General features: G+C 71.2%; 112 protein-coding genes and 1 riboswitch (2 of these 113 cut by a window edge). Of the genes, 33 read left to right on the top strand and 79 right to left on the bottom strand.

What is annotated here, in order from left to right; all coding sequences use genetic code 11:
* Together ACK4TT_RS01965 and ACK4TT_RS01960 are read right to left on the bottom strand one after the other, a co-directional pair.
* Window positions 1–2,105, bottom strand: the 5' portion of a protein-coding gene (locus ACK4TT_RS01965; RefSeq protein WP_410212239.1) for a TonB-dependent receptor. 457 nt of this gene lie to the left of the window's left edge; only the first 2,105 of its 2,562 coding nucleotides appear in the window; its start codon is at window positions 2,103–2,105; its stop codon lies off the left edge, out of view.
* 85 nt (window positions 2,106–2,190) lie between these two features.
* On the bottom strand, window positions 2,191–2,532 hold the full coding sequence (locus ACK4TT_RS01960; RefSeq protein WP_410212238.1) for a hypothetical protein: 342 nt from the start codon (window positions 2,530–2,532) through the stop codon (window positions 2,191–2,193).
* A gap of 73 nt (window positions 2,533–2,605) precedes the next feature.
* On the opposite strand from ACK4TT_RS01960, the gene ACK4TT_RS01955 reads away from it, so the two are divergent.
* Window positions 2,606–2,731 carry an FAD-linked oxidase C-terminal domain-containing protein gene (locus ACK4TT_RS01955; RefSeq protein WP_410212237.1) on the top strand — a complete coding sequence of 42 codons (126 nt, stop codon included), beginning with the start codon at window positions 2,606–2,608 and terminating at the stop codon, window positions 2,729–2,731.
* Here ACK4TT_RS01955 and ACK4TT_RS01950 read toward each other — a convergent pair.
* Entirely contained in the window at window positions 2,728–4,401 is a 1,674-nt protein-coding gene (locus tag ACK4TT_RS01950; protein ID WP_410212236.1) for an isovaleryl-CoA dehydrogenase, read from the bottom strand. The two genes, ACK4TT_RS01955 and ACK4TT_RS01950, sit on opposite strands and share 4 nt — an antisense overlap.
* A gap of 105 nt (window positions 4,402–4,506) precedes the next feature.
* Here ACK4TT_RS01950 and ACK4TT_RS01945 point away from each other — a divergent pair, with 105 nt between their 5' ends.
* Complete coding sequence (locus ACK4TT_RS01945; RefSeq protein WP_410212235.1) at window positions 4,507–4,815, top strand: MoaD/ThiS family protein; 309 nt, start codon at window positions 4,507–4,509, stop codon at window positions 4,813–4,815.
* 2 nt (window positions 4,816–4,817) lie between these two features.
* A complete protein-coding gene (gene moaB, locus ACK4TT_RS01940) occupies window positions 4,818–5,375 on the top strand; it encodes a molybdenum cofactor biosynthesis protein B (protein ID WP_410212234.1) in 558 nt (185 codons plus the stop codon).
* Window positions 5,376–5,382: 7 nt separating this feature from the next.
* Here moaB and ACK4TT_RS01935 read toward each other — a convergent pair whose 3' ends face one another.
* Window positions 5,383–5,865 carry a hemerythrin domain-containing protein gene (locus tag ACK4TT_RS01935; RefSeq protein WP_410212233.1) on the bottom strand — a complete coding sequence of 161 codons (483 nt, stop codon included), beginning with the start codon at window positions 5,863–5,865 and terminating at the stop codon, window positions 5,383–5,385.
* A 140-nt stretch (window positions 5,866–6,005) separates the two neighbouring features.
* Between ACK4TT_RS01935 and ACK4TT_RS01930 the strand changes: the two genes are divergently transcribed.
* From ACK4TT_RS01930 to moaA, 3 genes are all read left to right on the top strand, one after another.
* On the top strand, window positions 6,006–8,219 hold the full coding sequence (locus tag ACK4TT_RS01930) for an adenosylcobalamin-dependent ribonucleoside-diphosphate reductase (protein WP_410212232.1): 2,214 nt from the start codon (window positions 6,006–6,008) through the stop codon (window positions 8,217–8,219).
* A 55-nt stretch (window positions 8,220–8,274) separates the two neighbouring features.
* The gene (locus ACK4TT_RS01925) at window positions 8,275–9,450 is read left to right on the top strand and encodes an NnrS family protein (protein ID WP_410212231.1); all 1,176 of its coding nucleotides are present in this window, start codon (window positions 8,275–8,277) and stop codon (window positions 9,448–9,450) included.
* 58 nt (window positions 9,451–9,508) lie between these two features.
* Window positions 9,509–9,650: riboswitch (molybdenum cofactor riboswitch) on the top strand.
* Complete coding sequence (gene moaA, locus ACK4TT_RS01920) at window positions 9,624–10,619, top strand: GTP 3',8-cyclase MoaA (protein ID WP_410212230.1); 996 nt, start codon at window positions 9,624–9,626, stop codon at window positions 10,617–10,619. Its footprint overlaps the riboswitch before it by 27 nt.
* Window positions 10,620–10,625: 6 nt before the next feature.
* On the opposite strand, the gene ACK4TT_RS01915 is transcribed toward moaA, so the two are convergent.
* The 5 genes from ACK4TT_RS01915 to ACK4TT_RS01895 form a co-directional block, all read right to left on the bottom strand.
* Complete coding sequence (locus ACK4TT_RS01915) at window positions 10,626–11,525, bottom strand: U32 family peptidase (RefSeq protein ID WP_410212229.1); 900 nt, start codon at window positions 11,523–11,525, stop codon at window positions 10,626–10,628.
* On the bottom strand, window positions 11,522–12,520 hold the full coding sequence (locus ACK4TT_RS01910; protein ID WP_410212228.1) for a peptidase U32 family protein: 999 nt from the start codon (window positions 12,518–12,520) through the stop codon (window positions 11,522–11,524). The genes ACK4TT_RS01915 and ACK4TT_RS01910 overlap by 4 nt, the downstream gene beginning before the upstream one ends.
* Window positions 12,517–13,002: an SCP2 domain-containing protein gene (locus ACK4TT_RS01905; RefSeq protein ID WP_410212227.1), complete on the bottom strand. Its 486-nt coding sequence runs from the start codon at window positions 13,000–13,002 to the stop codon at window positions 12,517–12,519. The genes ACK4TT_RS01910 and ACK4TT_RS01905 overlap by 4 nt, the downstream gene beginning before the upstream one ends.
* Before the next feature lie 180 nt (window positions 13,003–13,182).
* On the bottom strand, window positions 13,183–13,950 hold the full coding sequence (locus tag ACK4TT_RS01900; RefSeq protein WP_410212226.1) for a cyclic nucleotide-binding domain-containing protein: 768 nt from the start codon (window positions 13,948–13,950) through the stop codon (window positions 13,183–13,185).
* Window positions 13,951–14,003: 53 nt separating this feature from the next.
* Window positions 14,004–14,357: a hypothetical protein gene (locus ACK4TT_RS01895; RefSeq protein WP_410212225.1), complete on the bottom strand. Its 354-nt coding sequence runs from the start codon at window positions 14,355–14,357 to the stop codon at window positions 14,004–14,006.
* Between the two features lie 4 nt (window positions 14,358–14,361).
* Between ACK4TT_RS01895 and ACK4TT_RS01890 the strand changes: the two genes are divergently transcribed.
* From ACK4TT_RS01890 to ACK4TT_RS01845, 10 genes are all read left to right on the top strand, one after another.
* Window positions 14,362–15,633, top strand: a complete 1,272-nt coding sequence (locus ACK4TT_RS01890) for an MFS transporter (RefSeq protein ID WP_410212224.1) — start codon at window positions 14,362–14,364, stop codon at window positions 15,631–15,633.
* A 4-nt stretch (window positions 15,634–15,637) separates the two neighbouring features.
* Window positions 15,638–19,366: a nitrate reductase subunit alpha gene (locus ACK4TT_RS01885; protein WP_410212223.1), complete on the top strand. Its 3,729-nt coding sequence runs from the start codon at window positions 15,638–15,640 to the stop codon at window positions 19,364–19,366.
* Window positions 19,366–20,889, top strand: coding sequence for a nitrate reductase subunit beta (gene narH / locus ACK4TT_RS01880; protein ID WP_410212222.1), 1,524 nt, complete (start codon window positions 19,366–19,368; stop codon window positions 20,887–20,889). Before ACK4TT_RS01885 ends, narH begins: the two co-directional genes overlap by 1 nt.
* A 5-nt stretch (window positions 20,890–20,894) precedes the next feature.
* A complete protein-coding gene (gene narJ, locus ACK4TT_RS01875; RefSeq protein WP_410212221.1) occupies window positions 20,895–21,602 on the top strand; it encodes a nitrate reductase molybdenum cofactor assembly chaperone in 708 nt (235 codons plus the stop codon).
* Between the two features lie 11 nt (window positions 21,603–21,613).
* Complete coding sequence (gene narI, locus ACK4TT_RS01870; protein ID WP_410212220.1) at window positions 21,614–22,387, top strand: respiratory nitrate reductase subunit gamma; 774 nt, start codon at window positions 21,614–21,616, stop codon at window positions 22,385–22,387.
* Between the two features lie 4 nt (window positions 22,388–22,391).
* Complete coding sequence (locus tag ACK4TT_RS01865) at window positions 22,392–23,504, top strand: peptidylprolyl isomerase (RefSeq protein ID WP_410212219.1); 1,113 nt, start codon at window positions 22,392–22,394, stop codon at window positions 23,502–23,504.
* A gap of 35 nt (window positions 23,505–23,539) precedes the next feature.
* A complete protein-coding gene (locus ACK4TT_RS01860; RefSeq protein ID WP_410212218.1) occupies window positions 23,540–24,094 on the top strand; it encodes a hemerythrin domain-containing protein in 555 nt (184 codons plus the stop codon).
* Window positions 24,095–24,158: 64 nt separating this feature from the next.
* Window positions 24,159–25,115, top strand: coding sequence for a DUF454 family protein (locus tag ACK4TT_RS01855; protein WP_410212217.1), 957 nt, complete (start codon window positions 24,159–24,161; stop codon window positions 25,113–25,115).
* Window positions 25,116–25,181: 66 nt separating this feature from the next.
* Window positions 25,182–26,156, top strand: coding sequence for an alpha/beta hydrolase (locus tag ACK4TT_RS01850; RefSeq protein ID WP_410212216.1), 975 nt, complete (start codon window positions 25,182–25,184; stop codon window positions 26,154–26,156).
* A 20-nt stretch (window positions 26,157–26,176) separates the two neighbouring features.
* Window positions 26,177–26,638, top strand: a complete 462-nt coding sequence (locus tag ACK4TT_RS01845; protein ID WP_410212215.1) for a hypothetical protein — start codon at window positions 26,177–26,179, stop codon at window positions 26,636–26,638.
* A 175-nt stretch (window positions 26,639–26,813) separates the two neighbouring features.
* Here the strand turns inward: ACK4TT_RS01845 and ACK4TT_RS01840 are convergent, their stop codons facing one another.
* On the bottom strand, window positions 26,814–28,304 hold the full coding sequence (locus ACK4TT_RS01840; RefSeq protein WP_410212214.1) for a pectate lyase: 1,491 nt from the start codon (window positions 28,302–28,304) through the stop codon (window positions 26,814–26,816).
* 168 nt (window positions 28,305–28,472) lie between these two features.
* Between ACK4TT_RS01840 and ACK4TT_RS01835 the strand changes: the two genes are divergently transcribed.
* Window positions 28,473–30,053, top strand: a complete 1,581-nt coding sequence (locus ACK4TT_RS01835; protein WP_410212213.1) for a carboxylesterase/lipase family protein — start codon at window positions 28,473–28,475, stop codon at window positions 30,051–30,053.
* A gap of 1 nt (window position 30,054) precedes the next feature.
* Here the strand turns inward: ACK4TT_RS01835 and kduD are convergent, their stop codons facing one another.
* From kduD to uxaC, 3 genes are read right to left on the bottom strand one after another with little or no spacing between them, the layout of a single operon-like run.
* Window positions 30,055–30,816: a 2-dehydro-3-deoxy-D-gluconate 5-dehydrogenase KduD gene (gene kduD, locus ACK4TT_RS01830; RefSeq protein WP_410212212.1), complete on the bottom strand. Its 762-nt coding sequence runs from the start codon at window positions 30,814–30,816 to the stop codon at window positions 30,055–30,057.
* On the bottom strand, window positions 30,813–31,649 hold the full coding sequence (kduI, locus tag ACK4TT_RS01825; RefSeq protein WP_409633985.1) for a 5-dehydro-4-deoxy-D-glucuronate isomerase: 837 nt from the start codon (window positions 31,647–31,649) through the stop codon (window positions 30,813–30,815). Before kduI ends, kduD begins: the two co-directional genes overlap by 4 nt.
* Before the next feature lie 13 nt (window positions 31,650–31,662).
* Complete coding sequence (uxaC, locus tag ACK4TT_RS01820; RefSeq protein ID WP_409633982.1) at window positions 31,663–33,105, bottom strand: glucuronate isomerase; 1,443 nt, start codon at window positions 33,103–33,105, stop codon at window positions 31,663–31,665.
* 246 nt (window positions 33,106–33,351) lie between these two features.
* Here uxaC and ACK4TT_RS01815 point away from each other — a divergent pair, with 246 nt between their 5' ends.
* The 3 genes from ACK4TT_RS01815 to ACK4TT_RS01805 are packed head-to-tail and all read left to right on the top strand — an operon-like array spanning window position 33,352 to window position 35,892.
* A complete protein-coding gene (locus ACK4TT_RS01815) occupies window positions 33,352–34,221 on the top strand; it encodes a 2-keto-4-pentenoate hydratase (RefSeq protein WP_409633979.1) in 870 nt (289 codons plus the stop codon).
* Window positions 34,196–35,482 carry an MFS transporter gene (locus tag ACK4TT_RS01810; RefSeq protein ID WP_410212211.1) on the top strand — a complete coding sequence of 429 codons (1,287 nt, stop codon included), beginning with the start codon at window positions 34,196–34,198 and terminating at the stop codon, window positions 35,480–35,482. Before ACK4TT_RS01815 ends, ACK4TT_RS01810 begins: the two co-directional genes overlap by 26 nt.
* Window positions 35,479–35,892, top strand: a complete 414-nt coding sequence (locus tag ACK4TT_RS01805; protein WP_410212210.1) for a cupin domain-containing protein — start codon at window positions 35,479–35,481, stop codon at window positions 35,890–35,892. The genes ACK4TT_RS01810 and ACK4TT_RS01805 overlap by 4 nt, the downstream gene beginning before the upstream one ends.
* Here the strand turns inward: ACK4TT_RS01805 and ACK4TT_RS01800 are convergent.
* A complete protein-coding gene (locus ACK4TT_RS01800; protein ID WP_410212209.1) occupies window positions 35,889–36,941 on the bottom strand; it encodes a LacI family DNA-binding transcriptional regulator in 1,053 nt (350 codons plus the stop codon). The two genes, ACK4TT_RS01805 and ACK4TT_RS01800, sit on opposite strands and share 4 nt — an antisense overlap.
* 134 nt (window positions 36,942–37,075) lie before the next feature.
* On the opposite strand from ACK4TT_RS01800, the gene ACK4TT_RS01795 reads away from it, so the two are divergent.
* Window positions 37,076–38,557, top strand: coding sequence for a UxaA family hydrolase (locus ACK4TT_RS01795; RefSeq protein WP_410212208.1), 1,482 nt, complete (start codon window positions 37,076–37,078; stop codon window positions 38,555–38,557).
* Window positions 38,554–39,990 carry a mannitol dehydrogenase family protein gene (locus ACK4TT_RS01790; RefSeq protein ID WP_410212207.1) on the top strand — a complete coding sequence of 479 codons (1,437 nt, stop codon included), beginning with the start codon at window positions 38,554–38,556 and terminating at the stop codon, window positions 39,988–39,990. Before ACK4TT_RS01795 ends, ACK4TT_RS01790 begins: the two co-directional genes overlap by 4 nt.
* On the opposite strand, the gene ACK4TT_RS01785 is transcribed toward ACK4TT_RS01790, so the two are convergent.
* The gene (locus tag ACK4TT_RS01785) at window positions 39,945–40,295 is read right to left on the bottom strand and encodes a helix-turn-helix domain-containing protein (protein ID WP_410212206.1); all 351 of its coding nucleotides are present in this window, start codon (window positions 40,293–40,295) and stop codon (window positions 39,945–39,947) included. The two genes, ACK4TT_RS01790 and ACK4TT_RS01785, sit on opposite strands and share 46 nt — an antisense overlap.
* Window positions 40,296–40,446: 151 nt before the next feature.
* Here ACK4TT_RS01785 and ACK4TT_RS01780 point away from each other — a divergent pair, with 151 nt between their 5' ends.
* Together ACK4TT_RS01780 and ACK4TT_RS01775 are read left to right on the top strand one after the other, a co-directional pair.
* Window positions 40,447–43,455, top strand: coding sequence for a TonB-dependent receptor (locus ACK4TT_RS01780; protein ID WP_410212205.1), 3,009 nt, complete (start codon window positions 40,447–40,449; stop codon window positions 43,453–43,455).
* 59 nt (window positions 43,456–43,514) lie between these two features.
* Window positions 43,515–44,927 (top strand): glycoside hydrolase family 28 protein, encoded by a 1,413-nt coding sequence (locus ACK4TT_RS01775; RefSeq protein ID WP_410212204.1) that lies wholly within the window; start codon window positions 43,515–43,517, stop codon window positions 44,925–44,927.
* 1 nt (window position 44,928) lies between these two features.
* On the opposite strand, the gene ACK4TT_RS01770 is transcribed toward ACK4TT_RS01775, so the two are convergent.
* From ACK4TT_RS01770 to ACK4TT_RS01735, 8 genes are all read right to left on the bottom strand, one after another.
* The gene (locus tag ACK4TT_RS01770; protein ID WP_410212203.1) at window positions 44,929–46,560 is read right to left on the bottom strand and encodes a glycoside hydrolase family 43 protein; all 1,632 of its coding nucleotides are present in this window, start codon (window positions 46,558–46,560) and stop codon (window positions 44,929–44,931) included.
* Entirely contained in the window at window positions 46,557–47,786 is a 1,230-nt protein-coding gene (locus ACK4TT_RS01765; protein WP_410212277.1) for an MFS transporter, read from the bottom strand. The genes ACK4TT_RS01770 and ACK4TT_RS01765 overlap by 4 nt, the downstream gene beginning before the upstream one ends.
* A gap of 60 nt (window positions 47,787–47,846) precedes the next feature.
* Window positions 47,847–49,268 carry a sugar porter family MFS transporter gene (locus ACK4TT_RS01760; RefSeq protein ID WP_410212276.1) on the bottom strand — a complete coding sequence of 474 codons (1,422 nt, stop codon included), beginning with the start codon at window positions 49,266–49,268 and terminating at the stop codon, window positions 47,847–47,849.
* A gap of 152 nt (window positions 49,269–49,420) precedes the next feature.
* Entirely contained in the window at window positions 49,421–51,202 is a 1,782-nt protein-coding gene (locus tag ACK4TT_RS01755; protein WP_410212202.1) for an IlvD/Edd family dehydratase, read from the bottom strand.
* A complete protein-coding gene (locus ACK4TT_RS01750) occupies window positions 51,195–52,067 on the bottom strand; it encodes an SMP-30/gluconolactonase/LRE family protein (RefSeq protein WP_410212201.1) in 873 nt (290 codons plus the stop codon). The genes ACK4TT_RS01755 and ACK4TT_RS01750 overlap by 8 nt, the downstream gene beginning before the upstream one ends.
* A gap of 4 nt (window positions 52,068–52,071) precedes the next feature.
* Window positions 52,072–52,818: an SDR family NAD(P)-dependent oxidoreductase gene (locus ACK4TT_RS01745; protein ID WP_410212275.1), complete on the bottom strand. Its 747-nt coding sequence runs from the start codon at window positions 52,816–52,818 to the stop codon at window positions 52,072–52,074.
* A complete protein-coding gene (locus ACK4TT_RS01740; RefSeq protein WP_410212200.1) occupies window positions 52,815–54,263 on the bottom strand; it encodes an aldehyde dehydrogenase family protein in 1,449 nt (482 codons plus the stop codon). The genes ACK4TT_RS01745 and ACK4TT_RS01740 overlap by 4 nt, the downstream gene beginning before the upstream one ends.
* Window positions 54,260–55,405, bottom strand: a complete 1,146-nt coding sequence (locus ACK4TT_RS01735; RefSeq protein ID WP_410212199.1) for a fumarylacetoacetate hydrolase family protein — start codon at window positions 55,403–55,405, stop codon at window positions 54,260–54,262. The genes ACK4TT_RS01740 and ACK4TT_RS01735 overlap by 4 nt, the downstream gene beginning before the upstream one ends.
* Window positions 55,406–55,521: 116 nt before the next feature.
* Here ACK4TT_RS01735 and ACK4TT_RS01730 point away from each other — a divergent pair, with 116 nt between their 5' ends.
* Together ACK4TT_RS01730 and ACK4TT_RS01725 are read left to right on the top strand one after the other, a co-directional pair.
* Window positions 55,522–56,775, top strand: a complete 1,254-nt coding sequence (locus ACK4TT_RS01730; protein ID WP_410212198.1) for an SGNH/GDSL hydrolase family protein — start codon at window positions 55,522–55,524, stop codon at window positions 56,773–56,775.
* On the top strand, window positions 56,772–57,674 hold the full coding sequence (locus tag ACK4TT_RS01725; protein WP_410212197.1) for a polysaccharide deacetylase family protein: 903 nt from the start codon (window positions 56,772–56,774) through the stop codon (window positions 57,672–57,674). Before ACK4TT_RS01730 ends, ACK4TT_RS01725 begins: the two co-directional genes overlap by 4 nt.
* A gap of 3 nt (window positions 57,675–57,677) precedes the next feature.
* Here ACK4TT_RS01725 and ACK4TT_RS01720 read toward each other — a convergent pair whose 3' ends face one another.
* Window positions 57,678–58,724, bottom strand: coding sequence for a LacI family DNA-binding transcriptional regulator (locus ACK4TT_RS01720; protein WP_410212196.1), 1,047 nt, complete (start codon window positions 58,722–58,724; stop codon window positions 57,678–57,680).
* A gap of 305 nt (window positions 58,725–59,029) precedes the next feature.
* Between ACK4TT_RS01720 and ACK4TT_RS01715 the strand changes: the two genes are divergently transcribed.
* A complete protein-coding gene (locus tag ACK4TT_RS01715) occupies window positions 59,030–61,924 on the top strand; it encodes a TonB-dependent receptor (protein ID WP_410212195.1) in 2,895 nt (964 codons plus the stop codon).
* Between the two features lie 242 nt (window positions 61,925–62,166).
* On the opposite strand, the gene ACK4TT_RS01710 is transcribed toward ACK4TT_RS01715, so the two are convergent.
* Window positions 62,167–62,556, bottom strand: a complete 390-nt coding sequence (locus ACK4TT_RS01710) for a hypothetical protein (RefSeq protein WP_410212194.1) — start codon at window positions 62,554–62,556, stop codon at window positions 62,167–62,169.
* 145 nt (window positions 62,557–62,701) lie between these two features.
* Here ACK4TT_RS01710 and ACK4TT_RS01705 point away from each other — a divergent pair, with 145 nt between their 5' ends.
* On the top strand, window positions 62,702–63,052 hold the full coding sequence (locus tag ACK4TT_RS01705; protein ID WP_410212193.1) for a hypothetical protein: 351 nt from the start codon (window positions 62,702–62,704) through the stop codon (window positions 63,050–63,052).
* On the opposite strand, the gene ACK4TT_RS01700 is transcribed toward ACK4TT_RS01705, so the two are convergent.
* Window positions 63,000–63,845 (bottom strand): DNA adenine methylase, encoded by an 846-nt coding sequence (locus ACK4TT_RS01700; RefSeq protein ID WP_410212192.1) that lies wholly within the window; start codon window positions 63,843–63,845, stop codon window positions 63,000–63,002. The two genes, ACK4TT_RS01705 and ACK4TT_RS01700, sit on opposite strands and share 53 nt — an antisense overlap.
* A gap of 146 nt (window positions 63,846–63,991) precedes the next feature.
* Between ACK4TT_RS01700 and ACK4TT_RS01695 the strand changes: the two genes are divergently transcribed.
* Window positions 63,992–64,714, top strand: a complete 723-nt coding sequence (locus ACK4TT_RS01695) for a hypothetical protein (protein WP_410212191.1) — start codon at window positions 63,992–63,994, stop codon at window positions 64,712–64,714.
* A 2-nt stretch (window positions 64,715–64,716) separates the two neighbouring features.
* Here ACK4TT_RS01695 and ACK4TT_RS01690 read toward each other — a convergent pair whose 3' ends face one another.
* The 50 genes from ACK4TT_RS01690 to ACK4TT_RS01445 all read right to left on the bottom strand — a co-directional run bounded on the left by ACK4TT_RS01690 (window position 64,717) and on the right by ACK4TT_RS01445 (window position 99,328).
* On the bottom strand, window positions 64,717–65,385 hold the full coding sequence (locus tag ACK4TT_RS01690) for a hypothetical protein (RefSeq protein ID WP_409638963.1): 669 nt from the start codon (window positions 65,383–65,385) through the stop codon (window positions 64,717–64,719).
* Window positions 65,386–65,395: 10 nt separating this feature from the next.
* Window positions 65,396–65,944: a hypothetical protein gene (locus tag ACK4TT_RS01685; RefSeq protein ID WP_409638966.1), complete on the bottom strand. Its 549-nt coding sequence runs from the start codon at window positions 65,942–65,944 to the stop codon at window positions 65,396–65,398.
* On the bottom strand, window positions 65,944–67,179 hold the full coding sequence (locus tag ACK4TT_RS01680) for a hypothetical protein (protein WP_409638969.1): 1,236 nt from the start codon (window positions 67,177–67,179) through the stop codon (window positions 65,944–65,946). Before ACK4TT_RS01680 ends, ACK4TT_RS01685 begins: the two co-directional genes overlap by 1 nt.
* The gene (locus tag ACK4TT_RS01675; RefSeq protein WP_409638972.1) at window positions 67,176–68,036 is read right to left on the bottom strand and encodes a hypothetical protein; all 861 of its coding nucleotides are present in this window, start codon (window positions 68,034–68,036) and stop codon (window positions 67,176–67,178) included. Before ACK4TT_RS01675 ends, ACK4TT_RS01680 begins: the two co-directional genes overlap by 4 nt.
* A 1-nt stretch (window position 68,037) precedes the next feature.
* Complete coding sequence (locus ACK4TT_RS01670) at window positions 68,038–69,594, bottom strand: hypothetical protein (protein ID WP_409638975.1); 1,557 nt, start codon at window positions 69,592–69,594, stop codon at window positions 68,038–68,040.
* Complete coding sequence (locus ACK4TT_RS01665; RefSeq protein ID WP_409638978.1) at window positions 69,594–73,217, bottom strand: phage tail length tape measure family protein; 3,624 nt, start codon at window positions 73,215–73,217, stop codon at window positions 69,594–69,596. The genes ACK4TT_RS01670 and ACK4TT_RS01665 overlap by 1 nt, the downstream gene beginning before the upstream one ends.
* Window positions 73,214–73,585, bottom strand: coding sequence for a DUF1799 domain-containing protein (locus ACK4TT_RS01660; protein WP_409638981.1), 372 nt, complete (start codon window positions 73,583–73,585; stop codon window positions 73,214–73,216). The genes ACK4TT_RS01665 and ACK4TT_RS01660 overlap by 4 nt, the downstream gene beginning before the upstream one ends.
* A gap of 38 nt (window positions 73,586–73,623) precedes the next feature.
* Entirely contained in the window at window positions 73,624–74,055 is a 432-nt protein-coding gene (locus ACK4TT_RS01655) for a hypothetical protein (RefSeq protein WP_409638984.1), read from the bottom strand.
* A gap of 94 nt (window positions 74,056–74,149) precedes the next feature.
* On the bottom strand, window positions 74,150–75,085 hold the full coding sequence (locus tag ACK4TT_RS01650; protein ID WP_409638987.1) for a hypothetical protein: 936 nt from the start codon (window positions 75,083–75,085) through the stop codon (window positions 74,150–74,152).
* A 6-nt stretch (window positions 75,086–75,091) separates the two neighbouring features.
* Window positions 75,092–75,421, bottom strand: coding sequence for a hypothetical protein (locus ACK4TT_RS01645; protein WP_409638990.1), 330 nt, complete (start codon window positions 75,419–75,421; stop codon window positions 75,092–75,094).
* Window positions 75,418–75,867, bottom strand: coding sequence for a hypothetical protein (locus tag ACK4TT_RS01640; RefSeq protein ID WP_409638993.1), 450 nt, complete (start codon window positions 75,865–75,867; stop codon window positions 75,418–75,420). Before ACK4TT_RS01640 ends, ACK4TT_RS01645 begins: the two co-directional genes overlap by 4 nt.
* Complete coding sequence (locus ACK4TT_RS01635; RefSeq protein WP_409638996.1) at window positions 75,864–76,367, bottom strand: phage virion morphogenesis protein; 504 nt, start codon at window positions 76,365–76,367, stop codon at window positions 75,864–75,866. Before ACK4TT_RS01635 ends, ACK4TT_RS01640 begins: the two co-directional genes overlap by 4 nt.
* The gene (locus ACK4TT_RS01630) at window positions 76,368–76,784 is read right to left on the bottom strand and encodes a gp436 family protein (RefSeq protein WP_409638999.1); all 417 of its coding nucleotides are present in this window, start codon (window positions 76,782–76,784) and stop codon (window positions 76,368–76,370) included.
* Window positions 76,785–76,786: 2 nt separating this feature from the next.
* Complete coding sequence (locus ACK4TT_RS01625) at window positions 76,787–77,008, bottom strand: hypothetical protein (RefSeq protein WP_409639001.1); 222 nt, start codon at window positions 77,006–77,008, stop codon at window positions 76,787–76,789.
* Window positions 77,008–77,601, bottom strand: coding sequence for a hypothetical protein (locus ACK4TT_RS01620; RefSeq protein WP_410212190.1), 594 nt, complete (start codon window positions 77,599–77,601; stop codon window positions 77,008–77,010). Before ACK4TT_RS01620 ends, ACK4TT_RS01625 begins: the two co-directional genes overlap by 1 nt.
* Window positions 77,602–77,605: 4 nt before the next feature.
* Window positions 77,606–78,490 (bottom strand): Mu-like prophage major head subunit gpT family protein, encoded by an 885-nt coding sequence (locus tag ACK4TT_RS01615; protein ID WP_409639007.1) that lies wholly within the window; start codon window positions 78,488–78,490, stop codon window positions 77,606–77,608.
* An 11-nt stretch (window positions 78,491–78,501) separates the two neighbouring features.
* Entirely contained in the window at window positions 78,502–79,281 is a 780-nt protein-coding gene (locus tag ACK4TT_RS01610) for a hypothetical protein (RefSeq protein ID WP_409639010.1), read from the bottom strand.
* Window position 79,282: 1 nt separating this feature from the next.
* Window positions 79,283–80,386: a phage protease gene (locus ACK4TT_RS01605; protein ID WP_409639013.1), complete on the bottom strand. Its 1,104-nt coding sequence runs from the start codon at window positions 80,384–80,386 to the stop codon at window positions 79,283–79,285.
* 375 nt (window positions 80,387–80,761) lie between these two features.
* Window positions 80,762–82,108, bottom strand: coding sequence for a phage minor head protein (locus ACK4TT_RS01600; protein ID WP_409639016.1), 1,347 nt, complete (start codon window positions 82,106–82,108; stop codon window positions 80,762–80,764).
* The gene (locus tag ACK4TT_RS01595) at window positions 82,109–83,728 is read right to left on the bottom strand and encodes a DUF935 domain-containing protein (RefSeq protein ID WP_409639019.1); all 1,620 of its coding nucleotides are present in this window, start codon (window positions 83,726–83,728) and stop codon (window positions 82,109–82,111) included. It abuts the gene before it with no gap.
* 1 nt (window position 83,729) lies between these two features.
* Window positions 83,730–85,232: a terminase large subunit domain-containing protein gene (locus ACK4TT_RS01590; protein ID WP_410212189.1), complete on the bottom strand. Its 1,503-nt coding sequence runs from the start codon at window positions 85,230–85,232 to the stop codon at window positions 83,730–83,732.
* A complete protein-coding gene (locus ACK4TT_RS01585; protein ID WP_409639025.1) occupies window positions 85,229–85,774 on the bottom strand; it encodes a DUF3486 family protein in 546 nt (181 codons plus the stop codon). Before ACK4TT_RS01585 ends, ACK4TT_RS01590 begins: the two co-directional genes overlap by 4 nt.
* Window positions 85,774–86,064: a hypothetical protein gene (locus ACK4TT_RS01580; RefSeq protein ID WP_410212188.1), complete on the bottom strand. Its 291-nt coding sequence runs from the start codon at window positions 86,062–86,064 to the stop codon at window positions 85,774–85,776. The genes ACK4TT_RS01585 and ACK4TT_RS01580 overlap by 1 nt, the downstream gene beginning before the upstream one ends.
* Complete coding sequence (locus tag ACK4TT_RS01575) at window positions 86,064–86,423, bottom strand: hypothetical protein (RefSeq protein WP_410212187.1); 360 nt, start codon at window positions 86,421–86,423, stop codon at window positions 86,064–86,066. Before ACK4TT_RS01575 ends, ACK4TT_RS01580 begins: the two co-directional genes overlap by 1 nt.
* 4 nt (window positions 86,424–86,427) lie before the next feature.
* On the bottom strand, window positions 86,428–86,655 hold the full coding sequence (locus ACK4TT_RS01570; protein ID WP_409639034.1) for a TraR/DksA C4-type zinc finger protein: 228 nt from the start codon (window positions 86,653–86,655) through the stop codon (window positions 86,428–86,430).
* On the bottom strand, window positions 86,652–87,422 hold the full coding sequence (locus tag ACK4TT_RS01565) for a hypothetical protein (RefSeq protein WP_410212186.1): 771 nt from the start codon (window positions 87,420–87,422) through the stop codon (window positions 86,652–86,654). The genes ACK4TT_RS01570 and ACK4TT_RS01565 overlap by 4 nt, the downstream gene beginning before the upstream one ends.
* The gene (locus ACK4TT_RS01560) at window positions 87,419–87,802 is read right to left on the bottom strand and encodes a hypothetical protein (RefSeq protein WP_410212185.1); all 384 of its coding nucleotides are present in this window, start codon (window positions 87,800–87,802) and stop codon (window positions 87,419–87,421) included. The genes ACK4TT_RS01565 and ACK4TT_RS01560 overlap by 4 nt, the downstream gene beginning before the upstream one ends.
* Window positions 87,802–88,590 carry an N-acetylmuramidase domain-containing protein gene (locus ACK4TT_RS01555; RefSeq protein ID WP_410212184.1) on the bottom strand — a complete coding sequence of 263 codons (789 nt, stop codon included), beginning with the start codon at window positions 88,588–88,590 and terminating at the stop codon, window positions 87,802–87,804. Before ACK4TT_RS01555 ends, ACK4TT_RS01560 begins: the two co-directional genes overlap by 1 nt.
* Window positions 88,587–88,787 (bottom strand): hypothetical protein, encoded by a 201-nt coding sequence (locus tag ACK4TT_RS01550; protein ID WP_409639046.1) that lies wholly within the window; start codon window positions 88,785–88,787, stop codon window positions 88,587–88,589. Before ACK4TT_RS01550 ends, ACK4TT_RS01555 begins: the two co-directional genes overlap by 4 nt.
* Before the next feature lie 156 nt (window positions 88,788–88,943).
* Window positions 88,944–89,315, bottom strand: a complete 372-nt coding sequence (locus tag ACK4TT_RS01545) for a helix-turn-helix domain-containing protein (protein ID WP_410212183.1) — start codon at window positions 89,313–89,315, stop codon at window positions 88,944–88,946.
* Window positions 89,312–89,530 carry a hypothetical protein gene (locus ACK4TT_RS01540; RefSeq protein ID WP_409639052.1) on the bottom strand — a complete coding sequence of 73 codons (219 nt, stop codon included), beginning with the start codon at window positions 89,528–89,530 and terminating at the stop codon, window positions 89,312–89,314. The genes ACK4TT_RS01545 and ACK4TT_RS01540 overlap by 4 nt, the downstream gene beginning before the upstream one ends.
* Window positions 89,527–89,760 (bottom strand): hypothetical protein, encoded by a 234-nt coding sequence (locus ACK4TT_RS01535; protein ID WP_409639055.1) that lies wholly within the window; start codon window positions 89,758–89,760, stop codon window positions 89,527–89,529. Before ACK4TT_RS01535 ends, ACK4TT_RS01540 begins: the two co-directional genes overlap by 4 nt.
* Window positions 89,757–90,413 (bottom strand): regulatory protein GemA, encoded by a 657-nt coding sequence (locus ACK4TT_RS01530; protein WP_410212182.1) that lies wholly within the window; start codon window positions 90,411–90,413, stop codon window positions 89,757–89,759. Before ACK4TT_RS01530 ends, ACK4TT_RS01535 begins: the two co-directional genes overlap by 4 nt.
* Complete coding sequence (locus tag ACK4TT_RS01525; RefSeq protein WP_410212181.1) at window positions 90,410–90,703, bottom strand: hypothetical protein; 294 nt, start codon at window positions 90,701–90,703, stop codon at window positions 90,410–90,412. The genes ACK4TT_RS01530 and ACK4TT_RS01525 overlap by 4 nt, the downstream gene beginning before the upstream one ends.
* Complete coding sequence (locus ACK4TT_RS01520; RefSeq protein ID WP_410212180.1) at window positions 90,700–90,978, bottom strand: hypothetical protein; 279 nt, start codon at window positions 90,976–90,978, stop codon at window positions 90,700–90,702. Before ACK4TT_RS01520 ends, ACK4TT_RS01525 begins: the two co-directional genes overlap by 4 nt.
* Complete coding sequence (locus tag ACK4TT_RS01515) at window positions 90,975–91,124, bottom strand: hypothetical protein (RefSeq protein WP_409639068.1); 150 nt, start codon at window positions 91,122–91,124, stop codon at window positions 90,975–90,977. The genes ACK4TT_RS01520 and ACK4TT_RS01515 overlap by 4 nt, the downstream gene beginning before the upstream one ends.
* A complete protein-coding gene (locus tag ACK4TT_RS01510) occupies window positions 91,124–91,387 on the bottom strand; it encodes a hypothetical protein (protein ID WP_409639071.1) in 264 nt (87 codons plus the stop codon). The genes ACK4TT_RS01515 and ACK4TT_RS01510 overlap by 1 nt, the downstream gene beginning before the upstream one ends.
* Window positions 91,387–91,788 (bottom strand): hypothetical protein, encoded by a 402-nt coding sequence (locus ACK4TT_RS01505; protein ID WP_409639074.1) that lies wholly within the window; start codon window positions 91,786–91,788, stop codon window positions 91,387–91,389. The genes ACK4TT_RS01510 and ACK4TT_RS01505 overlap by 1 nt, the downstream gene beginning before the upstream one ends.
* Window positions 91,788–92,048, bottom strand: a complete 261-nt coding sequence (locus ACK4TT_RS01500; protein WP_409639077.1) for a hypothetical protein — start codon at window positions 92,046–92,048, stop codon at window positions 91,788–91,790. The genes ACK4TT_RS01505 and ACK4TT_RS01500 overlap by 1 nt, the downstream gene beginning before the upstream one ends.
* Window positions 92,048–92,257, bottom strand: a complete 210-nt coding sequence (locus tag ACK4TT_RS01495; RefSeq protein WP_409639080.1) for a hypothetical protein — start codon at window positions 92,255–92,257, stop codon at window positions 92,048–92,050. Before ACK4TT_RS01495 ends, ACK4TT_RS01500 begins: the two co-directional genes overlap by 1 nt.
* Complete coding sequence (locus tag ACK4TT_RS01490) at window positions 92,257–92,940, bottom strand: DUF3164 family protein (RefSeq protein ID WP_409639083.1); 684 nt, start codon at window positions 92,938–92,940, stop codon at window positions 92,257–92,259. Before ACK4TT_RS01490 ends, ACK4TT_RS01495 begins: the two co-directional genes overlap by 1 nt.
* Window positions 92,941–93,064: 124 nt before the next feature.
* The gene (locus tag ACK4TT_RS01485) at window positions 93,065–93,736 is read right to left on the bottom strand and encodes a hypothetical protein (protein WP_409639086.1); all 672 of its coding nucleotides are present in this window, start codon (window positions 93,734–93,736) and stop codon (window positions 93,065–93,067) included.
* Window positions 93,737–93,783: 47 nt separating this feature from the next.
* A complete protein-coding gene (locus ACK4TT_RS01480; protein ID WP_409639089.1) occupies window positions 93,784–94,005 on the bottom strand; it encodes a hypothetical protein in 222 nt (73 codons plus the stop codon).
* A 14-nt stretch (window positions 94,006–94,019) separates the two neighbouring features.
* Window positions 94,020–95,006 (bottom strand): AAA family ATPase, encoded by a 987-nt coding sequence (locus ACK4TT_RS01475; protein ID WP_409639092.1) that lies wholly within the window; start codon window positions 95,004–95,006, stop codon window positions 94,020–94,022.
* A 69-nt stretch (window positions 95,007–95,075) separates the two neighbouring features.
* Window positions 95,076–97,034 (bottom strand): transposase domain-containing protein, encoded by a 1,959-nt coding sequence (locus ACK4TT_RS01470; RefSeq protein WP_409639094.1) that lies wholly within the window; start codon window positions 97,032–97,034, stop codon window positions 95,076–95,078.
* The gene (locus tag ACK4TT_RS01465; RefSeq protein WP_409639097.1) at window positions 97,031–97,516 is read right to left on the bottom strand and encodes a hypothetical protein; all 486 of its coding nucleotides are present in this window, start codon (window positions 97,514–97,516) and stop codon (window positions 97,031–97,033) included. The genes ACK4TT_RS01470 and ACK4TT_RS01465 overlap by 4 nt, the downstream gene beginning before the upstream one ends.
* Window positions 97,509–97,886 carry a hypothetical protein gene (locus ACK4TT_RS01460; protein ID WP_409639100.1) on the bottom strand — a complete coding sequence of 126 codons (378 nt, stop codon included), beginning with the start codon at window positions 97,884–97,886 and terminating at the stop codon, window positions 97,509–97,511. The genes ACK4TT_RS01465 and ACK4TT_RS01460 overlap by 8 nt, the downstream gene beginning before the upstream one ends.
* Window positions 97,879–98,130 (bottom strand): hypothetical protein, encoded by a 252-nt coding sequence (locus tag ACK4TT_RS01455; RefSeq protein ID WP_409639103.1) that lies wholly within the window; start codon window positions 98,128–98,130, stop codon window positions 97,879–97,881. Before ACK4TT_RS01455 ends, ACK4TT_RS01460 begins: the two co-directional genes overlap by 8 nt.
* Window positions 98,130–99,026: a ParB/RepB/Spo0J family partition protein gene (locus tag ACK4TT_RS01450; protein ID WP_409639106.1), complete on the bottom strand. Its 897-nt coding sequence runs from the start codon at window positions 99,024–99,026 to the stop codon at window positions 98,130–98,132. The genes ACK4TT_RS01455 and ACK4TT_RS01450 overlap by 1 nt, the downstream gene beginning before the upstream one ends.
* Window positions 99,027–99,028: 2 nt before the next feature.
* Window positions 99,029–99,328 (bottom strand): helix-turn-helix domain-containing protein, encoded by a 300-nt coding sequence (locus tag ACK4TT_RS01445; protein WP_409639109.1) that lies wholly within the window; start codon window positions 99,326–99,328, stop codon window positions 99,029–99,031.
* Window positions 99,329–99,476: 148 nt separating this feature from the next.
* Between ACK4TT_RS01445 and ACK4TT_RS01440 the strand changes: the two genes are divergently transcribed.
* Window positions 99,477–100,073, top strand: coding sequence for a S24 family peptidase (locus tag ACK4TT_RS01440; RefSeq protein WP_409639112.1), 597 nt, complete (start codon window positions 99,477–99,479; stop codon window positions 100,071–100,073).
* Window positions 100,074–100,082: 9 nt separating this feature from the next.
* Window positions 100,083–100,376, top strand: a complete 294-nt coding sequence (locus ACK4TT_RS01435) for a hypothetical protein (RefSeq protein ID WP_409639115.1) — start codon at window positions 100,083–100,085, stop codon at window positions 100,374–100,376.
* Between the two features lie 601 nt (window positions 100,377–100,977).
* Here the strand turns inward: ACK4TT_RS01435 and ACK4TT_RS01430 are convergent.
* Window positions 100,978–103,134 carry an alpha-glucuronidase family glycosyl hydrolase gene (locus ACK4TT_RS01430; protein WP_410212179.1) on the bottom strand — a complete coding sequence of 719 codons (2,157 nt, stop codon included), beginning with the start codon at window positions 103,132–103,134 and terminating at the stop codon, window positions 100,978–100,980.
* Between the two features lie 101 nt (window positions 103,135–103,235).
* Between ACK4TT_RS01430 and manD the strand changes: the two genes are divergently transcribed.
* Entirely contained in the window at window positions 103,236–104,447 is a 1,212-nt protein-coding gene (gene manD, locus ACK4TT_RS01425; RefSeq protein WP_410212178.1) for a D-mannonate dehydratase ManD, read from the top strand.
* 90 nt (window positions 104,448–104,537) lie between these two features.
* Window positions 104,538–105,284: a FadR/GntR family transcriptional regulator gene (locus ACK4TT_RS01420; protein ID WP_410212177.1), complete on the top strand. Its 747-nt coding sequence runs from the start codon at window positions 104,538–104,540 to the stop codon at window positions 105,282–105,284.
* Window positions 105,285–105,469: 185 nt separating this feature from the next.
* Here ACK4TT_RS01420 and ACK4TT_RS01415 read toward each other — a convergent pair whose 3' ends face one another.
* Together ACK4TT_RS01415 and ACK4TT_RS01410 are read right to left on the bottom strand one after the other, a co-directional pair.
* Complete coding sequence (locus ACK4TT_RS01415) at window positions 105,470–108,067, bottom strand: glycosyl hydrolase 115 family protein (RefSeq protein ID WP_410212176.1); 2,598 nt, start codon at window positions 108,065–108,067, stop codon at window positions 105,470–105,472.
* Window positions 108,064–108,671: the end of a glycoside hydrolase family 43 protein gene (locus ACK4TT_RS01410; protein WP_410212175.1), read on the bottom strand. The gene runs 1,072 nt beyond the window's last position; only the last 608 of its 1,680 coding nucleotides appear in the window; its start codon lies off the right edge, out of view; the stop codon is at window positions 108,064–108,066. Before ACK4TT_RS01410 ends, ACK4TT_RS01415 begins: the two co-directional genes overlap by 4 nt.

Below are 108,671 nucleotides of genomic sequence, written 5' to 3'. Positions count from 1 at the left end.
TCGCCCTCGTCGGCGTTGCGCGGCTGGCTGTAGCCGAAGGTGGCGTAGGTCCGGCCGTCGAGGACGAAGTTGGTGCGGGTCTCACTGAAGGTGAAGATCGGGTCCTTGATCTTCTTGTAGAAGGCGCCGGCCGAGATCAGGCCGCCCCGGGCGAAGTACCACTCCACCGTGGCGTCGAAGTTGTCCGAGACGAAGGGCTTCAGGTCGACGTTGCCTTCCGAAAGGCCGCCCTCGAAGACGCCGGGCGTCACCTCGACCCAGTCCAGCGAGCCGCCGGGCCGCAGTTGCGGGTATTGCGGCCGGCCGAGCGTGCGGGTGTAGGCCAGTCGCAGGACGAGGTCGTCCCGCGGCTCGAACCGGACATGGAGGTTGGGCAGGAAGTTCGTGTACTCGCCCGAGCGCGAGACCGGGCTCACCCCGCCCACCTTCGGGTCGAGACGGAAGCCCTGGACGTCGGTCTCGGTGCGCTCCACCCGCCAGCCGCCGATCAGGCGCCAGCCGCCGAAGTCCACGTCGGCCATCGCGTAGCCGGCGTAGACCCGTTCGGTCAGGTCGTAGTCGCTCAAGGTCTCGTTCGCCAGGCTGTCGGCGGTGTTCTTGACGAACCGCGCGGTCGCCAGGTTCTCGGCCGTGAACTTGCTGATCGCGTCGGCGTCGATCGTGTAGCGGTTGAAGTAGGTATAGTCGCCGAGGTCGACGTCCATCACCGGGCCCTGCAGGCCGAAGTCGGCCAGGGTGAAGCGGTTGGCCGTGGCCCCGCGGTCCCAGCGATCGGTGTGGCCGTCGAACATCTTGTCGGTGTCACGCACCTTGAAGCCGACCTTCAGGTAGCTGCCCTCGCCGACCGCGATGGCCCGCTTCAGGTCGACCTTGGCCGCGAGGTTGGTCTCCTCGCCGTACTCGTCCTGGGCCGTGTACTGGCGGAACTGCAGAGCAGAGGCCGACATGGTGCGCGCCTCGGCCGTGTAGAGCAGCGGCCGCATGTCGAAGTCGACGGTCAGGTTCGCGGACGGCAGGCGGAACTGCCAGACCTGGTTCGGCTCGATCAGCTCGTTGTAGCCCCACGAGAGGTCGTATTTGAGCTCCCAGGGTCCGCGCTCGTGCTCGCCGCCGAACGAGGCCGAGCTGATGCTCTTCTCCTTGTACTCCAGGCGCAGGTCCTGGCGGGCGTCGACATTGCGGGCGACGCCGGTGGCGCCGTCGGCGTTGAGGGTGATGTTGGCCGGGTTGGCCCCGAAGTCGAGCCGGGCCCGCTGGCGGTACTCGTCCTCGGTGAACTTCGAATAGAGGCCGCGGACGTACATCTTGTCCTGATCGGTCGGGCGGAACTCCAGGGCGCCGCTGACCCCGATCCGTTCGCGCTTCAGGGTGTAGTTGGTGAACTTGATGTTGGTGGGCAGGCCGCCGCGAGCGTAGCCGGGCAGCGTGCGCCAGTCGTCCGGATAGAGGCCGTCCGAGCGGTAGTCCCGCGACGAGCCGTTGACGCCCACCAGCACGCCCCAGCGGCCGTCGCCGAACACGGCGCCGAAGGTCGCGTCACCCTGCACAGGGACCTTCTCGTTGAAGTCCTGGTAGCCCGCCTGGAAGGAGCCGCGCGCGAACAGGTCCCGCTTGGCGTCGAAGGGCGACTGGGTGACCAGGTTGACCGTGCCGCCAATCCCCTGCGCGTCCATGTCCGGCGTGACCGCCTTCACCACCTCGATGCGGCCGAGCAACTGGCCCGAGACCACGTCCAGCGGCAGCGCCCGGCTGTCGCCGTCGGGATTGCCGACCTCGACGCCGTTGAGCGTCACGTTGTTGAGCTGCGCCGGCGTGCCGCGGATGGCGACGTAGCGGCCTTCGCCCTGGTCGTAGGATACGCCGACGCCCGGCAGGCGCTCGAGGTTCTCGGCCACGTTCTTGTCGGCCAGGCGGCCGATCTCGTCGGCGGAGATCGCGTCCACCACCGCCGTGGCGCTCCGCTTGGCGTCGATCGCCCGCTGCTGCGAGAGGCGCTGGCCGGTGACCACCAGTTCTTCGACCGAGCCGTCGGTCTGGGCCATGGCCGGAACAGCCGTCGCCAAGGCGAGCGTCAGCACGCTCGCCCCCATCATCATCGTGCGCATCGAGCACCCCCTTGCTTTGGGGGGATGCTTAGGGGCCGCTCACGTCAGAACGGTCACGCTTGCGCGTCGGTTCGGTGACGTTCGATCAGCGCGCGGACAGCACGATCGCCGGCGTCGACGAAGCGTAGCCTGCGTGCTGGAGGAGCGCCGCATAGCGCTTGAGCGCCTTGGCCTCGGACTTTCGGCTGCACCAGCGGAGGTCGCCGACCTCCAGGTCGCGGTTCACGACGGCGTTGCGGCAGACCGTGCCCGCCGCCACATGGACTTCGCGCTTGACCGCGGCCTTCGGGCGCCCCGCCCATTCGATGCGGACCTGGGTGGGCGCGCGGGCGGTCACGTCCACTTCCGAGACGTTCTGGGCCGAGGCGGCGGGAGCGAGGACGGCCAGCATGGCGGCCGCGGCGAGAGTGGTGACAAGGGTCTTCATGGGATCATGCCGGGGGGAGCCGGCCTCCTATGGATGCACGCCCGCAGGCTAGTCGCGGTGCGCCCCCCGGGGTTTGCCGGGCGTCAAGCGGGGCCTTGATGGTGGGGCGGGCCGGTCCTTGACGTACGCCCAGATGCGCAGCCTGAAGCAGGCTCTCGACCCGAGGAACATCCTCAATCCAGGCACGGTGCTCGGCTAGTCGCCCGACCAGGCGCGGTCGACGATGGCGCGCGCGTCGACCCCCTCCGGCAGCAGGCCGAAGGCGCCGGCCTGTTCCTCCAGTCGGCTGGCCAGGAAGGCGTCGGCCACGAAGCCCGGCGCATGACGCACCAGCAGGGCGGCCTGGACCACCACCACCAGCTCCCGGCAGAACCGCCGCAGCTCGCTCTCCGACAGGCCGCGACGGCACATCTCCAGCACCCGGTCCACGGCGATCTCCAGCCGCCGGTCGCCGCCCCGGGCGTGACCGAGCTCGGCTTCGAGCGCGTCGGCCGCCTCGGGCTCGCGGTGCAGGGCGCGCAGGGCGTCCAGGCACATGACGTTCCCCGAGCCCTCCCAGATCGAATAGACCGGCAGCTCGCGGTAGATCCGGGGCATGCCGCTCTCCTCGATGTAGCCGTTGCCGCCCAGCACCTCGAGCGCCTCGCCGGCCAGGATCGGCCCGCGCTTGCAGACCCAGAACTTGGCGGCGGGCGTCACCAGCCGGCGCAGCAGGGCCTCGGCCGGGTCGGACTGGGCGTCGAAGGCCCGCGCCAGCCGGAAGGCGATGGCCGTGGCGGCCTCGGTCTCCAGCGCCAGGTCGGCCAGCACATTGGCCATCAGCGGCTGGTCCACCAGGCGCTTCTGGAAGGCCGAGCGGCCGCGGGCGTGATGGATGGCCTGGACCACCGCCTGGCGCTGCACGCCGGCCGAGCCCAGCACGTTGTCCAGCCGGGTGTAGCCGACCATCTCGATGATGGTGGGGACGCCGCGCCCCTCCTCGCCCACCAGCCAGCCCAGGGCATTCTCGAACTCCACCTCGCTGGAGGCGTTCGAGCGGTTGCCCAGCTTGTCCTTCAGCCGCTGGAACCGCAGGGCGTTCAGCTCCCCGTCCGGTGCCCAGCGGGGAACGAAGAAGCACGACAGGCCGCCCGGCGCCTGGGCCAGCACCAGGAAGGCGTCGCACATCGGGGCCGACATGAACCACTTGTGGCCGACCAGGCGGTAGGCCTCGCCCGGGCCCGAGGCCGCTTCCGGCTCGGCGCGGGTGGTGTTGGCCCGCACGTCCGAGCCGCCCTGCTTCTCGGTCATGCCCATGCCGAGGAGCGCGCCGGCCTTCTCCGTCACCGGCCGATGCGCCGGATCGTAGTCGCGCGAGACCAGCTTCGGCAGCCAGGCTTCCAGCGGCCCGCCCGCCTTCGCCACCACGGGTATCCCCGCGTAGGTCATCGAGATCGGGCAGCTCGTGCCCGCCTCCACCTGCCCGCTCATGTAGAGCCCCGCCGCGCGGTGGACGTGGGCGCCGGGCTTCGGATGCGACCAGGGCGAGGCGTGGATCCCCTGCCCCACCTGCAGCGCCATCAGCCGGTGGTAGGCCGGATGGAATTCCACCCAATCGGCGCGCCGGCCGTAGCGGTCGAAGGCGTGCAGCCGCGGCGTGTCCCGGTTGGCGATCGCCCCCAGTTCAAGGGCTTCGGGCGAGCCCAGGGCGGCGCCATAGGCCGAGAGGTCCTCCACGGCCCAGTCCGCGCCCTCCCGGACGATGGCCTCGGCAAGCGGCCGGTCGGTGGCGAACAGGTCGTAGCCCGCGAGCGGGGCCGGCTGGTTGAACACCTCGTGGGTGCGGAAGGCGGCGGGCGCGGCCATGAACGGGTCTCCTGTCTGCGGCATCTTAGCCCCCCGCGAAATCCGCTCACCCTTGATCTGCGACAAACGGCGGGACGCGCGATCCGGCTAGACCCGCTCTCACATCCCCTTCCAGGAACCCGCGCCGTCATGGACCAGTCCACGACCGTCACCCACCAGGCCAGGCGCCCTAACGGCGGCCCGACGACCCAGATCCAGGTGCTGTTCTTCGGCCAGGTCGCCGACACCTTCGGCCGCTCGGCCCACGTTCCCCTGCCGCTCGACGGCTGCTGGCTGTCGCAGCTCCGGCGGGGGATCGGATCGCTCGTCGACGGCGGCGAGGCGGCGCTCACCGCCCCCGGCGTCCGGGCCTCCGTCGACCGCGAGGTCGTCAACGGCGACGTCTGGGTGAGCCCCGGCCAGGAAGTGGCCTTCTTCTCCGCCTTCTCCGGAGGCTGAGCGTGGACGCCGTCCTGAAGACCAAGGCCCGCATCGACGAGCGCCTGCCGTTCTATCCCCTCAACATCGCCGTGCTGACGGTGTCCGACACGCGCGACGAGACCACCGACACCTCCGGCGGCCTGCTCGCCGACCGTCTGGCCGAGGCCGGGCACGCGCTCGCCGGCAAGGCCATCGTCAAGGACGACGTGGCGGCCATCCAGGCGCAGGTGAAGGCCTGGGTTGCCGACCCGGGCGTCGACGTGATCCTCGCCACCGGCGGCACGGGCTTCGCGCCCCGTGACGTGACGCCCGAGGCCGTACGTCCCCTGCTGCGGCGCGAGATGGACGGCTTCGCCGTGGTCTTCCACCAGGCGAGCTACGGCACGGTCGGCGTCTCGACGCTGCAGTCCCGCGCCCTGGCCGGCCAGATCGACGACACCTTCATCTTCTGCGTGCCGGGCTCCACCGGGGCCTGCCGCGACGCCTGGGACCTGGTGCTTGCGGAGGAGCTCGACAGCCGCTTCAAGCCCTGCTCGCTGGTCGGCCAGATCCCGCGCTACCGCGGGGTCTGCGCCTGATCCCGTCCTAGCCGAGGAAGGCCGCGAACAACTCCTCGTTCTCGAGCCGCATGTGCTCGATCAGGTCGTCGTGGATCTTGCGGCAGGTCAGGCACAGCAGCCGCCAGGTCGCGCAGGCGCCCTCCGGCGGGGTGAAGTCTCGCGTCAGCGTCCTCAGGCGCACCAGCTGCTCGTCCACCTCGGCGTGCTCGGCCATCATGCGGGTGATCGGGAAGCGGATCATCGGCCCGCCGCCCTGCATCATCATCGGGAACAGCACCTGCTCCTCCTTGCGCTGGTGGCCGTCCAGGTCGTCGAACATCAGGGCCAGGTGGTCGGCGAGGCCCGTCGGCCGGTCCGCGTCGCCCGCGTGCACCGCCTCGACCTTGCGGGCCAGGCGGATGGCCTCGGGGAACTCCCGCCGATGCGTCTCGTGATAGCGCTCCAGGATGTGGGCGATCAGTTTCCAGGTCGCATCGTCTTGCGCTGGCGCGACGGATTGGGCGGGCATGGCGGACTCCTTCGCCGCCTCCCATAGCCCCGCCGCGCGCCCGATCGCTTGACGTCCGGCAATCGCGGGCTTGGCGGGCTTCAATGCGGCCCCGCCATGGAATCACCGAGCCTGATCCTTCTTCTGAGGGAGCTGCGGCGATGGCCTTCGACAACCCGCTGGCCGGCGAGATCTGGTCCAGCAAGTACCGCTTCAATCCGGGCGACGCGCGCGGGGACGCCACCGTCGAGGAGACCTGGGCGCGGGTGGCGACGGCGCTGGCCGAGGCCGAGGCGCCTGAGGTGCGCGAGGCCATGCGCGGCCGCTTCCTGGAGGCCCTGACCGACTACCGCTTCCTGCCAGCCGGCCGGATCATCGCCGGCGCGGGCACGGCGCGGAACGTCACCCTGTTCAACTGCTTCGTCATGGGGCGCACGCCGGACGACCTGGCCGGCATCTTCGCCCACGTCCGCGAGGCCGCCGTGACCATGCAGCAGGGCGGCGGCGTGGGCATGGACTTCTCCACCCTCCGGCCCTCGGGCGCCGCGGTGAAGGGCGTCGGCGCCGACGCCTCGGGCCCGATCAGCTTCATGGACGTGTGGGATTCCATGTGCCGGACGATCATGTCCGCCGGCCAGCGGCGGGGCGCCATGATGGGCTGCCTGCGCATCGACCACCCGGACATCGAGGCCTTTATCGACGCCAAGCGCGACCCCGCCCGGCTGCGCAACTTCAACCTTTCGGTCCTGGTCACCGACGCCTTCATGGACGCCCTCGCCCGCGACGCCGATTGGCCGCTGGCCTTCGACGGCGAGGTGTTCCGCACCGTCCGGGCCGCCGACCTCTGGAAGCGCCTGATGCAGGCGACCTACGACGCGGCCGAGCCCGGGGTGATCTTCATCGACCGGGTGAACGCCCACAACAACCTCGGCTACTGCGAGACCATCCTGGCCAGCAACCCGTGCGGCGAGCAGATGCTGCCGCCCTACGGCGCCTGCCTGCTGGGCTCCATCAACCTCGCCAAGCTGGTGGAGGGGCCGTTCCGCAAGGGCGCCGAGGTGGACGAGGCCCAACTGGCCGCCCTGACCCGCACCGCCGTGCGCATGCTCGACAACGTCATCGACATCTCGCGCTATCCGCTGGAGGCCCAGGAGACGGAGGCCAAGGCCAAGCGCCGCATCGGCCTGGGCGTCACGGGCCTGGCCGACGCGCTGGTGTTCTGCGGCGCGGCCTACGGCTCGGACCGCGCGGTCGAGCTGACCGGACGCTGGCTCGGCCTCATCAAGCGCGAGGCCTACCGCGCCTCGGCCGAGCTGGCCGCCGAGAAGGGCCCTTTCCCGCTGTACGACCCCGCGATCCTCGATCGGCCGAACCTGACCACCCTCGACGACGAGACCCGCGCGCTGATCGCCGAGCACGGCCTGCGCAACGGCTGCCTCACCTCGATCGCGCCCACCGGCACCACCTCCCTGCTGGCCGGCAACGTCTCTTCCGGCATCGAGCCCGTGTTCGCCTACGCCTACACCCGCAAGGTCCGCCAGCCCGACGGCTCCACCCGCGAGGAGGCGGTGGAGGACTACGCGCTGGCCATGTGGAAGCGCCTGCACGGCGAGGCCGCCCCGCCGCAGGACGTCTTCGTCAGCGCCCAGACGCTCGCCCCCGCCGACCACATCCGCATGCAGGCCGCCGCCCAGGCCCACGTCGACAGCTCGATCTCCAAGACCATCAACTGCCCGGAGGCCATCTCCTTCGAGGACTTCGGCGACGTGTACCTCGAGGGCTATCGCCAGGGCTGCAAGGGCCTGACGACCTACCGGCCCAATCCGGTGACCGGCTCAGTGCTGTCGGTGGAAAGCCCGCCCGCCCCGCCGCCCGAACCCAAGCTCGCGCCGCGCCCCGAGGCGCTGGAAGGCGCCACCTACAAGCTCACCTGGCCCGAGAGCGCGCACGCCGTCTACGTCACCATCAACGACGTGATGGAGGGCGACGTCCGGCGGCCCTTCGAGATCTTCATCAACTCCAAGAACATGGAGCACTACGCCTGGACGCTGGGCCTGACCCGCATGGTCTCGGCGGTGTTCCGGCGCGGCGGCGACGTGGGCTTCGTGGCCGAGGAGCTGAAGGCGGTGTTCGATCCGCGCGGCGGCGCCTGGCTGGGCGGCCGCTACGTGCCCTCGCTGCTGGCGGCCATCGGCGGGGTGATCGAGCGCCACCTGCAGGGGATCGCGCCGGCGGCGGCCGAGCCGGAACCCCAGGCGCTCACCGTACGGCCCTTCGTCCCGGCCGCCGCCTGCCCGCGCTGCGGCGGCTTCGACATGGTGCGCAAGGAGGGCTGCGACACCTGCTTCTCGTGCGGCTATTCCAAATGCGGATGAGACGCACTTGATGTTCGTCATGTGAGCCGCCGGCGGCCGGGCGCATGCTCCTTGCATGCCTACAGCCGCCGCGCGGCGGGCCTACCGGGGCCCCGCCCTCTTCAGCTTCGGATTCCGTCCGTTCTTCCTGTTCGGCGCCGCCTGGTCGGCGCTGGTGGTCCCGCTGTGGGTCTGGAGCTTCCTGGCCGGCGGACCCGGAGCCCTCAGCCGCGACTGGCACGTCCACGAGATGCTGTTCGGCTTCCTGGCCGCCGTGGTGGCGGGGTTCCTGACCACGGCCGTGCCGAACTGGACCGGCCGCATGCCGGTGATCGGCGCGCCGCTGGGCGGGCTCGTGGCCCTCTGGACCGCGGGCCGCCTGGCCATGCTGTTCGAGGCCGAGCTGGGTCCGGTCGCCGCCGCCGTCGACAGCGCCTTCCTGATCGCCTTCGCCGCGGTCGTCTGGCGCGAGGTGCTGGCCGGCCGCAACTGGCGCAACCTGGCCGTCTGCGTCCTGGTGAGCCTGCTCGCGCTCGCCAACGTCGCCTTCCACCTGGGCGCCGCGCTCTGGGACGACGGCGCGGGCGAGCGGCTGGCCCTGGGCGCGGCCTGCGTGCTGATCGCCCTGATCGGGGGCCGCATCACCCCCAGCTTCACCCGCAACTGGATGAAGGTGCGCCGGATGGAGCCGCAGCCGGCGCTGCCCGGCCGCCTCGACCAGGCGGCCCTGGGCCTGACCGGCCTGGGGGCCGCCCTTTGGGCGGTCCTGCCCCTGTCGCCCGCCACGGGCGCGGCCCTGGCTCTGGCCGGCGCGGCCAACCTCATCCGGCTCGTCCGCTGGCGCGGCTGGGCGACCCGGTCCGAGCCGCTCGTGTGGATCCTGCACGTCGGGTACGCCTGGCTGGGCGTGGGCCTCGCTTTCCTCGGCGCCGCCGTCCTTCTCCCCGATCTCGTGCCGCGCACGGCCGGGGTGCACGCCCTGACCGCCGGCGCCGTGGGCGTCATGACCCTCGCCGTCATGACCCGGGCCAGCCGGGGCCACACGGGAAGAGACCTCGCCGCCGACGCCTCCACCACGCTGATCTACCTGGCCGTGAACCTGGCGGCCGTGCTGAGGCTGGCGGCCCCCTTCGCGGGTCTCCTGCAGCCCGACCTGCTGATGGCCTCGGCCGCGGCCTGGACGGCGGCCTTCGGCGGTTTCGCCGTGGCGTACGGCCGCATGCTGGTGAGGCCCCGGCCCGCGGCCGCTTGACCGGCGTCAAGGCGCCGCGCGGCGCCGATCATAGAAAGGACCCTCGGCCGATCCTACCTTCGGCTGAATTCGCTCCGAGCGTTCCGGCCTAAAGCGCCTCCCCGCCAAGGCCGGTCCGCCGCGCCGCCCGCGAGCGGCAAGGGTGACGGGGGAAACGCCGTCGCCTCCCGTGCTTGGAAAGGAGCCCAGCGTTGGGACGTCTCGTCGACGGCTTCGGCCGCCGTTTCCATTACCTGCGGCTCTCGGTCACCGAGGTCTGCAACTTCCGCTGCACCTACTGCCTGCCGGACGGCTTCAAGAAGTCGGGGCCGCTCACCTTCCTGACGCCCGAGGAATGCGGCCGGGTGGCCGGCGCCTTCGCCGACCTGGGCGTCTCCAAGGTCCGGCTCACCGGCGGCGAGCCCAGCGTGCGCCGAGACCTTCCCGAGATCATCGCGCGCACCGCCGCCACGCCCGGCGTGGACAAGGTCTGCATCACCACCAACGGCTGGAACCTGGAGCGCCAGATCGGCGCCTGGCGCGACGCCGGCCTCACCAACCTCAACGTCAGCATCGACTCCCTGGACCGCGCCGGCTTCCACCGCATCACCGGCCACGACCGCCTGGAGTCCGTCGTGCGCGGCCTCGACCGGGCCCTGGAGCTCGGCCTGCCCACGGTGAAGGTCAATGGCGTCCTGCTGCGCGACGGCGTGGGGGACGGCTTCGACGCCTTCGCCGCGTTCGTGCGGGAGCGCCCGGTGGCGGTGCGCTTCATCGAGCTGATGCGGACCGGCGACAACGCCGAGTACTTCGCCGACCAGCACGTGCCGGGGTCCGTGCTCACCGACTGGCTGGCCGCGCGCGGCTGGACGCGCAGGGACCGCGCCTTCGACGACGGGCCGGCCGTGGAGTTCATCCATCCGGACCACGCCGGCCGCATCGGCCTGATCGCCCCCTATGCGCCCGGCTTCTGCGACGGCTGCAACCGCCTGCGGGTCACGGCCCGCGGCCAGCTGCGCCTGTGCCTGTTCGGCGAGCTGGGCGTCGACCTGAAGGACCTGCTGGAGAAGGACGAGCCCGAGGCGCTGCGCGCCCGCATCGTCCGGGCCCTGGCCGGCAAGCCCCGCGGCCACCGGCTGCACGAGGCGAACAGCGGCGACACGCGCCAGCTCGCCCAGTTCGGCGGCTGACCCGCCTTAGGTCTCGGCCTCCTGCCGCCACCCCGCCAGGCCGCGCGGATAGCCCTGCACGAAGGCCCCCGGCGGGCCCAGCGCCCCCAGCCGTCCGGCCAGGTCCGCCGCCGGCGACCGCCCGTCGAGCACGTCGCGGAAGGCCCGGGCGACGGCCGTCATGTCGAGATCCTGGGGCGAGAGGCGCAGGGCCCGGATTCCCGCCGCCCCGAGCCGGTCGGCGTCGAAGGCGGCGAGCTGCACGCCGTGCGACATCACCTGAACCCCGTTGACCGCCAGGAACGGCTGGCCTTCGAGCGTCCGCACCGCCCGTCCGTCCGCGTCCCGGTCGCAGACGAACTGGCAGGCGTCCTTGTGCAGGCCGTGGAGCCTGGCGTGGTAGCACCGCCCCGACAGGGCGAGCGGCAGCCGGCCGAAGGCGAACAGCTCGATCTCCAGCCCCGGGCAGGCGCGGCCGATCGCCGACAGCGCATCCAGGCTCAGCTCGACATTGCCGCAGAGGCGCCGGCAACCCCGCCTCGCCAGCTCCTGAGCCGCCGCCTCGTTGTAGATGTTCAGCAGGGGGCCGGCGACGAACGGGCGGCCGGCGAGCGCCGGCAGGGCCGAGACGTCGTTCACCTCGACCAGCCCGTCGGCGGCCTCGAGGCGGGTCCGGGTCCAGCGCCGTTCGACGGCGTTGGCCGGCAGGGCCAGGCTCGACCAGACCACCTGCTTGCCGGCCGCCGCCAGCGTCGCGGCCGCGCGCTCGAAGGCCTCCCGCAGCCGGGGCTCGCGTTTCCCGCACACCACCTCGCCCAGATGGACGCGGTCCACCGGCGCCTCGGCCATGGCGGCGTAGAACGCGGACACGCGCTCGGCCGGCCAGTTGAACAGCAGCGGCCCCAGGGTCAGCTCGATCCGGCTCATCGCCAGCCCTTGCGATAGGCCCCGGCCGTCTCCCGGCCGCCTTCGGTGAGGTCCAGCAGGAGGGCTTCGTAGGGGCGCGTGTCCTGGCCGCGGTCGAGGGCGTCGATGGCCTGGCGGAAGGCCGCGGCCACGCGGGCGACATAGACCTTGCCGCGCTGGCGTCCTTCGACCTTCACGGCCGTGACCCCCGCCCCGCGCAGGCCCGCCAGCAGGCTCATGGCGTTCAGGCTGACCGGCTCCTCGAACATGTGCGACAGAACCCCGTCGGCGTCGAAGCGGCCCTTGCAGAGCGTGGGATAGCCGGCCGGCGCGCCCGGCTCGAAGCTGTCGAGCGCGAAGCCCGAGAGGCGCGGCGTGAGCCGGCCGCCCCGTTCGGTGAAGCTCACCGCCTCGGGCGGGGAGCAGACGCCCGAGAGGTTCGGCGATCGCCCGGTGGCGTAGGACGAGAGCGCGCAACGCCCCTCCGCCATCACGCAGAGCCCGCCGAAGACGAAGGCCTCGGTCTCGACCTGGACCTCCCGGCCGAGCGCGGCGATCTCCTGCACGGTCAGCACCCGCGGCAGAACCGCGCGCCGGACGCCGAAGGCCTCGGCGTAGAACCGGATCGCCTCGGGCGTGCCCGCCGCCGCCTGGACCGACAGGTGCAGGCGGAGCTCCGGGTAGCGCTCGCGCGCATAGGCCAACACGCCCAGGTCGGCGGCGATCATGGCGTGGACGCCGCTGCGCGCCACGACGTCCACGGCGCGCCGCCAGGGCTCCACGCCGCCGGCGCGGGCGAAGGTGTTGACCGCCACCATCAGCCGTCGCCCGCGGGCGCGGGTCCAGCGGGCGGCTTCCGCCAACTCCTGCTCGGAGAAGTTCAGGCCTGGGAAGTTTCGGGCGTTGGTCTCGTCCCGCAGGCCGCAATAGACGCTGTCCGCGCCCGCCTCGATGGCCGCGCGCAGCATGGCTGGGGAGCCCGCCGGACAGACCAGTTCGATCCCGCCCTGGGTCATGCGACGCCGGGCCGGGGCGCCAGGAATCGCCGGCCGATCGCCACCGCCCGGACCAGGCGGCGCACCGCCGGGGCCGCCGCGCCGGTGAGTTCGGCGAGATCGAGCTCGGCCGCCTCGATGGCGTTGTGCAGCGCCATGGCCGCCTCGGTGTCGCCGCTCACCACCAGAGATCGCGAGAAGAACGCCGCGTCGGCGTCGGCCGAGCCGTCGAACAGCCGCAGGAGCGTCCTCAGCGGCCCTTCGATCCGGACGTCGCAGGCGCAGGCCTCGTTGTCCTGCACGACGTTCACCCATCCGTCCGCGCCCCGCGGCCCCAGGCGGAAGCAGACGGGGAGCTCCCACGGGGCGATGACGAAGACCGCTCCGCGCGCCGGGCCCAGGCGCTCGAACACCTCGGGCCGGCGTCTGGCCAACCGGCGCAGCGCCAGCGTGAGCGCGATCTCCACGGGCGGCCTGAGCTGCATCAGGACCTGGGCCTTCACGGCCCGTCCGTTGCCTCGCCGACGCGCTTCGCGGCGATGATGTTCGATGGCTGGTCTGGTCACCCCGCACCCCCTGCGCCGGCGATAGGCCGACAGGCGCCGCGGGGGGAACGCGATCGATCAGGCGGGGCGCCCACCTTCGTCAAGCGGAGGCCTGCGCCAGTTCAAGTGCTTGGCCGGTCAGGCGGCCCGGCTGCCGTCCGGCACGGGCCAGCGCTCGCGCTGGGCCTTGCCCACCAGCTCGTCCGTCACCGGCTGGTGGTTGTCGATCAGCGGGGTGGGCTTGGCGAGGCGCTCGAGCACCACCGGGCGGGTGATGGTCACCTGCGGCCCGTTCACCTCCACGCCATAGCCCTGCAGGTTGGCGAAGGCGCGCGACAGGTTCTCGGGCGTCATGCCCAGCAGCGAGGCCAGGAGGCGCTTCTCATGCGGCAGGGTGAAGGTGGGGTTGCCGCCCTGCCGCAGCTTCTGGGTGATGAGGTAGTTGGCGAGCCGCTCCAGGCCGCCGCGCAGCTTCTGATTCTTGAGCGTGCGCACGAGGCCGCGGTAGCAGCCGGCCACCTCCTGCGCGACCGCCATGGCGAACATGGCGTCCGCCTTCATCGCCCGGCGGATGGCTTCGCCCGATAGCATGAGGATGTCCGAGCGCTCGATGGTCCGCGCGCTCATCAGCCCGTCGGCGTCCAGCACCACGGCGGCGAGGATGAAGGTCGAGACGGGCCGCAGCACGGCCAGCGTCGTCTCCTTGTCGTTCCAGGTCCCCTCCAGCTCGACGATGCCGTCCAGCAGCACATAGAGGAAGTCCACCTGGTCGCCCTCGAGCAGCAGGGTGGTCCCAGCCGGGAAGCGCTGCAGGAACGCCCCCGCCGTGAGGGTCCGGAAGGTGTCGGGCGAGCACCCCGCGAACAGCGGCAGCATCTTCACCCGTTCCAGCTCGCCTTCGCGCATGCCGACCGTCCGTTCGCGTCAATGACCCCGCTCACGTGCCTGCGTCGGAGGTCTCACGCCTTGAGCGATATCAATTCGACGGCCTTCCACCGGTCATAGGCCTTGATGAACATCAAGCGGGGCCATGATCTAAGTTTACTGGCTCCATCTCGAATGTAATTTGAACCTCCCTGGAGATTTGCGTCCGGCACAAAGCTGTATTTCCAGTCGACACGATTGACGTTCATCAAATCGGAACTTCGCGATCCATCGCAAAAGGCGGTCGACGACAGGCCATCCTGGCCATCGGAGCCGCCGCCCGTGAACACGACGACCGCAACCTCGCAACCGGGCGCTCGCGCCGCCCTCGGCCTGAGCACGGCCGCCTTCATGGCGGCCTTCGCCGTCTGGACGATCTTTTCGATCATCGGGGTGAAGATCAAACGCGACCTCGGTCTCACCGACGCGGAATTCGGGCTGCTGGCCGGCACGCCGATCCTGACGGGCTCGCTTACGCGGGTCTTCCTCGGCGTCCTGGCGGATCGGTTCGGCGGACGGATCGTCAACCTGGTGGTGCTGCTGCTCGCGGCGGCGTCGACGGTGGCCCTGTCCTACGCCCACACCTATCCGCTCATGCTGCTGGCCGCGCTGGGCCTCGGCCTGGCGGGCGGCTCCTTCGCGGCCGGCGTGGCCTATGTCTCGAAGTTCTTCCCGAAGGAAAAGCAGGGCGCGGCGCTCGGCGTCTACGGCGCGGGCAACGTGGGCGCGGCGATCACCAACTTCGGAGCGCCGTTCGTCATGGCCGCGGCCGGCTGGGAATCGGTGGCCCGCATCTGGGCCGCCGGCCTGGTGGTCATGGCGCTCGTCGCCTTCCTGCTCACCAGGGACGAACCGAGCCTGGCGGAACGCCGCGCTTCCAAGGTCAAGCCGCCGCCGATCTGGGCGCAGTTCGCGCCGCTCCGGAAGCTGCAGGTCTGGCGCTTCTCGCTCTACTACTTCTTCAACTTCGGCGCGTTCGTAGCGCTGTCGCTGTGGCTGCCGCGCTACCTGATCGGCGTCTATCACCTCGACATCAAGACCGCCGGCATGCTCGCGGCGGCGTTCTCCCTCCCCGCCGCGGCGTTCCGCATCCTCGGGGGCTGGCTGGCCGACCGGCTGGGCGCCCGGCGCGTGATGTACGCGGCGTTCGGCGTGGCCGTGCTGGGCACCTTCCTGCTGTCCTATCCGGCGACCAGCTACGTGGTCGACGGCATCGAGGGCCCGATCGCCTTCCGCATCGCCACCGCCCTGCCGGTCTTCATGGCGATCCTCATCGTCCTGGCCTTCTTCATGAGCCTGGGGATGGCGGCGGTCTTCAAGCACATCCCCGTCTACTACCCGAACGACATCGGGGCGGTCGGCGGCCTGGTGGGCATGATCGGCGGCCTGGGCGGCTTCGTCCTGCCGATCGCCTTCGGCGCCCTGAACGACCTGACCGGCGTCTGGACCAGCTGCTTCATGCTGCTCTTCGTCCTGGTCGCCACCGCGCTCGCCTGGATGCACCTCGCCATCGGCCGCATGGAGCGGGCCCGGACGCCCGAGCTTCGCAAGCTGCCCGAGCTGCCCGAGATGGCCGACCTGCATCCCGCCGCCGAAGCGAAGCCCGAACCGAAATCCAAACCGCAAGCCAAGCCGCGCGCGCGGCCGCTGCAAGCCGCCGAGTAGACTTATGAGCCATACCCTCGACCGCCTCGCGTTCTTCACGCGCAAGACGGAGCTCTTCTCCAACGGCCACGGCGTCATGAACGACGAAGACCGGGCGTGGGAGGAGGCCTACCGGTCCCGTTGGCGCCACGACAAGATCGTCCGCTCCACCCACGGCGTGAACTGCACGGGCTCCTGCTCGTGGAAGATCTACGTCAAGGGCGGGATCGTCACCTGGGAAACCCAGCAGACCGACTATCCGCGCACGCGGCCCGAGCTGCCCAACCACGAGCCGCGCGGCTGCGCCCGGGGCGCCAGCTACAGCTGGTACCTCTACTCGGCCAACCGGGTGAAATACCCGCTGGTCCGCTCGCGCCTCCTCAAGCTGTGGCGCGAGGCGCGGGCGACCCTGGCGCCGGTCGCCGCCTGGGCGTCGATCCAGAACGACGCCGCCAAGCGCAGGTCCTACACCTCGATGCGCGGATCGGGCGGCTTCGTCCGCGCCACCTGGGACGAGGTCACCGAGATCGTGGCCGCGGCCAACGCCCACACGGTCAAGCAGTGGGGCCCGGACCGGGTGTTCGGTTTCTCGCCGATCCCGGCCATGTCGATGGTCTCCTACGCCGCCGGCGCGCGCTACCTGCAGCTCCTGGGCGGGGTCTGCGGCTCGTTCTACGACTGGTACTGCGACCTGCCGCCCTCCTCGCCCCAGACCTGGGGCGAGCAGACCGACGTGGCCGAGAGCGCCGACTGGTACAACTCGGGCTTCCTGATGCTGTGGGGCTCGAACGTCCCGCAGACCCGCACGCCCGACGCCCACTTCTACACCGAGGCCCGCTACCGCGGCGCCAAGTCGGTGGTGATCTGCCCCGACTACTCCGAGGCCTCGAAGTTCTCGGACCTCTGGCTGCCGGTGAAGCAGGGCACGGACGCCGCGCTCGCCATGGCCTTCGGCCACGTGATCCTCAAGGAATTCCACGTCGACCGGCAGGTCCCCTACTTCCGCGACTATGTCCGGAAATACTCCGACCTGCCCATGCTGGTGCGCCTGGTCCCGCAGGGAGACGGCTACGTCTCCGAACGCCTGCTGCGCGCGGCCGACTTCGACGATGCGCTCGGCCAGGCCAACAATCCCGAATGGAAGACGGTCGCGGTCGACGAAACCACGGGCCAGATCGTCGTCCCCAACGGCTCCATCGGCTTCCGCTGGGGCGAGGACGGCAAGTGGAACCTGGAAGAGCGGGACGCGGCCGGCCGTGACACGGTGCTGCGCCTGGGCCTCAAGGGCGTGCACGACGAGGTCGCCCCCGTCCGCTTCCCCTATTTCGCCAACTCGGCCTCCAACGGTTTCGCCTCCACCGACCATCCGGACGTCCTCGTCCGCAACGTGCCGGTGAAGAGGCTGAAGCTGAAGGACGGCGAGGCGCTGGTGGCCAGCGTCTACGACCTGTTCCTCGCCAACTACGGCGTCGACCAGGGCTTCGGCGGCGAGCACATGCCGGCGGACTTCAACGACCCGCAGCCCTACTCGCCCGCGTGGGCCGAGCAGATCACCACCGTCCCGCGCGACCAGATCGTCGCCGTGGCCCGGGGTTTCGCGACCAACGCCGAGAAGACCGGCGGCAAGTCGATGGTGATCATCGGGGCAGCGATGAACCACTGGTTCCACATGGACATGAACTACCGCGGCGTCATCAACATGCTGGTGATGTGCGGGTGCGTGGGCCAGTCGGGCGGCGGCTGGAGCCACTACGTCGGCCAGGAGAAGCTGCGTCCCCAGACCGGCTGGGCGCCGCTCGCCTTCGCCACCGACTGGATCCGCCCGCCTCGCCAGCAGAACTCCACCTCGTTCTTCTACGCCCACACCGACCAGTTCCGGTACGAGACGGTCGCCGCGTCCGAGATCCTGTCGCCGACGGCGCCGGAAGGGCCCTGGGACGCCTCGCTGATCGACTTCAACGCCCGGGCCGAGCGGATGGGCTGGCTGCCCTCGGCGCCGGCGCTGAAGACCAATCCCCTGGAGGTCGCCCGCGCCGCCGAAGCGGAGGGCGTCGACCCCAAGGTCTATGCGGTGCGCGAGCTGAAGGCCCGCAAGCTCGAGATGTCCTGCATGGACCCGGACGACCCGGCCAACTGGCCGCGCAACATGTTCGTCTGGCGCTCGAACCTGCTGGGCTCGTCCGGCAAAGGCCACGAGTACTTCCTGAAGCACCTCCTGGGCGCCGCCCACGGGATCCAGGGCAAGGACCTGGGCGAGATGGGCCGGCAGAAGCCGCGCGACGTCGCCTGGCACGACGCGGCCCCGGAAGGGAAGCTCGACCTCCTGGTCACCCTCGACTTCCGGATGTCCACGACGGCGGTCTACTCCGACATCGTCCTGCCGACGGCCACCTGGTACGAGAAGAACGACCTCAACACCTCGGACATGCACCCCTTCATCCACCCGCTGTCGGCGGCCGTGGACCCGGCGTGGGAGTCGAAGTCCGACTGGGAGATCTTCAAGGCCATCGCCCGAAAGTTCTCCGAGGTCGCCCCCGAGGTCCTGGGCGTGGAGAAGGACGTCGTCCTCACCCCCATCCAGCACGACAGCGCCGGGGAGCTCGCCCAGCCGTTCGACGTGAAGGACTGGTACGCCGGCGAATGCGACCCGATCCCGGGCAAGACCATGCCCCAGATCACCGTCGTCGAGCGGGACTATCCCAACCTCTACAAGCGCTTCACGGCGCTGGGCCCGCTGATGACCAAGGTCGGCAACGGCGGCAAGGGCCTAGCCTGGAACACCGAGCACGAGGTCGCCCTGCTGGGCGAGCTGAACGGCGAGGTGCTGGAGCCCGGCGCGACCGAGGGCCTGCCCAAGATCGAGACCGACGTCGACGCCTGCGAGACCATCCTCATGCTGGCGCCCGAGACCAACGGCGAGGTCGCGGTCAAGGCCTGGGAGGCGCTGGAGAAGCAGACCGGGCGCGAGCACACGCACCTGGCCGTCCCCAAGGAGGACGAGAAGATCCGCTTCCGCGACCTGCTCGCCCAGCCGCGGAAGATCATCTCCTCGCCGATCTGGTCGGGTCTGGAGAGCGAGAAGGTCTGCTACAACGCCGGCTACACCAACGTGCACGAGCTGATCCCGTGGCGGACCCTGACGGGACGCCAGCAGCTCTACCAGGACCACCTCTGGATGCGGGCCTTCGGCGAGGCGCTCTGCGTCTATCGCCCGCCCGTAGACCTGAAGACCACGCACGTGAAGGGCGAGAAGCCCAACGGCGAGGCCGAGATCGTCCTGAACTTCATCACCCCGCACCAGAAGTGGGGCATCCACTCCACCTATTCCGACAACCTCCTGATGCTGACGCTGAACCGCGGCGGCCCGGTGGTGTGGATCTCGGAGACGGACGCCAGGAAGGCCGGGATCGAGGACAACGACTGGATCGAGGTCTTCAACGCCAACGGCGCGCTCGCCGCCCGCGCGGTGGTCTCCCAGCGCATCCGTGAAGGGACGACCTTCATGTACCACGCGCAGGAGAAGATCGTGAACACGCCGGGGTCCGAGATCACCGGCCAGCGCGGCGGCATCCACAACTCGGTCACCCGCACGGTGCCCAAGCCCACGCACATGATCGGCGGCTACGCCCAGCTCTCCTACGGCTTCAACTACTACGGGACCGTGGGCGCCAACCGGGACGAGTTCGTCGTGGTCCGCAAGATGAAGAAGGTCGACTGGCTGGATGACGCCGCCTCGACCAAGGAGCCCGCGTAATGAAAGTCCGCGCCCAGATCGGGATGGTGTTGAACCTCGACAAGTGCATCGGGTGTCACACCTGCTCGGTGACCTGCAAGAACGTGTGGACCAACCGCCAGGGCGTCGAATACGCCTGGTTCAACAACGTCGAGACCAAGCCCGGCGTCGGCTATCCCAAGGACTGGGAGAACCAGAAGCGCTGGAACGGCGGCTGGGTCCGCAAGGCCAACGGCAAGATCGAGCCGAAGATGGGCGCCAAGTGGCGGATCCTGGCGAAGATCTTCGCCAATCCCGACCTGCCCGAGATCGACGACTACTACGAGCCCTTCGACTTCGACTACGGACACCTGCAGACGGCGCCGGAGATGAAGGCGTTCCCCACCGCCCGGCCGCGTTCCAAGCTGACCGGCGAGCGGATGGAGAAGATCGAGTGGGGGCCCAACTGGGAGGAGATCCTGGGCGGCGAGTTCGCCAAGCGGTCGGCCGACTACAACTTCGAAGGGGTCGAGAAGGAGATCTACGGCCAGTTCGAGAACACCTTCATGATGTACCTGCCCAGGCTCTGCGAGCACTGCCTGAACCCGGCGTGCGTCGCGGCCTGCCCCTCGGGCGCGATCTACAAGCGCGAGGAGGACGGCATCGTCCTGATCGACCAGGACAAGTGCCGCGGCTGGCGGATGTGCGTCTCGGCCTGCCCCTACAAGAAGATCTACTACAACTGGGAAAGCGGTAAGTCCGAGAAGTGCACCTTCTGCTTCCCGCGCATCGAGGTGGGCCAGCCGACGGTCTGCTCCGAGACCTGCGTGGGCCGCATCCGCTACCTGGGCGTCCTGCTCTATGACGCCGACAAGATCGAGGCCGCGGCCGCCGAACCGGACGAGAAGGACCTCTATCAGGCCCAGCTCGACGTCTTCCTGGACCCCAACGATCCGGCGGTGATCGCCCAGGCCCGCGCCGACGGCGTGCCCGAAGCCTGGCTGGAGGCCGCGCGCGCGAGCCCGGTCTGGAAGATGGCCATGGACTGGAAGGTCGCCTTCCCGCTCCACCCGGAATACCGGACCCTGCCGATGGTCTGGTACGTGCCGCCGCTCTCGCCCATCCAGTCGGCGGCCTCGGCCGGGGCGCTGGAGATGGACGGCGAGATGCCCGACGTGAAGTCGCTGCGCATCCCGGTGAAATACCTGGCCAACCTGCTCACCGCCGGGAACGAACCGCCGGTCGTCCAGGCCTTGGAGCGGATGCTGGCCATGCGCAGCTACATGCGCGCCAAGACCGTCGACGGCCGCATCGACCACCGCATCTGCGAGCGTGTCGGCCTCTCCGCCGCCCAGGTGGACGAGATGTACCGCTACATGGCCATCGCCAACTACGAGGACCGGTTCGTCATCCCGACCACGCACCGCGAGACGGTCGAGGACGCCTACGACCTGAAGGGTTCGTGCGGCTTCACCTTCGGCAACGGCTGCTCGGGCGGCCGCACCGAGCTCGGCCTGTTCGGCCCCGACAAGCGCAAGCGCGCCAAGACCCCGATGGAGGCGTAAAGGCCATGTCGCTCACCTACCGCGCGCTCGCCGTCCTGCTGAGCTACCCGACCGAGGCCACGCGCGCCCTGCTGCCCGCCGCCGCCGATACCCTGGAGGCTGACAGGCGCCTGCCCTCGCTCGTCCGCCGCGCGCTGGCCAGGCTCGTCGAGGAGATCGGGACGGCCGACCTCTACGAGGCCCAGGAACGCTACGTCTGGCTGTTCGACCGCACCCGCTCGCTGTCGCTGAACCTCTACGAGCACGTGCATGGCGAGAGTCGCGACCGCGGCCAGGCGATGGTCGCCCTGCTGGAGCTCTACCGGTCCAAGGGCCTGGAGCTGTCGGCCAACGAGCTGCCGGACCACCTGCCGGTGTTCCTGGAATTCCTGTCCACCCTGCCCGACGACGAAGCCGCCTCCCTGCTTGGCGAGGCCGCCCACGTGCTCACGGCCCTGGGCGATCGGCTGCACAAGCGCCAGAGCGCCTATCGCGCGGTGTTCGGGGCGCTGGCCGCCCTGGCCGCCGACCCGGCCGACGCCGAGGCGCTGGCCGCCCTGCTGGCCGAGCCGGACGACAACCCCGACGACCTCGAGGCCATGGACAGGCTCTGGGCCGAGACCGCCGTCACCTTCGGTCCCTCCGACGTGGGCTGCCCGAAGGCCGACGCGCTGGTGAAGGCCATGAACGCCAATCCCCGCCCGGCCCGGCCCCGCGCCGGGGCGGCGGCCTGAGGAGCCACCCCATGGACCTCAACCAAGTCCTGTTCGGCGTCTATCCCTACATCGCGCTCTCGGTGCTGGTGATCGGCTCGGTCATCCGCTTCGACCGCGAACCCTACACCTGGCGCACCGGCTCCTCGCAGCTTCTGCGGCGCCGACAGCTCGTCACCGGCTCTGTGCTGTTCCACCTGGGCGTGCTGATGATCTTCGCCGGCCACTTCGTGGGCCTGCTCACCCCCATCGCCATCTGGGACGCCCTGGGCGTGCCGCACGGCGCCAAGCAGATGCTGGCCATCGTGGCCGGGGGCATAGCCGGCCTATTGGCGCTCGCCGGCGGCGGGCTGCTCCTGCACCGGCGCCTGTTCGATCCGCGGATCCGCAACAACTCCAGCTTCGGCGACACCGCCATCCTGATCATCCTGATGGTCCAGCTCGTCCTGGGCCTCTCGACCATCCCGATCTCGCTGCAGCACCGCGACGGCCACGAGATGGTGAAGTTCATGAACTGGGCCCAAGGCGTCTTCACCTTCCGGCCCGGCGTGGCGGACTACGTCGCCGACGCGCACTGGGTGTTCAAGGCGCACCTGGCGCTGGGCATGACCATCCTGCTGGTCTTCCCCTTCACCCGTCTGGTCCACATGCTCTCGGCGCCGGTCTGGTACCTGAACCGCCGCGGCTGGCAGCTGGTGCGGACCAAGCGGGCCCTGCCCCGGCGGCCCGAGCCCGCCGCCCCCGTCTATCCCGTCCACGCCGGGTCCCAGCCGCAGAAGGCCCGCCGCCTGCGGGCTGCGGAGTAGTCCCATGCGCACGATCGTCTTCGACGGGGTCGAGATCCCCGAGACCCTGCTGGCCCGCGAGGTCCAGAACCACCCCGGCGCTTCCGCCGCCGAGGCCCGCAACGCCGCCGGCCACGCCCTGGCCATCCGCGCCCTGCTGCTCAACCGGGCCCACGAGCTGGGCCTCGCTCCGCAGCCGGAACACGACGAGGACGGCCGCGAGGAGACGCCCGAGGAGGCCCTGGTCCGGGCGGTGCTCGACCTGGAGGTCGTCGTGGCCGAGCCCTCGGCCGGCGAATGCCGGCGGGTCTACGAGGCCGAGCGCGGCCGCTTCCGCTCGCCGGCCTTGTTCGAGGCCTCGCACATCCTCCTCGAGGTCCCGGCGGGCGACGACGCCGCGCTGGCCGAGGGCCGCGCCAGGGCCGTCGAGATCATCCAGCGGGTGATCGCCGGCGCGGCGCCGTTCGGCGAGTTCGCCCGCGCGTTCTCCGACTGCCCCTCCGCCGGGGTCGGGGGTTCGTTGGGACAGCTGCAGACCGGGGACCTCGTCCCCGAGGTCGAGGACGTGCTGACCGCCCTGCAGCCCGGCGAGATCGCCGCCGAGCCCGTGCTGTCCCGCTTCGGCTGGCACGTCCTGCGCCTCGACCGGAAGCTCCCCGGCCAGGACCTGCCGTTCGACCTGGTGGAGCCCCGCATCCGCCTGCACCTGCAGAGCCGAGCCTGGACCGCCGCGGCCGCCCGATATGTGGCGGATCTCGCCGCCGAAGCCCGCGCCCGGGGCGTCGCCCTGACCCTCACCCTCGACGGCGGCGTCCGCGAGGGCTCGGCCACCCTGGGTGATTTCCTCACCGACGCCGGCGCCGCCGCGCGGCTGGAGCCCTGGCTCGCGGCCGTCGATCCCGGCCTGCTGGAGCGTGTGCGCCAGGCCGCCCGCGACGCCGGCGAACCGGTGGCCGACTTCGTCCAGGCCGCCATGGCCGAGTTCGTGGCCGAGGCCAACGACGAGCGCTGGACCAACCTGATCTCGGCCGCCCGCGACGCCGAGGACCCGGCGCTGGCCGGCCTGGCCGCCGTCCTCCGCTCGAAGCTCGTTCCCCAGAAGCAGACCTTCACCCTCATCCGCCGGACGCCCGCCTGAGGTCCGTTCGCCCCGCCGCCTGAAGGAGGCCGGCCATGATGACCCTGCAAGTCGCCGATATCGAACCGCTCCCCCGCGAGCTGATGGCCGCGCCGCTGGACTGGTTCTTCGCCGAGCACGGCCGGCACCGGCACTTCTGCAAGCTCGTGAACGAGGCCGCGGTCGCCCGCCGGTTCGACGCCGCCCAGATCGGCCGCCTTCTCGACTTCCTCGCCAACGACCTGCCCCTGCACGTGGCCGACGAGGAGGAGTGCCTCTTCCCGCTCCTGCGCCGCCGGGCGTTGCCCGAGGACAATATCGAGGAGGCGCTCTCGCTGCTCTGCGCCGACCACAAGGGCGACGTGGACATCGCCGCCCTCGTGCGCGGACGTCTGGAGACCTGCCTGGACCTGGGCCGGGCCCCGGGCGCCGATCACGGCACGCGGCTGGCCCTGTTGGACTTCGCGAGCCACGAGCTGCACCACCTGGCCCTGGAGAACGCCGTCGTGCTGCCGATCGCGCGCCTGCGGCTCACCCCCGCCGACCTCCGGACGATCAGCCGACGCCTCGCGGCCCGCCGCGGCGAGTCGTTGCCCCGCCTGCGCGCCTGAACCTGGCGGCTTGCCAACGCGACGCCGGACGCCCATCCAGGGGCGAACCGTTCGGGAGACGCCGGTGGATCCTCACGCGACCGTCGCGGTCGTCCTGGCCGGAGGCGAAGGCCGCCGGATGGGCGGGGCCAAGCCCTTGCGCCGCTATGGCCGGGCGACGCTGCTCGCCCACGCCCTGACGTTGGCCCGGCGTTGGTCGCCACGGGTGGCGGTGGCCGTCCGCGAGCCAAGCCAGGCGGGCGAGGAGGTCGACGCGCCGCTGATCCTCGACGATCCCGCCGTCCCCGGCCCCGCCGCGGGGCTCGCCGCCGCCTTCGGCTTCGCGCGGAGCCAGGGCGCGACCCGGCTGCTCATCCTGCCCTGCGACACGCCCCGCCTGCCGGCCGACCTGCTGGCGCGCCTGGACGCCGCCCTCGTCCCCGGCGCGGCCGTGGCCGTCGCCTCCAGCGGCGGCGTGCTGCATCCTGTGTGCGCCTTGTGGCGGGTCGAGGCCGCCGAGCGGCTGCCCGCTTACCTGGCTTCCGGCCGCGCCTCCCTGCGGGGCTTCGCGGCCGATTGCGGCATGGTCGAGGTCGAGTGGCCGGCGGAGCCGGAGGATCCCTTCGCGGGCGCCAACACGCCCGAGGAGTTGACGGCGCTGCAGCCGCGCCCGGCGCTGCGTCGGCGCCATGTCCTCTTCTATCGGGCGTTGGGCGGCGCGGCCGTGGGCCTGGCCGCCGCCGGCGTCTTCCTGCCGCTCCTGCCGACGACGCCGTTCCTGCTGGTGGCGCTGTGGGCCTTCGCCCGGGGCGCCCCCGAGCTCGCCGACAAGCTCCGCGCCCATCCGAAGTACGGCCCCTACATCCGCCACTGGGAAGACCGCCGCGCCATCCCGCCCAAGGCCAAGGCGGCTTCCGTCGTGATGATGAGCGCCAGTTGGACGGGCTTGGCGCTGACGACCCACAGCGTCTGGACGGTCGGCGGCGTGGGCGTGGTCATGGTGGCCGTGGCCGGCTACGTGCTGACGCGCCCCTCCGCCTGAGCGGGACCCAGGTCTGGTTCGCCCCGGGCCGAAATGCTACCGGTGTCATCCCTCGCGGGAGCGCGCATGACGGACGCCGGATTCCACCGCCGCACGATGCTGGGCCTCGGCCTGACGGCGGCCGCCACGCCCGCCGTCGCCGCGATCGCGCCGGCCGATCCGGGCGAGATCGTCCCGCTCTGGCCGCGACTCCCGCCCGGCGCTCCCGCCGTCCTGCCGCGCGAGGAGGTCCGCGACCGGGCCGCGACCTCGGGCTTCCGGGACCGCATCGTCACGGGAGTCGCCCGGCCGCTGATGACCGTCTTCCGGCCTGCGCGCCCCAACGGCGCGGCCGTGCTGGTGATCCCGGGCGGCGCCTACGTCCGCGTGGTGATCGACAAGGAGGGCTTCGAGACCGCCCGGCGGCTGAACGCGGCCGGCGTCACCGCCTTCGTCCTGCGCTACCGCCTGCCCGGCGACCGCTGGACGCCCCGGACCGCCGCCCCGCTGCAGGACGCCCAGCGGGCCATGCGCCTGATCCGCTCGAACGCCGCGGCCTTCGGGGTCGACCCGGCCCGCGTCGCGGTGATGGGCTTCTCGGCGGGCGGTCACGTGGCCGCCACGCTCTGCACCCGGCGGGCCGAGGCCGCCTACCCGCCACTGGACGCCGCCGACGGGCAGGACGCCCGGCCCGACCTCGCCTGCCTGATGTACCCGGTCATCGACATGAGCCCGCCCCACGCCCACCGGGGCTCGCGCGAGGCCCTGCTAGGCTCCGCCCCCGCGCCCGACGCCGAGGCGGCGGCCTCCCCGCATCGCCATGTGAACGCCCGCACGCCGCCGACCTTCCTCGTCCACGCCATGGACGACGACTCCGTGCCGGTGGCCAACAGCCTCGCCTATCTCGCCGCCCTTCGCGCCGCCCGCGTCCCCGCCGAGGCGCACCTCTTCGAGGAGGGCGGCCACGGCTTCGGCATCCGCCTGATCCAGGGCAGGCCCGCCGCCGCCTGGCCCGACCTGTTCTTGGCCTGGGCGGCGCGGAAGGGCTTCGTCAAAAGCTGACCCAAGGGAGGAGTATCGCCATGCGTCCAGTCCTCGTCCTCACGCTGTTCCTGTTCGCCGCGAGCGCCGCCCAGGCCGCGCCCGTCCCGCCGGAGGTGGCCGCCAAGGTGAAGGCCGCCATGCCCGGCATGGCCATCACCGACGCCGAGCTGAAGGAGCGCGATGGCCGCCGCTACTACGACGTCGAGGGCCGCCTGGCCGACGGCGCCGAGATCGAGCTCGACCTGCTCCAGACGCTGGCCGGCTGGGAGGTGGTGGAGATCCAGCGCGACATCCCCTGGTACGCCGTCCCGGCGTCGGCGCGCGAGGCCGCCCGGCCGGCTTGGATGGGCCCCGATCCGGTGCGCGTGATCGAGAGCAGGCAGACCGACGGGGCGATCATCTACGAGCTCTTCGCACCCGGCCGCACCGAGACGCCTGCCCTCGAGGTCATGGTCAAGGACGGCCAGGCCAAGGTGCTGAAGGAAGTCTGGCCGCACTGAGGCGCAGATCGAAAGCGCTCGTCATGGCCGGGCTTGTCCCGGCCACCCAGAAGCGCGGGCGGGGCAGGATAGGCGCGGCGGCATCCGGCCGCCCTCGGTGTCTATGGATGGCCGGGACAAGCCCGGCCATGACGATCAAGGGGGCGCATCGGATCGTGGCCCCGGGACCGCCGCCTCACCGCCCCCCGCCGAGCCAGTCGATCAGCACCGTCATGTTCTGGATGTAGGCGCCCGTCGATATCCCCAGCGGCGGGTCCTTGGCCGGATAGGGCGAGGTGTCGGTGCGGTCGCCCACATGGGTGGTGGCGTAGTCGCCGTCGGGCCGGGCGGGCGGGGTGTCGCCGCGATAGGGGTGGCTGGCCGCCACCAGCGGCGTGGGCCAGTAGCCCTCGGCGTTCAGGCCGGCCACGAGTCGGCCGACGGCCGCGGCGTCCGGCGCCGTCGCGCGCTGGGCGTGGACGTTGAGGTCCGACGTCGCCAGGTCCCGGGTGGCGAAGTAGCGCGGCAGCGGGACGAGGTTCCGGGCCTTCAGCGGCGAATGGCGCGACGCCTCCTCGGGGCGCGTGGCCTTCAGGCGCTCGTAGCGGGCGCGCAGGCCCGCCACGTCGATCTTCCGGAAGGCGCTGTAGTGACCCAGCGTCCGCTCGGGGCTGTAGTCGACGTAGTAGGCGCCGTTGACGACGTTCGAGCCGCGGCGGTGGACGTAGAGCGGCCGGTCCGTGCCGATCTCGATGAACGTGGGATGCGTGCGCCCGTCCGGCCGAGGCGTCTTCAGCTTCACCCGGTCCAGCCAGTCCAGCGCCTCGGGCACGCGGGCCAGGAACTTCGTGTCCCCCGTCAGCTCGTAGAAGGTCATGAGCTGCTCGACGTTCGTCGCCGTGGTGTGGGTGGCGAGCGCCCGGGGCTCGTAGCTGCGGGCGGCGGCGGGCTTCAGGTCGGGCGTGTACTGCAACGCCCAGCCGGGCTGCGGCTGGCCCTGCTGGGTCACCAGGAAGCTGGTCATGGCCCGGTTGATGGGGTCCAGCACCCGCTCGTCCCCCAGGGCCTGGTACACCATGGTCAGGAACTTGATGTTCTCGCCGGCCACGTCGTCGTTGAAGGTGATGTAGCCGGTGTAGTCGCCCTCGAACTTCGGGTTCACCGGCCAACGCTGCGGCCAGCCGCCGACCGGATACTGGCTCTCCAGCACAAAGCCGATGGCCCGTTCCAGAGGCGGCTTCCAGCGCGGGTCGCGCTTCTCGACGTAGAGCCGAAGGAGGAACTGCATGGCCTCGGACGTGCCGGCGTCGTCGAAGGTGGCGTTGCCCCAGTCGTGCTGGAATTCCTCCATCCGCCAGGCGTTCTTGCCCAGGGTCTCGTACCAGTCGCGGGTCGAGGCCGGGCCGCCGAAGTCGATGAAGTAGTTCCAGCCGCCGCTGGGCTTCTGGCCCCAGATGAGGGCCTCGGCCGCCCGTTCGGCGGCGCGGTAGTAATAGTCGTCCCCAGTGGCGTGGTAGGCGTCCAGGAAGAGGTGGCCCATGGTCGGCGTCCCCGGCGGCTGGACCCAGACCATGCTGGGCTTGGCCTCCAGCTCACCCCACCGCCGGGAGAAGTCGGCCGTGTAGGACCACACATAGCCGCCGTTGGTCGCCGCCTTCTCGACCATGAAGCGAGTGGCCCGCTTCATCGTCTCCAGAACCGCCTCCCCGCTTGGAGCTTGGGCTGCGGCAGGGACCGCAGAGGCCATCAGGAACGCGCCGGCCATTCCGGCCACAACACTCCGACGTCGCATCTCTCCTCCCTCTCGTTGCGGAGGTTCTAGCGCGAATTGCTACCGGTGTCATAGTCTGCCGCCATGGCCCATGACCTCACCCGCCGCACCGCCCTGGGCGCCGCCCTCAGCCTGGCCGCCGCACCCGCCGTGGCGGCCGCCTCGCCGGTCGCCCCATCGCCAATCGCCAGGACCCGCCACGGCCGCGTGCGCGGCTATGTCGACCAGGGAATCCTCGCCTTCCGAGGCATCCGCTACGGCGCCGACACCGGGCCGCTCCGCTTCCAGGCTCCGCATCCGCCCGCGCCCTGGAACGGGATCGCTGAGGCCACGGCGTATGGCGGGGCCTGCCCGCAGCGCGACCGGAGCGTGGGATCGACCTCGGAGGACTGCCTGTTCCTCAACGTATGGACTCCGGGCCTGCGCGACGCCGCGAAGCGTCCCGTGATGGTCTACATCCATGGCGGGGCCTATGCGAACGGCTCGGGCTCGGCGCCGCTCTACGACGGGGTACGGCTGGCCCGGCGCGGCGACGTGGTGGTGGTCACGCTGAACCACCGGCTGAACGTCTTCGGCTACGGCTATCTCGCCCGTCTCGTCCCCGGCCTGCCGGACAGCGGAAACGCCGGCCAGCTCGACCTGGTCCTGGCCCTGGAATGGGTGCGGGACAACATCGCCGAGTTCGGCGGCGATCCCGGCAACGTCACCGTCTTCGGCCAGTCGGGCGGCGGGGCCAAGATCGCCACCCTGATGGCCATGCCGGCCGCCTCGGGCCTCTTCCACCGGGCCGCCACCATGAGCGGCCAGCAGGTCACCGCGTCGGGGCCGATGAACGCCACGCGGCGGACGCGGGCCTTCCTCGACGCGCTCAAGCTGAAGCCCGAGGAGGCCGCCGACCTGCGGACGCTCCCGACCGAACGACTGGTGGAGGCGCAGGCGATCGAGGACCCGGTGCTGGGCTTCGGCGGCCTCTACTTCGGCCCGGTGCTGGACGAGCGGAACCTGAAGCGCCACCCGTTCTATCCCGACGCGCCGGCCCAGAGCGCGGCCATCCCCATGATCATCGGCAACACCCACGACGAGACCCGCGCCTTCATGGGGAACGACCCGTCGAACTTCACCCTCACCTGGGACGAGCTGCCGGCCAAGCTGACCTTCCCCAACCTGCGCGTCGACGTCCTGCCCGAGGCGGTGGTCGCCGAGTACCGGCGGCTCTATCCGCACTATTCGCCGTCGGACGTGCTGTTCGCGGCCACCACGGCGGCGCGCTCGTGGCGCGGGGCGCTGATCGAGCTGAAGGCCCGCGCCCGGGCCGGCCATCCCACATGGGCCTACCAGCTCGACTGGACGACGCCGAAGGACGGCGGGAAGTTCGGCGCGCCGCACGCCTCGGACATCCAGTTCGTGTTCGACAACGTCCGCCAGCCCGGCGCCACGGCCATCGGACCGGAGGCCCAGGTCATGGCCGACCAGATGAGCGAGGCGTTCCTCGCCTTCGCCAGGACCGGCGACCCGAACTGCGCGGCGGTCCCCCGCTGGGCGCCCTATTCGCTGCCCCGCCGCCCGACGATGGTGTTCGACGTCCCCTCCCGCCAGGAGGACGACCCGCGCGGGGCCGAGCGCCGCTTCTTCGACCGCGTCCCCTACGTCCAGCCGGGGACCTGAGTCACCGCGCCAGCCATCCCCCGTCCACCGGCACGATGGCGCCGTGCATGTAGTCGGACGCGCGGCTCGCCAGGAACACCGCGGCGCCGGCGAGGTCCGAGGGTTCGCCCCAGCGGCCGGCGGGGATGCGGGCCAGGATCTCCTTCGAGCGGCCCTCGTCGGCCCGCAGCGCCTCGGTGTTGTTGGTGGCGAAGTAGCCGGGGGCGATGGCGTTGACGTTGATCCCCTTCCCCGCCCACTCGTTGCAGAGCAGCTTGGTCAGGCCCGCCAGCCCGCTCTTGGACGCGGTGTAGGACGGCACGCGGATGCCGCCCTGGAAGCTCAGCATCGAGACCACGTTGATGATCTTGCCGCCCCGGCCCTCGTCGACCCAGCGCCGGGCGACGGCCTGGGACAGGAAGAAGACCGACTTCAGGTTGGTGTCCATCACCGCGTCCCAGTCGCCCTCGGTGAAGTCGAGGCTGTCGGCCCGGCGGATGATCCCGGCGTTGTTGACCAGGATGTCCACCTGGCCGGCGACCGCCCAGGCCTCGTCGACCACCCGCGCCAGCGGCTCGGTGGAGCCGAGGTCGGCGCGTATGGCGTGCAGCCTGCGGCCCGCCTTGCGCACCATCTCCGCCGTCTCGTCCGGCGCGCTGCGGCCCACGGCCACGATATCGGCGCCCGCATGCGCCAGGCCCACGGCGATGCCCTGCCCCAGGCCCGTGTTGGCGCCGGTGACGAGGGCTGTCTTGCCCTCCAGGCTGAAGAGGCTCCCGGTCATTTGAGCTGGCAGATGTCGAGGACGCGCATGTCGGTGTAGTCGAGGTTCTCCCCGCCCATGGCCCAGATGAAGGCGTAGTTGGAGGTTCCCGACCCCATGTGGATCGACCACGGGGGGGAGACCACCGCCTCCTCGTTGGCCATGACGATGTGCCGGGCCTTGTCGGGCTCGCCCATGAAGTGGAAGACCCGGTCGTCCTTCCCCAGGTCGAAGTAGAAATAGACCTCGCTGCGCCGGTCGTGCAGGTGCGGCGGCATGGTGTTCCAGACGCTGCCGGTCTTGAGGATGGTCAGGCCCATCAGGAGCTGGGCCGACTTGCAGGTGGCCGGCACGACGAGCTGGTAGATGGTCCTCTCGTTCGAGGTCGCGAGCCCGCCCCGCTCCAGCGGCACGGCGTCGGCGATCGACAGGTGTTTCGTCTCGAAGCGCGCATGCGCCGGGGTGGAGACCAGGTAGAAGCGCGCCCCCTCGCCCTCGAAGGTCACGTCCTTCGAGCCCATCGGCACATAGAGGCAGTCCTTCGGCGCCAGCGCATAGGCCTGGCCGTCGACGGTGACGGTCCCGGCCACGTCGGCGACGTTGACGACGCCCAGTTCGCGGCGCTCCAGGAACGGGTGGCCCGCCGCGCTCTCCGGCTCGGTCTGGTCGGGCAGGCGGATCGCTTCACCCTCCGGCGCGGCCCCGCCGATCACGAACCGCTCGTAGTGGGTGTAGTTCAGCACCACCTCGCCGGGCTGGAAGAGCCCATCGATCAGGTAGCGCCGGCGCAGGGTGTCGTTGTCGACCCCCTCCATCATGTCCGGGTGGGTGGCGTGGTAGATGCGCTTGAACACGAGGCTTCCTTCCTCAGGCGAACGCCGGCTTCGGGGCCGGGGCGTCCAGCTTGTAGGCCCGCTTGGGCAGGTTGTAGGCGAGGTCCACGGCGGTCTCGGCCGCCTCGTCCTCGTCCAGGCGGTGCTCGGCCACGAGGCGCGCCAGGAAGGCCGCGTCGATGCGCCGGGCCACGTCGTGGCGGGCCGGGATCGACAGGAAGGCCCGCGTGTCGTCGTTGAAGCCGACGGTGTTGTAGAAGCCGGCCGTCTCCGTCGTCTGCTCGCGGAACCGGCGCATGCCCTCGGGGCTGTCGTGGAACCACCAGGCAGGCCCCAGCTTCAGGGCCGGATAGTGGCCGGCCAGCGGCGCGAGTTCGCGGGCGTAGGCGCTCTCGTCCAGGGTGAAGACGATCACCGACAGGTCCCGTTCGTTGCCGAAGCGGTCCAGCAGGGGCTTCAGGGCCCGGACGTAATCGGTGCGTTGGGGGATGTCGGCGCCCTTGTCGCGGCCATAACGGGCGAAGACGCCGGCGTTGTGGTTGCGGAACGAGCCGGGGTGGATCTGCATGACCAGCCCGTCGTCCAGGCTCATGCGGGCCATCTCGGTCAGCATCTGGGCCCGGAACAGCTCGGCGTCGGCGGGCGTGAAGTCCCCGCCCAGCAGCTTGCGGAACAGGGCCTCGGCCTCGGCGTCGGCGAGGTCGGCGGTGGCCGCCGTCGGGTGGCCATGGTCGGTGGAGGTGGCGCCCATCTCCATGAAGGCGGCCCGGCGCATCCGGTGCGCCTCCAGGTAGCCCGTCCAGCTCTCCACGTCCTGGCCGGTCAGTTCGCCGAAGCGGACGAGGCTCGCCCGGAAGTCCTCGTGCTCGGCGTCGATGACGGGATCGGGGCGGTAGGCGGTGACCACCCGGCCCTTCCAGCCGCTGGCCCGCATGGCCTTGTGGTGGCGCAGATCGTCGGTGGGGCTCTCGGTGGTGGCCAGGAGCTCGATGTTGAAGCGTTCGAACAGCGCCCGCGGCCGGAAGGCCTCGGTGCGCAGCGCCTCGCCGATGCGGTCGAAGTAGAGGTCCGCCGTCTCGGCCGACAGCTCGACGTCGAAGCCGAAGACCTCGCCGAACACGTGGTTCAGCCACATGGACGACGGCGTCCCCCGGAAGAGATGCATGTTCGACGCCAGGATCCGCCAGGCCTCGCGCGGGTCGGCCGACGACGGCCCGGCCTTCGACGCCACGCCCAGGCGCTCCAGCGGGACCCCTTGCGAATAGAGCATCCGGTAGAGGTAGTGGTCCGGCGCCAGGAACAGGCTCGTGGCGTCAGAAAAGGGCGCGTCGCCGGCGAACCATTCCGGATCGGTGTGGCCGTGCGGGCTGATGATCGGCAGGCCCTTGGTCTGCGCGTAGAGCCGCCGGGCGACCGCGCGCGTGGCCGGTTCGGCCGGGAACAGGCGGTCCGGATCGAGCCTCAGCGGCCTTGGCATGGCCTTCCTCCCTTTGGTCCGGTCTGGTAACCGGTGTCATATGGCTACGCAAGCCGTTTGGGCCGACGCCGCAGGGCCGGGGATGTTCACGAGAATGCTCGACAGAAATCGCCGCCGCCGTCAAATTGACACCGGTTACCCGGCGCCACAATGTGCGCGCCGACGCAGGGGCGGCGCGAACCGCCCCGCCCCCTTCAGAACGACAAAGCCGAGACCGGGAACGGACCGGCCGGAGGACGACAGGAAGTGACCGTTCCGGCGGCCGAGCCCGCGACCCGCTTCGACCCGAACGCCGTGGCCCGCGCCTTCGTGGAGGCGAGACGCGCCGCGCGCGCGCTGCCTGGCTTCCCCGGCCCCCTGCCCGCCGGGCTGGCGCAGGGCTACGAGGCCCAGGAAGCGGCGATCCGGCTGTGGCCCGACACGGTGGCCGGCTGGAAGGTGGGCCGCATCCCCGAGGACCTGCAGGCCGAGCTCGGCGCGGCGCGCGTCATGGGCCCGGTGTTCGCCGGCAATGTCTGGCTCGCCGACCCGGCGCGACCGACGCCGCTCCCAGTGATTCCCGGAGGCTTCTCGGCGGTGGAGGCCGAGTACGTCTTCCGCCTGGGCGCCGACGCGCCCGAGGGCAAGGCCGACTGGACGCCCGAGGAGGCGTTGGCCCTGGTCGAGGACATGCTGGCCGGCGTCGAACTGGCCGGCAGCCCGCTGTCCACCATCAATGTGCTGGGCCCCAAGGTCGTGGCGTCCGACTTCGGCAACAACGCCGGCCTGGTCGTGGGCCCGCCCATTCCCGGCTGGCGCGAACGCCCGGACGCCGTCCCGTCCTGCGAGGCCTATGTGGACGGCAAGCTGGCGGGCCGGGGCTCGCCCCAGTCGATCCCGGGGGGACCTGCCGCCTCGCTCGCCTTTCTGCTGGGCGCCTGCGCGGGCCGCGGCCGGCCGCTGAAGGCCGGACAGATGGTGACGACCGGCGCCGCCAGCGGCATCCATGACATCGAGGCCGGACAATCGGCCCGCATCGTCTTCGGCGACGTGGCCGAGATCCGCTGCGAAGCGGTTCCCGCGACGCCGAAGGACCAGGGAGGATCCACCGATGACCACCGCAGCCGACCGGACTGACGCCGCCGCGCCATCCGCCGCCGTCGGGCGCTACCGTTGGGTCGTCGTGGCCCTGCTGTTCGCCGCGATGGTGATCAACTACGTCGACCGCCAGACGATCGGCCTGCTCAAGGCCGATCTGACGGCCGAGTTCGGCTGGAGCGAGACGGACTATGCCGACCTGGTCTTCTGGTTCCAGGCCGCCTACGCCGTGGCCTACCTCGCCTGGGGCCGGGTCATCGACCGGATCGGCGCCCGCTGGGGCTTCGCCCTGGCCTTCCTCATCTGGCACATCGGCCACATCGCCACGGCCGGCGCGCGCTCGCTGGGCGGTTTCATGTTCGCCCGGATCGTCCTTGGCCTGGGCGAGGGCGGCGCCTTTCCGGGCGGGATCAAGGCGGTGGCCGAGTGGTTCCCGAAGAAGGAACGGGCGCTGGCCACGGGCCTCTTCAACGCCGGCACCAACATCGGCGCCATCGTCACGCCGCTGGTCGTCCCGGCCATCGTGCTCGCCTGGGGCTGGCAGGCGGCCTTCATCGTCACCGGCGTGGCGGGCCTCGTCTGGCTGCCGATCTGGCTCCTGGTCTACAAGCGCCCCCGCGAGCACAAACGGCTGACCCAGGCCGAACTCGCCCACATCGAGAGCGACCCGGCCGACACGGTCGAGAAGGTCGCCTGGACGAAGCTGCTCCGCTACCGCGAGACCTGGGCCTATGCGATCGGCAAGTTCCTGATCGACCCGGTCTGGTGGATGTTCCTCTTCTGGCTGCCCGACTTCCTGGGCAAACGCCATGGCCTCGACCTGAAGACCTTCGGGCCGCCGCTCGTGGTCATCTATCTGCTGTCGGACGTGGGCAGCGTGGCCGGCGGCTGGATGTCGTCACGCTTCATGCACCTGGGCTGGTCGGTGAACCGGGCGCGCAAGACCACCATGCTGATCTGCGCCCTGCTTGCGCTCCCCGTCGCTTTCGCGGCGTTCGCCTCGAACCTGTGGCTGGCCGTGCTGATCATCGGCGTGGCGACGGCTGCCCACCAGGGCTTCTCGGCCAACCTCTACACCCTGCCGAGCGACGTCTTCCCCCGGGCGGCGGTGGGCTCGGTCGTGGGCATCGGCGGCATGCTGGGCGCCATCGGCGGCATGGTGATGTCGAAGTACGCCGGCTACGTGCTGGAGCAGATCGGGACCTACACGCCGATCTTCGTGGTCGCGGCCTCGGCCTACCTGCTGGCGCTCCTGGCCGTGCACCTGCTGACGCCCAGGATGGAGCCCGTCCGGCTATGAGGCCGGCCGCCGTCCTCCTCGCCGCCTGGGCGATCGGCGCGCCGGCCCTCGCCGCGCCGCCTGCCGTGTTCGTGAACGAAGCCGACGTGGTCCGCCAGGAACGCCCACCGCACGACGGCAAGGGGATGAGCACCGCCTACCGCATCTCGGACGCCGCGCCGGGGCGGACCATGGAGTTCCGCAAGCGAGTCCTGCACCGGGGCGCGACCATCGGGCTGCACGTGATCGATCACGACGAGGTCTATTACGTCGTCTCCGGCCAGGCGGACGTCACCTCGGACGGCGTGACCCGCCGGCTGGGTCCGGGCGGCGCGGCCTACCTGTACGCGGGAGCCAACGTCGGCGCGGTCCAGGTCGGCGACGAGGACCTGGCGCTCATCATCTCCTACCCGCTGCCCCCCAAGTCCTAGGTTGGCGGCGGGGCGGTGGAGTCGCGCACCACCAGGCTCGGCAGGCGCTTCTTCGGGTCGCGCTCGTCGTCGTCGCGGCCCAGCAGGCGCTCCACGGCCAGCCGGCCGATCTCGCGCGTCGGGGTGCGGACGGTCGTCAGCGCGGGCCAGAGCCTGGAGGCGATCTGGAAGTCGTCGAAGCCGACCACCGAGACGTCGCGCGGGATTTCCAGCCCGAGCTGGCGGGCCGCCTGCAGCACGCCCGCCGCCATCTCGTCGTTGGCCGCGAAGATCGCCGTGGGCCGCGGGTCCATGGCGAGCAGCTCGCGCCCCCGCTCGATCCCCGACTCGAAGGTGTAGCCGCCCGTCAGCGCATGGGACTTGGCCAGCGTCAGGCCACGTTCGGCGAGCGCCTCCTCGAAGCCCGAGCGCCGCTCGTGCGAGGAGCGGAAGGAGGGCGGCCCCGAGATGAAGCCGATGCGCGTGTGGCCCAGGTCCGCCAGGTGCCCGGCCGCCTCGCGCCCGCCCAGCCGGTCGCGGGTCTCGATCATGTGCTCGGGCGCGTCCAGGCTCACCGAGGCCACGCGGACGTAGGCGCACCCGATCTCGGCCATCAGCCTGGCCGCCCGCTCGTCCTCCGACACCGACGGCGTCAACACCACGCCGTACAGCCGCTGGCGTTCCACGAAGGCGCGCAGGTCCTCCAGGAAGGTGGGGCTCTCCCGGTCGCACGGATGGACCACCAGCTCGAAGCCCGAGCCGCGCATCCCGTCCAGCAGGCCGAGCTGCATGTTCACGACGTACTGCGGATTGGGGTTGTCGTAGACGAGGCCGATCAGGAACGCGCGGCCGTAGGCCAGGCCGCGGGCCTGGGGGTCGGGCGCATAGCCCAGCTCGGCGATCACCGCCTGGATGCGCTCGCGGGTCTCGGCGTGCACGAACGGCGAGGCGTTGATCACCCGCGACACGGTCTTCTTCGACACCCCCGCCAGGCGGGCGATGTCGTTGATCGTCGGCCGCCGCCGGGGCGCGTCCGTCGTCTGGTCCTGAGCGCGCGGCGCCTTCTTCATCAAGCGGCCTTCATCCATGCGTGCGCGACGTCCGAAGCGGGGCGGCGCAGCCCTTTCATACTCTTGGGCCCCGGTTCCGCGATAGGCGCAACCGTGACGCTTGAGGTTTGGGTGACACCGGTTACCATTTCGCGATGTCCGGTCCCGCCGCCCTGCTGACCATCGACCCACGCGACGACGTGGCCGTCGCCGTCCGCTCGCTCCGGGCGGGCGACACGGTCGGCGGCGTGCGGCTCACGGCGCACGTTCCGGCCGGCCACAAGGTCGCCCTGCGCGCGATCCCCGCCGGGGCCGAGGTGCGCAAGTACGGCTGGCCCATCGGCCGGGCCACGGCGCCGATCGCGCCCGGCGACCATGTTCATGTCCACAACCTCGCCACAGCCCTCTTGGCCCATGAGGACTACGTCTGGCGCCCCGCGCCGCCGGAACCCCTGCCCGCGCCGGACGGCGCGACGTTCCAGGGCTATCGGCGGAAGACCGGCCGCGTCGGTACGCGCAACGAGATCTGGATCCTTTGCACCGTGGGCTGCGTGGCCCGCACCGCCCAGCGGATCGCCGCCGAGGCCTCGCGCCGGTTCGCCGGCCGCGTGGACGGGGTGTTCGCGCTGACCCACCCCTTCGGCTGCTCCCAACTCGGCGGCGACCTCGACGCCACCCGGGCGATGATCGCCGCCCTGGCCGGCCATCCCAACGCCGGCGGCGTGCTGATCCTGGGCCTCGGCTGCGAGAGCAACCAGCTTTCGACCCTGCTGGAGTCCGCCCCCGACCTCGACCGCGAACGCCTGCGCGCCTTCACCGCCCAGTCCGCCGAGGACGAGCTGGAGGCCGGCCTCGCGGCCGTCGAGGAGCTTGTGAAGATCGCCGAACGGGGCCGCCGCGAACCCTGTCCCGTCTCGGACCTCGTCATCGGCGTGAAGTGCGGCGGCTCGGACGGCTTTTCGGGGCTCACGGCCAATCCGCTGGTGGGACGTATCGCCGACAAGGTCTGCGGCGCCGGCGGAACCGTGGTGCTGACCGAGATCCCCGAGATTTTCGGCGCCGAGCACCTGCTGATGGCCAGAGCCCGCGACGAGGCCGTGTTCCAGGGCGTCGCCGACGTGGTCAACGACTTCAAGGCCTACTTCACCGCCCACGGCGAACCGGTCAGCGAAAACCCCTCCCCCGGCAACATCGAGGGCGGCATCACCACCCTGGAGGAAAAGTCCCTGGGCGCCGTGCAGAAGGCCGGCCGCGGTCCCGTCACCGAGGTCATCCGCTATGGCGGCCGGGCGCACGCGCCGGGCGTGGCGCTCCTGGAGGCGCCGGGCAACGACGCGGTCTCGTCGACCGCGCTCACCGCCGCCGGCGCGACCGTGATCCTCTTCACCACCGGACGCGGCACCCCGCTCGGCTTCCCCGCGCCGACGCTCAAGATCGCCACCAACTCCAGCCTCGCCCAGCGCAAGCCGCACTGGATCGACTTCGACGCGGGCCGGGTCCTGTCGGGCGAAGCGCCCGAGGCCGCCGCCGACCGGCTGATGGACCTGGTGCTGGCCGCCGCCTCCGGCCAGGCCACCCGCGCCGAAGAGAACGGCGAACGCGAGATCGCCCTCTGGAAGCGCGGAGTGACCCTGTGAAGCGCCTGTCCGACGCCACCTTGGCGCAGGTCCCCGCGAACGTGCGCCGTCCGGCCTACGACCGCGCCGCCGTGAAGGTGGGCGTGGTCCACTTCGGCCCGGGCGCCTTCCACCGCGCCCACCAGGCCTTCTACTTCGACGGGATGCTGGGGCGCCGCCCGGACTTCGGCGTCTGCGCCGTCTCGCTGCGCACCCCCGACATGCGCGACGCGCTGGCGCCCCAGGACGGCCTCTACACCCTGGTCGAGCGCGAGGCCCAGCCGACCTATCGGGTGATCGGCGCCATCCGCGAGGCGCTCGTCGCGCCCCAGGACCCGGAGGCTGTCTTCCGTCGCCTCGTCTCGCCGGACGTCCGCTTCGTCACCGCCACGGTGACCGAGAAGGGCTATTGCCTGACGACGGCGGGCGAGCTCGACCTGGGCCACCCCGACATCCGCCGCGATCTCGAAGCTCCCGAGCGGCCCGTCAGCCTGCCGGGCTGGATCGCCGAGGCCCTGCGCCGGCGGCGCGCGGCGGGCCTCGCGCCCTTCACCGCCATCAGTTGCGACAACCTCTCGGACAACGGCGTGAAGCTGCGCCGGGCCGTGGTCCAGTTCGCCCAGGCGCGGGGCGACGCCGACCTCGCCCGCTGGATCGAGGGCGAGGCCGCCTTCCCGTCCAGCATGGTGGACTCCATCACCCCGGCCACCGACGACGCCCTGCGGGACGAGGTCGCGGGCGTGCTCGGCCTGGAGGACGCCTGGCCGATCCAGCGCGAGCGGTTCGTCCAATGGGTGATCGAGGATCGCCTGGGCGCCGACGCCGAGGCCTTCGCCGCCGCCGGCGTGACCGTGGCGCGTGAGGTCGCCCCGTTCGAACGCGCCAAGCTGCGCCTGCTGAACGGCGCCCACTCCACCCTCGCCTATGTGGGCCTGGCGCTGGGCCATGAGACGGTCTTCGAGTCCATGGGCGATCCAGCGCTGGCGCGGTTCGTGGAGCGGATGATGCGGGAGGACGTGGCGCCGACCCTCCACGCCCCCGAGCTCGACGTCCCCGCCTACATCGGCCAGGTGCTGGACCGCTTCCGCAACCCGGCCATCGTCCACCGCCTGTCCCAGATCGCCTGGGATGGCTCCCAGAAGCTGCGCTTCCGGCTGCTGGAGACCGCCTCCGAGGCCCTGGCCGCCGGCCGCCCCGTGGACCGCCTGGCCGTCGGCGTCGCGGCCTGGATCGGCTTCGTCCTGCGCCAGACGGCGGCGGGCGTCCCCATCGTCGATCCGCTGGCGGTCAGGCTGAACGAGGTCGCGAACGACGTTGGCGACCCCGTGGACCGCTTCCTGGCCCTGGCCGAGGTCTTCCCGCCCGCGCTGGCGGCCGACCCGAGGTTCCGGGCCGCCGTGGCGCGCGCCTACGAGGCCCTGGCGCGCGATTCCCGAACCGCGCTGGCGGCCTGAGCGGCCCGCAGCCGCCGCTCGATCCGCCGCACCAGCTCCTCGGCCGGCAGCCCCAGGCATTCGGCGATGCGGCAGAACTCCAGCAGGTCCACCCGGCGCTGGCCGCGTTCGATCATAGCGATGTGCGAACCCGCCTTGTCGAGACGCGCGGCGAGCGCCCGCTGGCTCATGCCTGCCTCCCGGCGCGCCTCGATCAGCACATGGCGGACGTGGGCGTATTCGCTCGAGAACACCGGGTTCGGGCGCCGGGGATAGCCGCCCGGCGCGCCCCGGGTGTTGTTGACACCGGTGTCAGCGACAGGCATGTTTCCTCCAGACCTCTGGTTGAGCCCGCTTTCCGCGGGTCATCGCAGGCTAATATGACACCGGTGTCATTGCAATGCGCCGGGTCGGGGAACCAGAAGCCGCATCGACGGCGACGCTCGAGTCCATCGGGCGGAAGGGGAGGAAGAATCGATGGTGCGAACGGGCGACACCCGTCTGCGCTCGCTGATCTGCGGCGCGTCCATTCTGGGCCTTTCGGTCGGCGTCGCCGGCCCGGCCCTTGCCCAATCCCCCTCGGGGCAGTCCGCCGAAGTCGAGGAGGTCGTGGTCACCGGCTTCCGCGCGGCCATCCAGAGCGCCATCGCGGTGAAGCGGCAGGAATCCGGCGTGGTCGATGCGATCAAGGCCGAGGACATCGCCAAGTTCCCCGACAACAACCTGGCGGAGTCGCTCCAGCGCATCCCGGGCGTGGCCATCACCCGCTCAGCCGGCGAGGGCCGCAACATCACCGTCCGCGGTCTGGGGCCGGGCTCCACCCGCGTCCGGATCAACGGCATGGAGGCCCTGACCACCACCGGCGGCTCCGACGCCGACGGCGGCGCCAACCGCGCCCGCCAGTTCGACTTCAACGTCTTCGCCTCCGAGCTCTTCAACAGCCTGGAGGTCCGCAAGACCGCCTCGGCCAGCGTCGAGGAAGGCTCGCTGGGCGCCACCGTCGACCTGCGGACGTCGCGGCCCTTCGACTTCGGCAAGGACCAGGTCCTGAGCCTGTCGGCCCAGGGCGGCTACAACGACCTCTCCAAGAGCTGGGACCCGCGCGTGGCGGGCCTGTTCTCCAAAACCTTCCTGGACGACACGTTCGGCGTCCTGGTCTCCGTCGCCTATTCCGAGCGCGGCGTGCGCGAGGAGGGTTTCAACACGGTGCGTTGGGCCGAGGGCACGTCCAACGGCGGCTGGTGCAGCCCGCTCGGCTACGACACCAACCCCACGGCCGCCGGCCAGCAGTTCAATCCCACGACGGCGGCCGCGGGCTCTTCGGCCGCCAACTGCTTCACGGGCGATCCGCGCATTCCCGCCACGCCCGAGGCCATCGCCGCCTACCAGCGCGCATCCGACCCGGGGAGCTGGCATCCGCGCATCCCGCGCTACGCCCGCCTCGACTACGACCAGAAGCGCCTGGGGATCACCGGCTCGCTGCAGTGGAAGCCCACCGACCGGACGCTGATCAACTTCGACTACCTCTACTCGGACTACAAATCCCACCGGACCGAGAACTACCTCGAGGCCATCTCCTTCAGCCGCAACGCCAGCAGCCCCGAGTTCGGCAAGGCGTACATGATCCCGCGCGTCTACGAGACCGACGCGAACGGCACCCTCACCTACGGCGTGTTCGACAACGTCGACATCCGCATCGAGAGCCGCGAAGACAAGCTGGAGACCATCTTCAGCCAGTACAGCCTGTCGGGCTCGCACGAGCTGACCGACAACCTCAAGATCAGCGGCATGTGGGGGACCTCGAAGTCCAGCTTCAAGAATCCCATCCAGACCACCATCACCTTCGACCGCGCCAACCAGGACGGCTGGGTCTACGACGCGCGCGACAATCCCCTGCTGCCGAACATCACCTGGGGCTTCGACGTCACCGATCCGAACGCGTTCACCTTCACCAACGCGAACGCCAACGGGACGGTCCGGCCGAGCGAAATCCGGCTGCGTCCGCAGTTCGTGCAGAACAGCTTCGACATCGCCGCCGGCGACATCGAGTGGCAGGCCAACGAGACCTTCAAGCTCCGGGTCGGCGCGACCTGGAAGAAGTACGAGAACGACGGCCAGGAATACCGCCGGGCCACCGAGTTCGGCATCCCGGCCATGCCCAGCGGCTCGAACATGGCCTCGCTCTCGGAGCAGCTCACCGGCTTCGGCAAGGGCCTGTCCGGCGACGGGGTCCCGAGCGGCTGGGTGATCCCGGACTTCGACGCCGTGGCCCAGGCCTACGGCATCTATTCCAACACCGGGACCTTCGCGCTCCAGGGCATCGAAAACACCAACGCCCGCGGCAGCTTCCGGAACATCACCGAGGAGAGCCAGGCCTACTACGCTCAGGTGGACTTCGACACCGACGTCCTGCCCTGGCGGCTGCGGGGCGACTTCGGCGTGCGCTACGTCGACACCGATCTGACGTCCAAGGGTTACCGCACCCTGACCACGCCGACCGGAACCGTCCCGGACCTGGTGACCATCGACAACACCTACGACGAGTGGCTGCCGGCCGCGAACGTCGTCGCCGAGGTGACCGACAGCTTCCTGGTCCGCGCCGCCGCCGCCAAGGTGATGGTGCGCCCGGGCCTGGCCGCCCTGAACCCCGGCGGCACGGTCAACACCACCGGCAACCTGACCATCACCGCCGGCAACCCGTTCCTGAAGCCCGCCAAGGCCAACACCTACGACCTGTCGTTCGAGTGGTACCCCGGCGGCAATTCGCTGGTGGCGCTCGGCTTCTTCATCAAGGACTTCAAGACGGACTTCACCACCGTCCGCCTGACCGGTCCCTTCTCGTCCTTCGGCCTGCCGGATTCGCTGCTGGCGGGCACCGGCCGCACGCCCAGCGACGAGGCGTCTTTCACCACCACGATCAACACCAAGGGCGGCGATCCCTACAAGGGCTTCGAGCTGAACGTGCAGCAGCCCTTCACCTTCCTGGTGGACCGCTTCGGCGCGCCGGAATGGGCGGGCAACTTCGGCGCGCTCTTCAACTACACCTACGTGAAGGGCACCTCGATCTTCTGCGCCGGCACGCCGGTGAACAACGTCTGCCCGGCCAACCTCACGCTCGAGAACCGGCCGACCAACGTCTCGAAGAACGCCTATAACGCGACCCTCTTCTACGAGGACCAGAAGTTCAGCGCGCGGGTCTCGCTGTCCCACCGCAGCAAGTACCTGTTCGCCGTGCCGTCCGGGAACCAGGGCAACCTGACCACCGGCCGTCGCCAGGACTACCAGGACGCCGACTGGGTGCCGGCCACGACCACGGTGGACGCCAATGTGTCCTACCAGCTCACCGAGAAGCTGCGCCTGACGCTCGAGGCCCTCAACCTCACCGACGAGGAGAGCCGGCAGTTCAACGACACGGATGCGAAGCGCGTGTGGACCAACCACCACTTCGGCCGCCAGTTCTACTTCGGGGCTCGCTACAGCTTCTGAAGTCCTGGGCCGGGCGGGCCTCCCCCGCCGCCCGGCCTCTTCTTTTCCGGAGCACGGGCATGATCAGCCGCCGCGAGATCCTGTGGGCGGGCGCCGCCCTGACCGCGTTTCCCGCCGCCGCCAGGGACCGGGCGGGCGACTGGGACGAAGCCGCCGCCATCGTCGCGCGCATCCGCCCGCCGATCTTCCCCGACCGCGATTTCCCGATCACCGACTTCGGCGCCGACCCCGACGGCGTGGCGGATTCGTCCGACGCCTTCGCCCAGGCCATCTCGGCCGCCAACGCCGCCGGCGGCGGGCGCGTGGTGGTCCCGCCGGGCGACTTCCTGACCGGCCCGATCCATCTGAAGAGCCACGTGAACCTGCATCTCGCCAAGGGCGCGACGGTGCGGTTCAAGACGGACCCCAGGGCCTACCTGCCCCTCGTCTTCACCCGCTGGGAAGGCGTGGAGCTGATGAACTATTCGCCGTTCGTCTACGCCTTCGAGCAGGAGAACATCGCCGTCACCGGCGAGGGCGTCCTCGACGGCCAGTGCTCCCGCGAGCACTGGTGGACCTGGAAGGGTCCCTGGAAGCAGAACCAGCACGGCTGGACGGACGGCTTGCCCGACCAGCGCCCGGCCCGCGCCCGCCTCTTCCAGATGGCCGAGGACCGCACGCCGGTCGCCGAGCGGCGCTTCGGCGAGGGAAGCTACCTGCGCCCGCCGTTCATCCAGCCCTACCGGTGCAAGAACGTACTGATCGAAGGCGTGAGCCTCCGCCGCTCGCCCTTCTGGCAAGTCCACCCGGTGCTCTGCGAAAACGTCACCATCCGTCGGCTCGACATCAACAGCCACGGCCCGAACAACGACGGCTGCGATCCCGAGAGCTGCAAGGACGTGCTCATCGAGGACTGCTTCTTCTCAACCGGCGACGACTGCATCGCGCTGAACTCGGGCCGAAACGAGGACGGCCGGCGCGTGGGCGTCCCGTGCGAGAACGTGGTCATCCGCAACTGCCGCATGGCCGACGGCCACGGCGGGATCACCATCGGCAGCCAGATCTCGGGCCACGTGCGCAACGTCTTCGCCGAGAACTGCAGGCTCGACAGCCCCGACCTCGACCACGCCATCCGCTTCAAGAACAACGCCCTGCGGGGCGGGATCGTCGAGCGGGTCCGCTACCGGAACCTCGACGTGGGCCAGGTCCGCCGCGCGGTCGTCACCGTCGACTTCAACTACGAGGAAGGCGCGAACGGCCGCTTCCGGCCGGTGCTGCGCGACGTGCTGATCGAGAACGTCCGCAGCGGCAAGAGCCGCTGGGCCGTGGACCTCCAGGGCCTGCCCGGCGCGCCGGTCCGCGACGTCCGCATCGTGGACTGCGACTTCCAGGGCGTGGCCGAGCCCTCCATCGTCCGGCACGTCCAGGGGCTGAAGCTGACCAACGTCCAAGTGAACGGCAGGCCGGTCCGCGACCTGACGGCGCCGCTGTAGCTCAGGCCGTGGGATCGGCGCGGTAGTCCCGTTCGGCGTAGTCGAACCAGGCGAAGTCGGCCGGCCGGCCCGCGCCCGAGGTGTCCTGGCAGCAGACGCCGACGAAGGCCCCGGTGAAGTTCGGCTGGCCGGGCGCCGTGGCCTCGTCCGACAGGATGCTCGCGTCGAACACCTCCGGCAGCCAGGTCCAGGCGCCCTCGCCTGCGCGCCAGCCGAACCGCAGGCGCTCGTAGTCCACCTCGACCCGCAGTTCGACGGGACCCGCCGGGATCGCCACCGGCCTGGTGAAGGCGTCGGCCTGCGGCGAATCCGGCAGGGCCGACATGACCTGCAGGCAGCGGCCGAGGTCCGCGTCGTGGGTGACCATCAGGTAGTGGAACTTGGCGGCGTTGTAGTAGCAGACCAGCCCCGCCGCCTGCTGGAAGTGCTGGGGCTCGAACTCCATCCGCGTGGCCGCCGAGAAGCAGTGCGCCTGCCACCTGCGCGCCACAAGGGCCTGGGTGAACAGGCTGCCGAGGCTCTCGCGACCGAACAGGCGCAGGACGCCCGGCCGCGCCCTCAGGCTGAAGATTTCGTCGGGATAGGGCGTCCGCAGCCACTGGAACTCGGGCGGCAGCGCGGGGCCATGGAAGTCGCGGCGAACCGGATCGGCCTGGAACGGCGCCTCGGAAAGGTCCGACCCCTCGACCTCCAGCTCGGGCGCACCTTGGCCGTCCAGCGTGCGCAGCCAGCCGTCCTCGTCCCAGGCGAGTTCCTGGATCGCCGTCTCGCGGCCCAGGGTGCAGCGGCCCCGGTTCGGCAGCGGCCGCCCGCACAGGTAGACCGCCCAGGTCCGCCCGTCCGGCGTCTCCAAGAGGTCGGCGTGGCCCGCCCGCTGCAGCGGCGCGTCGGGTCGGTCGCGCGCCGTCAGCACCGGCCCGTCCGGATGCACCTCGTAGGGGCCCCAGAGATCCCGCGACCTCGCCAGCGTCACCGCATGGCCCCAGCCCGTGCCGCCCTCGGCGGTGACCAGCCAATACCAGCCGTCCCGCCGGTAAAGGTGCGGCGCCTCGGTCAGCCCCAGCGCCGTGCCCTCGAAGATCACGCGGCGCTCGCCGACCAGCCGGCGCTCGGCGGTGGAATACTCCTGGGCGACGATGCCGGCGAAGCGGTTCCGCCCCGGCCGATGGTCCCAGAGCTGGTTCAGCAGGTACTTCCGCCCGTCCGCGTCGTGGAACAGCGAGGGGTCGAAGCCGCTGGAGTTCAGATGGACGGGGTCGGACCAGTCGCCCTCGATGGTCTCCGAGGTCACCAGATAGTTGTGGAAGTCCCGAAGCGAGGCGCCCGAGGCCCCGCCCACCGTGGTCCGGCCGTAGCGCTTCACGTCGGTGTAGACGAGATGGAACAGCCCGTCGGCGTAGGTCAGGCACGGCGCCCAGACGCCGCAGGAGTCCGGATCGCCCCGCATGTCGAGCTGGCTCGGCCGGTTCAGCGGCCGCGCCGCCAGGCGCCAGTTCTTAAGGTCGCGCGAGTGGTGGATCTGCACGCCCGGGAACCACTCGAAGGTCGAGGTGGCGATATAGTAGTCCCCGCCCACTCGGACGATAGAGGGGTCGGGGTTGAAGCCCCGAAGGATCGGATTGCGTATCCTCACAGCGCCGGCAGTTCGGAGACGCGACGGGCCGCCTTCCGGTCGCGCACCAGGGTCCAGAGGATCACGGCGCCGGCCAGGTCCAAGAGGCCCAGCGCCACGAAGAACGGGTCGTAGCCGACGGTTGCGACGAGACCCCCGATCAGCAGCGAGAAGACGAGGACCCCCAGGTTGCCGAAGGTCCCGGCCATGCCGGCCACGGTCGCCACCTCGCTGCGCTTGAAGAGGTCGGAAGCCATGGTGATCACCGTCACCGACAGCGTCTGGTGGGCGAAGCCGCCCAGGCAGAGCAGCGCGATGGCGGCATAGGGGCTCTCCACGCGGCCCACGAACACCATGCCCGTCATCATCAGTGCGCCGAGCGTGAAGGCGCCGCGGCGGGCGTTGATCAGGCTGACGCCCCGCCGCTGGAGGAACTCCACCACCGTCGGCCCGAACAGGCAGCCCAGGTCGGCGGCCAGGAACGGCAGCCACGCGAACATGGCGATCTGCTTGAGGTCGAAGCCGCGCGTCTGGACGAGGTAGAGTGGGATCCAGAACGACAGCGTGCCCCAGGTGGGATCGGCCAGCATCCGGGGCAGCGCGATGCCCCAGAAGTCCCGCCGGCCCAGCAGTTTCCATATCGACGGCTTGGCGCCGTCCGCGTCCAGGTCCGCCTCCTGGCCGGCGGCGATGTGTTCGCGCTCCTCCGCCGAGAGCCGCGGATGCGCCTGCGGCGGATGGAACCCCCACAGCCACAGCACGACCCAGACCGCCCCGATCAGGCCGGTGATGACGAACGCCGCCCGCCAGTTGAAGGCCAGGATCGCCCAGGCCACCAGCGGCGGGGCCAGCATGGTCCCGAACGAGGCGCCGATGTTGTAGACCCCGCCCGCGAAGCCACGCTCCCGGGCGGGAAACCAGGTGGCCACCACCTTCATCCCCGCCGGGTTGGCCGAGCCCTCCGCGAACCCCAGCAGGCCGCGCAGGGCCGCGAAGGCGGGCCAGGTGCTGGCGAACCCGTGGGCGATCGAGATCGCCGACCAGGCCCCGGCGAAGATGGCGAGGCCGGTCCTGAGCCCGAGGGTGTCGAGGACGTAGCCCACCGCCGGCTGGAGCATGATCCCGGCCTGGAAGGCGCCGGTGATCCAGCCGTACTCGCGCTCGCTGATGGACAGGTCCGTCAGCATGGTGGGCGCGGCCACGCCCATGGTGGCCCGCGTCAGGTAGTTGAGCATCGCGCCCAGCATGACGAGCGCGACGATCCACCAGCGGAGCGCCTTGACGGTGCGCACGGTCCCGGCGCCGGCCTAGCCGACCATGTCCTCGAGCTCGCGCCCGCGGGTCTCCTTCACCATGGCCCGGACGAAGAACAGCGAGACGAGCGCGCTCACCGCGTAGAAGCCGTAGGTGATCGGCAGGCCGAGCGAGGCGGCCAGCGCCGGGAAGCTGACGCTGATCGCGAAGTTGGCCGTCCACTGGGCGAAGCCCGCCACCGCCAGCCCCGAGCCGCGGATCTGGTTCGGGAACATCTCGCCCAGCATGACCCACATCACCGGGCCCCAGCTCAGGTTGAAGAAGACCACATAGGCGTTGGCCGAGATCAGCGCGACGAGGCCCGCCCCGTCCGAGAGGTGCAAGGCGCCGTCCACCATGCTGGCGGTCGAGAAGACGCCGGCCAACACGGTCAGGGTCAGCGCCATGCCCGCCGAGCCGATCAGCAGCAGCGGCTTCCGGCCGATCCGGTCGATCAGCATGATCGTCGCCAGGCACGCCAGGATCGAGAGCGAGCCGGAGAGGATGTTGATCTTCAGCGCGTCGTCTTCCGAGAAGCCCACCGACTGCCAGAGCACCGCGCCGTAGTAGAAGACGACGTTGATGCCGACGAGCTGCTGGAAGACCGCCAGACCGATGCCGGTCCACACGATCGGGCGGATCTTGCCGGTGGTCTTGTCGACCAAATCCCTGAGGCTCGGGCGGTGGTGGTCGGCCGCCAGCGAGGCGCGGATCTCGTCCACCTTGCGGCGGGCCTCGGCGTCCCCGAACAGCTTCGCGAGCACCGCTTGGGCGGCTTCGTCGCGGCCCTTCACCACCAGGTAGCGCGGGCTCTCGGGGATCATCAGCAGGGTCAGGAAGAAGATGCTGGCGGGGATCACCTGCATCCAGAACATCCAGCGCCAGGCGGGATAGCCCAGCCAGAACTCGGCGGTGGACCCGCCCGCCGTCGCGGCCAGGACGTAGTTGGCGACGAACGCCCCCGTCAGGCCGGTGATGATCATGATCTGTTGGACGCTGGAGAGCCGGCCGCGGATGGACGCGGGCGTCACCTCGCTGATGTAGACGGGCGACAGCACGCTGGCCGCGCCGACGCCCAGGCCGCCGATGATCCGGAAGACGATGAACACCGCCGAGGAGTCCGCCGCGCCGGTGCCCAGCGCGCTGAGGACGAACAGCACGGCGGCGATCATCATCACGCTGCGGCGGCCGATCCGGTCGGCCAGCCGGCCTGCGGCGAAAGCCCCGGCGGCGCAGCCCAGCAGGATCGCGCCGACGTTGAAGCCGGTGCCCAGCTTGCTGAGGTTGAAGGCCCGCTCGATGCCGTCCTGGGTGCCGTTGATGACACCGCTGTCGTAGCCGAACATGAAGCCGCCGATGGTGGCGACGGCGACGATGGCCCCGATGAAGGCCATGTTCACGCGGGCGGCCGCGCCCGTTCCGGCCAGCCCGTTCACGGGCGTGCTCTCTGTGGTCGACACTGGATGACCTCCCTGGCGGGCGCGTGGCCCATGGTTCTTCCCCGGTCTCTGACGGACCTCTCGGCGCGCAGCCTTAATGATAGCGGTATCATGGTCAAGCCCGTTGGTTCGGCCTGCCCACGGAAAAACTAGTGGTTGTGGCGCGGCGTCCTGGCCGAGACGCCCCGGTACTTCACAGCCACCTCAAGCACGGCGCCCTCGGCGAGCTGGCCGGTCTTCTCGCGGTAGATCTCTTCCCAGGGCGTGTGGCTCTCAGGAACGGGCGGCGGCGCCTCGGCCCTGCGGCGGGCGATCTCGGCCGCGTCCACCAGGGCGTCGCAGGTCCCGGCGTTCAGGTCGATTCTGATGACGTCGCCCGTGCGCAGCCAGGCCAAGCCCCCGCCCGCCGCGCTCTCGGGCGAGGCGTTGAGGATCGAGGGGCTGTCCGAGGTGCCCGACTGGCGCCCGTCGCCGAGGGTCGGCAGGCTGGAAATCCCCTTCTGGATGAGGGCGTCCGGCGGCTGCATGTTCACCACCTCGGCCGAGCCGGGCCAGCCCAGCGGGCCCGAGCCCCGGATCACCAGGATGGTCCGCTCGTCGATGCCGAGCGCCGGGTCGTTGATCCGGTGGTGGTAGTCGTCCGAGCCGTCGAAGACGACCGCCTTCGCCTCGAAGACGCCCTCGCGGCCGGGCTCCGACAGGTAGCGCGCCCGGAACTCCTCGGAGATCACGCTCGTCTTCATGATGGCGAAGTCGAATAGGTTGCCCTTCAGCACCAGGAAGCCCGCGCGTTCCTTCAACGGCGCGTCATAGGGCGTGATGACCTCGCGGTCGGTCGCCTCGCGGCCCTCCAGGTTCTGCGCCATCGTCCGGCCGGTGACCGTCAGGCCGCCGCCGTCGATCGCCCCGGCCTTCAGCAGTTCCCACATCACCGCGGGCACGCCGCCGGCCCGATGGAACCGCTCGCCCAGGTACTTGCCCGCGGGCTGCATGTTGACCAGCAGGGGCACGTCGTAGCCGTGGGTCATCCAGTCGTCGTGCGACAGCTCCACGCCCGCGTGGCGGGCCATGGCCACGATGTGCGGCTGGGCGTTGGATGAGCCGCCCAGCGCGCTCACCACCTTGATGGCGTTCAGGAAGGCCCGGCGGTCCAGCACCTTCGAGGGGCGCAGGTCCTCGTAGGCCATGTCCACGATCCGGCGGCCAGTCTCGTAGGCCATCTGTCCCCGCTCGCGATAGGGCGCCGGGATCGCCGCGCAGCCGGTCAGCGACAGGCCCAGGGCCTCGGCCACGGCGTTCATGGTCGAGGCGGTGCCCATGGTGTTGCAGTGGCCGGCCGACGGCGCCGAGGCGGTGGCCCTGGCCAGGAACTCCTCTTCGGTGATCTCGCCGGCGGCCAGCTTGCGCCGGCTGCGCCAGATCACCGTGCCCGAGCCGACCAGTTCGCCCTCGTGCCAGCCGTCCAGCATGGGTCCGCCCGAGAGCACGATGGCCGGGATGTCCACGGTCGAGGCGGCCATGATCCCGCTGGGCGTGGTCTTGTCGCAGCCCGTGGTCAGCACCACGGCGTCGATGGGGTAGCCGTAGAGGATCTCGGTGAGGCCCAGGTAGGCCAGGTTGCGGTCCAGCGCCGCGGTCGGGCGCCGGCAGTTCTCGAAGATCGGATGGACCGGGAACTCCATGGCGATCCCGCCCGCGTCGCGGATGCCGTCGCGGACCCGCCGGGCGAGGTCCAGGTGGATGCGGTTGCAGGGCGACAGGTCCGAGCCCGTCTGGGCGATGCCGATGATGGGCCGCCCCGACTGCAGCTCCTCGGGCGTGATCCCGTAGTTCATGAAGCGCTCGAGGTAGAGCGCGGTCATGTCGGAGCGTCCGGGCGCGGCGAACCACTCCCGGGACCGGAACGGGCGGGCCGGCGTGCGATCAGGCATGGGCGAATTGGTGCTGCGGCAGGCCGGGCGTGTCCACCTCGAACCGGAAGAGGCCGCCGGCCAGCGGCTGGGCCTCGCGCTCCTTGGCCGAGAGGCCCTTCCAGGCCGTGGTGGCGTACATGGTCTTCAGGTCGTCGCCGCCGAAGGCGATCTTGGTGATGTTGGCGACCGGGAACTCCACCTTCCCGATCAGCTCGCCCTTCGGCGAATAGCGCCGCACGTGGCGGCCGGCGAAGAGGCCGGTCCAGAGGCAGCCCTCCACGTCCACCGCTGGGCCGTCGGGATAGCCGCCGCCCTCCTCAATCCGGACGAACACCCGCCGGTTCGAGAGTTCGCCGTTGGCGGCCACGTCGAAGGCGTAGATCGTCTTGAGCAGGGTGTCGGTGTGGTAGAGCGTGCGGCCGTCCGGGCTCATGGCCGGGCCGTTGGTGATGCAGTAGCCGGTGTCGCAGCGCTTCAGGCCCGCGCCGTCCAGGCGGTAGAGCGCCCCCGTCAGGTTCTTCTCGCCGTCGTGCATCGAGCCGAACCAGAGCCGGCCCTTCTCGTCGACGAAGCCGTCGTTGAGGCGGTTGTCCAGCTTCGGGTCCTCGATCGTCGCCATCAGGTCGAAGCGGCCGCTCCTGGGGTCGAAGCGGTGCAGGCCGGTCTTGAGGCCCGCGATCCAGCCGCCGCCGCGCACGGGGACGATGAAGCCCACCTGGTCGGGCGCCGCCCAGCTCCAGGCCGCCCCCGTCACCGGCTCATAGCGGTGGATGCGCTTGCCCTTGATGTCGACGAACCAGACGGCGTCGTCCTCCGCCAGCCAGACCGGGCCTTCGCCGAGCTCGGCGTCCGCCCTCAGCACGCACTCCGGCTCGCCCGACATGGTCCTACCTCCAGCCCGCGTCGATCCAGTACTCGTGGCCCGTGCACATCCGCGCGTCGTCCGAGGCCAGGAACAGCACCAGCGCCGCCACGTCGGCCGGCTCGATGCGGTCCTTCAGGCACTGCTGGGCCACGATCTCGGCCTCGCCCTCGGGCGTGTACCACTTCATCTGGCGCGGCGTGCGCACGTTGCCGGGCGCCACGCAGGTCACCCGGATGCCGAACGGCCCCAGCTCCCGGGCCAGCGCCCGGGTCATGCCCTCGATGCCTGCCTTGGCCGTCTCGTAGAGCACGAGGTCGGGCAGGCCGAGGTGCCAGGAGATCGAGCCGAAGTTGACGATCACGCCACGCCCGGCGGCCTTCATGGCTGGGACCACGGCCTTGGTGCAGAACACCATGTGCCGGAGGTTCACCGCTATCCGGTCGTCGAAGTACTCCGGCGTCACCTCGTCCAGGGTATGGCGGTCGTCGTTGCCGGCGTTGTTCACCAGGATGTCGACGGGCCCGATCTTCTCGAAGCAGGCCGCGATGGCGCCGGCGTCCGTCAGGTCGCAGCGGTGGAACGTCGGCCGGGCTCCGCCCTCGGCCAGGCGCTCGGCCAGGGCTTCGGACTCGGTCTCCAGGACGTCCATGAAGTGCACCTCGGCGCCCTGGCGCACGAAGGCCTCCACGAGGCCCGCGCCGATGCCCGAGCCGCCGCCGGTGACGACGACGCGCTTCCCCTTCAGGCTGGGATAGATCGCCGAGTTCACGCCCACGAGTAGGCCGTCTTCTGCTGGGTGTAGAACTCGACGGCGGCGAAGCCCTGCTCGCGGGCGCCGTAGCTCGACTTCCGGATGCCGCCGAAGGGCACGTGGTAGTCGACGCCGGCGGTCGGCAGGTTGACCATCACCATCCCGGCCTTCACCCGCCGCTGGAAGTCGCGGGCGTATTTCAGCGAGGTGGTCACGATGCCCGCCGAGAGGCCGAAGTCTCCGTCGTTGGCGAGCGCCAGGGCCTCGTCATAGTCCTTCACGCGCACGGTGCTGGCCACGGGCCCGAAGACCTCCTCGCAATTGATCCGCATGTCCTTGTGGGTGTCGACGATCAGGGTGGGCTGGACCCACCAGCCGGGGTTCTCCAGTTGGAGCCGCCCGCCGCCCGTCACCACCCGGCCGCCTTCGGCCTTGGCGATGTCGATGTACTTGTAGCTGGTCTCGCGCTGGGCCTCGCTGACCGCCGGGCCCATCTGGGTCGCCGGATCGAGCGCGTCGCCGACCTTCAGCGCCGCGACCTTCTCGGCCAGCGCCCTCACGAAGCGATCGTGGATGCCCTCGGTCACGATGATCCGGCTGGAGGCCGTGCAGCGCTGGCCGGTGGCGTAGAAGCTGCCGTCCAGGGCCACCATCACCGCCCGGTCGAGGTCGGCGTCGTCCAGCACGACGAGCGGGTTCTTGCCGCCCATCTCGAGCTGCACCCGCGCCTGGCGCCTCATGGCCGCCTCGGCGACGCTGGCGCCCACCGTCTGGGAGCCGGTGAACGAGACCCCGTCCACGTCCCTGTGCTCGACCAGCTTCGCGCCCATCGAGCCCGGACCGAAGATCATGTTGAAGACGCCGGCGGGCGCGCCGCATTCGTAGATGATGTCCGCGAGCGCCGCGGCGATGGCCGGCGTCGGACCGGCCGGCTTGATCACCACGGTGTTGCCGAACGCCAGCGCCGGCGCCGTCTTCCATGCGGGGATGGCGATGGGGAAGTTCCAGGGGGTGATGAGGCCGAAGACGCCCACCGCCTGGCGGTAGGTCTGGATCTCCACGCCGGGCCGGACCGAGTCCAGGTTCTGGCCGTGGCGGCGCAGGGCCTCGCCGGCGAAGTACTTGAAAATGCGGCCGGCCCGGACCGTCTCGCCGATGCCCTCGGGCAGGGTCTTGCCCTCCTCGCGCGACAGCAACCGGCCCAGCTCCTCGCGGCGCTTCAGGATGGTGTCGCCCACCCTGTCCAGCAGGTCCGAGCGGACCTCGGGAGAGGCCTCCGACCAGGCCGGGAACGCGCCCTTGGCCGCGGCGACGGCGGCGTCCACCTCGGCCTCGCCGCCCCGGGGGACACGGGCCACCACGTCGGCGGTGTTGGAGGGGTTGAGGCTCTCTTCCGGCGCCTCGGCGGCCACCCGCTCCCCGCCGATGTACTGGGCCAGGGTGGCCGTGGGGATGTCGGTCATTGCGCGGCCTCCGCCGTAAGCAGGCCGCGTCCGGCCAGGTTACGCATCAGGTCGCCCACGCCGAACGTCCACGGCGGGGCGGCCTTCGAGGTCGTCACCTCGTTTTCCAGGACGCCGAGGCGAGGGCTCGAGACCCGCACCACGTCGCCGACCTTGTGGGTGAAGCCCTGGCCCGGAGCGTCCCGATCCTGGGTGGGCGCGAACAGGGTGCCGCAGAACAGCACGAAGCCGTCCGGGTACTGGTGCTCGCTCATCGCCTGGCGGACCAGTTCCAGCGGGTCGCGGCTGATCTGGTCCATCGAGCTGCGGCCCTCCAGCCGGTAGTTGTCGGGGCCCTGGATCTCCAGGTCGACCTCGGCGCCGCGCACGTCGTCGATGGTGAAACCCTCATCGAAGAGGCGGATGAAGGGCCCCAGCGCGCACGAGGCGTTGTTGTCCTTGGCCTTGCCGAGCAGGAGGGCGCTGCGGCCCTCGAAGTCGCGCAGGTTCACGTCGTTGCCGAGCGTGGCGCCCAGGGCGCGGCCCTGGCGGTCGCAGACCAGGACCACCTCCGGCTCCGGATTGTTCCAGGCCGAATCCGAGCGCACGCCGATCCGCGCGCCGTGGCCTACAGCCGACAGCACCGGGGCCTTGGTGAAGATTTCGGCGTCGGGGCCGATGGCGACCTCCAGGTACTGCGACCAGAGCCCGTCGGCGATCAGGGCGGCCTTCAGCCGGGCGGCCTCTTCCGTGCCCGGGACCACCGAGCGGATGTCGGCGCCGACCCGGTCGCGCAGGGCGCCCCGGATCTCCTCGGCCTTGGCGGCGTCGCCCCGGGCCCGCTCCTCGATCACCCGCTCCACGGCCGAAACCGCGAAGGTCACACCCGCCGCCTTCACGCACTGCAGATCGATGGGCGCCAGCAGCGGCTGGGCCTCGAAGTCGAAATCCTGGATCAGGCCCAGGTCGCGGCCGGCGATCTCCACCGGCCAGGCGTTCATCAGGTCGGCGACGGTCGGCGACCCCCGCGAGACGTCGAAGAGTCGGCCGTTGCGGCACAGCACCGGCGTCGGACCGGCCCGCGTCAGGATCCGCCCGACCAGGGTCGCCGTCGTCCAGTCGGCCGGCAGAAAAGCCGTCGGCCGCGTCGCGGCATCGCCCATGGTCAGATCTCCCTTATTTTTGGTAGCGCTATCAATCCGGAACGCTGTCTGTCAAGGTAAGCTTCGAAACCTCGCCACGTTCGTAGGCGGGGACGGCGGAAATGGGAGGCTTCAGGTTGCGGTTTCGATCGTTCTCGTCATCCGGATGTGCTCTGGCGGCCGTCGCGCTCGCGGCGGCCCTGATCGCCGGCCCGGCGCAGGCCCGCGACGCCCGATGGGTCGGCGCCTGGGCCGCGTCCCAGATGGTCCCGGAGGCGCAGAACACCCTCCCCGCCGAGGCCCTGACCGACGCCACCGTTCGCCAGGTGGTCCGGGTGACGGCCGGCGGCCCGCGCCTGCGCGTGCGCCTCTCCAACGTCTTCGGGACCGCGCCGCTGGCGTTCTCCGGCGTCCGCGTCGCCAAGGCCGGCGCGCCCGGCTCCTCCAGCATCGACGTGGGCGCCGACAGCATCGTCACGTTCAACGGCCGCGAGGCGGTCACCGTGCCTGCGGGCGCCGAGTACGTTTCCGATCCCGTGGAGTTCGCCGTCGCGCCGTTGACCCGGCTCGCCGTCAGCTTCCACCTGCCCGCGCCGCCCGCCGTCCAGACCGGCCATCCGGGCTCGCGCACCACCACCTTCGTGGCCAAGGGCCGCCGCCTTTCCGACCGCAGCCTGCCCGGCGCGCTGGAGGTGGTGCGCTGGTATCAGGTCTCGGGCGTCGACGTGGAGGCCGCCCCGCGTGGCGGCGCCGTGGTCACGTTCGGCGACTCCATCACCGACGGCTACGGCGTGGGTCCCGACCACGACGAGCGCTGGCCGGACTTCCTGGCCGAGCGCCTGCAGGCCGATCCGGCCACCCGCCATCTCAGCGTCCTCAACCACGGTATCGGCGGCAACCGCGTGCTCCTGGACGGCCTGGGCCCCAACGCCCTGGCCCGCTTCGAACGCGACGTGCTGGCCCAGACCGGCGTGCGCTACGTCATCGTCCTGGAGGGGGTGAACGACCTCGGCAGCCTGACGCGGCTCGGGCCGGCCAGCCCCGAGGCCCACGCCCGGATCGTCGCCGAGATCACCGGCGCCTACGCCCAGATGGTCGCCCGCGCCCGGGCCCGGGGGATCAAGGTGATCGGCGCCACCATCCTGCCCTTCGCGACCTCGGGCTACTACAAGCCGCCGCCCGAGACCGAGGCCGACCGGCAGGCGGTCAACGCCTGGATCCGCGCGCCCGGGAACTTCGACGCGGTGATCGACTTCGACGCCGTCGCCCGCGATCCGGCCCGACCCGACCGGATGAACGCCGAGGTGGACTCCGGCGACGGCCTGCACCCCTCCATCGCCGGCTACCGGATGATGGCCGAGGCCGTGCCGCTCTCGCTGTTCGCGCCATGAGGCTCGCGCTCGCAGCCCTGGCCGCGCTTTGCGCCCTGCCGGCCGCCCGGCCCGTCCGGGCGCAGGAGGTCGCGCTGACCTTCGACGACCTGCCGGCCCACAGCGCCCTGCCCAGGGGCGAGACCCGCGTCGGCGTCGCCCGGGCGATCCTGAAGGCGCTCCGCGAGGCCAAGGCCCCGGCCTTCGGCTTCGTCAACGGCGTCCAGACCGAACGCGAGCCTGGGTCGGACCAGGTGCTGAGCCTCTGGCGCGCGGCCGGCCATCCGCTCGGCAACCACACCTGGAGCCACCTGCGGCTGACCGCCGACAGCGCCGAGGCCTTCGAGACCGACATCGTACGCAACGAGCCGCTGCTGGAAGCGCGGATGGGACAGGCGGACTGGCGCTGGTTCCGTTATCCGTACCTCGCCGAGGGCGAGACGCCGGAGGTCCGCGCCCGGGCCCGGGCGTTTCTGAAGGCGCGCGGCTATCGGATCGCCAGCGTCACCCTCGACTTCGCCGACTGGGCCTACAACGAGCCCTACGCCCGCTGCCGGGACAAGGGCGACGCGGCCGCCGTCGCGGCGCTGGAGGCCCGATACCTGGCCTCGGCGGCGGAGGGCCTGGACCGCGCGCGCGCCCAGTCGCATCGGCTCTACGGCCGCGACATTCCCTACGTCCTGCTGATGCACCTGGGCGCCTTCGACGCGCGGATGGTCCCGCGCCTGCTCGCCCTTTACCGCTCCAAGGGCGTGCGGTTCGTCAGTCTGCCGGAGGCGCAGGCCGATCCGTTCTACCGGTCCGACGTGGAGATCACGCCGACCGCCGAGCCCCTGACGCTGGAGGCCGAGGCCCGCAGGCGCGGGATCGAGCCCGCGCCTGCGCCGGCCATCGCCGACCTCGCGGAGCTCTGCCGGTAGCCCCTACCGCTTCCGGGGCGGGCCGTCGGACTGGCGCTGGATCAGGGTGAAGGCCTGCAGCGCGTGCGGATGCTGGGGCTTCTCGCCCGAGCGGCGGCTGCGGATCTCGTCGGCCAGCAGCGTGACCGCCTCGCGCGACATGTCGGCGATCGGCTGGCGGATGGTGGTGAGCTCGGGCCAGACCGTGGTGGCGAGCGCGCTGTCGTCATAGCCCACGACCGTCAGGTCCCTGGGCACGTCCAGGCCGCGCCGGTGCGCCGCCGCGACGGTGGCCGCGGCCATGTCGTCGTTGCTGGCGAAGATGGCCGTCGGCGGATCGGAGAGCGCCAGGAGCTGCTCGGCGCCGTCCAGGCCCGAGCGATAGGTGAAGTAGCCCTGTACGACCAGCGCCGGGTCCGAGGCCACGCCCGCCTCGGCCAGGCCTGCGAGATAGCCCTCCAGGCGCTGCTGGCTGGCGGTCTGGTTGGGGTGGCCCTTGATGAAGCCGATCCGCCGGTGGCCCAGGCCCACCAGGTGCCGGGTCATGGCGTGGGCCGCCTCGAAGTCGTCGATGCGCACCGCCGAGACGTCGGCCGGCGGACGGCCCGTGGCCACCGCGACGGCGGGCGTATGGCTGGCCGCCAGGGTCTTCAGCACCTGGGGCGCGTCGCACAGGGGGGGCGGCAGGATGATCCCGTCCACGCCCTGGCTCACGAGCCGCGCGGCGGCGTCCTCGGCGTGCTCCTCGTCGCATTTCTCGACGACGAGCTGGATGTTGCTGCGGCTGCACTGGTCCAGGCCGCCCACCAGGAATTCGCTGAGGTAGGCCGAACTGGGGTTCGAATAGAGCAGGCCGATACGGATCAGGTCGGCGCCCGCCAGGCTGCGGGCTGCGGGGTTGGGCTGGTAGTTCAGGTCCCGGATCGCCGCGTTCACCGCCTCGCGGGTGGACTCGCGCACGTTCTTCTCGCCGTTGATCACGCGCGAGACGGTCATCGGGGAGACGCCGGCGTAGCGGGCGACGTCGTGGATCGTCAGCGCGCTTCTCTGTCGGCGGGCGGGTTTCTGCAATCGATCCTCCGGGTCCTGGATCAGGCCTACGTCTGACGTACCGGCGGCTTCGCCACAAGGGGGACCGTGCCGCACCTTCGAAGCGGGCGCCGCATATTGGTCAGACCTTAAAAGCCGTATCGGTCAGACCGTATTGACACTAAAGAACTGACCTAGTAGCAATCCATGTGACCGCTATCATAGCGGAGTCGGTAGCAGGGGTCACCCAGAGTTCAGAGCGACGGCGCGTTCAGACGCCGGCTCGGGCGCGTCCGCCCAAATAATCAAACAGCGCGTGCCCAGCATGCGCGAAGGGGAAGGGAACGATGAATTCTTCTTTCAAGAAGACGTCTGCACGCACGAAGGCGCTTCTGCTTGGCGCGACTTTCCTGGCCGGCGGGATTTTCTCGGAGGCCCACGCGCAGACCGCGGCGGCGGGCGGCGAGGTCCAGGAGATCGTGGTCACCGGCTTCCGCCGCAGCCTGGCGGAGTCGACCAACGCCAAGCGTGAGGCCACCGGCTTCCAGGACTCCATCTTCGCCGAGGACATCGGCAAGTTCCCGGACACCAACCTCGCCGAATCCCTGAACCGGATCCCCGGCGTCCAGCTCACCCGCGAGATCACCGGCGAAGGCCTGAACATCGCCATCCGGGGCCTGGGCACCAACTTCACCAAGATCCTGCTGAACGGCAACCAGATCGCCGTGGCCTCCACGGGCCGCACCGACGCCCAGAACCAGAACCGGGAAGTCGACCTCGACATGTTCCCGACCGAGCTGTTCAACCGGCTCGACGTCAACAAGACCCCCGTGGCCAGCATGCTGGAAGGCGGCGTCTCGGGCTCGGTCAACATGCGCAGCGCCCGGCCCTTCGACAATCCGGGCCGCAGCATCAACTACACGCTCCAGGGCGCCTATAACGACAACTCCGAGAAGTGGAGTCCGCGCGGCTCCCTGATCGTCAGCCAGACCTGGGACACCGGCATCGGGGAGTTCGGCGTGCTGGCCGGCGTCGCCATCGCCCGCAACAAGGTGCTGACCACCGGCTTCGAGACCATCGGCTGGACCAACGCCAACCTGGCCTGCGCAGGCTGCAACACCAACGGCGGCAACGGCTTCAACTTCGCCACCACGGTTCCGGCCAACGCCGGCAACGGCCTGACGCCCGGAACGCCCGTCGACGCGGCCTTCCTGACCGCCCGCAACCCGGGAACCTCGCTGGTCCAGCTCAGCGACGCCCTGATCCCGCGCCTGGGCCGCCCCGCCTACAACAAGGGCGACCGCGACCGGGACTCGGCGTTGATCTCCATCGAGTACCGCCCGAGCGACAGCCTGAACTTCTACTTCGACACCCTGCTGGGCCAGGCGAACCGCAAGTTCGAGCGCCTCGACATGAACTGGGTGGTGCGCAATTCGAACTTCATGGTCCCGCTGAACGTCCAGGTGGACCAGAACAACGTCGTCACCTCCGGGACCTTCGCCAACTCGCAGTTCTTCCTCGAGTATCGGCCGTACGAGGAAGACCTGGAGTTCTTCAACCTGAACCCCGGCATGAGCTGGCAGGTGAACGACTGGATCAAGGTCGACGCCCAGCTCAACATGAGCAAGAGCAAGTTCTTCCGCGAGGCGCCGACGGTCCTGGTGAACACGCCGCTCAACACCGGCCTGACGGTCACCTACGACAACACCGGCGGGAACTTCCCCTCCATCACCTCGAACCGCGACCTCAACGACCCGAACCTCGGCTGGACCTGGGCCGGCGGCCGCGTGAACATCCAGAACGAGCGCCGGGTCACCAAGACCAAGGGCGCCCACCTCGACACCACTTTCGGCGACGACACGCTGAACCTGAAGATCGGCGGGGCCTGGGACAGGGCCGACCGCTCGATCATCGCCCTCGACAACAGCCCGGCCTGGCAACAGGCGGTCTGCGGCGGCGGCGGGACGTTCCAGCCGGCGCCCGCGCCCCAGCCGGCCTGCGACGGCCGCGCGGGCTCGGCGGTCACCCAGGGCGCGCTGGCCTCGTTCCTGCGGCCGGGCCCCGGCGGCTTCATCACCGTCGACTGGGACGCCTTCAAGCAGGCCACGAACTACGACGCCTTCAGCGATGCGGCGCCGTTCTCGACCTCGGCCGCCACGGGCGCGCGGTCGGGCATCATCAACGAGGAGACCTGGGGCGGCTACGCCGAGTTCAACGGAACGTCCGAGTTCCGCGACTTCGTGCTGAAGTACAACGCCGGCGTCCGCTACGTTTCGACGGACCAGAAGATCACCGGCCCCTTCACCCCGCCGGGCGGTTCGGCAGCCACAGGCTTCCAGACCCTGGGCTCGCGCTACGACGCCTACCTGCCGTCGTTCAACGCCTCGCTGCAGATGCCGCACAACCTGCTGTTCCGCCTGGCCGCGTCGCGCACCCTGACGCGGCCCGATCCAAGCGCCATGCTGCCGGGCACCAGCTTCAGCGACCCCTCGGCACAGAGCGCCAGCCAGGGCAATCCGAACCTCACGCCGTTCAAGTCCAACAACTTCGACGCCGGCCTCGAATGGTACACGGGCGAGGAGGGCTATGTGGGCGTGGTCGGCTTCCAGAAGGAGGTCTCCGGCTTCACCGTCCAGGGGACCAACACCATCCCCTTCCGCCAGCTCGGCGTGCCCTTCGAGGCCCTCACGGCGGCCCAGCAGACCGCCATCAACAACCGGGGCGGCCCGGATGTGGCGACCGTCACGGTGACACAGCAGGTCAACGCGGGCGGCGTGCTCACCATCCGCGGTTACGAGCTGAACTGGGTGCAGCCCCTGACCTTCCTGCTGGACGGCCTGGGCTTCACCGCCAACTACACCCGGATCTACCAGAGCGCTTCGGGCGCCGGCGCCCCGCCGGTGGCCATCGGCGTCTCGCCCTACACCTACAACCTCACCGGCTACTACGAGAAAGGCCCGGCCTCGATCCGGCTGTCCTGGACCTACAACGACGACCAGATCAGCTCGACCCCAAACCAGAACAGCGTGCCGGTGGCGCAGCTCCGCACCGACGCGCGCGGCCAGCTCGACATGTCGGCCAGCTACGAGATGGACTGGCTGCCCACCTCGCCGCGCCTCACCCTCGACGTGATCAACATCACCGACGAGGACCAGCGCCAGACGTTCGAATACCCGAACGCGGCCTTCACCTACTACAAGCCCGGACGCGCCGTCCTGCTCGGCATCCGGGGCAGGTTCTAGAGCCCCGCTTTTCTCCTCCCCACGAGAAAAGGGCTGACTTGGGCGGCGCACCGGAAGGCGCGCCGCCCTTTCTTTTTGGCCGGCCAGCTACCTTCTCCTCCCCCATCGGGGGAGGGGGACCGGCCGAAGGCTGGTGGAGGGGGCCAGTGTAGCGGGACACTTGGTTTCGGAGCGCGGGACACTTGGTTTCGGAGTCACTCTGAAATTAGCGCGAGGCCGACGAAGGGGCATGGAAGGCCGGTTTAACCGCCTTTGACGGGCCATTGAACCGGGCCGTCCCCGCCTAGCTCCCCGCCCGCGAGGCGGGCCAGCGTGGCCAGGTAGGCGTCCAGGTCGTAGCGCGGGCGCTCGCCCCGGGCGGCCGCTGAGGCCGCCGCCTCCCGGGCCTGCCAGGCCGACAGGTCCAAGGTGCAGGGCCGCACGTCGATCTCCTTCCGCCGGCCGCTGGCCCCGCACGCCTCGCACCGGAGCCGGCGCTTGGCCTCCCGGATCGTCGTGGCGAAGCCCAGCAGCTCCACCGCCCGAGCGGCCGACAGCCGGACCTCGCGCCGGCAGGGCGGGCGGCAGCAGGTCACGACCAGATGCTGGTTGATCTGGAGAAGGTCGCCCAGGACGGGCGCAGGGGCGGACACGGCGGAGAACTCCGGCCAGGGCGCCGACCCGCCAGCCTTCTAGGCCCAGGGCCGTCGTGATCGCAAGCGAGGCTATTGGATTGGCCTGCGCGCCGGCGACGAGCCGGGTATCAGGCCCAGCACGCCACGAGAGGGGGACGCCATCATGGCCCTGACCACGCCGCCGCCGATCGCCGAGGAGCTCGCCCACCTGCGGGCCGCACTGCGCCACGCCAACCCGCTCGTCCCGTCGATGTTGCTCAGCCACGTCCGCGCCTGCCTGGACCGTATCCACGGCCTGGTCGAGCCCTCGGCCGAGATCCGGCTGGCCATGGAGGCCGTGATCGAGGCGGTGGCCAGGGTCGCGGCCGGGCTCAACCTGCCAGCCGCCGTGGTCGACCACGCCCCCATCGAGGAGGCCAAGGGCCTTGCCGGTCTCCGCGTCTATCGTCTCGAGCAGGCCCTCAGGCATGCGCGGCCGTCCGGCGTGGCGCGGGACACAGGCCAGGACTGGTGATGATCACCTCCCCGGCCGGCTGGGCGCCTCGGCCGGCGAGCCCGTAGTGGGTGGTCACCGTCTCGATCTGGAACGCGGCGAAGACTTCCCGCACCTCGGGCACGTCGTTGAGGGACAGGATGAACCGGCCCTTCAGCCCGGCCAGGATCTCGGCCATCTCGGCGAACTCCTCGCGGCCGAACATGCCGGGGCCGTAGTCGCGCTCGCAGTCGTAGTACGGCGGGTCCAGGTAGAAGAGCGTCTCGGGCGTGTCGTAGCGGGCCACGAACTCCTGCCAGCGCAGACGCTCGATGACGACGCCGGCGAGCCGGTCGTGCAGCTCGTCCAGGATCACCTGCAGGCGGGTGACGTCCACCCGCGATGGCCGGTTGATGGCGACGCCGAAGTGGCGGCTCGTCACCTTCCCGCCGAACGCCTGGCGCTGGAGGTAGAGGAACCGGGCCGCCCGCTCCAGGTCGGTCAGGGTGTCCGGGTCCACCGTCATCAGGCGGTCGAACTCGGCCCGGGCGCTGAACTGCCAGCGCAGCATCTCCAGGAAGGCCACCGGGTGGCGCTGCAGGATGCGGTAGAAGGTGACCACGTCCCGGCTCCAGTCGTTGACAACCTCGGCCGGCGGCCGGCTGAGGCGGCGCAGAAACACCCCGCCCATTCCGACGAAGGGTTCAGCGTAGGTCCGGTGGGGTGTGGCCTCGATCAGGTCGACCAGGCGGCGCGCCAGGTTGCGCTTGCCGCCGATGTAGGGCGCCGCCGGCCGGATCGGCCGGACGGGGGTACGCGGGGGACTCGACTCCATGGGTGAACATTGCTCGATTGGCCCCTGCCGGTACGGCCGGTGGCGGGGCGGAAGGGGGTGCGCACCCCCGGATGTGCGGGTCGTCGGCCCGCGGCTCGAGGCGCGCCAACGCCTCGGCCCCCGTCTCTCAGCGAGAGGGCGGGGAAATGGATCGGATCGAGCAGCTGGAGCTCGAGCTGCTGGAGAAGCGGGAGCGGCTGGCGACGGCGCGCCTCGAACTCCCGCAGATGCGAGAGGCAAAGCGCCACCCGATGAGCGGTCCGCAGAAGGTCGAGCTGGACCGCCTGATCGCGGAAAACGAGGCGGTGGTGGAGACCCTGCCCGACGAGATCGCGAGTCTCGACCAGCAACTCAGGGAAGCCCGCGCGGTCCATGGCGACGAACACACCTTCTGGAACCGGCGCTTCCACACCTCCCTGGCCATCGCGCACGGCGGCGGCCTCCTGGCGGTGGGCAACAAGCTGATCGATCCGGCGGCCGGCCAGACCATGCTGCAGGTCGGCGTGGTCCCCATGGCGATCTTCGCGGGTGGCCTGGTTGCGGCGGGCTACATCCCGCTGGCCCTCGCCCACGGTCAGCAGCGGCGGGCCCGCCAGCTGGTGACCGTCTCGGCCGGCCTCTTCGCTGGCGGCCTGGTCGTCGTGCTGGGCTGTCTCGTGCTCCTCGCCTGGCCCCGGTTGGCGGACCCGATCCGCTACTGGAACATGCCCACCGACGAAGCCCCGGTCGCGACCGCCGAGGAGGTCCCGGCCGCCGCCGCGCCCCAGGCGGAGGCGGCTGTAAGCGCCGCCGCGGCCGAGGCTGAAGCGGCACTGGCCGCCGCACCCCCGCCCAACGCAGAGGCGCTCTTCGAACCGCCGGCGAAGTAGCCTCACCCCGGCCAGCCCGCCGTTTCGTCGATCGCCAGGATGGCGGCCACGTCCTCGGCCGCCAGGGCGAGGTCGACGGCGTCCTTCAGGTCCCAGCGGTGCTGCAGAAGGGCCGCGCCCCAGTCCAGCAGCTGGTCCATCAGCTCGCGGGTCTCGTCATAGGTCAGGCCCGCGATGTAGGTGTTGGCCATCGTCCGCACCGGCAGGGCGCAAGGGTCGGTCGCCTGGCCGCCGTCGCAGCGGTCCTTCGCCCGACCCTTCAAGGTCAGCCAGTTGGTCCGGTCGGTGCTGTCGCGGAGCTGCAGGAACTCGCCCGGGTGCCCGGGCACCGGAAAGCCGGCGAACATGCGTCCCCCGAACTGGGCCTCGATGGCGGCCTTCTTCAGCGCTGCGGCCCCGGCCGGCGTATGGGGCTCGGTCGACCAGGTGCGCCGGGGCTGACCCTCGAAGTCCTCGACGCCCGAGCCGAGCACCTTCAGCGTCGGGTCGGCCGGGCGCTCGACCTCGAGGATCTCGACCACGCCGATCGCGGCCCGCTCCTCGGGGGTCGACTTGGCCAGCCAGTCGGACGGGTAGCGCATCAGCGCCTCGCCCTCGCCCAGCGCGAACGGGCCGCGGATCTCGAACCAGGCGCCCTGCGGGTCTTGGGCGGCGTAGGCAATGTCCGTCATGACGGTCCTTTCAGCCCCAGGCGCTGGAGCCCGCGGGCGGCGTGTAGGTGAAGGGGAAGTGGCCGAAGTTGACCTCGATCGTGTCGCCGGGGTTGGTCACCACCACGATCGGATAGATGTTGGACGGGCCGTAGGCGAGGCCGCCCGATCCGGTGACCGGATCGCCGGCGGTGTTCCAGACGCCGTTCGCCCCCACCCACCACTTCTTGAGGTCTTGCCGGACGGCCATCATCGCCACCGCCCCCGCTGCGGACCACGTGGATGACATCAGGCCGTCGCCGAGCCCGGCGTTGGGATTGCGGGTGGCGTCGACGAAGCCGAGCCCCACGCCCGCGCCGCCGGAGATGTTCATGACCTCCCAGTAGGCGAAGGTCGGCACCAGCGTGGCGTCGCGCGTCGCGAAGGCCGAGCGAACGCTCGCGCCGGAGACCTTCGAGAGCCGCAGGTTGTAGAACGACAGGGCCGTCTCGGCGTTCAGGATGGCGGGGTCCAGCGTGGTCAGGATGCCCGGCTTGGGCGTGCGCCCGCCCAGCAGCATGGACTTGCCGAAGGGTCGCATCAGCCCCACACCCTCGAGACGCGCGCCCTGACGATCGAGGCCGAGACGACGTCGTAGTCCAGGTAGAACACAGCGCCGACCGACGACGGGATGGTGGGCGCCAGGTTGTCCTCGAAGTCCCAGTTGCCGCCGCAGGCGAGGGTGTAGCCGCCTGCGCCGCCCACCGTGAACCGGATGCGACCGGACTTGCCGGGCGGGGCATTGGTGGGGTTCGGCAGGGTCGAATTCTGGGTGATCGTGATCGCGGCGTTGTAGAACTTGGACAGGTCCGGGGCGGCGTCGCCGGCGGTGACGATGTTCGCGCCGCTGTAGGCCAGCGCCACCTCCGCCAGGGCCGCATACATCTCGGCCGGCGTCATGAAGGCGTGGGCGCCGCCGCCCGAGCGGATCTCCGCGACCGTGGCGGCCGTGACGCCGAGGACCCGCCACCGCGAGGCCGCGCTGTCGTATTTCAGCAGGACGAGCTGCTTGGCGCGGACGACGAGGTCCGTGGCCAGGTCGAAGCGGTTGGCGGCGGCCGAGGCGGCGCTCTGGGCCGCCAGGGTCAGGTTGTAGGCCCCGGTGTTCTCCAGGATCTTCAGCTCGCCCAGGCCGCCGGCGGCCAGGCCGGTGATGGTGCGGTCGGCCGTGCCGCTGGCCTTGATGACGGCGGCGGCGGCCAGGCCAGCCGGGTTCCAGTCGTTCTGGTCGGCCGTCAGGGCCGCCGGCGCGATCTCGCCGGTGAGCCGGAGGTTCTTGGTGACGGTGAAGGTGTCCGTGGCCGTGTTCATGGGCGGGGCGGTCACGCTGACCGACCAGTCGTTGAACGGGCCGCCGGCGCCCTCGCTCGCGGCGACCGTCACCGTGCTCGCGCCGGTGACCGGGTCGTAGGCGTCCAGGCGCGCCACGAACCGCGTGGCCTGGTTCGGCGGGTCGCGGGGGAAGAGCAGCTGCATCCCCGGGACCCAGCTCTTGCCGGCGGTCAGGACCGGGTTCAGCACCGTGCCCGCGGCCGAGATGCTCATGGGCGTGGCGCTGGCCCCGATGGTCGCCGGCGAGTTGGCGAACTGGGCCGCCATCGCCGCGGTCAGCACCGCCGCCGCGCCGGCGTCCTCGGCGACCTCGGCGATGTCGGCCAGCACCAGGGGCCAGTTGAGGCGCACGGCGCCCGGCCCGGTCAGGCCGCCCGGGTTGGCGAGGGTCTTCAGGTCGGCGTTCCAGTAGCCGGCCGTCAGGCGCTCCAGGGCCGTCGTCATGCCAGGATCTCCTTGAGGGCGAAGCCGCTCTGGTGGAGGCCCGGATAGGTGAAGCGGGCGCCCGGCAGGCGGCTGAAGGTGGCGGGGAAGGCTTCGCGGATCAGGGCCGCGGGATCGTCGGTGTCCGGGGCGAAGAGCACCGTGCGGGTGGACCTGGCCCTCATGCTCGCGTCGATGAACCGGCGGGCCTCAGCGTCCGTGAGCATCGAGTAGCTCAGGGTCTGCTCGCGCTGGGGCGGGCGCTCCTCGCCGATCCGGCGGCCGGAGGGGGTCTCGTCGACCACGTCGCGGCCCAGCACCACCAGGTCGTGGCCGCGCTCGAAATTGATCTCGGGCGACCAGCTGGCCACCGCCCACGCGCCGCCGATGTCCAGGTGGCCGGCGCCCGCCGAGCTGTCGTCCAGGAACACGTCGAGGCCGAACGCCAGCGCCGGCTCGATCGGGGCCCAGAGGTGGCGCGGATAGAGGTCTATCTCGCCCTGGGTGACCGTGCCGGAGAAGAAGTTCTCGGCCAGGAACTCCAGGTCCGTGGGGTCGTAGATCGAGGGCGTGACGTTGAGCCAGCCCGTGTCGCCCAGCACGGTCGCGAGATCCTCGTCCAGGGTCTCGACCCGGTACTTCGCCGACAGGCTCATGGTGTGGAAGAGCAGCACCAGCATGTCCACGACGCGGGGCTCAGACCAGGCGATCCGGAAGCGGGTCTTAGCCAGGTCCGTGCGGTCGAGGCAGCGCGCCGGCGAGCCGATGTAGTCGCGGTCGGTCTGGAGCTGCGCCAGGCCGTAGTCGGCGTGCCAGACGCCGCCGCTGAGGGTGGCGTCCGCGATCAGGTTGGAATCGGCCAGCTTGCCCTTCGCCATGTCAGCCCCACAGCGTCCAGACGGCCTGGTCGCGGCGCGGGCTGCACAGCTCCTCGCCGACCAGGAGGAAGTTCCCGCTGAGGCCGTAGGGCGGGAAGTCGAAGGCGATGGTCTCGCCCAGCGTGCTGGCCAGCGCCCGCTCAATCTCCACCGTGACCCGCCAGGCCCGCCGGGGCTTGCCGTCCGGCCGCAGCCCCAGCAGCGCCTTCAGGGCGTTGGCCAGGGCCAGCGCATCGGCCTCGGCCCGGAGCGCGGTGGCGATCTCGACCGTCTGCCAGGTGCCCGGCAGGCGGGCCTTGACCGTGGCGTCCTCGACGACGGCGAAGCGGTACTCGGCCGCCAGGCGCTCGGCCGAGGCGGTGGCCGCCAGCGCCGGCGCGAGATCGGTCCCGCTGAAGGTGCGCCAGACGCGGCCCCAGCCCACGCGGATCTCGCCCACCGGCAGCGGCGCGGCCTCGTCGGCCGTGCAGGCGATCACCTGGTGCTCGGTCAGCGTGGCGTCGGCCGCGAGCTTGGGCGGGCCGTAGGCCAGGGCCTGCCACACACCCGTCCGATCGGGCAGGACGGCGGCTGGGACGCCGGCGGCGACGAACGCCACCGCCTCGCCCAGGGTGGTGGTTCCATCGGCGTAGAAGCCGACCACGGCCGCGCCGGCCAGGCCGGCGACCGAGGCCCCGATCCGCCCCGCGTCCACGCCGCTCCGGGCCAGCAGCCGGGCGATGATGGGGCCGGCGGTCTCGACGTAGATCCCGCCCGTCTTGTCGCCCTTGCAGCCGAAGGTGACCTGGCCGACCGGCGTCGCGTTCATCTTCAGCAGGCCCCGGGCGATGTCCGTCCGATACTTGGCCGCGGCCGGGTTGACGCCGTCGAAGGCCGCCCCGGCATAGTCGCCGTCGTCGACCAGGCCGGCGGCGTCGCCCCGGTCGAACACCTGCTCCGCGCCCTCGATCGGGCCGTCGTGCAGCTGGTGGGCACGGACGCCCGGGTTGACCTGGGGGGCCGGAAGGTGGGCGTCCAGCAGGTTGCCGAAGGCGAGCGGCTTGGGCCGGCCCTTCAGCCCGTCCGCCGTCCCCTCGTACAGCACCCCGCCCACGCCGTTCGAACCGGCGTAGGCGGCGGGTTGAAGGGGCTTCGAAGCCTCCGCGGCATAGTCGTAGAGGCTCACCGTCACGCGGCGGACCTGGCCGGCCGGGCGTGGATAGGACGGCGGGGCGCAGAGGCCCGCCAGGATGACGGTGGCAGCGGCGAAGTCCGTGCCCTCGGTCCAGCGCAGCACCTCCATCTCGCCCCAGACGTAGCCCTCGTAGGCGTCCAGCTCGCCGTCCGAGTTGGCCAGGGTCAGCACGCCCACGCCCAGGGACGGTTTCATGGTGGCCAGGTTGTCGAACAGCGCGCGCCGCACGGTGGGCTGCTCGACGATGCGGCTGTCGAAGCCCACGTTGGGGCGGTCCGGGTCGGTCGGCGGGAACGGGCGGATGGCCCGGTCGCTGAACCGCAGCACGCCGGGCGCGCCCGCCGGCGACGTGACCTGGATCTCGACGAGGATCACCGCGCCCATCAGCGTTGCGCCCTCAGCCGCGCGTTCTCCAGCTGGGCCTCGCGGGCGAGCTGCTGGGCCGCCTCGAGCTGCTGGGCCGCGAAGCCCGCCACGCTGGCCAGTTGGTCGGAGGTGACGGCCGCGCCCTGGGCCACCGCGCCCTGCAGGGCGGCCAGGCCGTCCGCCATCTTCGACGCCGAATCGTTGAGGGCCGCGACGATCTCCTCGCGCGTCCGGTCGTTGGCGGCCACCAGGCGGTCGGTCTGGAGGGTCAGCGCCTCGCCGTACATGTCCTTCAGGGCGGGGATGTTCGAGACCAGCACCCGCGAGCCGCCCTCGGCGCTCGCCTGAAGGTCGGCCTGCAGCTGGACGTTGGACGCCTTGGCGATCTCGGTCAGAGACACCCGCATGGCCGCCAGCTGGGCCAGCTGGTCGCCGGCCCCGCCGCCCATGCCCGCCAGGCCCGCGATGTCGGCCTGCACGCGGTTGAACAGCGCTAGGCGGTCCTGGGCCGAGCTGGTGGCGCTGCGGTCGGCCGACAGCAGGCGGTCGGCGTAGCCGGTGATCCCGCTGAGGGCGTCCGCGTCGCCGCCCCGGGCCCGGGCCAGCATGGCCTCGTACTGGCGCAGCGCCTCTTCCTTGGCGGCCTGCGGCGACAGCTCGGCCGAGGGGCCGAGGCGCATCTCGTCCAGCCACGACAACAGGCGCGGCCGGGCCTGCTCGAACACGTCGGTCAGGTCGCCGATCGAGCCAGCGAGGGCGGCAAGCTCGAGGCTGCGCAGCTGCTCCAGGCGGCCCAGGAAGTCGGAGCCCATGGCCCCGGCCTCGATCAGCTTCAGCGCCTCCGCGCGCTGGGCGTCGATGGCGTCGTTGACGCGCTTCACCTGGTAGGCTTGCGGGTCCAGCAGCTCCAGGATGCGGTCGTCCACCGACTTCCGCAGGTTGGTGGCGTCCTCCATCGAGGCGGCGAAGCGCTTCATCACCTCGTCGAGCTGGAGATCCTCCAGCTTGCTGAGGTCGGCGTAGGCGGCGTCGTACTGGGCGGCGGTCAGGTAGCCGGCGTCGCGCGCGGCCTTTAGGGCGGCCCGCTGCTCTTCCTGGGCCCGCTTCAGCTCCTCGAGTGCCCACGCCTTCGGGTCGGTCAACTGCAGGATGGCGTCGGCGATCTGCTGCGGGATCTTCTGGGCCTGGGCGTAGCCCTCCAGGGCCGCCGTGATCTCGTCGAAGCCCTTGCCGGCGGCCACCATGCCCTCGACCAGGCTCTTCTGGGCGTCGTTGACGTAGGTCGCGCCCTCGAGCACCGCCCGCAGCGCCGCGTCGGCCGCCGCGGCCGCGTCGCCGGTGGCCGAGGTCAGCGTCCGGCCGTTGGTCAGGTAGATCTGCGACAGGTCGCGGGTGCCGATCACCAGGCCGCGCACCGTGGCGCCCAACTCGATCCCGGCGTCCTTCAGGAACGCCTGGCCTTCCAGGATGGCGTCGGCGGCCGCCTTCGCGGCCTGCTCGGTCTCCCGGTTGCGCTTGTCGCCGCTGAACTGCCCCGTGACCAGGTCGTAGCCGGCGCCGTGGTTCGAAGGCTTGCCGCCGACGTTGAACAGCTTGGCCGCCGCGTATAGCGCGCCGGCGGCGAGGCCGATCGGGCCCAGGACGCCAGCGATGCCCGTCAGGGCGCTGCCCAGCCCCAAGGTCCCGACGCTGGCCAGCGAGCCGCCGACCGAGAGGGCGCTGCCCAGCGTGCCCGCCATGCCGCCTAGGCTCATGCCGAGGCCGGCCAGCCCGAGGCCGCCGCCGATTGCCCGGCCCGTCCGGCCGCCGATGACCTGCTGGGCAACGCTGCCCACAGCCGTCATGCCACCACCGAGGCCACCGTTTCTGAAGGCGCCGATGACGCCCTGGACGGTCGCGATCAGCCCGCCCAGGGCGCCCCCCCAATCTCCGTCCTTCACACTCTGCCGGAACTGCTCGAAGCCGAACCTCGCATCGTCCAGGGAGCGGAGGAGCTCGATCAGGCGCTCGTTCACCGTCTCGATGCCCCTGGCCCCTTCCGATAGCATCTGCGGCGTGCGGACGAGCTCGGCATTCGCGTTGCCCTGGGCGACGGCCCATTGCTCCGCGTTCTCCGCCGCCAGGCCCGCCGCCTGGCCGATGACGGTGATGGCGTCGGGGTAGCGAGGGTCCGTGAGGTCGTTCAGCAGCTGCTGGGTGTCGCGCTGCACCTTCTGAAGGTCGGTGAGCGTACGCTCCTGGGCCTGCTTGGTGAGCGCCTCAACGCGCCGCCACGCATCGGCCAGGGCCAGGGCGGCCTCGCGCTCCTCGCCGAGTTGGCGGATCATGTCCCGCTGACGCTTAAGGGGCGCTTCCTGGATCATGCGCGCGAGCTGCAGCTGGCGCTGCACCACAGCGGTCGCGCCGATCGCCGCGATCTCGTCCCGGAAGCTCTGAAGCCGCTTGTCCGCGGCCTCGATCTCGGCTTCCGACGCCTTCAAGGCCCGGCGGGCCGCGGCCTCGGCCTCAGAGCGCGCCTTCTTCTCCTCCGGGCTGGTGCGCAGCTCCTGGATCTTCTTGTCAGCCGCAGCGATGGCCTCGCGGACCTGCGCTTCGGTCAACCCCGCCTTGGCCAGGGCCTCGGAGCCGCCGCGCAGCGTGTCCTGGAGCGTGGCTCTCTGCCGTTCCACCTCCTCGATCTGGCGCATCTTCGGCAGGAGCGAGTCGTAGGCCGCTTCGGCGTCGCGCGACGTATCGGTGATCAGCTTAATGCCGGCCGCCAGAAGTTCGGCGTTGCGCTGGCGGATGGCCTCGGCCTCCCGCGCGACTTCCATCCCCCGGTACGTGCCAACGATGGTGCCGACGCCGCGGCCGACCGAGCCCCAGAAGCCGGGGTTCTCGATCTCGTTGAGCCGCTTCCGGTTGGCCGTCACCTCTTCGTTAAGCGCCTGGCGCGCCGCCTCCTTGCGAGCGTCGGCCAGTTTGAAGGTCGCGATCGCCACACCGTCGACCGCTTCCGCCGCCTGGGCCATGGCGTTGGCGTACCCCAGGCTTGAGGCGCGGGCGGCCTCCATGGCCTGGTGCTGCTGATTGAAGCCCTCGACGGCCGCGAAGACGGCCGCGCCCAGTGCGCCGGTCGTGGCGATCAGCGGGCCGTAGGTCATCAGCAGGTTCTTGGCCTGGCCCGCCATCCCAGCGAGCGCGTCCTTGAAGCCGATCCCCTGCATCTTCGCCTCGGCGAAGATGTCGGCGATCTGCGGCCCCTGGCTGACGATGATCATCAGGGGGTTCATCCCCATCGCCGCCATCACCCCAAGGTCGGCGAACTGCCGGCCCATGTTGAGGGTCTGGTGCGACGTGAGCTTCATCTGGCCCTGCACGCGCATGTGCTTGGCCTCGAGCTCGCCGAGCCGGCCGACCAGCACCCGGCTGGCGCCGCTGAGCTCAGCTGTCGAGAGCACGCCCGTCTTGTGCAGCGCCTGGAGCTCACGTAGCTCCTTTTCGGTCTTACCCAAGGCGTCAGAAACGGCGGCCTGGGCCGTCGTCAGCTGCTTGGACGATTCGGTGAGCTCCTTGAGCTTGGCGTCGACGCCGCCCACGGCCTGCTCCGCGGCGCGGCCTTCACCCTCGATCTTCAGCCTGGCGAGAAGTTCACTACTCATTTCCGCCTAGCCTCCTCTCCCCAAGCCTCAAGCGCCGCGGCCTCCAGGACCCTCAGTCGCTCGAAGTCATCGGCCGTCACCTCGCCCAGGCCGGACATGCGGGCGGCCGGCTCCACCGCGAGGTAGTTGAGCCCCATCCGGACAAGCCGGGCGGTGCTCATGGTGCTCAAGGCGACGGCCTGCCATTGGGTCTGCAAGGCCAGCAGAAGGCGTACCGCACGCTCGTTCTCGGGCATGACGTCGAGAAGCGCGTCGGCGGTCCGGTCACCAAGGTCCCGTCGCATGGCGACCACCTGGTCGTCCGCGAAACCAAAGGCCACGAGATCCGCGGCGAAGCCGTCCAGCTCGCCGCCCGTCAGCTCTCCCACCGGCGAGCCGCCGAGGGCGAAGAACCGCCCCGCCGCTTCTAGTTTTTTGCGGCGATGCCCAGGCTGAAGGCTTCGTACGCTTCCAGGACGGCGCGCCTCACGTAGGGGGTGGTGATGAGGTTCCAGAGCACCTCGTCCGTGAGCTCCTCCTCGCCGCTCGTGGGCTTGCCGAACCCGACGAACCACGCCCGCCACTGCTCCACCGCCTTCTCGCGAAGCTTCCGGTGGGCGCGCTCCAGGATGGCCGCCGCCTCGGTCGGCGTTGGTTCCGCCGAGGCCTGCTGCTCGGCGTCGGTCAGTTCCGTGGCCGGGTCGGCGATGGCCGGGGGCTGCGCGTCCCGCACAATCCGGAACCGCGCCATGAACTCCTCGACGGTCGTCTTGCCGCCGTCCTCGGGCACGTTGACCTTCACCGGCCAGTCGGCCTCGAACGGCTCCTCGAGCCGCTTGAAGTTGAATTTCTGGGCCATGGACCATGTTCTCCCTGCGGTCTCGGCGGTCAGAGGAAGGGCGCGCCGGCGTCAGGCCCGCGCGCCCCGGTTCGGGGGTGAAGGCGGGCCGCCTTCAGGTCGCCACGAGCGTCAGCTGGTCGTCGACGCCCAGCGCCGAGGGCTTGGGGTCGTAGCCGTACTCGACCACGTCCTTGCCCTTGTCGTCGGAGTAGCTGGGATCGCCGGTGATCTGGCCCTTGGTGGTCAGGGTCAGGATCTTCCCGGCCGTGACGCCGTGAACGATGCTGGCCGTGACCAGCGTCCCGGCCGTCTTCAGGGCCTCCGGGTTCAGCTCGGAGGGCAGCATCATCGTGTGCCGGACCCGGCCGGTGAAGGTACGCGCGCCGGCGATGTCGATGCGCTTCTCGCCCGGGCGATCCGAGAACACCAGGTTGTCCGACTGCTCGATCGAGAAACTGCGCAGGCCGGGGTTCACGCCGTTGAAGGTGAAGACGGTCTGCGCCTGGTCGACGGGCTTCACGTCCACCCAGCCTGTCCAGGTGGCGTCGGCCTGGGCGAGCACTGCGGCGTCCGCCGGGTTCGTCTTCAGCCCCAGGAACCGGTACTTCGCGACCGGACGCTGCATCTCGTCGAAGGCATAGCCCACCAGGCCGAACGCGCCGGTCAGCCGGTGGAGGCGGCGGTGCTTGCGCCAGGCGATCGAGACCGAGGTGGAGGCCGCCGGGTTGGCGGCCAGGGCATAGGTCACCGACGTGTCGGCGACGATCGTCTCGGAGTAGCCGCAGGCATTGTGCAGCGGGCCCCACTTCGGCGCCACGCCGGCAGTCCCGGAAAGCGACAGCGGCACGTCGAAGGTCAGCTCGCCGTGCTCGCCGACGGTGTGGCCCTGGACGCCGCCCAGGCCGGGCATGGCGGGATCGCCGGCCACGAACTGGCCGCGCGGCGTGTACTGGACGTTCTCGGCCCAGATGACGTTGGCGGCCGCGGGCTCGCTGTCGGTGTTGTAGGCGGCCTCGGGCTTGATCAGCAGAAGGGCTTTGGCTTCCACGAGGGCTTACTCCGTCTCGCTCTCGCCAGCGCCGCCGGCGGGCGACGTGGACTTGTTCTCGATCTCGCCGGCCTGGCCGGTCGGCGGGGTGGTGGTGGCGGCGTCGATCGCCGCCTGGATGTGCGGCGGCACGTCCGCGCCAGCCGCCGTCAGGGCGGCGGCTATGGCCCGGGCGCTCTCCAGGGGCGCCGCGGGCGGCGTGTAGGCGGCGGGCCGCTGCGGCTCATCCGTTCGGGCCACCGAGCCGTCGTCCTGGACGTGGTAGCTGCCGGGCGTCTCGCGGCGCGGGTCGGGTTGGGCCTCGGCCGGGGCCGGGCTGCGGCGGGTCCTGCTCACGTAAGGGGCTCCATCAGGCGAACGCGGGTCTGGAAGTCGATGCGGTAGAGGGTGACGCCCGTCGTGGGGTCGAAGTCCTCGAGGCCCTCGCTGGCGATCGTGAAGCGCAGGTCGGCGTCCGGGTGCTGCCAGCCGAACAGGGCCGCGCGGATCTCGCCGGCCGGCGTCTCCAGCTGCTTGAGGCCGGCGGCCCCGTCGAGGCCGGACAGCACCTGGCGGAGAAGCACGCTCACCTGGACGTCGAAGTCCTGGCGAAGCGGCCCCGAACCCTCGCGCACGTCGTGGCCCTCGGCGCCCAGCAGGACGACGTAGGCGGCCAGCTTGGCCGGCGTCCGGGCCTTGGCCGCCGCGGTCAGGTCCGCCGCCGTCCCGAACAGGCGGAAGCTCGGGCAGAGGTTCGGCGTCTTCAGCCGGGTGACGATGGGGGACAGCGGCAGCAGGTTCACGCGCCGCCTCCGTCCGCCAGCGGCTCGCCGAGGTGGCGCAGCAGGATGGCCGCGAACTCGGCCTGGTCGTCGGCGTTGACGCCCAGATAGGGCCGCGCCGGCTGGGTGATCTTGCCGACCGAGATCCACTCGCCGTTGCCGCCGATGCGGAACCGCAGGGCCTTCGCCCGCACCGGGCGGATCTCGCCGCCGAACTGGCGCTGGGCCGCGTAGATCCGGTTGGAGCCCCAGGAGACGCTGTCCGCCTCGGGCGCGCGCGCGCTGATCGAGCGCAGCAGCAGCCCCTTGTCGATCATGGTCTCGCCCGAGGGCTTGGCCGTCTTCTTCCAGGTCGAGCCGTCCGGGGCGCGCTTGGAGATGAACCGCTTCCGGGTCTGGGCGACGCCGGCCTGGCCGATGGCCCGCAGCGCCGGGCGTAGGTCGCGGGCCCGGCCCAGGGTGGTCTGCAGCGCCTGGCGGACGCGCAGGTCGTCCAGGGTGATCTTGACGAGCGCCGCCATCTACAGCCCCCGCTTGAAGATGCGGACGCCCGGGTCGGTGGCGGCGGCCAAGGACGGCGCCTTGGCCTCGCCCGGGGCGGCGGCCCCGCCGTCCAGGGTCGCCTTGTTCTCGGCCACCAGGCGCAGGAAGGCGACGGCGTCCTTGTAGCGGGCGCGGGCGTCCTCGTTGGGGTTGGCCCCGTAGAGGCGGTACCGCGCGATGTCGCAGGCGATCCGCTTCAGGTTCAGGGGCGGATTGGCGGGGTCGACCTGGCTCACGGCCAGGCCGATGTGGCTCATGATCTCGGCGTCGGCGTCCTGCAGGTGGGCTTCCACCACGCCGGCGTCGAGCACGCCGTCGCCGTCGCGGTCGGCGAGCATCCGCAGCTCGTCGACCCCGAACCGGGCCTGGAGATCCTGGACGGTGGCGAAGGACATGGTCAGCCCGCCTCGGCCCGCGCGTCGTCGGGGCGCAACGGCTCGCCCAGGCCCAGCTCGGCCCGCAGGCCGGGGCGCAGGTGCTCGGGAGCGATGAACGCGCCGCCGGCCCGCAGCACCTCGAACTCGCCGCGCGCGATGGCGCGCTGCAGGGCGAAACGCTCCTGCAGCACAGCCGCCTGGGCCGGCGAGATGACGGTGGAGGGCGAGCCGGCGGACGCCATCAGGCGGGTTCCTTCAGCACCAGGCCGGGGTCGGCCTGGATGGCGGCCAGCTGCGCCGGGGTCACCCGGTACGGCTGGAAGGCGCCCGAGAAGGCCAGGCCCGCGCGGCGGAACGGCTTGCCGTCCCGCGACCGGACCTCGACCTCGACTAGTTCGGGGTCGGTGGCCTCGGCGGCGATGGCGCGGATCTTGGCGACCGTGGCGGCCGTGTGCTCGTGAAGCGAATGGACCAGGCCGGCGAGATCCTGGCGCACCGTCGCCGGCAGGCCGGCCCAAACCTCCCCGCCGAGATCCGCCATGAGCCGAGCCTCGGCCTCGAGCTCGCCCTCAGCCGGGCCCGCCGAGACTGGTGCGGCGGCCCCGCCCGAGGCTTGGGCGGCGGTGGAATCGCCGCCCGCCTCGCCGGCCGTCTCGGAGATACGCACCGAGGCCGCGTCGGCCGGGACAGGGGCGGCCCCGCCGGGCGCTTCCGCGCCCGACGTGGCCTGGAGCTCCTGGGCCGCCGGGGAGGTCGGCGCGCCGCTGGGAGCGGCCCCGCCGGCGACCTTCTCGGCCTCCGGCGCGGGCTTGGGTTGGGTGGGCTTCTTCGCCATCGGATCAGACCAGGTACTGGCAGACGAGCGGCTCGGCGGTGCCCGCCCACTCGTTGGTCTCGCCGTTGGCTTTGGTCTGGTTCTTCAGGATGCGGTTGGCCTTGCCTTCCAGCGAGGCCGGCACGACCAGCAGATTCGGCTTCAGGCCGAGCGGGCGCCCGAAGTCGTCCGTCAGGCTCATCATGGCCGCACGAGCGAGCTCGTAGTTCTCGGGCGTCAGGTCGGCCTTCGACCCGAAGGCCATCTGCCAGAAGCCGAAGCCGGCATCGCAACGCCCATCCGAGCCGTAGATGTACTTCTTGCGCAGGAAGACGTTGCTGTCGGTCGACTTGTCGAGCGCGTCGAAGCCGAAAGCCCGGCGGTTCTGGAAGATCAGCGGCTTCAGCGACCGCGTCGTGTCGAGCAGGAACCACGGCGTCGAAGCGCCGGCCTGCATGTTCGACTTCACCCCCTCGCCGACCGGGTGATCGGTGTCGAAGAAGTACTGGCCGTCGTAGCACTTCGTCGTGAACCCGGCGGCCAGCAAGCCGAAGACCAGCTCGTCCGGGAACACAGCGACAGCGTGGCCCAGCTCCTGGAACATCGGAGCGTAGATGCCGAGCCGGTCATCCTCGATGTCGTCACGATCGACCTCGACCGTCGTCTCGAACGACCGGTTGGTGATCGAGTACTTCGACGCGGCCAGCTCGTTGACATGGCGGTCGCCGATCCACTCGCGGATCTTCGGCCACTTGCCGAGCCAGCCGTAGTCCTCCGTCTTGGTTGACGAGGGGACGACGGTGGCGACGCGCGTGTAGAGCGGCGTGACGCCCGCGAAGCCGCCCTGGAAGAGGGTCTTGAACCCGGTGAAGAGGCCCGTGAGCAGGCCGGCGGAGATGACGTTGGGCAATGCCTGGGTCCTCAGTAGGTGATTTCGACGAAGCCGCTCACCGCGCCGCCGCCGTTGAAGGCCGCGGCCGGGACGGCCTGGATGCGGTCGCCGACCGCCGTGATGGTGGTGGCGTGGCCCGCGGTGGGCGTGTCGGTGACGACGGTCCCCTTCGCCGCGGCGTCCGCGAAGGTGACGGCCAGGCCGTCCACGGCGGTGACGCCGATGGCGAAGGTCAGGTCGCCGCCGGTGACGATCGCCGTCTGCACGATGCCCGACACCTGGGTGATCGCGCCGACCACGGGCGAGATCAGCTCGATGGCCGTCGCCGCCCCAAGCTCGGTCGCCGGCACGGTGAAGTTCAGGTAGAGCCGGCGCGGCGCGGGAGCGTCCCCGACCTTCACCCACACGCCCTGGGCGTCGACGTCGTCGACGTAGCCGGCGATGGGCCGCAGCCCGCCCCCGACCGTCTTGGCCACCGTCTGGTCGTCCACGACGAAGCAGGGCTGGCCGATGTCGGCCACGGTGATGGCGTCGCCGCCTGCCGAGTTGGCGAAGCAGAAGACGCCCGTCTCGATCTCGGCGCGGACGTCGCCGTCCGCCCCGCCGCCCAGGACGCTGTCGACGAAGACGCCGACGACGCGCAGGGTGTCGGCCTCGGCGCGGCTCACGGCGGCGCGGGCGGGGGTGGCGAAGCCGGCCAGGCTGGCGGCCAGGCCGCCGCGGTAGCACTGAATCCCGGCCTTGACGCCCAGATTCAGATCGTCGCCCGAGCGCGTCTTGCGCAGGCGTTCAGCGGACAGGGGCGCCATCTCAGGCTTGCTCCTTCAGGTTGGCGGCGAAATCCTTCTCTTCCACACCGAGGGTGCGGCAGATGGCCTTCTGCTCGTCGGTGAGGCCGTTCTCGTCGACGGCGCCATCGCCCTCGACCTTCCGGGCCTTCTTGGTCACCTCGAGCACCTTGGGCATGGAGGCGAGCGCCTTCTCCGCGGTCTCGAAGTTGTCGCGGGCCAGGCCCAGCCAGTGCTCCTTGGAGGCTGGCGGGATCTTGCCGTCCTCGATGGCCTGGTCGATCAGGCCGGCCGCCTTCTGCTCGGCGGCGGCCTCCTCGATGGTCTGGAGCTTGCCTTCCGCCGAGGTGGCGCGGGCGAGGGCGGCGTCCAGGTCCGTCTTGGGAACGAACTTGGTCGGGTCCTTGATGTCCTTGGCGGCCTGGGCGTTCGCCGCGATGGCCGACAGGACGGCGTCTTCCGTGGCGGAGGCTTCGAGGCCGGCCGCCGACGCAAGCGCCACGAGGGTGAGCTTCGTCATGGTTTCCTGTTGCTCGGGGTTGCCGCCCTTCGTCCTGGCGAGCGCCGGGATGGTCAGGGCCGGTTGGGTGGTCAGCGCCACGGACGTGACGGCGACGATCTCGCGGCCTTCCTTGGTGAACCGGAAGGCGGGGGACACGTAGCGGTAGGACTTCGAGGCGATGGCCGCCCGGCCCGCCTCGTTCCAGTCGACCCGGACCCAGACGGTGCGATCCGCCCGGACCTGGAGCTCCTTCACCCAACCCTGCGCCGGCGCAGGCTCGCCCTTCGGGGCCTTCACCTCGGTGGCGTGCTCCAGGTCGAAGGGCAGGTCCGCCTGGTTGCGGAGGAACGCCTCGACCAGCGCCTGCGGCTCGGGAAGGGTCCAGGTGCGGCCGTCGCGGGCCACGATCTCCGGTCCCGCCGGGAAGATCTGCACCCAATCGGGAACGGAGACCTGGTCGCCGGCGCGGGTGGTCGCCAGCTCGAGACCGTCGCCGAAGGCCACCTCGCCGCCGTCCTGCGCGTTGCAGAGGGCGAGCGCCAGGACGCTCGCCCCCTGCTGCAGCTGGGCGGCTACATGGTGACCCCCGAGTTGGGCCGGTTTCTGGATTGCCGGTTTCGACATGCCGGGCCAGTATCCGGAGCACCGGCGGCGCTGTAGCCCCGGACAACTGTCCGGATCGCCACGAGGCCCCGGCCGCGCCGCCCGGCCCGATCCGCAGGCCAGCCCCCGCTTCCGAACGCCCCGTCAAAGGCCGTCAAAGGGCGCCACAGGCCCGTAAGCCGTCTTCGGCTAGCGTGGGCGCGCCCCGAACCTCGGCCAAGCCCGTCAGCAGCCGTTTTCCGGGCCTCGGCGGCCCCTTCCAATTCGGACCCCGGGAGCGCATATTGGTGGTGGGCGGCTAAGCCAATTCGCGAAGCCGGCTTGCGGGGCGACCCGCCGGACCGATGGGGAGGGTTGCGTACCCCTGGCCGCCCACTTCACCCCAGCTCAACACGCCTAGGCTTCGGGCCGCACCAGCTCCAGGCGCTCGCGCGCCTTGGCGCGCCGGCGGGGCGAGGCGCTGTAGAGCGTCCGGACGCGCCAGGCGCCGGCGACGGGCTTGAGCGCCAGCATCCACGTCCGCGCCGACCCCTCCTCCTCGAACCGGCCGAAGACGGTCAGCTCGCCGTTCGGGGCCCGCAGAATCTCGCCGCGCTCGAGCAGCGCCTGGACGCGCCGCCAGTCCGCCGGCGCGGTGGGGTGCAGGTGGGCCGAGTGGCCGATCGCCGAGGCATTGGCGACCACCACCTGGCCGGCGTCGGGCGCCAGGGCGCGCATGTCGGCCGGCGCCACACCGACTGGCCAGCTGTCGGCCGGGAAGCGCCCGGCCGCATCGGCGGCGTCATGGGCCGCCTGGTCGATCTCGGCCTTCGTGGCCGCCCCGCCCTTCAGCCTGGCCGCCGCGGCCGCGCGCGCCGCCGCCCGCCCCTGGCCCAGGGCGACGGCGTCCTGCACCAGATCGTGGAAGGCGGGCAGGTTCGTCAGGTCGGCGGCGGCCGCCCGGGCCATGTTGGGGTCCATGCCCTCCACCCGGCGGGCGACCAGGTCGCCGAGGTTCCGCCGGCGCTCGAGGCCGGCGTTGAAGCCGAAGCCGGGCGAGACGCCTTGCGGGACGAGCGCAGTCCGGCCGGTGCGCTTGTCCTCGAACTCGGTCCAGTAGCGCTGGTCGGCCGTGTAGCCGGTCCCCCGCAGGGCGTCGTCGTCGGTGAGCTTCACCGAGCCGGACGCCAGCTCGTCCACCGAGACCTGCAGGGTCCAGCACTTGCAGAACCAGCCGTTGGGCGGGAAATGCGTCTTCCAGAAGGGGTGGTTGACCGGCAGCACCACCTTGTCCCAGGCCAGGTGCTGCAGCCGGGGGTGTTCCTGCGGCGTGTGCCGGTACTGGAGCGCCGGGAAGTCGGCGGCCGTGTCTTCGATCGCCGCCCATTCGGCCGAGGCGTAAGCCTGGCGGACGTTCGTGTCGTAGATCACCCGGGTGCGCCACGGGGCGCTGAGGTCGACCTTGCGCGGCCCCTCCTCGAAGTCGGTCACCACCTGCGGGCCGGCGAAGCCCAGCTTCTGCAAACGCCCTTCGAAGGCGCTTCGAAACCCCTCCAAGGTCTCGCCCTTGGAGACGGCCTCGGTGACCAGCTGGTGGGCCGCCTGCAGGACGTCCAGGCGGTGGACGCCGGCCAGGGTGAAGCCGTAGGCGTGCTCGGCCTCCCACATCGATGTCCAGCGCCAGGACCGTTGCAGCCCCTTGCCCTCGAGGTACGAAACCGCGCGCGGGTCCGGCGTAGCGTCGAAGTCCCAGCGGTCGGCCACCTAGGCCCCCTTGCGGCGGGCCCGGCCGTCGCCCAGCACGGCGGCCTGGAACATCGCCCGGGCCAGGGAACGGGCGGCCTCGGGCGCGGCCAGGTCGCCGGCCATGGTCTCCAGGCCCTGGACGATCTCGTCGAAGCTGCCGGCCCCGCGCACCAGGTCGACCACCCGGGCGGCCTCGGGCCCGAAGGTCCGCCGCCACTCGCCAAACTCCAGCTGCTGGATCTCGTCGAGCTCGTCGTCGACGCCGCCGGCGCCGGCCTGCCGGGCCAGCGCCGGGCGCGAGCCGTTCCGGCCGAGACCGCGCCGATCGGCGTCTTCGCCGTCCGCCGGGGCCTCGGTCGCCGCGGCGGCCGCCTCGGCCGGCGGAGCGAGGATCTCCTCGTCCTGGGCGGGCTCCGAGAGGCGCAGCTTCTTCCGGATCTCGGCCTGGCCGACCCGCAGGCCCAGCGGCACCAGGCGCTCCAAAGCTTCGCCCAGCACCTGGACGTCCTCGGGCTCCTCGATGACCAGTTCGGCACGGGGAACCGGCGCGTCCGGCCCCCAGTTGAACAGCACGAAGGGCGTCAGCACGGCGCGGGTGATGGCGCCGCCCACGCCCTTGGCGTCGGCCTTGGTCAGGTCGGCGCGGACCTCGTTCAACACCTTGGACTGGGCGAAGCCGCCGCCAGACTGCATGTCCGTGGTGCCCGTCTGGCCGAGCACGGCCTTCGAGACCTGATTGTCGATCCAGGTGACCAGCGCCTGGAACAGCTCAGCCCCGCCGGTGGCCTTCCCGAGTTCGGGGAACTCGATGTCCATGGACTTGGGCAGCACGGCCGCCGCGTCCGAGCCCAGGCCGAAGACGGCCCGCTTCAGCACGGCCACGTCGTCGGGAGAGGCCGAGCCGTCGTAGCGGCCCAGGCGCAGGGGGATGCCGAAGATCTCGGCGTAGGCCATCCAGTCCTTCAGGCCGTAGAGCTTGCAGACGAAGCTGAAGGCGACCAGGCGGGCCAGGCCGCCCCGGGCCGGCAGACCGGACTTCCGGGACGCGATGTGGACCGCGAACTTGTAGGGCTCGAGGGGCAGGCCGCCGACCGCGCCGGCTTCCTTCAGGCGCAGCTCGCGTCCCGTCTCCCGGTCGAACTCGAAATGGCGGGGATCGCGCCACTCGTACCGTTCGGGCCGCCACTGGCCGGCCGTGCTCCAGCAGATTTCGGGCGCCGCGTAGCCCTTGGCGATGGCGTCCAGGAGGTGGCCGACCAGGTCATCCATCTCGTCGGCCTGCAGGAGATCCTCGCACGCCTCCTGGATCTCCGCCGCGCGCGGGTCGTCTTCCTTGCCCTTCGACCAGGTCAGCTTCCGCTCCAGACCCAGGACGGCGAGTTTGCGCGTCTGCAGGACGGACCCGTAGTGCGGGTCGCGCTCCTCCATCTCCTCGGCCAGGGTCAGGAAGGCATGCAGGTCGCCCTGGTTGGCCTGGCGCAGGATGGCGTCCAGGCGCTCGGGCGTCAGGCCGGCGACGGCCGAGGCCGGGTCCCACGCCTGGCGGACGCCGGTCAGGCTGGGCCGCGCCACCTCCTCGGCGAGGGCCTTGCGGTTCACCTTGATCGGCTGGCCGCGATGATCGAGCAGCTGCGCCATATCACCACCTGTATCCGCGGAAGCCGCCTTCGCGGCCGCCGCCGTGTTCGTTCTCGAGACGCCGGCGGGCCAGCGGGCTCTCGCCGCTCATGTCCCGGCCGGAAACGGCTTCGTAGGCGTAGGGCTGGTAGGGCGTGCGCGCCGCGCCGCACGCCAGGCCGGCGGCCCAGAACTCGTCGGCGTGGACGTCGCCCTCGTTCACCAGCGTGATCGACCCCGCGATCCCGCCCTTCTTCTTGATCGCCCGGAAGTCGGTGCGCAGCTCCGGCCGGGGCGGCACCCGCAGCTTGCAGGCGTCCACGCGCTCCTTCAGCGCGATGGCTAGGTCCAGGCGGTTGGGGCCGGTCAGCAACACGCCCTGGACGCGGGTCTCGCCATAACGGCGCTGCTCCGACTCCACGATCGGCTCGCCCATGCCGGTCTGGTCGAGCCAGTACCGGACCATGCGGCGCGAGCGGATCAGGCGGCCGGCCTCGTCGTCCTGGGCCTGGAAGGTCGCGGCCCGGCCCAGCCACCGGTCGCGAAGCCACAGGACGTCCCCGACCTCCTCGAAGCCGTGGATCACGGCCAGGTCGCGCCGGCGGGCGATGTCGCGGCCCATGTAGTAGAGGCCGCCGCCGTACAGCTCCGGCCGGCCGGCGTCCGGGTGCTCGCAGGCCGCCAGGGCGGCGGGGTCGAGCCACGAGCCGGAGCCCTCCTTGGGAACGCAGTCCAGTTCCTCCTCGGCGTCGTCGCCGTAGGTGTCCCGGATGTCGGCGATCCATTCCGCCTTCCCGAGCTCGAGCGGACGGCCCTTCAGCTCGGCCATCATGGCGATGCGCTCGAAGAGCCCGTCCTCGATGGCCTGGTTGAACGTGATCGTCATCGGCTCGCCCTTGCGGCGGCCGCCGCGGACGTCGTCCAGCAGCAGGTTGAAGGGGTTGGCGATCCCGTCGTGGGTCGAGACCACCACCACCTGGCCGCTCCACATCAGGAGCGCCAGGGCGGCCTTCAGGACTTCTGCGAGATCCTTGTGGAACGCCGCCTCGTCGATGATCACCAGGCCTTGCTTGCCGCGCAGGGCGCGCGGGACGGATGGCAGCGCGACGATCTTGAAGCCCGAGGCGAAGCGGATGCGGAACGCCTGGACGTCCCCGTCGAGCAGCTCCTCGTCCGAAGCCTCGGCCGCGATCCCGAACGCCCGGGCCCACATGGCGCAGGCGTCGATGAACTCGCGCGCCATCTCCATGTCGTAGCCCATGTACCAAGCGTTCATGCCGCCGGCGCTGGGCTGGGCGCCGGCCTTCATCACGGCGTAGGCCGCCAGCCCCCAGGTCAGGCCGATCCGGCGGCTCTTCTCGATGACCAGGAGCGAGACGCCGGCGAACAGCTTGTTGACGGCGCGGGCCTGGTACCCCAGCAGCACGTCGCCCTTCGGCAGGCGTGCGAACGCCGCCTCTGCGGCGGCGATCTCCCGGGCGGCGGCCTCGGCGCGGCCCCACTCGGCTTGCGGGCTGAGCTTCATCCGTCCGCCGCCCCGAGCACGGCCTGGCGGATGGCCTGGATCGTGTCCGCCGACATGCCGCGGTTCTTCATCGCGGTCTCGGCCGCGGCGGCCGCCGACTTGGCGGTCTCGGCCCGGATCTTGGCGATGCGGTCCTGGTCGGTCTTCTGCGCCGAGACCAGCTTCTGCACCGAGCTCGTGAGGAACATCAGCTCCTCCATGTCGAGCCCCGGCCCGTCCGGGTTGGTCAGCTTCTCCCGGGCGATCTTGAAGGCGATGTTCTGGACGATCTCGATCAGCAGCTGGCCGATCTTGCCCTCGGCCGCGTCGGGGCCCAGCTGGCCGACCAGGGCCGAGGCCGTCTCGCGGGCCTCCCGCATCTGGGCGGCGGTCTCCTCGACGGACTGGATATGCCGGTGGACCGACGAGCGGCCGACCTCGACGCCCTCCTGACGCAGCCACGCCCAGACGTCGTCCACGGTGAGCGAGCCGTCGACGATGCGGCGGTCCAGCTCTTCCCGAAGATCCTTCGGCAGCTTGGAGGCGAACCCGCGCGGCGGCATCAGGGACCGGGCGCCTTCACGCCGGGCACCTGCACCAGGCCCCGGGCCACGTCCAGCCCGCGCTCGGTCAGGGTGGCGCGGACCAGGCCGCTCTCGAGCGTCGCGGTCCTGACCAGGCCCTGCTCGGCCAGCCAGGCCAGTTCGGTCTTCACGCGGTCCCGCGTCGTCGGCAGGCCCACCGCGTCGCAGCCGTCGCACAGGAGCGACGAGTTGGCCGTGTGCGGCGGCTGCTCCATGAGGCGCAGCAGCGTGATCCGCAGGTGCCTGGTGTGATGGTCGCCGTACTGCATCACGCGCTCTCCACGCCCTTCTTGAGGAAGAAGCCCTCGATCCGCTGGACGCCGTTGGCGGCCGCGGCGGCGTTGAGGCCGACGCCCTTCACTTCGCCTTCGAGCCGGGCGAAGTCCGCCTTGGTCGGCAAAGCCTCGACGTCGTTACGGATCTCGACGATGTGGCCCTCGACCTTGGTCAGCCGGGTGTCGTGGCCGTCGACCCGGCCGTCCAGCTGCGCCAAGCGCTTGTCCTGCGCCAAGGCGGACTTCTCGATCTCGTTCTTCGCGAGCTGGCGCAGAGACCAGCACACCCACACGAAGAAGCCGCCGAAGAAGACGTTGATGATGGGCCAATACTCAGCGAGGGCCTTCAGCACACGGTCACCTGTGGGTTCTGAGGCGGCGCTCGGCCGCCTCCTGGCAAAGGAGGCACTTGCGGGCGCCGGGCGCGGCGCGCCGGCGTTCCGCCTCGATCGGATCGCCGCAGCCCTCGCAGAGGCCGAAGGCGGCCGGGGACGCGAGCTCGTGGGCGCCCGCCCGGGCGGCGCGGACGGCGAGGTCCCTGCGGAACGCCTCGAAGTGCTGGGCCTGGTCGATGACGTCGCTCACCAGGCGGCCGCCAGGTCGTCGAGGTTGTCGCCGGCCAGGAAGGCGCGGACCAGGTCCGCGTTGCCCGGAAAGCGGTAGGAGGCGTCGTGGTCCAGGAAGTCGTTCGGGGCGACGCCCCGCACGGTCCACCCGCGCCGGACCTTGGCGACCGACTCCACCCGCTTGTCGTCCAGGAACACGTCGCGCCAGGTCGGGCGACGCTGCTGGAGGCCGACCGTGCCGATGCACCAGCCGTCGCCGTCGCCGCTGAAGTTGGCGCCCAGGTGCTGCAGCACGCGGTCGCCTTGGACGGCCAGGTTGAGGACGGTGGCGTCGAGCCGGGGCGCGTAGGCCCGCGCGTTCCGCGCCAGTTCGGCCCCGTTGAAGATCACCACCCGGCCCACCTTGCCCTTCGGCAGCGCCAGCATCGCCAGCAGCACGACCCGGCTGCCCAGGCTGTGGGCCACCAGGTCGACGACGCCCGGGGTGTTCTGGACCTTCACCACCAGGTCGGCGGCGGCCTTCGACGCCAGGTCCCAGGCCAGACGGTAGGGATGCAGGTGGCCGGTCAGCCACGACGTCAGCCAGGCCCGGGCGGTCTGATAGACCGAGTGGAACGGCCGGGCGATGCGCAGGCCGAAGGGCGCGGAGTACCAGGCGAAGCCGATGACCTCGCACCCGCTGATGCCCGCCATGTAGTCGAAGAACGGCGCAGGATCGTTCGACCCGCCCTTGTCGGCGGGGTCGTACATGAACCCATGGACGGCGATCAGCGGGCGGGCGCTCACGGAACCAGGTCGCCCGTCTTGAGGCCGGCGGCCGGTGCGTCGCCGGGGCAGGCGATCAGGCGGGCCTTCAGGCCGATCTTCCGCCGGATCTCGGCGCGGCCCTCGGGCGCGAGGCCGCAATAGGCGTCCACCGTCAGGCCGGCGGCCTGGAGAACGCCGAGGGCGCTGACCGCCCCGCCGGTCGCGGCGCAGCCGCCCAGGGTGAGCGACAGCGCGGCGACGGCCAGGGCGGCCGCCAGTTGGATCTTCTTCATGAGGTAGGCTCCGAAGAGGTCGAAGGCGATCAGGAGGGCGAAGAGCGCCGCCAGGCCGGCCACGGCCAGCAGGGCGCGGATCTCGCCGGGGTAGAGTTTCAGGGCGGGCGTCGGGAGCGAGCGCATCACGCGGCCCTCCGGGCGCGCTGGTACGCCTGGGCGATCCGGCCGTCGTAGTTGTGGGTGGCGTAGCTGGGCCCGTTGTAGGCGGCGGCGAACGCCGCGCAGGAAGCCGGGTCCGCGCCGATCTGGTGGAACTTGGCCAGCAGGCCAGGCGTGTTCTTGATGAAGTTGACGAGGGCGAGGAGCTGGTTGCGCTCGCTGGCCTTCATCGCCTCGACGTAGGCGAAGACGTTCCGGTAGCCGGCGGCCTTGAAGTTGGAGCCCAGGATCTGGCCCAGGCCCCAGCTCGTCGACTTCAGCGCGGCTTCCTCGTCGAGGAGCATCGCCGTGTGGAGCCGCTGATACTCGGCCTGGCCGCCGATGTAGAGCGCTCGGTTCCAGGCGGGCGAGCTGATGTTCGGGTGCGTCTTGTCGTACCGGCCGCCGGTGGCCTTCGAGAACAGGTGCGCCTCGAAGAGGATCTTCGGCAGCACGTCGCCGTCGATGAACCCGCCGGGCCCGTCCAGGTCCAGGATGTCCTTCCGGATGTCGGTGAACCACCCGCCGCCGCTCTCGACGGCGACCACGGCGCGGATCTTCGCCACGTCGCTGCCGAGGAGAACCGCGGCGTCGGCGAAGTCGCGATCCCCCAGCGGCGGCCGCTCGGCGAAGGCGACGTCGTCCTTCGCCAGCACCGCCAGCTCGAGGGCGTGGTCCAGCGCGGCCTGGCTGACCTTGCCCCACTTGCCGTCGACCGCGCCGGCGTAGAAGCCGGCGTCCTTCAGCTGCTGCTGGATGGCGCGAAGGCTCATGCGCCCTCTCCCACGAGCGCGCCGAGCGGGGCCTGGCCCGAGAGCGGAAGCAGGATGTCGGCCCGCGGCCAGCGGATGCGGGCGAAGAAGTGCGCCCGGCGCTCCTGGATGGTGACGGCCTCCTCGGCCGGCTCGCCGTGGTCCAGGCAGGCCCGGCGCAGCACCGCGCCCATGCCGTCCGACAAGTGCTCGCGCACCCAGCCGATCGGCGCGACGGCGCCGTCTTTCGGAACGAATGGATGGGGTGCGGTGTTCAACGCTCGGCCTGCACGAAAGCCGGCTTGCGCCGGCCGATCTGTCGTGTGCAGTCTGGCTGAGCTTCGGGGCGGTTTAGCCCCTGACAGATGTCCGGATCATTCGTCCGGGAAGAGCGGCAGCGCCCGCGTCTCAAGCATCCGCTTACGAACGCGCCGGGCCGTCCGCTCGTGGACGTCGCACGCCTTGGCGACGACGTTGGCCGAGGCGCCCTGCGCCAGCATCTCGGCCGCGGCGGCCTGGCGGCCCTTCTGTCCCCGTAGGTGCGCCATGGGGATGACGTACTTCTCCGGCCCGAGCTCGGCGACGATCGCCTTGGCGGCCTCGGCGCCGACGATCTTGGCGAGGGCGGCGCCCGGGTGGGCCGAGAACTTCATCTCCGTGCCGCCGGCCGCACAGGCCAACCGCGTGGCCGCCGAGGCGCCGGCGACGCGCGCGATCTCGCCAAGGATGCCAGGAAGCCGGCTCATCGGGCGCCGAGCTCCCTGCGGATGCGGGCCAGCTCGAGCTCGGCGCGCAGGGCGGCCGTGGTGGCCTCGGCCAGGCGCTGCTGGCGGGCGTGGACCTGTCCATGGGGCGCGCGCCGGGCCGCACGCGCCGCGGCCTCCCGGGCGGCTTCCGCCGCCTGGGCCGCTTCGCGCGCCTCGACCTCGTCGCGCCAGGTGAACAGGTCCGCGCCGGTCATGGGATCGTCGCCCGCGCGACGGCCAGGCAAGGGGCCAGCTGCCAGGGGTCGAATAGCGGGTCGCCCACCGGCCGGACGCTGACGATGTCCCCCTTCTTGACCCCCGGCACGGCCGGAACGAGGAGCCAGCCCCGGCCAAACGCATCGAGCAGCTGGACGACCAACATGGGCCGTTGTGCCTCCGGCGGCTCCATGACGCGGCTGACCTTGGCGCGGAAGGGCTGGCTCATTCGCAGAGCGCCTTGTACGCCCGCACCTGCGGCCCGAGCTCGCGGGCGAGCCGGTCCAGGTCGGCCTCGGTCGTGTCGTGGAGCTGCAGGGGCGGCCGGCCGAGGATCTCGGCCTGGCGCTGCACCAGGCGGGCCTTCAGGGCCCACAGGCGGCGCTCCGGCTTCACCAGGGCGGACAGCTCCTGCGACCAGCCGGCGCGCTCGGCCATGGCCTTCAGCGCTTCGATCAGCCGGTAGCCCTGCGCCTGGTCGGCCCACTGGAGCCGGTCGACCCCCAGCTGGCGCGCCGCGAAGGCTTCCAGGGCCGTCTCGGTCCCCTGGCGCACCACGCCCAGGTTCCAGAGCGACAGCCACATGGCCCGGGCCTTCAGCGCCACCGGGTGGCTCGCGGGCGCCGGCTTCCGGGCGCCTCGCGCTCGGGGATGCTTGCCGGGGGCGGCCTTCGACGGGGTCCAGCCCAGGCGGCGGAACTCGCGCAGCACGGCGTCCAGCTGGTCGTCGGTGCAGTCGGCCGACGACCGGGCGCCGGCGATCCGCTCGAGCACGTCCCGGCGGGCGTCGTCGGCCAGGCCGAGCTCCTTGGCGGCCAGGTGGACCTTGGCCAGCATCGCCCGGCGGCCGGCGCTGACCTGCTGGCGAGCGGCGGCGGTCATCGACGCCCCCGCCGGTTCCTGGCGCCGGCGGCGCCATAGACGACGCCTTCGGCCCGAGCCATGGCGGCGCGCTCCTCGCGGTAGGCCCGCCGCGCGACCATGGTCACGCCGACGAGGCCCTCCCACGCCGCCGTGTCGTCGGGGATCGCGGCCATGGTCCGGCCAATGGCCTGGGCGGCGCAGGCGAGCACGTCGGCCAGGTCCGCCCCTCCGGCGCGGGCCCGCGCGATCACGTCGGCGAAGTCGCGCTCCATGGCCTGCAGCCGCAGCGCGTCGGGATCGGCGCTCACTGGACCACCTCGGGCTTCCAGGTCAGCCGTACGTCGAGCTTCCGCTCGATCACGAACCAGTCCTCGCCCTCGCGGCGGAGGAAGGTCTTGAGCTTCACCCGCGTGCCGTCCGGCCGCCAGAAGCGCCCCTCGAGGACGAGCCGGTCGCGGGCGGCGTTCAGGGTGCTCTTGATGTGCTCCGGCGGCGTCCAATCGGCGGCCGCCAGGTCGAAGAGCTCGCGGAAGCGGTCGCTCCACGGTGGGAAGGTGACGCTGGCTTGGGGCGGGCGCTTCACGAGGGCCTCCGGTCATGGGGAAGGAAGCCGGCCGGGACGCAGCGCCGGCAGAACCAGGCGCCGCCCAGGCCGTAGCAGCCCCACGCCCCGCAGGCGCAGGGATGGACGAACGGCCGGCTGGGCTGCTGGGCTGGAGCGCGGGCCATCAGCGCGGCTCCGGGCGAGCGGCGGCCGAGACCGTCGCGAGATCCTGGGCGGCCTCGTCCAGGCGCACCCGCGCCGTCGAGACGTGGCCGGCGGGGGTGCGGAATCGGGCCGCCACCGTCGCGTGCCGCAGCCCGCCGCTCACCTTCACGCGCAGCGGCGGCGTCCAGTTCGCCGGCACCAGGGCGAACAGGCGCGCGATGTCCGGCGTCCAGTCCAGCCAGACCGTGGGCAGCAGGGGGCGGCGGCGACGGTGGCGGGCCATTAGAGGCGTGCCTCGCTCTGGGGCCGAGGCCGCTTGCAGCCCGGCAGGTTCCGGCCACGGCGGGAGCTTGGGTCGTAGGGCGGCAGTTCGGAGAGGCCGAGGCGTCCCAGCACCTCCGCCACCGCCGCCTGCTCGCGAAGGCTGTCGTAGTAGCGGTCGCGCGCGACCTGGAACATGTGGTTGATGCCGCTTCTACCGCGGCCGCCTAGGTGTTCTCCCAGGTCGGCGAGGGTGAGATCGGGGCGCAGGTGGCGGACAAGCAGGATCGCCCGCTGCCGGGGCCAGTTCGCGGGCCCCTCTGCGGGTTGGCCCGGCCCGCGAATCTCAGCGACCCCGACGCCGGCCTGCTCGGCGACGGCGGCGAAGATCGCCATGACCGGGATGCGGGCGGGGCGCAGCATCACGCGGCCCTCGTCCTGGCCAGGAAGCCCGCCAGGGCCTCCTCGTCGGCCCGGAGCTCCCGGGCCATGGCCGCGATCGCCGTCTCGACCACGGTCCATTCGGCGTGCGAGACAGCCGCCTCGCGGCGGAAGTCGCGGAAGCACCGGCAGACCGCCACGATGGTCTCGCGTTCGAAGTCCGACAGGACGTCGCCGTGGGCCGTCATCAGCGCGGCCGCCTCGCCGATCCTCCGGACGTGCTCGTGGGTCAGGAGGGTCATCAGTTGAGCCCTCCCTGCGCGCGGATCGCGGCCTCGATCTCCTCGACGAGGTCCGTGCTGAAGTCGACCGCGATGGCCGCTGTCATGCAGGCGGTGGCGAACACGGCGCCCGCGGCGTCGTGCAGCTGGATGTGGATGCTCCCGTGCTCGCAGTGCGAGATCGAGACGCTGGCCGCGGCGCGGACGGCGGGGGCGTGAGTCTCGGTCATCACGCGGTCGCCGCGTCGAGCGAGATGAGAGCCCAGGCGTCGGTGGCCTTGGCCCGGTGGTAGATCCGCACGTAGCGCTTCGAGCCGACCACCCGGATGGATTCGCGGATGGCCGTCATGGCCCGCTGCCAGCGCTCGTCCTCGATCTCGAGGCGGAGCAGCGAGAACAACTCGGCCCGGTTGATCAGCCCGCCCTTGTCCACGTTGAAGGCGCGTTGGACGATGGCGCGGATCTCGGTGCGGCTCTCGGCCGACCATTCGGTCAGGCACTCGTCGACCAGCCCCTTGGCCACCTGCAGCTCGGCCCCGAACTCGATCTGGTCGGCCACCTGCACGATGATCTTCTGCAGGCCGTCGAAGGTGGTCAGGACGATGTTGCCCTTCCGCCCGCCGCGCTTCAGGCCGTGGTGCTGCTCGAGCAGGGCCACGAACTGGTCGACGTCGTCGAAGGTATGCTCGCGGAAGCGGGCGATCTGCGCCGACAGCGGGGCCGCGTAGCCGACGATCTTGCGCACCACCTCGTCCTCGAGCCGGTGCTGGGTCTTCACCGCCTCGAGGGGCACCAGCGTGCCCTTGGGGTCGGTCAGGTAGGGCTTGCCGTTCACCTCGACGACGCCCGGCGGGATGGCCGGGGCCGCCAGCTCGGCGTCGATCTCGTGGTGGGCTTCTTCCAGGGGGTTCAAGGTCGTTCTCCGAAGGGTCAGGCGCTGAGGCGCGCCGGGGGGTGGGGGCGGCGGAGCTGCTGCTCGCCGCTGCCGTGGACGAGGCGCAGGAAGGCCAGCCAGCGGCGCAGGGCGCGGAGGGGCTTCATGCGGCCTCCTGCGCGGTGAGCTGCCAGCGCCGGTGCCTGGGGCCTTCGGCCGGGATCTCGCCGGCCACGATGGCGCCGGCCTGCATGAGGACGTTCAGGCTCTGGCCGACCAGCAGTTCCTTGGCGCCCAGGATGCTCGCCAGACCGATCGCGGTGGCCGAGCCCTCGGCCAGCACGTCGAGGATGCGGTCGGCGAGCGGTCGCTCGAGCGGCGGCAGGCTAGGGACCGCGCGCGCTGCGAACAGCCTCGCCTCGGCCGTGATCGGCCCAGGCTGGCGGGGAAGGGTTTGCGGCTTCGCGGCGGCGGCCTGGGGTTCAGGCGAGGCCATGGGCGCCCCCACCTCGTCCGTACCCGCGCCGCCGGCCACGCTTTCGGCCGCCTCGGGCCGCCAGGTCGCGAACTCGATGGCCCGCGCGGCGGCCAGCTCGCCCGCTAGGAAGCCCGGCTTGGCGCGCACGGTTCCGACCGTGTGCTGCTTCACCTGCAGCACGCGCTCCAGGTCGGCCCACGGGGTCTCCAAGGTCCGCCGGAGCGCGGCGCCCGCCGCCGTGAGCGCCTTCCTGTGGCGGCTCCTCGGATGATCGGTGACCGCCCGAACCGGATCGGTCCCGAAGGCCCTGGCGGCCGCGATGATGGCCCGGGCGCAAAGGTCGGCGGTCAAGGGCATGGCGCACCTCGCTCGCGGGGGGGCGGTTGTCCGGATCGCGGCGGCGCTCACGGCCGGCCCCCCTTCACCAGGTGCAGGCTTGGCTCGGTCGGCGTCCCGGGCTGGCCCGGATCGGGGCCGAGGATCGCGTCGAAGCCCTCGCGGGCCTTCCTCATCAGGCGCTGCCAGTCCTCGGGGTACAGGCAGTTGGCCTTTCTGAGACTGTCGAGCTGGCGCAGGGCCGAGCGGCCTTCGCGGGCCTTGTTGAGGACGTTCGGAAGCACTTCCATGGGTTCGGCTCCTCTCAACGGTTCGTGCCGGCGAGCTGGGTGAAGGCGCCCTGGAGGTGCTCCAGGCCCAGCGCCTCACGGGCGCCGCGCGCGGCGATCAGCGCCTTCTCGAAGGTCATCTCGATGTTGCGGAGGCCGCCGTGCTTGGCGGCGATCTGCTGGCAGAAGGCGACCTCGCGGGCCGTGATCACCTCGCCGTTCTCCTCGGCCCATGCCTTGGCCAGCTGGGCGGCGTCGGCGGCGTCCGGCTCGAGGATGTAGCTGCGGTGGGCGAAGCGGCTGGAGACCTGGGCGAAGGATGCCTTCGTCCCCGTCGTGCCGACCTGGTTATAGACGCCCTCGTTGCCGAGGATCGCGATGCCGACCTCGACGCGGTCGTTGATGGCGCGCAGCGTCTCGATGGCCTTGTCCGAGAGGTGCTGGCCCTCGTCGATGATCAGCAGGCCCTTAGCCTCGGCGGCCTTGGCGCACACCATGCGCATCAGCTGCATGGGCGTGCCCTTCACCTCGGGGGTGCCCATGGCGGCCAGGATCTCCAGCAGCATCGGTTGGACGCCCGCCGTGGTCGCGTCCATAACGGCGTACCAGGTGCGCGGGTTGTCTTCCTTGAACTGGCGGGCCGAGGCCGTCTTCGAGACGCCCGGGGCGCCCGCCACCATGACCAGGCGCGCGGTCTCGCGGGCGTAACCCAGGATGGCCCGGATACGGCGGGAGCCTTCCAGGTCACGGAAGGCGGGGCGCTTCGGGAGCAGGCGGCGGACCTCGGCGGCCTGCTGGAGCCCCTTCAGCCACCGCACGAGCTTCTGCGCGACCTGGGTGCGGCCCGGTTCGCTGGTGTAGGACCCGCTGAGGAACTGGCTCAGCGTCGACTCCGGCACCTCGGCCTGGCGGCCCACCTCGGCCTGGGCGATCGCCAGGCGCTGCTGGGCCGCCTTCACGTCCCGGCGCAGCTCGTCGAACTCCGCCTCGGTGAACTCGGTCTTGTTCGGGACTACGTTCATGCTACTCACGCTCCTGGTTGTTGTTGCTACGTGAGCCCGTCCGGGGTTGCCGCCCCGGGCGGGCTTTCCTCATCCGCCGCCCAGCAGCGAGGCCACGCCCCGCTGCCACGCGTCGTTGAAGTCGGTGTCCGGCTGACCGCCGCCGAGCTGCTCGGCCTTGCGGGGCGCCTTGAAGTTGAGGGCGACCACCTTCTCGTCGGCGATCGGGACGGCCGGCGGCTCCACAGCCGCCGCCGCGGCGGCCACGTCGGTGGCGTTCAGGCGGCGGACGGCCTCGGCGTGCTGCTTGGCGGTGCGGCGGTAGTCGCGCAGGGCCTTGCGCTGGGCCTGGGCGTCGCTCACGCGGTCGAAGTTGCCCGCGCCGATCCGCGAGGCTTCCGCCAGCAGGCGCCCGTCCAGGGCATAGACGTAGGCCGGGCGGTCCATGGCCTCGGGGTCGAAGCGCACGATGACCTTCTGCGGCTTGATGCCCGCCAGCTGGGGCGACCAGTACCGGTGGCCCTCGACGCGCACGGCGTGGTCCCGGGGGTCCATGCTGACCGGCTTGGAGGCGAGCAGGCAGAGGCGCAGCTGCTCGGGCGTCACCCGGCGGGGCGCGCGCCGGGCGATCCCCTCGGCGAACACCTGGTCGAACGAGCGGCCGTTCATGCCCGCGCCGCGGCGGCCCAGCTGGGCGTTGTGGTGGGCGACCTCGCGCCGGACCAGGGCCTCGAACTCGGCGATGGGGATGGCCCGGGCGCCGTAGTTGGCGGGCTTCGAGACCGGGTTGTGGCCGGTGTAGGCCCCTTCGAACTCGGCGCGCTTGGCGATGTCGTGGGCGAAGTCGCGGAAGGCCCGCTCGATGGGCTTGGCCTGGCCCCAGTAGGGCGTCGCGAACACCGCCTTGACGCCCAGCAGCTTCAGCAGGCCGTCCGGCTCTTCCTCCGGCGTCTTGCCCCAGCGATTCCGCGCCTGGCCGCCCGCGATGGCCCGGGCCGCGTTCTCGCGGCCGTTGTCCATGATGATGGTATCGAAGAGGCCGTGGTCCCGGAACGTGTCGCCCAGGGCGAGCCGAACCAGGTGGTGGTTCAGCGTCATGTCGAAGCGGATGGCCAGCACCTTGCCGCTGGCGATGTCCTGGACCGCCAGGCTCAACGGGCGGCCGATCGTGCCGTCCGGCCACTGGACCCGGACGTCCCAGGTATGGCCGTCCAGGTTGCCGATCTGCATGGGCAGCAGGCCGGTGCGGTCGCGCTCCAGATGGGGGAAGGCGTGGTCGAAGGCTTCCTGGCCCTGGCGCAGCAGGGTCTGAAGGTCGGCCGGGACCTCGGCGTCCAGGCGGCGCTGCAGCGTCTTGGGCGACGGCAGCGTCCAGCCCTTCGTGGCGGCGATCCGCTCGAGGTTCCGGTAGCAGGCCGCGTGCGTCGGCTTCGACAGGCGCAGGTAGTCGGCCTTGTAGAGCTCCCACGCCTCGGCTGGGATCTCGGCGGTGGCGGTGCGGCCCGCGTAGGCGGGGGCGAGGTAGGCGGCGCGGTCCTCGAGGGCCACGCCGTCGATCAGGCGCAGCCAGCTATAGACCGTGCTGCTGCTGAAGGGCGGCTCGCGGCCTGCGGCCCGCGCCTCGCGCACGGCGCCCGCCACCACCTCCTCTACGGCCGCCGACTTGCGCAGGCCGTTCCGCACCAGGGCGTCGATCCGCTCCACCACCTCAAGGCGGCGGCGGGCCTCTTCCTTAAAGCCCTGCGGCAGGCGCTCCCAGCGCAGCCACATGCTGTCACGGTCGAGGCGCTCCCTGGCCTCCGCGCCCGCGCTCATGAGCCGCTTGCGGGCCGTCTCGGGCAGCAGCGTCAGGTGGAACTCCACCCCGCCGCCGCGGCCCTTGCGGGGGCGGGCAAGCTTGCCGCGCGTGCCGTCCTCGGCCGCCAGCCAGCCGTCGCGCTCGGCGACCTTCAGGACGCCGCGCTTCGTGCCCGGCAGGCCCGGAAGGGCGAGGTCGGCCAGCTCGGCCGCCGAGAACCACTCCTGGACAGAGCCCCCCGCCTTCGTCATCGACGCCCCCTCGGCACTCGAACTTTCGAGGGCGCGGCCCGCTCGGCGGCCTCGGCCCGACTGAGCAGCTCCTGCGCCTGTTTCCGGTAGAGGCCGGCCTGCGCGTGCAGCGCTTCGGCCCCCTGCAGGACGGTCAGCCCCTCGTCGTGGAGCACCTCGTCCCAGAGCCAGCTGGCGCCGGTCGCCCGCACGAAGGCGAGGAAGCGCACCAGGCTGATCGTGTGGGTCTCGCGGGCCGCGCTCGTGTAGGCGTTCAGCTGGGCGACCGTGATGCTGGCGTCCTCGTAGCCGAGGATCTGGGTCATCTCGGCCGCGATGGCCTCGCGGGTCTTTCCCGACTGCCGGATGGCCTCGCTCATGGCGTTGGCCAGCATCCGGTTGAAGTCCAGGGCGCGCGGCAGCGGCACCGGCGCCTTCACCGGATACAGCTCGGCGAGCTCGAACAGGTCGGCCTGGTCGGGATGGCGGCGCGTCTTAGCCATGCCGCGCCCCTCCCGGGAGGCTCTGGGCCGTGCTGATCGCCCGAAGGGCTCCGATGGCGTCGGCGGCGTGCGAACCGACGCGCACCGCCAAGTCCATGGGGGGACGAAGGGCCGTGGCCTCATACTCCTCGACCAGGTCGGCGATCGCGGTCAGCGCCGCCAAGGCGGCGCCTACCGCGAGCACGGGGTCGGCGGACGTGATCTCGACGGCGGTCGGACGGTAGCCGCGCGCGTCCAGAATCTCGTCCATGGCGGGGCCGAGGTCGATCGGCGGGTGGCTGTGCTTCTCCAGCCGCTCCACGCGACCCCAAAGCTCGCGGACCACGTCGGCCACCTGGGGCCAGCCGGTCATGGGCGGGAGGTCAGCCAAGGTCCGCCTCCGGGTCCTCGGCCAGCCAGGCCAGGCTCTCGTCCAGGGTGGGGCCCTCGAGTTCGCCGATCGCTTGGTAGAGCGCCTCCACCTCGGCCGTGTAGGCCGAGCAGACGTCGCCCCACTCATAGGCGAGCTGCTCGAGCAGCCGCCGCACCTTTTGCAGCTTGGTCTTGGACCGGCCGCGCAGGCCGCGGATGGTCACGCCAGCGTCGGTGGCGCGCGTGCGCTTGCGGCTGCCCACTATCGGTCCTCCCGCACGATCCAGCCCTTGGGCAGCGGCCGGCCGGCCAGGTCGTGGAGGATCGCGGCCTTGGCGCTGGGCGAGAGCCCGCCCCAGAGCTTGCGGAAGTCCTTCACGGCCTGGTCGACGGGCGTTTGAGCGGGCTTCACAGGCTCGCGGCCGGCGGCGATCGCCAGGGCGTCCGAGATGTTCTTCGTCCGGCCCGCCAGCAGCACCTCGGCCGCGGCGGCCTGCTCTTCCTTGTCCGGAAGGTTCGCCAGCTGGCGCAGCAGGGCCTCGTTGTCGGCCAGCGGGCTCTCCGCGAGCTTGGCCTGCAGGCCGGCCGGGATACCCCGGTAGATGGCGAGGGCCCGCTCTACGGTGTCCCGCGACAGGTTCGAGGCGGCCGCCGCCTCCTCGGCGAAGCCCATGGTGGAAGGCGCGGAAATTGCCGCATCCTGCGGCATTTTCTTGGGCCGCCCCCGCTTGGGGCGGGCGCCATCCTCGTCGGTCAACGCGCGGTCGGGGTACCTGGCGGCCCAGGCCGAGAGGCGGCTTGCCAGCGCCTGGGCGCGCTCCAGGGCGTTGAGGTCCCGCCGGATCAGGTTCTCGTCGGCCTCGGCGATGGCCGCGTCCAGGTCGTTTTCGTCGACCACGACCGCGTCGATGGCGCGCCAGCCGCGGATCTCGGCCGCCCGCAGCCGGTGGCCGCCGATCGTCAGTTCCCAGCCATACGCCGGGCGCTGCGCGTGATTGTCGCAGAGCACCCGGACCTCGATCGCCTGGCGCTGCCCGATCTCGGCGTAGGACACCGCGAGGTTGTGCGCGTGCGCTTCGTCGATGGGCCTCCTGCCCGGCGGAACCCAGATCCGCGCGACCGGCAGTTGAACGATGGTGCGAGACGCCCCCAGGCCCATGTCTAACGGGCCTCCGCGATTAGACGGTGCGCCTGACTGCGTTTGGCGGTATCCCCATCACGAACGTGACGCGGGTCTAGCCGCCGACCGTCTTTCGAGTAGCGATCCGGCCACAACTGCTGAGGAGGGACGTCCAGAAACGCGGAGATGATCCGTTCGCCGCTCGGCGAGGGCCGCTTCAGGGCGGCGCGGCAGAGGCTTTCGTGACCGCCGTTGTCGACGGCGAGCTTCGAGAGCGTGGTGCCCCTCTTACGAACGGCGGCTTTGATGTCTTCAGGGTGCCACACCCGCGCCTGACGCATCACGTTCCTATGTGCTCAAATCACGTTCGTGATTGTGAGCCATACGAACGGATTCGCGTCAAGCGCCGCGCGTCTGAACGTGTGCGATTTGGACGATTTCGTCGCAGGCTTCGATTACGAAGGCTTCGCCCAACGCGCTCGCGAAGCCATGTTCCCGGAGAAGATCACCAGCTTCTCCAAGCGCACCGGCCTGCCTCAACCGACCGTCTCGAAGTACCTGAACGCCGCCGGCTCGGCCGGCCCGCGTCTCGACATCGTCGCCAAGATGGCCGAGGGCCTGGGCGTCACCATCGACTGGCTGGCGTTTGGACGCGGCGAGGGCCCGAGCGACCGGAACCTGATCCAGATCCCGCGCTACGACGCTCAGCTGGCGGCGGGCGCCGGGAGTTGGAACGAGGGGCGGCTGAAGATCGAGGACGTCCCGGTCACCCGCTCGTTCCTCGACCAGCTGGGCAGAAGCTCGGCCGTCAACCTCTCGGTCCTACAGGCCCGCGGCGACTCGATGGAGCCCACGATTGTCGACAGGGGGTTCGTGATTGTCGACGAGGCCGTCACCCAACCCTTCGACGACGTCTTCGCCTTCGTCCTGGCCGGCGAAGCGCGCGTGAAGCGCTTCCGCCGCCTGATCGACGGGTTGATGCTCATCTCTGACAACGACGGGTACCCGCCCGAAACCCTCAAAGCCGAGGACATGGACCGCCTGCAGATCGTGGGCCAGGTGCTCGGCGTGCTACAGCCGGTCTAGGAGGCTCGAATGACCGAGACAGCAGCAACCGACCCGAAGGGCCGCGCTTTCGGACCTCTCCGAATCCTGGGGCTCGTCCTGATCGTGGCAGCAGCAGGCACGCTCTACGACGCGTTCCGCCTCGACACGACAGTCGAGCAGCAGCCTACGCTCGCCGAGGCAAGCGCCCTCATCGCCGCCGGTGTTGAGCCGCAGGTGCGGCAGGTAGCCGACGCAGACCTGGCCAGCCGCCAGCTACTGCTCGGCATGAGTGGCGCGGCGGCCCTGGTTGCGGGCGTCGTCCTGGTCGCTCGCAGGCGCTGAGCGAGTTCACAGTTCGAGCAAGGCCCGTCCGGCGGCTTCACGGCCGCGGGGCGGGCCTTGCTGTTTGAAAACACGCCACTTTTCGAGAACTGTGAACGGCTTGGCGTTCTGGGAACGCCAGTTCCCAGTTCGGTTCACAGTTCCGGGCGGCGCTGGGGCCCGCCAGCGGCCGCCGCGCGCCTCCCGGCCGCGTCCGCCTTTGAGCACCGTTCAGGCCAAATTCCCTAGGAGAGTCAAAGCGTCGTCGAACGCGGCGCGCGGGCGCCTCGAAGGGCCTGTGAAGGCCGGTCGAATGTCTAGGCCGTACTCCGATTTGAACTGTCTAGATCGCGCCGCCGGGCCGGTTTAAGGGGTTTCGGCCGGACATGGCCGCCGCGCGCCCGGTCAGCGTCACGACGGCCGCGCCGCCTTGTTTTTCCTAAGGTTCATCCCGCGATATCCCGCCTCGTCCCGGGTAGTCCCGCCACTCCGGAACCATCTGTCCCCTTACAGCCAGCCAGCAGACTCGGAGCTCTCGGCAAGCCCCCTCCCCCATGCTGACGCATGGTCCCCCTCCCCCGATGGGGGAGGAGAGGCAAGCCTTCCCTCAAGTGTCGCCCGCCTACTTCCCGGTCCCCGGCGCGTAGGGAAACTTGAGCGCCTGGTACCAGCTCAACGGATGCTCCGGCGGCGCGTGGCCGGCGGGCAGGGGCCGCTTCGAGAAGGTCTGGAAATAGGCGATGCAGGCGTCGCGCCACCACTTCGCCTCGCGCTCCTGGACGGCGAGGTCGGCGGCGACCTCGGCGTGCCGCCGGGCGTCGACGTAAGGCGCCATGCCCTCCCAGGTGCGACGCATCTCCGCGACCTCGGCCACGCCCCGGTCGTAGCGCACGACGAGCTCGTCCCAGAGCGTGCGGCCCGAGCTCACCTTGCGGTCCCAGGCCGCCCGATGGAACCACAGCAGGTTCTTCTCGTCGGCGGCCAGCGCCCGGCCGGCTTCCGGCGCGTACTGGGCCACGGCGTTGCTGCCGCTGGCCGTCCGGTCGAAGCCGATCCCTTCCGGTGAGGCGCGGTGGAAGTAGACGCTGGTCCAGTCGGCGCGGGGACCGCCCGACACCCAGGGCGCCGGGCCGTAGTGGTGCCCCTCGCCCATGATGTGGTGCAGGCCGAGCGGAGTCATGTAGTCCACCACCGTCTCGCGGGACGCCATCATCATGTCCGCGACCGGCGTCACGAAGGCCGGGTGGTCGGAAAAGGTCATCTTCGCCCACTCCTGCGCGATCGCGCGCGAGGCCCGCTGTGGGTCCCAGGCCAGGCGGCCGAAGGCGTACCAGTTGGCCTGGTCGAAATGCGACCCCGACCAGTTGCGGTCGGTCCCCACGTTGGCGACGCCGGCCATGCCGGTCAGCCCATGGCCGAAGAGCGAGCCGTCCACCACCTTGGCCACCGTCGAGCCGCGCCCCTTGCGCCAGGTGTCGGCCTTCAGCGTCTCCTCGTAGAGCGCGCCCTGATAGACGAGGTGGGTGGCGAAGCCGAGGTATTCCTTGGTGATCTGGAATTCCATCATCAGCGGCGTCTTCGGCGTCGCGCCGAACAGCGGGTGGAAGGGCTCGCGCGGCTGGAAATCCAGCGGCCCGTTCTTCACCTGGACGATGACGTTGTCGCGGAACTTGCCATCCAGCGGCGTGAACTCGCCGTAGGCCTGCTTGATGCGGTCCTCGGGCTGCTCGTTGGAATAGACGAAGGCCCGCCACATCACGACGCCCCCGTGGGGCGCCACCGCCTCGGCCAGCATGTTGGCCCCATCCGCGTGGCTGCGGCCGTAGTCCTGCGGCCCGGGCTGGCCCTCGGAGTTGGCCTTCACCAGGAAGCCGCCGAAGTCCGGGATGGTCCGGTAGATCTCGTCGGCCTTGGCCGTCCAGAACGCGCGCACCGCCGGGTCCAGCGGGTCGGCGGTCTTCAACCCCCCGATGTCGATGGGCGCGCTGAAGCGGGCCGAGAGATAGACCCTGATCCCGTAGGGCCGCAGAACGTCGGCCACCGCCGCGGCCTTGGCGATATAGGGCGCGGTCAGGCTGTCGGCCTTGGCGTTGACGTTGTTGAGGACCGTCCCGTTGATCCCCAGCGAGGCGTTGGCCCGGGCGTAGTCGACGTAGCGCGCGTCCTTGATGTCGGGCAGCCGCCACCAGTCCCAGATCGACTGGCCCGCGTAGCCCCGCTCCACGTGGCGGTCGAGGTTGTCCCAGTGGTTCAGCAGCCGCAGCTTCACCTTCGGCGCCTCGGCCACGTCCAGCCGCTCGATCGGCTGGCGGGTCTGCATCCGCCGCAGGAAGTCGAAGGCGCCGTAGAGCGCGCCCACGTCGCTGGTCCCGGCGATGACGGTGGCGCGGCGGCCCTCCACCTGGACGCTGCGGATCAGGTAGCCGTCCGGCCCCAACGCCTCCAGCGGCAGCTTCAGGCCGGCGATCAGCGGCGAGCTGGCCGGCGTGCCCACGATCAGCGCCCCGTCGCGGGTGGGCGCGGACGCCATTGGCGGCGCGGCGCCCAGCAGCCCGGACAGCCCCCGGACCAGCTCGTCGCGCGCCACGGTGAGGGTGGGCGAGCCGTCCGCGACCACCAACTCGCTCGCCGCCGCGCGATAGGCCGCCGCCTGGGCCGCCTCGACGGGTCGGTAGCGCAGCCAGAGGCCGTAGCCGTCCTCGGCCCTTGCGGCCGTGGCGAGGGCGGTGGCCAAGGCGAGGACGGCCGCGGCCGAGGCCATCAGGGTGGGTTTCATCATGGCTCCAAAGGTCGAGACATGCCAGTTGTATTGGTCAGACCACCTGATTGACAACCAGGGAGCCGCCACTAAGCTGGACCTCTCCCCAGCGAAAGCCGCGTATGTCGAAGATCACCGCCGCCAAGACGATCGTCACCTGCCCTGGGCGCAACTTCGTCACGCTGAAGATCGAGACCGCGGACGGCGTGACCGGCGTGGGCGACGCCACGCTGAACGGCCGCGAGCTGGCGGTGAGGAGCTACCTCGACGACCACGTCATCCCCTGCCTGATCGGCCGTGACGCCCACCAGATCGAGGACATCTGGCAGTACCTGCACAAGGGCGCCTACTGGCGGCGCGGCCCGGTGACCATGAGCGCCATCGCCGCCGTCGACATGGCGCTGTGGGACATCAAGGGGAAGGTCGCGGGCCTGCCGCTCTACCAGCTCCTGGGCGGCGCCTGCCGCACCGGCGTCATGGTCTACGGCCACGCCAACGGCCAGACCATCGAGGAGACGGTCGCGCGGGCGAAGGAGTACGTCGCCGCCGGCTACAAGGCCGTGCGCCTGCAATCGGGCGTGCCGGGGCTGAAGGCCGCCTACGGCGTCTCCAAGGACAAGTTCTTCTACGAGCCGGCCGACGCCGACCTGCCGACCGAGGCCGTCTGGTCCAGCGAGAAGTACCTGCGGGTCGCCCCCGAGTTGCTCGCCGCCGCCCGCGAGGCGCTGGGCTGGGACCTCCACATCCTGCACGACGTCCACCACCGGCTCACGCCCATCGAGGCCGGGCGGCTGGGCCGCGACCTGGAGCCCTACCGGCCGTTCTGGATGGAGGACCCGACGCCGGCCGAGAACCAGGCGCGCTTCCGCCTGATCCGCCAGCACACCACCACCCCCATCGCCGTGGGCGAGGTGTTCAACTCGATCTGGGACTGCAAGCAGCTCATCGAGGAGCAGCTCATCGACTACATCCGCGCCACCGTGGTCCACGCGGGCGGCATCACCCACCTGCGCCGGATCGCCAGCTTCGCGGACCTCTACGGCGTGCGCACCGGCTGCCACGGCGCCACGGACCTGTCGCCGGTGGCCATGGCCGCGGCGCTGCACTTCGACCTCTCGGTCCCGAACTTCGGGGTGCAGGAATACATGCGCCACACGCCCGAAACCGACGCCGTCTTCCCCCATGCCTACCGATTCGAGGCCGGCATGCTGCATCCGGGCGAGGCGCCGGGCCTGGGCGTCGACATCGACGAGGCCCTGGCGGCCGAACATCCCTACCGGCGCGCCTTCCTGCCCGTGGCGCGGCTGGAGGACGGGACCGTCCACGACTGGTGAGCTCTCCGCCCTTCTGCCGGGCCGAGGTCGTGAGGTATGATGTCCGACAACGGCCGCCCGGGCGGTCAGGGGACAGGGCTTAAAAGAACGATGGCGGTCAGCGGCAAGCTCTATCGACGGCTCGCAGATTCCATCGCCGCCGAGATCGAAACCGGCAAGTACGCCGTGGGCGAGCGCCTGCCGACCGAGCGTGAACTGGCCGAGCACTACGGCGTCTCCCGCCCCACCCTGCGCGAGGCCCTGATCGCGCTGGAGATGCTGGGCATGATCGAGGCGCGCCACGGCCTCGGCATCTACGTCACCCGCGCCCAGCTCCCGCTGACGGCTTCCGCCTATGACTTCGAGATCGGCGCCTTCGAGCTGATCGAGGCCCGGCGCCTGTTCGAGGGCGAGGCCGCGGCGCTGGCCGCCGCCACCATCGACGACGAGGCCCTGGCCGAGCTGGAGCGCCTGCTGGCGCTGATGGCCGACGAGGACGAGCTGAAGGGCGAGGACGCCGACAAGGAGTTCCATATGGTGATCGCCCGGGCGACCGGGAACGGCGCGATCATCGCCACGATCGAGAACCTGTGGGAGCTGCGCAACCGCTCGCCGCTGGCCCGCAACATCCTGACCCGCGCCCGCGGCATGGGCCTGGAGCCCCGCATCGCCGAGCACCGCCGCGTGCTGGAGGCGCTCCGCGCCCACGATCCCGTCGCCGCCCGCCAGGCCATGCGCGACCACCTGGAGCGGGTGATCGAACACCTGCTGCACGCCACCGAGACCGAGGCCCTGGAACGCGCCCAGCAGGAGAGCAAGGCCCGCCGCAGCCAGATCGCCAAGCGCGTGGCGATCTAGCTTCCCTTCCCATGCAATGGGAAGGGGGGGATCGCCCGCCGAAGTCGGCGCAAGCCGACTGAAGAGCGGGTGGTGGGAAGGGCAGGCCGCAGGCGCCGTGCGCGCCGCTTTCCCTTTCCGCCATCAGCTCTTCGGCCTCCGGCCTCGGCTGACGGTCCCCCTTTCCCGCGAGCAGGAAAGGAAGGCTACCGAGCCCCCAGGTAAGTGATCGGGATCGGGGCGGTCGCGGCCACGACCTTCTGCAGCACCATGTTGTCGTCCAGGCGCCAGACCTTGAGGACGTGCCGGCCGGCGGCCACGTCGGGGAAGGCGGCCCGCAGGACGCGGGCGTTGTCCTTCACCGCCTCTTCCCAGTCGCGCTGGGCCTCCAGCGTCGTGTCCGTGGGCGAGGGCAGCAGCCGGTCCACCAGCACCTGCATCGGCCGGTCGTCGATCGAGACGCCGATCCGCTGGGTCCACCGCCCAGTCGTATCCAGGGTCGGCGCCAGGTAGAGGTGCACCGTCAGGTCGCCGGCGGCGGTGGTCAGGTCGTATTCCACGCGCACGCCGTCGCGCTCGGTCGTCGCCGGACGGCCCTGCGGCAGGGCCACGACGGCGCCCTTGGTCCGCCCAAGGTTCGCGACTCTGCGCCAGCCGACGCCGGCGCCGTCCACCGCGCGGCTGAAGTCCGGGGCCTCGATGGCGACGACGCCCCCCGGGGCCTTGCGCGGGCTCGCGAACACCACCGGCTTCACAGGCCCCTTGGCGTCCACGCGGACCACCGCCGGCATCACCTGGACGTCCGGCTGCTGCCAGGTCGTGTAGCCGATGTGGGTCTGGCTCATCATGCCGTCCCACTTGCCGCCGGCCGCGCGGTGGTAGGCCTGCGTCAGCGCCGCATCCCTGGCGAACGCCGCCTCGGCCTGGTCGGCGAAGAGGTTGGCCCGCGCATCGCCCCGGGCGGCGAGCCGCCGGTTCCAGGCGACGGCGTAGTAGAGCCGGTAGAGGTTGGCCATGGCCGCGATGGGGTGCTCCACGATCTGGAGGTAGGCGTCGCGCTGGTCGGGCCGCAGGCTCGCCCTCATCCGCAGCATGTCGCGTTCCAGCGCGTCCCATTCGGCGACCATCTCGCCGAACTCGCCGCCGTCCAGCACGTCGCCCAAGCCTTCGCCGAGCCGGAAGCTGTCGGCGTCGATCAGCTCGGGCTTCCGGCGCGCGGCGTACTTGGCGTAGCGCGTGACCAGCTCGCCGATCTCGGGCCGCCCGAACGTCCGCCCCGCCCAATCCGCCGGCCAGCGCTCGAGCGCCTCCGCGGTCATCGCCTCGGGGTCCCAGGCCTGCGCCATGAAGAACGACAGCGGGACCTCCATGGGCTTGATGTCGCCCACGTTGACGATCCACAGCGTGCGCGCGCCCCGCGCCCAGGCCAGGTCCATCTGCTGCCAGGTCTTCTCGACCTGGTTCGTGTTCAGCCACTTGTAGTTCCGGGGCGCCCCCACGTAGTCGAAGTGGTAGTAGACGCCGTACCCGCCCTGGCGGTCGAGGTCGCCGGCCGGCAGGCGCCGGATCTGGCCCCAGTTGTCGTCCGCGAACAGCAAGGTCACGTCGTCCGGGACCCGCATCCCGTGGTCGTAGTAGTCCTGCACCTCTTTATAGAGAGCCCACACCTGCGGGGTCTCTTCCGGCGGTCGGCCGGTGACCTCGGCGATGATCTTCCGCTGGTCGGCCACGACCCGCTCCAGCAGCGGGATGGCGGCGTCCTCGCTCATGGCCTCGTCGCCGTCGCCGCGCATGCCCAGGGTGACCACGGCCTCGTAGCCGCGGCCGCCCCCCTCCTTGGCGGGCTTGGACATCATCCGCTCGATCCCGCCGCGCCAGAACCTGCGCAGGTTCTCGCCGTTCGTGCCGTAGTCCCACGGGCCGCCGGCGACTCCCCCTTCCGTATTGCGATGCCACTCGTCGTGGGCCCGGGTCATCGGCTCGTGGTGGGAGGTCCCCATGACCACGCCCATCTCGTCGGCCAGGACCATGTTCTTGGGATCGTCGTCGTTGAACGCCCGGGGCCGCCACATGGCCGGCCACAGGTAGTTGCCCTTCAGCCTGAGCAGCAGTTCGAAGACGTGGGCGTACATCTTCGAATTGGCCCCGCCGAACATCTTCTCGGCCCAGGTGGTCAGCGCCGGCGCCTCGTCGTTGATGAAGAAGCCCCGGTACCTGACCTTCGGCTGGTCCCGCCGCTCGCCCGCCGCCACGAACACGTCCCTGCGCCGCGCCACGGGGACGTCAGCGAACCAATGCCAGGGCGAGACGCCGATCTTCTCCGAGAGGTCGTAGGCGCCGAACACCGCGCCCCGCCGGTCCGAGCCCACGATCACCAGCGCGCGCGAGACGCCCGGGAACGGCGCCTCGACCACCCCCTGGCGATAGGCCTCCCACTGGCCGGTGAGGTCGTCGGCCCTCAGCTTGCCGGAGGCGACCAGGCCGTCGATCGCCGGGCTGCGGCCCAGTTCGCCGATGATCACCACCTCGCCCTTCGCCTGGGCGGGACTGGCGATCCTGGACGGCGCGCGTCCGCTCACCCGCTGAAGGTCGGCGGCGAAACCGTCGGCCGCGTGGCGCACCGCCGGATCGGCCGAGGCCTCCACCAGCACCGCCGCCGGCTGCCCGGCCCGGACCAGGGGGAAGGCGCCCGGGGAGGGCCGGAAGCCGACCGACGCTGCGCCCTCGGCGGCGGCCGCCCTCGCCGACAGCACCGCGCCCGCCATCCCCGCCAGCGCCACGGTCCGGCGGGTGATCCCGGTCATTCGGAGGGCTCCGGCGAATAGGCGTAGAGGCCGAAGGTCACGCCCACGAAGCCGCCGGCCGTCTTGGTCGACAGCATCGTCCCGTCGGCGTCGCGGACCAGGGTCGTCCAGGCGCCCGGCCGCGTGGCGTAGGCGAAGTCGTAGCGGCCGCCCCTGGCCTCGATCCGCAGGTCCACCGGCCCGTTCGCGGGCAGCGGGGCCTGGGCCACCACCGTCCCGTGCGGCGGCTCGCCCTCGCCCGTCCGGCGCTCCAGGCGCACCACCCGGCGGCCATCATCGCGGCCGACGCTGAGCAGGTAGAAGAAGTCCTCGCTCTGCAGCGCCGCCAGCCCGGCGCGGTCGCCGTCGTGCGCCGGCGTGAAGTCCACCCGGGTCGCGGCCGTCGCGTCCATGTGCTGCTGGCGCCGGCCCACATAGGACGGCTGGCCCTTGGACCCCAGAGGCTCGGCCCTCGCCTGCAGCGCCAGCGCCCCGCCCGCGAACCGCCGCCACACGCTCTTCGGCGTGCGCAGGGTCATCCAGTGGGGACCGAGGTCGGGGCCGTCGAAGTCCTCGCGGACCGCGAAGTCGCCGCTGAGCGGAATCCGGGCCGGGGGCGCCGGGG

It is taken from the genome of Phenylobacterium sp. (genome assembly GCF_046463815.1).
Lineage (GTDB): Bacteria > Pseudomonadota > Alphaproteobacteria > Caulobacterales > Caulobacteraceae > Phenylobacterium.
The sequence above is the reverse complement of the archived record's forward strand: the minus strand, read 5'-3'. Positions and strand labels throughout refer to the sequence as shown.

What these genes read in the sequence shown, in the direction of transcription:
- ACK4TT_RS01960 (WP_410212238.1), bottom strand. Translation starts at nt 2,532, where the DNA reads ATGAAGACCCTTGTCACCACTCTCGCCGCGGCCGCCATGCTGGCCGTC.
- ACK4TT_RS01950 (WP_410212236.1), bottom strand. Translation starts at nt 4,401, where the DNA reads ATGCCGCAGACAGGAGACCCGTTCATGGCCGCGCCCGCCGCCTTCCGC.
- ACK4TT_RS01945 (WP_410212235.1), top strand. Translation starts at nt 4,507, where the DNA reads ATGGACCAGTCCACGACCGTCACCCACCAGGCCAGGCGCCCTAACGGC.
- ACK4TT_RS01935 (WP_410212233.1), bottom strand. Translation starts at nt 5,865, where the DNA reads ATGCCCGCCCAATCCGTCGCGCCAGCGCAAGACGATGCGACCTGGAAA.
- ACK4TT_RS01930 (WP_410212232.1), top strand. Translation starts at nt 6,006, where the DNA reads ATGGCCTTCGACAACCCGCTGGCCGGCGAGATCTGGTCCAGCAAGTAC.
- ACK4TT_RS01925 (WP_410212231.1), top strand. Translation starts at nt 8,275, where the DNA reads ATGCCTACAGCCGCCGCGCGGCGGGCCTACCGGGGCCCCGCCCTCTTC.
- ACK4TT_RS01915 (WP_410212229.1), bottom strand. Translation starts at nt 11,525, where the DNA reads ATGAGCCGGATCGAGCTGACCCTGGGGCCGCTGCTGTTCAACTGGCCG.
- ACK4TT_RS01910 (WP_410212228.1), bottom strand. Translation starts at nt 12,520, where the DNA reads ATGACCCAGGGCGGGATCGAACTGGTCTGTCCGGCGGGCTCCCCAGCC.
- ACK4TT_RS01900 (WP_410212226.1), bottom strand. Translation starts at nt 13,950, where the DNA reads ATGCGCGAAGGCGAGCTGGAACGGGTGAAGATGCTGCCGCTGTTCGCG.
- ACK4TT_RS01895 (WP_410212225.1), bottom strand. Translation starts at nt 14,357, where the DNA reads ATGATCGAAAAGATCGTCCAGACGGCGAAGGCCGCCATGAAGGCGGCC.
- ACK4TT_RS01885 (WP_410212223.1), top strand. Translation starts at nt 15,638, where the DNA reads ATGAGCCATACCCTCGACCGCCTCGCGTTCTTCACGCGCAAGACGGAG.
- narH (WP_410212222.1), top strand. Translation starts at nt 19,366, where the DNA reads ATGAAAGTCCGCGCCCAGATCGGGATGGTGTTGAACCTCGACAAGTGC.
- narJ (WP_410212221.1), top strand. Translation starts at nt 20,895, where the DNA reads ATGTCGCTCACCTACCGCGCGCTCGCCGTCCTGCTGAGCTACCCGACC.
- narI (WP_410212220.1), top strand. Translation starts at nt 21,614, where the DNA reads ATGGACCTCAACCAAGTCCTGTTCGGCGTCTATCCCTACATCGCGCTC.
- ACK4TT_RS01865 (WP_410212219.1), top strand. Translation starts at nt 22,392, where the DNA reads ATGCGCACGATCGTCTTCGACGGGGTCGAGATCCCCGAGACCCTGCTG.
- ACK4TT_RS01860 (WP_410212218.1), top strand. Translation starts at nt 23,540, where the DNA reads ATGATGACCCTGCAAGTCGCCGATATCGAACCGCTCCCCCGCGAGCTG.
- ACK4TT_RS01850 (WP_410212216.1), top strand. Translation starts at nt 25,182, where the DNA reads ATGACGGACGCCGGATTCCACCGCCGCACGATGCTGGGCCTCGGCCTG.
- ACK4TT_RS01845 (WP_410212215.1), top strand. Translation starts at nt 26,177, where the DNA reads ATGCGTCCAGTCCTCGTCCTCACGCTGTTCCTGTTCGCCGCGAGCGCC.
- ACK4TT_RS01840 (WP_410212214.1), bottom strand. Translation starts at nt 28,304, where the DNA reads ATGAAGCGGGCCACTCGCTTCATGGTCGAGAAGGCGGCGACCAACGGC.
- ACK4TT_RS01835 (WP_410212213.1), top strand. Translation starts at nt 28,473, where the DNA reads ATGGCCCATGACCTCACCCGCCGCACCGCCCTGGGCGCCGCCCTCAGC.
- kduD (WP_410212212.1), bottom strand. Translation starts at nt 30,816, where the DNA reads ATGACCGGGAGCCTCTTCAGCCTGGAGGGCAAGACAGCCCTCGTCACC.
- uxaC (WP_409633982.1), bottom strand. Translation starts at nt 33,105, where the DNA reads ATGCCAAGGCCGCTGAGGCTCGATCCGGACCGCCTGTTCCCGGCCGAA.
- ACK4TT_RS01810 (WP_410212211.1), top strand. Translation starts at nt 34,196, where the DNA reads ATGACCACCGCAGCCGACCGGACTGACGCCGCCGCGCCATCCGCCGCC.
- ACK4TT_RS01805 (WP_410212210.1), top strand. Translation starts at nt 35,479, where the DNA reads ATGAGGCCGGCCGCCGTCCTCCTCGCCGCCTGGGCGATCGGCGCGCCG.
- ACK4TT_RS01800 (WP_410212209.1), bottom strand. Translation starts at nt 36,941, where the DNA reads ATGAAGAAGGCGCCGCGCGCTCAGGACCAGACGACGGACGCGCCCCGG.
- ACK4TT_RS01795 (WP_410212208.1), top strand. Translation starts at nt 37,076, where the DNA reads ATGTCCGGTCCCGCCGCCCTGCTGACCATCGACCCACGCGACGACGTG.
- ACK4TT_RS01785 (WP_410212206.1), bottom strand. Translation starts at nt 40,295, where the DNA reads ATGCCTGTCGCTGACACCGGTGTCAACAACACCCGGGGCGCGCCGGGC.
- ACK4TT_RS01780 (WP_410212205.1), top strand. Translation starts at nt 40,447, where the DNA reads ATGGTGCGAACGGGCGACACCCGTCTGCGCTCGCTGATCTGCGGCGCG.
- ACK4TT_RS01775 (WP_410212204.1), top strand. Translation starts at nt 43,515, where the DNA reads ATGATCAGCCGCCGCGAGATCCTGTGGGCGGGCGCCGCCCTGACCGCG.
- ACK4TT_RS01765 (WP_410212277.1), bottom strand. Translation starts at nt 47,786, where the DNA reads ATGCTGGGCGCGATGCTCAACTACCTGACGCGGGCCACCATGGGCGTG.
- ACK4TT_RS01755 (WP_410212202.1), bottom strand. Translation starts at nt 51,202, where the DNA reads ATGCCTGATCGCACGCCGGCCCGCCCGTTCCGGTCCCGGGAGTGGTTC.
- ACK4TT_RS01750 (WP_410212201.1), bottom strand. Translation starts at nt 52,067, where the DNA reads ATGTCGGGCGAGCCGGAGTGCGTGCTGAGGGCGGACGCCGAGCTCGGC.
- ACK4TT_RS01740 (WP_410212200.1), bottom strand. Translation starts at nt 54,263, where the DNA reads ATGACCGACATCCCCACGGCCACCCTGGCCCAGTACATCGGCGGGGAG.
- ACK4TT_RS01735 (WP_410212199.1), bottom strand. Translation starts at nt 55,405, where the DNA reads ATGGGCGATGCCGCGACGCGGCCGACGGCTTTTCTGCCGGCCGACTGG.
- ACK4TT_RS01725 (WP_410212197.1), top strand. Translation starts at nt 56,772, where the DNA reads ATGAGGCTCGCGCTCGCAGCCCTGGCCGCGCTTTGCGCCCTGCCGGCC.
- ACK4TT_RS01715 (WP_410212195.1), top strand. Translation starts at nt 59,030, where the DNA reads ATGAATTCTTCTTTCAAGAAGACGTCTGCACGCACGAAGGCGCTTCTG.
- ACK4TT_RS01705 (WP_410212193.1), top strand. Translation starts at nt 62,702, where the DNA reads ATGGCCCTGACCACGCCGCCGCCGATCGCCGAGGAGCTCGCCCACCTG.
- ACK4TT_RS01700 (WP_410212192.1), bottom strand. Translation starts at nt 63,845, where the DNA reads ATGGAGTCGAGTCCCCCGCGTACCCCCGTCCGGCCGATCCGGCCGGCG.
- ACK4TT_RS01695 (WP_410212191.1), top strand. Translation starts at nt 63,992, where the DNA reads ATGGATCGGATCGAGCAGCTGGAGCTCGAGCTGCTGGAGAAGCGGGAG.
- ACK4TT_RS01690 (WP_409638963.1), bottom strand. Translation starts at nt 65,385, where the DNA reads ATGACGGACATTGCCTACGCCGCCCAAGACCCGCAGGGCGCCTGGTTC.
- ACK4TT_RS01685 (WP_409638966.1), bottom strand. Translation starts at nt 65,944, where the DNA reads ATGCGACCCTTCGGCAAGTCCATGCTGCTGGGCGGGCGCACGCCCAAG.
- ACK4TT_RS01680 (WP_409638969.1), bottom strand. Translation starts at nt 67,179, where the DNA reads ATGACGACGGCCCTGGAGCGCCTGACGGCCGGCTACTGGAACGCCGAC.
- ACK4TT_RS01675 (WP_409638972.1), bottom strand. Translation starts at nt 68,036, where the DNA reads ATGGCGAAGGGCAAGCTGGCCGATTCCAACCTGATCGCGGACGCCACC.
- ACK4TT_RS01670 (WP_409638975.1), bottom strand. Translation starts at nt 69,594, where the DNA reads ATGGGCGCGGTGATCCTCGTCGAGATCCAGGTCACGTCGCCGGCGGGC.
- ACK4TT_RS01665 (WP_409638978.1), bottom strand. Translation starts at nt 73,217, where the DNA reads ATGAGTAGTGAACTTCTCGCCAGGCTGAAGATCGAGGGTGAAGGCCGC.
- ACK4TT_RS01655 (WP_409638984.1), bottom strand. Translation starts at nt 74,055, where the DNA reads ATGGCCCAGAAATTCAACTTCAAGCGGCTCGAGGAGCCGTTCGAGGCC.
- ACK4TT_RS01635 (WP_409638996.1), bottom strand. Translation starts at nt 76,367, where the DNA reads ATGGCGGCGCTCGTCAAGATCACCCTGGACGACCTGCGCGTCCGCCAG.
- ACK4TT_RS01630 (WP_409638999.1), bottom strand. Translation starts at nt 76,784, where the DNA reads ATGTCCTTCGCCACCGTCCAGGATCTCCAGGCCCGGTTCGGGGTCGAC.
- ACK4TT_RS01625 (WP_409639001.1), bottom strand. Translation starts at nt 77,008, where the DNA reads ATGGCGTCCGCCGGCTCGCCCTCCACCGTCATCTCGCCGGCCCAGGCG.
- ACK4TT_RS01620 (WP_410212190.1), bottom strand. Translation starts at nt 77,601, where the DNA reads ATGGCGAAGAAGCCCACCCAACCCAAGCCCGCGCCGGAGGCCGAGAAG.
- ACK4TT_RS01610 (WP_409639010.1), bottom strand. Translation starts at nt 79,281, where the DNA reads ATGGCGCCCCTGTCCGCTGAACGCCTGCGCAAGACGCGCTCGGGCGAC.
- ACK4TT_RS01605 (WP_409639013.1), bottom strand. Translation starts at nt 80,386, where the DNA reads ATGTCGAAACCGGCAATCCAGAAACCGGCCCAACTCGGGGGTCACCAT.
- ACK4TT_RS01595 (WP_409639019.1), bottom strand. Translation starts at nt 83,728, where the DNA reads ATGGCGCAGCTGCTCGATCATCGCGGCCAGCCGATCAAGGTGAACCGC.
- ACK4TT_RS01590 (WP_410212189.1), bottom strand. Translation starts at nt 85,232, where the DNA reads ATGAAGCTCAGCCCGCAAGCCGAGTGGGGCCGCGCCGAGGCCGCCGCC.
- ACK4TT_RS01585 (WP_409639025.1), bottom strand. Translation starts at nt 85,774, where the DNA reads ATGCCGCCGCGCGGGTTCGCCTCCAAGCTGCCGAAGGATCTTCGGGAA.
- ACK4TT_RS01580 (WP_410212188.1), bottom strand. Translation starts at nt 86,064, where the DNA reads ATGCAGTACGGCGACCATCACACCAGGCACCTGCGGATCACGCTGCTG.
- ACK4TT_RS01560 (WP_410212185.1), bottom strand. Translation starts at nt 87,802, where the DNA reads ATGCGCTCGCTCCCGACGCCCGCCCTGAAACTCTACCCCGGCGAGATC.
- ACK4TT_RS01555 (WP_410212184.1), bottom strand. Translation starts at nt 88,590, where the DNA reads ATGAGCCTTCGCGCCATCCAGCAGCAGCTGAAGGACGCCGGCTTCTAC.
- ACK4TT_RS01545 (WP_410212183.1), bottom strand. Translation starts at nt 89,315, where the DNA reads ATGAGCCGGCTTCCTGGCATCCTTGGCGAGATCGCGCGCGTCGCCGGC.
- ACK4TT_RS01540 (WP_409639052.1), bottom strand. Translation starts at nt 89,530, where the DNA reads ATGACCGGCGCGGACCTGTTCACCTGGCGCGACGAGGTCGAGGCGCGC.
- ACK4TT_RS01535 (WP_409639055.1), bottom strand. Translation starts at nt 89,760, where the DNA reads ATGAGCCAGCCCTTCCGCGCCAAGGTCAGCCGCGTCATGGAGCCGCCG.
- ACK4TT_RS01530 (WP_410212182.1), bottom strand. Translation starts at nt 90,413, where the DNA reads ATGACCGCCGCCGCTCGCCAGCAGGTCAGCGCCGGCCGCCGGGCGATG.
- ACK4TT_RS01515 (WP_409639068.1), bottom strand. Translation starts at nt 91,124, where the DNA reads ATGGCCCGCGCTCCAGCCCAGCAGCCCAGCCGGCCGTTCGTCCATCCC.
- ACK4TT_RS01510 (WP_409639071.1), bottom strand. Translation starts at nt 91,387, where the DNA reads ATGGCCCGCCACCGTCGCCGCCGCCCCCTGCTGCCCACGGTCTGGCTG.
- ACK4TT_RS01505 (WP_409639074.1), bottom strand. Translation starts at nt 91,788, where the DNA reads ATGCTGCGCCCCGCCCGCATCCCGGTCATGGCGATCTTCGCCGCCGTC.
- ACK4TT_RS01500 (WP_409639077.1), bottom strand. Translation starts at nt 92,048, where the DNA reads ATGACCCTCCTGACCCACGAGCACGTCCGGAGGATCGGCGAGGCGGCC.
- ACK4TT_RS01495 (WP_409639080.1), bottom strand. Translation starts at nt 92,257, where the DNA reads ATGACCGAGACTCACGCCCCCGCCGTCCGCGCCGCGGCCAGCGTCTCG.
- ACK4TT_RS01485 (WP_409639086.1), bottom strand. Translation starts at nt 93,736, where the DNA reads ATGCCCTTGACCGCCGACCTTTGCGCCCGGGCCATCATCGCGGCCGCC.
- ACK4TT_RS01480 (WP_409639089.1), bottom strand. Translation starts at nt 94,005, where the DNA reads ATGGAAGTGCTTCCGAACGTCCTCAACAAGGCCCGCGAAGGCCGCTCG.
- ACK4TT_RS01475 (WP_409639092.1), bottom strand. Translation starts at nt 95,006, where the DNA reads ATGAACGTAGTCCCGAACAAGACCGAGTTCACCGAGGCGGAGTTCGAC.
- ACK4TT_RS01470 (WP_409639094.1), bottom strand. Translation starts at nt 97,034, where the DNA reads ATGACGAAGGCGGGGGGCTCTGTCCAGGAGTGGTTCTCGGCGGCCGAG.
- ACK4TT_RS01465 (WP_409639097.1), bottom strand. Translation starts at nt 97,516, where the DNA reads ATGGCTAAGACGCGCCGCCATCCCGACCAGGCCGACCTGTTCGAGCTC.
- ACK4TT_RS01450 (WP_409639106.1), bottom strand. Translation starts at nt 99,026, where the DNA reads ATGGGCCTGGGGGCGTCTCGCACCATCGTTCAACTGCCGGTCGCGCGG.
- ACK4TT_RS01445 (WP_409639109.1), bottom strand. Translation starts at nt 99,328, where the DNA reads ATGCGTCAGGCGCGGGTGTGGCACCCTGAAGACATCAAAGCCGCCGTT.
- ACK4TT_RS01440 (WP_409639112.1), top strand. Translation starts at nt 99,477, where the DNA reads ATGTTCCCGGAGAAGATCACCAGCTTCTCCAAGCGCACCGGCCTGCCT.
- ACK4TT_RS01435 (WP_409639115.1), top strand. Translation starts at nt 100,083, where the DNA reads ATGACCGAGACAGCAGCAACCGACCCGAAGGGCCGCGCTTTCGGACCT.
- ACK4TT_RS01430 (WP_410212179.1), bottom strand. Translation starts at nt 103,134, where the DNA reads ATGATGAAACCCACCCTGATGGCCTCGGCCGCGGCCGTCCTCGCCTTG.
- manD (WP_410212178.1), top strand. Translation starts at nt 103,236, where the DNA reads ATGTCGAAGATCACCGCCGCCAAGACGATCGTCACCTGCCCTGGGCGC.
- ACK4TT_RS01420 (WP_410212177.1), top strand. Translation starts at nt 104,538, where the DNA reads ATGGCGGTCAGCGGCAAGCTCTATCGACGGCTCGCAGATTCCATCGCC.
- ACK4TT_RS01415 (WP_410212176.1), bottom strand. Translation starts at nt 108,067, where the DNA reads ATGACCGGGATCACCCGCCGGACCGTGGCGCTGGCGGGGATGGCGGGC.